This window comes from Herminiimonas sp. (genome assembly GCF_030655415.1).
In genome coordinates, this window is record NZ_JAURVN010000010.1 from 57,672 (window position 1) to 156,525 (window position 98,854).

Below are 98,854 nucleotides of genomic sequence, written 5' to 3' on the forward strand. Positions count from 1 at the left end.
GAAAATCGTGCGCATCCTCAAAGACAGCAAGATGAAAGTGCAAGCCAGCATCCAGGGCGATGCAGTGCGCGTCACCGGCGCCAAGCGCGACGACTTGCAAGATGCAATGGCCTTGTTGCGCAAGGAAGTTGCCGATCTGCCGTTGGAATTTAATAACTTCCGTGACTAAGACATAACTACGCTGGGTGAATCGGCTCGTAATTTCTCTGGGCCGGCATTTCAATCTCAAGTTTGGCGGTTTGTTGCGATTCCGCCTGTTCGCGTTTCTTTCCAAATCGCCGACGTTTCATGACAGAATCATTGTTTTCATACAACGATATCTGCCATGAAACGATCGCTGCTCGCATCTCTCTTTTGCTGCATCGCGCTGCAGGCTCAGGCCGCAGATATTAGCGTGATTGGCCTATTCCCCGGCAAAGCTGTACTGGTAATCGATGGCGGCTCGCCCAAGACTTATTCAGTCGGTAACACGGTGACTTCCGGCATCAAGCTGGTCGATGTCAACGAAACCACGGCCACCTTCGATGCCAGTGGCAAAAAGCAAAAAATTGATATTGGTGGGCACGTGAATCGCGTCGTGCCTTCGGCCGGGTCCAGTGTGACTTTGCAAGCCGATTCGCGAGGACATTTCATGGTGCAAGGACAGATCAATGGCGGCGTGGCACGCATGCTGGTGGATACCGGTGCCACGTTGGTGGCAATCCCGGCAGCAGATGCAATCCGTATGGGCATCGATTACAAAAAAGGACAACCTGGATACGTGAATACAGCAAACGGCGTGGCGCCCGTTTATCAGGTAAGACTGAATTCTGTGAAAGTTGGAGATATAGTCTTGAATCAAGTTGACGGTTTGGTTCAGGAAAGTGGTTTGCCGTTTATCCTGCTCGGGATGTCTTTCTTGAGTCGTACTGAAATGCGACGCGACGGCGATCAGATGGTATTGACGAAGCGCTACTAGTCATCATCAGGTAATAAAAAAACGGGCACTGATTCAGTGCCCGTTTTTTATTTCTGCGCCGCTGCTTCTGCGACTAATCACAATGCAATTGCTTATGCGTCTGGATCTTTCAAACGACGTTGTTTGACGGCTTCAGCCAAACCTTCCAACACGCCCAAACTATCTTCCCAGCTGATGCAACCGTCGGTCACCGATTGGCCATAGACGAGCTCTTTGCCTGGAACCAGATCCTGACGACCTGCAACCAAGTGCGACTCAATCATCACACCGACGATACGCGTATCGCCGCCAGCAACTTGCTGCGCGATATCGGCGCAAACCGGGATTTGATTTTCCGGCTTTTTCGAGCTGTTGGCATGCGAGGTGTCGATCATCAAACGCGATGCGAGACCATTTGCTGCGATATCTTTGCAAGCTTGTTCAACACTGGCTGCATCATAGTTAGGCGTTTTACCACCGCGCAAAATGATGTGGCAATCTTCATTGCCGCTGGTCGAAACAATCGCCGAATGACCGCCCTTTGTCACCGACAAGAAATGATGCGGCTGCGATGCAGCCTTGATCGCATCGACTGCAATTTTCACATTGCCGTCAGTACCATTCTTGAAGCCGACCGGGCATGACAAACCCGAAGCCAGTTCGCGGTGGACTTGCGATTCAGTTGTACGCGCACCGATCGCGCCCCAGCTGATCAAGTCAGCAATGTATTGCGGACTGATGACGTCGAGGAATTCAGTACCGGCTGGCAGACCCAGTTCATTGATGTTCAACAGCAGTTCGCGCGCAATCCGCAAACCGTCATTGATGCGGAAGCTGTTATCCATGTATGGATCATTGATCAAGCCTTTCCAGCCAACCGTGGTGCGCGGTTTTTCGAAATAGACGCGCATCACGATTTCCAGTTCGCCCGCAAAACGCGCGCGTTCTTTAACCAGGCGATTTGCATATTCCATCGCAGCCTTGGTGTCATGGATAGAGCACGGCCCGATCACGACCATCAGGCGATCATCCTGTCCGTGCAAAATCCGATGCAAAGCGATGCGCGCATCAGCAGCGGTGGTCTCCGCTTTTTCGGAGACACCGAGCTCGCGTATCAAATGCGACGGTGGGGTCAGTTCTTTCATTTCTCGAATTCGTAAATCATCTGTGCGTGGCATGTTTTTCCCCAGTCAAAATCTGTTCTGCAAAAAATAAAAAACCGCCATCGCGGGCGGTTTTTAAAGAATTTCGGTTTAAGCTTTTTTACCTGCGCGCTTACCGCTTCTCCACCGCCATTAGGCTGGAATAGCTAAAGTAAAAATAAAATTGGAAGCGCGAAGTAGTCATGTCTGTAACTGAAATCTGTTTTATCTGTCGGTAATATTGCAATAATTCAGCTGAATTGGCAAGAAAAGCTTGGAAAATGCATTGGCATTCAAACAAATTTTGGAAGAATGCCAACAAACATCAAGCTGTTCCGCCTACTGTCACGCCATCGATACGCAAGGTAGGCTGGCCCACGCCGACCGGCACGCTCTGACCTTCTTTGCCGCAGACACCAACACCGCTGTCGAGGCGCATGTCGTTACCTATCATCGAGACGCGGTTTAATACATCCGGGCCGTTACCGATCAGGGTTGCGCCCTTGACTGGGTAAGTGACTTTACCGTTTTCGATCATGTAGGCTTCACTCGCCGAAAACACGAATTTACCGTTGGTGATATCAACCTGACCGCCGCCAAAATTGACTGCGTACAACCCGTTCTTCACCGATGCCAGAATTTCTGCAGGATCTTTGTCGCCACCCAACATATATGTATTCGTCATGCGCGGCATAGGCAAATGCGCGAAGGATTCACGACGTGCATTACCGGTGACAGGCATCTTCATCAAACGCGCATTCATCGTGTCTTGAATATAACCCTTCAAGATACCGTCTTCGATCAGCGTCGTGCATTGCGTAGGATTGCCTTCATCATCGATGTTCAGCGAACCACGACGATCGGCGATGGTGCCGTCATCGACAACAGTCACACCTTTGGCCGCGACGCGCTCGCCGATACGACCTGAGAACGCACTGGAACCCTTGCGATTGAAATCGCCTTCCAGCCCGTGACCAATCGCTTCATGCAACAACACACCTGGCCAACCAGGTCCGAGTACGACTGTCATTGGGCCCGCAGGAGCTGGACGTGCTTCAAGATTGACGAGTGCGGAGGCCACTGCTTCGCTCGCATATTTTTCCAGCAACTCATCGCTGAAATAACCATAGCTGTAGCGACCGCCACCACCGCTGGAACCCATTTCGCGACGGCCATTTTGTTCTGCGATTACTGTGATCGAGACGCGCACCAGTGGACGAATATCAGCTGCCAGCACACCATCGCTGCGTACGACCAATACAACATCGTATTCACCGGCGAGGCCAGCCATCACTTGCACTACGCGCGGATCTTTTGCGCGTGCGATGCGTTCAATTTTTTCCAGCAGTTTTACTTTTTCAGTTGCGTCCAGCGAGGTCAGTGGATCGTTAGGCAAATACAAATCACGGCCACCGACTTGCTGAATTGCCGAAGCGACTTTGATCTTGCCTGAACCTTGACGCGCAATCGTGCGTGTCGCAATCGCGGCTTCATTCAAGGCGCGTTCGGAGATTTCATCCGAATATGAAAACGCTGTCTTGTCGCCAGATACGGCGCGCACACCAACACCTTGATCGATAGAAAAACTACCGGTTTTGACGATGCCTTCTTCCAGACTCCAGCCTTCACTTTTCGTGAACTGGAAATACAAATCTGCGTAATCGACGCGATGCGTAAACATCGTTCCCAATGTTTTGATCAGGATGGATTCATCCAGGCCGAAAGGCGTCAGTAATACATCACGCGCAACGGCCAGGGTTTTCAGATTTGGTTCAAATGGAGTCATTGTTTATTTGCCATTTGCGCGTTGAGGCGCAAACAAAATTGATTCGGAAGTTAATATATATATATAGCGAATTGTAGAGCATCTGGCTCAAAGCCCGAGGAAACACTGAAATGTACTTATCAGTAAGACTACAGTTTACGGTGTTTCAAGGCAGGAAGATTTTCCCGGATTCCAGATAAATAATTGGGTTCGATGTCGCCAATTACAAGGCCTTCGCCCTCTGCCAGCACGGTTTTGATTTCGCCCCACGGATCGATCAGCATACTGTGACCCCATGTGGTGCGGCCGTTTTGATGACGGCCGCCTTGCGCTGCTGCTAAGACGTAGCATTGGTTTTCAATGGCGCGCGCGCGCAACAGGATTTCCCAATGCGCTTTGCCGGTTGTATACGTGAATGCCGCCGGCACCACGATCAAGGTGCAATCACCCATCGCGCGATACAACTCGGGAAAACGCAAGTCGTAACAGACCGACAAACCCACTTTGCCAAACGGTGCATCGAAGGTGGTGACTTCGGTACCTTCGACAATCGTGCGTGCTTCGTCATACGATTCCGCGCCCTTGGTGAAGCTGAACAAATGAATCTTGTCGTAACGCTTAACCCGCTCGCCAGCCGGGTTATAAACCATCATTGAGTTCAATACCTTGTCGGCGACCAAGGCGGCCATCGGCAAGGTGCCGCCTATCAGCCAAATCTGATGTTCACGCGCGGTCTCGGCCATGAAAGTCTGAATAGGCCCGATGTCGATCTGTTCGGCCAAACCCAGTTTGTCATTTTCATGCATGCCCATCGACGCCCAATATTCAGGCAGCAAAACCAGATTCGCACCTTGTTGCGCCGCATCTGCAATCAGACGTTTGGCAGTCGCAATATTCTCTGCAATCGAAGGCGCGGAAATCATTTGAATTGCGGCCACTCGCGCGCCAGCATTGGTCGTGATCGTCATCATTCAACCCTTCGTAATGGTGTCTGCAATTTTTGAATTCGAAGTCCCGGGCGCGTGCTCTGCCTTGCGATCGATCTTGACGACATTCGGATCACTCCAAGCTCCGGTGATCGCATATTCAAACGTGAATGCGCGCATCAAAGGTTCACGCAAGAACAACTGCGCCAGGAAGGTGCCCGCACCGATGACAGGATTGATCGCCAGCGCATAGGCAACTGATGCAGCGCCTGCATTGATTTCTGGAATCACGACCGCGCGCAAATTCTGTGACTCTTTCGCTATATCCGCGTTGCCGTCTATCAGCACTGTCGCGCTAACGCCGCGCATTTTCAAATTGTCGGTGCTCGCCACACCATTGGTGATTTGCGCATTGCCGTTGATGCCATCAAACGCAAAGCCTTCTGAAAACACATCACGGAAATCCAGCGTCAAACGGCGCGGTATCGATTGCAAACTCAATACGCCCAACAACTTGGCGGCACCAGGTTCAACTTTCAAAAACTGTCCTGATGCGATGTCCAGATTGATGTTGCCGTTCAGACTAGGCACATCAAAAGAAAACGGTAAACCATTCCAACTGATCTCACCATCCATTTTGCCTTTACCGCCACGCAGCACATCGGCAAAACCAAATCGATTCAATAAGTTACCTGCGTTGTTAATATTCAAAATGTAATCAAGGCTGGAAACATTGCTGCCATTTTTGGCCAGCCAGTTTCCTTTAGCCTTAAAGGTCGCATCCGGATTAGCCAACGAAAGATTACGTATGCGCCACTCGCGACCTTCTGTCGCACGCACATAATTCGCGAGCAATTCAAGACGTCCAAGTTTTTTACCGAATAGTTCAAAACTCTCAGCGACGACATCCAGTGCCGGCATTTCTGTTGTGCTATCTACGCCATCCATCAAGCCCTTGACGTCGGAACCAACTGATTTAGGGATCACCATTGAAGCCAAACGTGCAGTGACTTTACCCAAGCCGCGACCAGATGAAGACTCCACCCAAGTCAGGTAACCCGACGCTTGCGCGGAGTCGACGTTGGCCTGCCACACGCTGCCTTCGTGCGAGACGCCCACTACCACCTCGTCAAATTTTTTCCCCATCAAAATCAGCTCAGTCGCACGCGCGGCCAGCACATTCGGCTCTACGTATTGCGTCATGTTGAGTGCATCTGATGCTTCGACAATTTTCTTTTGTGCGTTCTGAACAGGCTGCGCGCTCTTGCCGCCCGCTGCACTAATCGACGAGGCGACGCTGACCCATTCGTCAATATTCAGCGTATGTAAATTGACGTTCACCATCAAGCCACTATCAGGCTCTGGCGCTGGCGTATTAACGCCTATGCCACCACGCGCCACATGCCAAGCGGCAGATGGTTCGTTTGCGTTTTTCTCGCGCAGATAATTCGCCACCATTGACGAACCCAGTGAAAGTTTGATGCCATCACGCATGACCGCCGCATTGTCGGACGGCAGGCTGGCTTGTTCTATCTTGAGTGGCAATGCGTCTTTTGCAGCCTTGCGCAAAGGCGCAGGGAAAGCCAGACCCAAGCCGCGCAAATTGGAATCAACCAGGATCTCGACGCGCTTGCTCTTGACGCTGATAGAAGCGCCGAAACGCGTGCTGCCGCTAATCTTGTCTATCAGCTTCTGCATGGCCGGCGCAGGATAGTTGGTGCGCAAACCGGCAGCCGACAGCGTGCCATCAGCCTTGATTAAAATATTGCCGTCTTTTTGCGTGCCGCCTGTAACAGTCAAAGGACCACCGAGGAAATTCGCCTTGATGCCTTTCAGCGTCAAACCTTTTTCATCGAAATCCAGTTGACCGTTCGCCTGCATCAAGCTTGGGATTCCATTCTGCAAAATCACATTATTGTTGGCAAACTTCAGCGCGCCCTGCACCTTGGCTTCTATCATTTGATGCAAAGGCAACTTCAAGCTGAGTGCGAGGGTGGCATTACCTGTTGCTTTGGTTTCATCAGTGAAGTGGCCTATCCATCCTGCGACCGGGCTGTCTACCGTGTATTGCACCATGTCTTGCAAAGTGCCAGCGGCGTGACCGTCAATTTCAAGTACCGGTTCTGAGGACAGCAAATCTGCGATTACGGCTTTCACGTTCGATACTTCTGTACCGTGAGTTTTGCCGCTTTCACCCTTGATTTCCATACGGGTGCGATCGAACAGAATTGTGCCTTTTACTTTTTCCAGCAAAGGCCACATCGGTGACTTGCCATCTTTGCCAAACATGTCGGGCGCGTAGTTCAAACCACCGTTATCGATCTTGCCGCCAAAGATGAATTCGCCCTTTGGTTTTTCACCAGGCTTTTGCGTACGGAACGGGAAGTGATTCAAATCACCTTTGACCTTGATAGTGCCATCGCGCAAGGTGCCGTCGATCAATGCATTACCAAGCCACGAACGGAAATGTTCGCCCATGCTTAAAGGCAGATACTCGCGCACCTTGTTTAATTCAAGTCCCGTCAAACTGCCGGTCAAATCCAGAGTACCGAGTGCGCGTGGGGTTTGTTTTTGCAGCGACATCAGATGTGTACCGGAAAAAGAGCCGGACAAACCCTGTCTGGCGAAACTCATCTTTGGCACTTCCAGCAGCAACTGATCGTTTTTCTGGAAGGTCCATTTCGCATCCATTTTCAATGCGTCAAGATCCATCTCCGGCTCTGCAAAATAACCAGGCAAATCCAGTTTGATTTTTTCAGATGCCAGCGTAAACGTCCCGCCTTGATTACTCGCGTCGACATGCCCAGTCAAATTTTCAAAACCGGGAATCGCAGGGATCGCCGCTTGCGCCGGCAAAATCGCACTGGCGGCACGCGCTGGACGAGCAGCTTGTGCACTCAGCGCCAAGCCAACAAAATCGCCTTTAACCTTGTAAGAAGAAATATGTGGATATGCACCCTGCCATTGCGCGGAAAAATCTTTTAACTGCCCACGTGGAGAGAAATCCTGTAGCAAGTGCAACTGCGTTTCCGGCAAAGGCAAGCGTTCGGCAAAAGCTGTCCACGCTTGCAGATCCAGCGACTTCGCTTGAATCTCTATCCGTTCTGGCACGCCCTTTTTAGCCGCAACGTAATGCTCGCTCATCGTGGTCTTCGGCAACTTCAACCCATCAGACGTTTCCAGAGAAAAATCAACCACCGAAATCGTATGCCCCTGCGTACCAAAAGTCGGCACGCCATCGCGTGGCGCACCATCCAGAGTTTCGCGCACAGAAATCCGTCCATTCGCATTCGCCAATGCAAGCGGCTCCATATTCTTGCGCAGCTGCACGGATACATCGGACAAACTTAAATCAGCCGTGAAGTCGGCAACCCGCGCATGATCAAAGGACAGCCAAGCGCGCATAGAACCTTTGGCTTGCTGTAAATCGAAGGGAAAATCGAGATAAGTCTTCCACGCTGCCAGATCGCTATCGCGCAAATCGGTGTAGAGCTGGCCAGTCCAGCGCGATGCATCAGAAACTTTTTGAGAAAAAATCGGATGATTGAAATTGGCGCGTATATCCAGCGGCGCAGCGATCGTTGCCGGTGGCGTCGCTTTCAAACCAAATTGATGTTGCCGACCTTCGTTATGCAAGACGATGTTGACGTCGCTGAGCAGCAATTCCGGTGCTACGCGTAAATTATCCTGCCAGCGCAATTGGCCATCTTTGATGCGGATTTCACGCTGCGACAAAACCCAGTCGGCAGCCTTGCCATCGCCACCTTTTTTCAAATCGACCAATAATCCGGCGACATAAAAATTGCCGTTTGCATCGCGCTGAATATCCATATCCGGCTTGTCGATTTCCAGACTATGCAAGCGCAGATCGGCAACGACCAGCGACCACCAGGAAACCGTGGCCGACACTGCCGGCAATTGCAATGCGGTGCCGCCATCCTTGTCGTAGATCACAACATTGCCCAGCGATAAATGCGGCCGCAAGCCGTGCCACGAGGCAGCAATGGTTTCTATGGAAACCTTGCGTCCTATCGCTTTGGTCGCGACTTGTTCTACATCGACGCGGTAAGCAGAGATTTGCGGCAAGACCGCATAACGCAAGGTAAGGAAGAGCGCGCAGAAGATGAAGTAGGCAACCAGCAGCAACTTCAAGGACCAGCCGAGAATGCGGCAACCGACGTTATTAGTGAAGCGCGCCGATTGTTGAATCGCACGCCAGCATAGCCGCAGCCGATCGGCAGTCAGGGTCTGTTCAGGTGGGCGTGGATCTATATGCATCAATCAAAAGGTCGGCAAATCTACTTCGCGTAGAATAAAACAGGCTGGCAAGCAATCGGCTGGCATAAATTTAAACGGAGCTTTAATCTCCAAGCTCGACTACAAGAACCCTAGGATACTACCAAGCCCGTGACGAACCACTCTTTGACTCCAATTACTGCTTCCCGGTTCTATTCCCGATGGATCAATGCGCATGAATCGCGCGCGCAGAAGGTTGCCGAAGTCGGCAGATTATCCCTGAACTCAGCCATCTTCGCTGAAATCTTACAAAACGAAGCAGAAGCCGGCGCCTCGCTGCCAGCTGCCATGCGCCGCCTGCGCAATCTGATCATTGCAACGCTGATCCAGCGCGATCTGAGCGGACAAGCCGATCTGGCCGAAGTGGTCGATACGATGACGGCTTTTGGCGATTTTGCAGTGCAGACACACCTGGCTGCCGTCATGCAAGAAATGATTGCCAATCATGGCACGCCTATCGGTGACGAATCGGGTGAGCCGCAGGAAATGATTGTGCTCGGCATGGGCAAGTTGGGCGGCGGCGAATTGAACGTTTCTTCAGATATCGATCTGATCTTCGTGTATGCCGAAGATGGCGAAACCCGCACCACCACGCCGGAACAAAGGCCGCTGTCGAATCACGAATTCTTTATCCGACTGGGCAAGAAGCTGATAGCTGCATTATCGGAAATCAACGAGGACGGCTTTACCTTCCGCGTTGATATGGCCTTGCGCCCGAACGGCGCGTCCGGCCCACTGGCCGCCAGCTTCAATATGGTGGAGGAATATTTGATCGTGCAAGGTCGCGAGTGGGAGCGCTATGCATGGGTCAAGGCGCGTGCGCTGACCGGCAAGCCATCCGACATTGCCGCGCTGGAAAAAATTATCCGGCCCTTTATCTATAGACGTTATCTGGATTACGGTTCCATCGACGCGATCCGCAATATGCACGCGCAGATACGCGCCGAAGTCACTCGGCAAGAAGCACGTCATCCAGATCGCAGCAACAACGTCAAGCTGGGACGCGGCGGCATACGAGAAATTGAATTCCTCGCGCAAGTTCATCAACTGATACGCGGTGGTCGTGACGCTGCCTTGCGTGATCGTTCGACGCGCAACACCTTGCGCACGCTGGCCGAAAAAGAATTGTTCAAGCCGGAAGTGGTCGATCAACTGCTGCATGCGTATACTTTCCTGCGCAATCTGGAACACAGATTGCAATATCTGGACGATGCGCAAACCCACAATTTCCCTGCGAATGAAGGCGACCAGCTGACGATTGCAAAGATGATGGGCTACCACGATGTACCGACTTTACTGAGTGCGCTAGAAGAACAGCGCACGTTGGTCGCAAAACATTTCGACGAGATTTTCAGCGACAAAACGAATGACAATGGCGCCGACCAACATGTCGCTGCAGACTTGAATGCAGTGCTGACAGATTCCGATAGCGAACAGGCAATCGAAGCGTATCTAACCAGTCTGTCTTTCGACCATGCTGGTGATTCAGCCAAACGCCTGCTATCCACCTGGCATTCACCGCGTCTGCAATCGTTACCGGAAGCGAGTCGCAACAAATTGGTGGCACTGGTCAATGCCTCGCTGCCGCTGATTGCCAAAGTGACGGAAGCGCGTTCAACTACTTTGGGGCGCCTGCTTGATTTCCTCGAAGCGATTGCGCGCCGTGCCGCTTACCTTGCCTTGCTGACTGAATATCCACATGCATTGGAACGCGTGATCCGCATGATCGCCGCCAGCGACTGGGCAGCAAAATATTTGACGCGCCATCCGCTACTGCTGGACGAACTGCTGGATGATAGAACCTTGAAAGCAGCGCCGGACTGGAATGCATTCGCGCGCGATTGCCGCCAGCAACTGGATGAGACGCCAGGCGATACTGAACGCCAGATGGATGTGCTGCGTGAAATGCACCACGCACAATTGATACGATTGCTGGCGCAGGATCTGGTCGGCGACATGAGCGTGGAACGGCTGGCCGATCACTTATCCGAACTGGCAGACAAGCTGGTGGAAGCAACCATACAAACCATCTGGAAAGGTTTGCCGAATCGACATCGTGAAGATCCGAAATTTGCCGTGATTGCCTACGGCAAACTGGGCGGCAAAGAACTCGGCTATGCCTCTGATCTGGACGTCATCTTTTTATACGATGATGATGACCAGGACGCGCCTGCGCTTTATGCCAAACTGGCGCAACGCTTCATCACATGGATGACGGCGCATACGCCAGCCGGCATCTTGTTCGACGTCGATATTGCATTGCGCCCTGACGGCGCCAGCGGTTTGCTGGTTTCCACCGTTTCTTCTTTCGAGAAATATCAAACTACCTCTGCCTGGCTTTGGGAACATCAAGCTTTGACACGCGCTCGCTTCTGCGCTGGCGACGCGGAAATAGGTGCACGCTTTGAGGCGATACGTGAAAGCGTATTGCGTCAGACACGCGACCCGGTTGCATTGAAAAAAGAAGTGCTGGAAATGCGCAAGAAGCTACACGACGCGCATCCCAACCGTACTGACTTGTTCGACTTGAAGCACGATAACGGCGGCATGATCGATATCGAGTTCATGGTGCAATTTTTGGTGCTGCGCGATGCGGCTCAACATCCACGTCTGACCGGCGATATTGGCAATATTGGCTTGCTGAAGTTGTGTGGTGAGCTGGGACTGATCGATGCAAGCTTGGCCGGCACCGTAGCCGATGCGTATAGAACATTCCGCAAACTGCAACATCAGATTCGACTGCAGGGAGCGGAACGGGCACGGGTTGAAATGGAACGCGTCGCGCCAGAAATTGCAGCTGTTGTTGCTTTATGGGCGGCGGTGTTTGCTTAACATTCACCGCACAACAGTCACAGCAAGAGTGGATAACAGACGCGTGCGGCAAACAAAACCCTGCGCAAAAAGTTATCCACGCTTTTTGTGCACAGCCCTGTGGATAAGCTGAGTGCAAGCGAGCTATGTCATTGATCTGAAAGAGAATTCATTCCCTGCACAATCTGCGCAAGTTCGGCGACTAATAAGCCACTTGCGCAGCGCCCTTCCCGTACTTTTTTTGTTGGCTGCCAGCCTTCGTCTTCACTGCCGAATTCAAATTGCCCATATGTTTTTGAGATTTTCATATCAAAAACAAAAGTCTTGGCCGCGTAAGCAAAACTTTTTTCTCAGTCACGCAAAAAATCCAACATTTAGTGCTTGAATTTTCCAGAACTTAGCGCGACACTAAAGTCACTGAAGAATGTCCTTAGAGACATCAGTAATCTGACAAACACTTTCAGCCGAGACAAAGGGAGAGACGTATGTCAATAGCAGCCATGAATCGCGCACCAGCAGATTTGATGCATATCAGAGTCGATCAGCAAGATGAACTTCGATATTGGGCAGATCGTTTTGAACGAACCCCACGCGAACTGGAAAATGCAGTGATTAGAGTAGGCGCAAATACAAAAGATGTAGAGCGCTACTTGAAGTTGAAGTCCTACTGCAAATAAACATCCCGATCTGAGTCAGACCAGCGGCTCGTCAAACATTCAAAAATTATCCGATTGATTCAATCGGATAATTTCTACATAGCCGCAAGCATTCCCAAAACTACCTTGCATGACATGAACGCCGCAGCGATCATGTCATTTTTGCTGCCTTGCCGATAAACAGGATAGGACCTGTTGGTCTGCCTGTAGGCGAACCGTTTTCTGGTTCCAGCGTAATTTCAAACAACTGATTGGCCTGCATAGGTGGCAATTTATCCAAAGCCAATGTAACGGTTTTGCCTGGCTCGACCAAACCTAGAGAAACCGGTTTGTCCCAGCCCTCGCCCTTGGTCCAGAACTGCAAGGATTTTTGACCAGGTACGGTGTCCTTACGCAATGGCGTCAAGGTCAATTGTTTATCCGCGCTGGTTTGCACTATCCAGCCCGGCGTACGTTCTTGCGGCTCAACCAGCACCACCATAAAGTTCGGTCCCAATGCAGGTGTCGTTGGCCGCACCAGCATTACGGCGACCAGCACTGCAGCCGCAGCAAAACCACTCGCCGCCAGTCCACGCCAGAAGCGCAGATCATTCCACCACGCGGCCCAACTAGATTGCGCCGTTGCTGATTGGCGACGCAAATCTTTTACGATACGCGGCCATAATTGCGATGAGGGTTCCTCTTCTTCTACCAGCGAAACCAACGGTAAAAAACGGCGCTCCCACTCGTCAACAATATTCCGTAATAGTGGCTCACTCTGCATACGTTGCGCGACTTGCTGACGTTGCGCTGCAGGCAGTGTGCCCAGCACATACTCGCCTGCCAGTTGCTGCAGTTCGTCAAATGACTCATTCATCCCATGCACTCCCGCAATGCGGCCAAACCACGTTTGACCCACGCCTTCACTGATCCCAGAGGCGCATTCAGGCGTTGCGCAATTTCACTATGACTGCAGCCATCAACATAGGCGCACAAAATACTGTTGCGCTTGGCGCCGTCGAGATGGGACAGACAATCCTGCAATTGTCCCAGGCTGGCATTCAATTCAAATTGATCAACGATCAATTCCTCATTCTGTTGCTGCATGTTGTCGATGGCTTCTTCGTCCGCATACACTTCGCGATCACGATCCCGCAACATGTTCAGTGCCTGATGCCGCACCACGCTGTAGATCCAGCCTCGACCTTCACCACGAGTGGCATCGAAACTGGCAGCTTTATTCCAAATACTGACGAAGGCATCGTGTACTACGTCTTCGGCCAAATGCCGTTCACGCACGATGCGCAAAGCCACACCAAGCAGACGCTTGCTGTCTTGCAGATAAATGCGCTTCAACGCATGTTCGTCGCCCAAGGCGCAATCATGCAAGGCAGCGTTGTAATCAAAGGAGTCTGAGTCGGCAGGCAAAATAGTCTGTCTTTAAAAAATTGGAATGAGTGATACCGATTTATTTCCAATTAATTATATAGGACGCAATCTGCCTGCCAATGTCTTCCTCGCGCTTAATTAAACTTAATCATTAAACTTGATAACTAAGCTTGGTAATTAAGCTCAAGCAGCTTTCCAGAAAATGTAATCAGCTTGGTATTTAACGATTTCCTTGGTGCCGACATTACCCGCACCGCAAGCTGTCGCTGGCGCTACGCCGCCTTTAGTCGCTACGCGCTGGATGTATGTCACACCTGTCATTGCGCCGCTACCGGTTGCTGGATTTGCTTTGACTAACTGGAATGGAATGTTGCCCGCACCAGCTGGAGCGACTGCCAACTGAGTAGCCGTAACTTTCGAGCCGTCATTGCTTGCCCATGTTGCTGGTGGGCCGAAATATTTACCGATTGCTTTGCCGCTACGATCCGACAACACTGCGTCAGGACCAACGAAAACCCATTCAAACTGGCCAGCCATATCTTTTTTAACGCGGCATTCATAAGTGATATCGCCTGCACCAACAGTTTGCAGTGAGACAGTATTACCAGCTGGAACTTGCACAGTTGGTGGCAACGCATCTTGCGAATACATAGGAGTGGTCGAACATGCTGACAACAAAACAGCAGCGGAAGCGAGCGCAACGGCGGAGAGAGTGATTTGCATGATGTTTTCCTTGGTAGTTAAAAAAAGTGATCAGCTGGAGTATCCGGATATCGGAAATTTATGCGCTGATACTAGTACTACCCACCAGATGCGGATTTGGATGCAGTCGATTCAAAATAAATTTAATTATTTTGATTTAGGTGGTTTGCCAGGAAAAGTCAGCGGAAATACTGGTTTAAGGCGGCTTAAGGATTGTCGCAGGGAGATTTGGATTCGTCCCTACATCTATAAAGAGGCCGAATCCAGCGGGCACGCAGTATACTTCGCCCTTTTACGGCAATCGCCTCACCGCTAAGGATGTTCCATGAGCGCTTTACCTGCATGCTCCAAATGTAATTCCGAATATACCTACGAAGATAACGGCATGTACATCTGCCCGGAATGTGCGCACGAATGGCCAGTTCAGCAAGCCGCAGAATCTGCGGAAGAAGGCAACAAGGTGTATCGCGATTCCGCTGGCACTGTGCTGCAGGATGGCGATACCGTCACCGTGATCAAGGATCTGAAATTGAAAGGATCTGGCGGCACCATCAAGGTCGGCACCAAGGTCAAGAATATCCGCCTGGTCGATAGCGATCACGACATCGACTGCAAGATCGACGGTTTCGGTGCGATGAGTCTGAAAACGGAATTCGTCAAAAAGGTTTGAACCTGCGATCGTAAGCTTCGTCTATCAAATCTTAGTAACGATATAAAATTCTACGCATACCAACTGATCGCAAGCCCATGTTGCCAGCGCCTATTTTCTCTGCAAATGTTGCACTACGCACCGAGTGCCCGCCCGGTACTTGCGTCTGCGATAGAGAAAGTTTGCTGAATGATCCAGCCGGCGATGTGCGCATCCTGCAGTTGACCAAGATGGAAGAGAAGAAGCTGATTCTGCGTATAGAAAGTATTTCTTCCTATGCCGATTTGCAGCACATGATCGAACGCATGTACGCGCAGTTAGGTATTGTTTTACAAATCGCACCAGGCTTGAATGAAGTGCGCACCGTACGCGGCTTGAATATCGAACTGCTGGAGCGGCCGGGTCTCTGCAAAAAAATCCGGCAAACGATTCCAGCGGCGATACGTAAATGTCTGGATAGAAATCCGGAAATCGTCTACGCGATTCTGGATGCGCACGATCTGTTTGGCGGAAAATGAAGCTGCTGCGCGAACGCCAGCATCCGGGTCAGACAGCAGCACCCGCAATTGTGATTACACGAAGCTGAAAAATGTCCCGCTCTTGCGTAAGCGCAGCGGGACATTTTCAAAGAAGTTTTACCTCAAGCGTGCGCTACGCTCAAATAACTGCCAGCTTCATGCTGCAGACACCTTCAATCATGCCTTCAAGTTGATCACCCCTGTTGATTGCACCAACACCGGCTGGTGTGCCAGTCATGATCAGATCACCCGGTTTGAGTTCAAAGAAAGTCGACAGTATGGAAATTTGTTCTGCAACTTTCCAGATCATTTGATCCAGATCGCCCTTTTGCCTGATCTCGCCATTGACCTTGAACCAGATGCCACCTTTGTGCGGATGCCCTATCTCCGCAACCGGTATCAACGCCGAACAAGGTGCCGATTGTTCAAACGCCTTGCCAACTTCCCATGGTCTGCCCATTTTCTTGGCCACACCCTGCAGGTCGCGTCGGGTCATATCGAGTCCAACGCCGTAGCCGAAGATATGCTCGAGCGCATTTTCAACCGTGATGTTCTTGCCACCTTTGTCGAGTGCCACTACCAATTCAAATTCAAAATGCACATCCGATGTTTCCGGCGGATATGGAAAATCTTGATCGACAATAATGTTGTCCGGATTCTTTTGAAAGAAAAACGGCGCTTCCTTGTCAGGATCGTGCCCCATTTCTATAGTGTGCGCTGCATAATTACGGCCTATGCAATAAATACGATGCACAGGAAAAAGTTTGTCGCTTCCTCGTATAGGCAAAACAGGAATGCTTTGCGGCGCTATAACGTAAGCCTGATCTTGCACTGCCAATTTTTCGGTACCCATTGAGAATCCCTCCAGAAAATATAAATTCGATTTAAAAATAATGCCTGTATTTCATCCACTGGACCGCGCCCGGCAGATGCCATTCCTTACATTCGTACTATCATCGCGTCGCCAAAAGCCGAACACGATATTTCATTTGCATCTTCCATCTGGCAGGCGAAATCATAGGTAACCTGCTTGTCGCTTATCGCAGCTTCAATTCCCTTTATGATCAGATCAGCTGCCTCGAACCAACCGAGGTAACGCAACATCATTTCAGCAGATAGAATTTCCGACCCAGGATTGAGCTTGTCTTGTCCTGCGTATTTTTGCGCGGTGCCGTGGGTAGCTTCGAAACAAGCGTAACGATCAGATATGTTTGCACCTGGCGCGATACCAATACCGCCTACCTGGGCTGCCAGCGCATCGGAAATATAATCGCCATTCAGATTAGTCGTGGCGATCACGTCGTACTCTTCCGGGCGCAAAAGTATCTCTTGCAGGAAAGCGTCGGCAATCACATCCTTGACCACGACTTCGCGACCTGTTTTGGGATTCTTGAATGTGCACCATGGACCGCTACCTACCAGTTCAGCGCCGAATTCTTTTTTCGCAATCTCATAAGCCCAGTCGCGAAAACCGCCTTCTGTAAACTTTTGGATATTGCCTTTATGGACAATGGTCAACGATTTGCGATCGTGATCAATCACATATTTAAAAGCCGCCCGTATCAAACGCTGTGTACCTTCGATGGAAATCGGCTTGATCCCTATACTGGAGGTTTCAGGAAAGCGGATCTTGGTAACACCCAGTTCTGTCGATAAAAACTTGATTAATTTTTTTGCTTCCGCCGATTCGGCGGCCCATTCAATGCCAGCATAAATATCCTCGGTATTTTCACGGAAGATAACCATGTCCACTTTCTCTGGATGCTTCAAAGGCGAAGGCACACCTTTGAAATAACGCACCGGACGTATGCATTGATAAAGATCTAGTTGCTGACGCAAGGTCACATTCAGTGAGCGCATGCCCCCACCTACAGGGGTCGTCATGGGTCCCTTGATGGAGACCACATATTCTTTCAAAGCATCAAGCGTTTCAGTTGGAAACCATTGATCCGGACCATACACACGAGTTGCCTTCTCGCCGGCATATACCTCCATCCAGTGAATTTTTTTCTTGCCGCCATAAGCTTTTTGCACGGCCGCATCGACTACCTTGATCATGACAGGGGTAATGTCGGTACCGATTCCATCTCCCTCTATGAACGGAATGATGGGATTGTCAGGCGTAGGCTGACCGAGAATGATTTTTTGCCCTTCAGCTGGAACCTTGATTCTGACTACACTCACACGTCACTCCTTGAATTGAATTTGGATGGAACAATAATCTAAGCACCTGCTATTCGATTCCAGCACTGGAAAATGCTGCCTTGCCGCTTGGTGTAGTTATCTGCTTCAACACTGCATCAACGGCTTCCGTTTTAGCGCTGCTCGTCATGCGAACAGCTTCATACTGTGTCCAGTTTTGCAGGTTGGCCGGCAACTGACCCACCATTTTCAAGCCCTTTCCTTCGAACCTGCGGATCTCGGTTATCGCACCAAAACCAATTTCGATACCGAGGCCGTTGATGATATGTTCAAGCACCATCTCGCCATTTGCATAGCGCTGCGTTCTGCCCTTTAGTTGTTCGGCTAGTCCCATTTTTTCAAAGAGCTTGTCCATATACAGCCCCGTTGATGCCTGGTTATAGACCACCCGATCGGCGGCTAATACGGCCTGTTCCAATTTTTTAGGCGTTGATATATCAGGTGCAGCAAGCTCATCGCGCACAGTCACTCCAACACCGACACGTCCCACAGCAACCCGCGTTTCGCTGACGATTTTCCCCTCAAGAGCAACGCGTTCCATCACCGCTGGGGGCGAAACAAGGATGTCGAACAATTCGCCGTCAGCAAGTCGTTTCGCTATCTGCGGCGCGGTGTTGAATTGTATTTTCAGTTCATGTCCGGTTTCCAACTTGATATGGTGTGCAAATTTCTCCATACCTGTTTCAACAGCCCCCGCGCTTAATACAGTGATTTCCATCGCATGTAAATTTCCACAAATTAGTCCAGCAATTAACAGCAGTATCTTGCGACATTCCATGCGCAATTTACCTGTCGATACTTTTAGGTCTTTATGTCTGATTTCAAACAAAATTGCCCCCACTTACTTCGCACTTTTCAACCGAAAGTTGGTTCGGCATCTACATGCTGAACCAACACCTCAATTTTTAAAACGTGTGTCTAATACCCAAAGCTATCTGACTCAAGTCTTGACCGGTTGTTGGCACTACCGCTTGTCCAGCATTGCTGTAACTAGCAGATTTTCCATTTTGCATATCCGAAAAAAGCGCGAACAAAGCGGTACGTTTGGATAATGCGTAAGCCCCCCCCAGGGAAAGCATGGAGCCTTCCAGCCCATCAGTACTACAGGCAACGCCACCCACCAACGAACATGACCCTGCACTGGCTCGTCCATAAGTTCCGATCAAAGTCCATGCACCCATCGTATGTTCAACGCCCATCAACCAGTTATTTTGCTTATAGCTCTCGAACTTTCCTGCTGTACCACCTGATTCGCCAAGTTTAGTCATTGAAAAACTTGCTTCCATTCGGGTTGCACTGGTCAGTTGGTATAACGCTGACACACGTGTTGACGTGTCTTTTGAGTCGGTGCCTGCAACCGCAACAAAAGCGGCTCCTGTACCACCACCGGCCGTGATGTTACGTAACGCCAGCGGCACGTTGCGTGAACCACCGTAGAACTTGTTGTGCTGCTCGTGTGCGACGGCCAGATAAAGTGGGCCCGCGCTATAAGAAACGCCGGTTGATATATTGCTCCCCTTCTTGAAGTCACCAGCTACCTCACCAAAGGAATACCCCGCATACGCTGTAAAGCCACCAAAACTAGGCGACTGGTAATCAATCGTATTGGATGGCCGCTCATGAAAGCGATGCGCACTAGTCGCTCCAAAACCGCGCTGCGCGAGAATATTACTGGCAGATACAAAGTTGCCGCTTTGAAGCCCCATGAAACCCATGGTATCGGTGATGTTCTTATAGACAGTATCAATGCGCCCCATGCGAACTCGCCCGAAATCGCCTTGCAAACCCAAAAAGGTATTGCGATTGAAAAAGAAACCAACACTGGAAAGAGAGCCGTCATCAACACCAAACGCACCTTCTAGCTGAAATATCGCCTTCATGTTGTTACCGAGATCTTCTGTTCCGCGAAATCCGATATATGAATTTGAAGACTCCATCACTGCGCCAGAAACTCCCGCTACTGTTGTACCAACCGGAGAAACCAACGTACTCACTGCGGTACCTGCAGCGGTTCCTGTACTGGTTCTGTAGTTTGTCATTTGCGGGTAGAGCTTGCCATACACCGTTACGGTCGCTTGCGCCTGCGCTCCTCCTGCCAAACAGCATGCGATGCCTACCGCCGCGGCCATCATTTTTCTTCTAATTAAATACATTTCCTGCCTCCTCAAGATGTCTATATCGGTAACGGACTGTATTGGCGGAGGCCTCATCCTTAGATAAGGTCGGCACTGTCTCAAGGTGCCCTCCGTGTCTGTCATGCAGACTCAAATTCACTCCGTCTCTTAGGTTCGACTTCGCACAGCGTCTGCGTCCAAACACCGCCAAGGCATCTTAGTTCTTTGAATTAGCAAAGTCAACTATATGAATTAAATGATTTGTATAATATGCGTTAACTAGATAAATAATTTAAAATGTCGCTGCAGCCCTAATGTGCAGACTGAGGTTTTTTGCATTCAGGTAAGCGCAGCGGGGAGGAATTTAAGGCAGTAGCTAAAGGGAAGAACCTTCTGAACTTGTGATAAATGTAGATATGATGCGTTTGATGGATTATTATTTTTATCGTCACATCTTCGGTCCACGCCCATTATCAGTATGCAAGTCGCCGGCGAATTTGCGGTGCAATAAACCCATGCATGGATTACATCGGGCTGCTGTTTAAAAAAGTGTCATTAAAATAAATCATCATGGATAGAAAATTATGAGCAATTCTGGCTATTCAGCTACGTCAGTCGGCTTGACCTTGTATAAAGAAGTAAAACGCCAAGTGCTGGAAGCGCTGGCAGCAAAAGAATGGGAGCCGGGCGATGTCATTCCTCCGGAAAAACAACTTTGCATCCGCTTTGGCGTATCTGTCGGCACACTACGCAAGGCCATCGATGAACTGGTCGCAGAAAATATATTGATTCGCCACCAAGGTCGCGGTACTTTCGTTGCGCTACACAATCGCGGCTCGCATCTATATCGTTTCTTTAATGTCGTCAGACACGATTCGAAAAAGTTCTATCCAACGCTGGCTTTGAAATTATTTGAGAAAAAGAAAGCCGACAAGACCTGCAGTGAAAAACTGGGTATAGAACGTAATAGCGTCATCTTCAGATTTACCAATCTGCGCAGCCTGGATGAAAAACCGGTACTGGTTGATCGCATTTCATTACCGGAGTCTCTTTTCGCTGGCCTGACAGAAGCACAGGTACGCGATAGGCCCAGTACTTTGTACAATCTCTATCAGTCTGAATACGGTTTGAATATCATACGTATCGAAGAACGGGTACGCGCATCGCTGGCCGATGCAGAATTAAGCAAGCTGCTAGATGTTGATGTCGGTGCGCCCCTATTACAGATACACAGAGTCGCATTCTCGTATAACGATCAGCCTGTCGAATACCGCGTTTCGTACGTCAATACTGAAAACTACGAATACGTGCCTTCGGCGCCTTGATGCAGTTATGCGGCTCTGCTCCGTCAGCAGCCGCCGCTACAATTAACAATCATCACTTTCAGAAATAGATGCAGCCCTGTATCATAAAAAGGGCTGCATCTATTTTCAAGCACAGACTTTAAAATCAGCAGTTGGTATTAAGGTCTATTCTGTCAGGCATCGTCAAAAAACTTTGTATTGCATGATAAAAGCGGTGGCGATTCACACCCAAAGGTGCCGTATGGGCCAAGCCGGATATTTTTACCAATTGTTTGTCCGGATTCGGCAAGCATGAGAAGAAATTAATCACATCTTCTTCGGTTGCAATACCATCGTGCTCTGCTCTTATGATCAGTACTGGGCAGGTTATTTTGTCCGGATCGATCAAGGGAAGTTTGGTCACCATATCCAGATAAGTACCAGTTGGCACCGTATCTCCATACTTGAGCTCTTCTTCTGCAACCACGTCGCCTATCATCGCTTCGGAGGAACCGACATGATCGCGGGTGAATACGGTGCGATAAAAAGCGACGTCGATCTTGCGCACATTGCTGTTCTCGATCAGAGGCAATAATTTTGCACGCTGTATCAAGGTAGGCGCATCTTTTCCAGTCCATACAAAAGCATCAAGCATCAGTTTGCTGACGTGTTCAGGATAAACGTTGGTAAATTTTGCAGCACGCAAGGCGCCGGAAGACTGCCCAAAGAAAGCAGCTTCAGTCTGTCCGGTTACTTCAGTAATGACCCCCATAGCCGCCTTAAGATCTTCGACGCCGCTCGCCACATCCGAGAAACCGGAGGTGCGGTCAGAATGACCATAGCCTTCATGATCCATGGTCCAGACTTCATAACCGAGCGCGACAAAATTATCCATGAACGAATAACCGCTACGACCCGGCACATGCAGATCGAACATGGTTTTTCCGGAATAGGACGAGCCGTGCACCAAAAACAAGAGTGGACGTTGCTCATCACGGGCGCCTAAATACTTGCGATACACCCACAGTTTTACGCCGTTCTTGGTAGTCCAGAACTCTTCTGCGTGAATCGATGTTTCATTAGTCATTTTTTCTCCAATTGATACTTATCATTTGTTCGATGGATGCCCTTGCATCCATCACACCTTATGCCGCAGCCTGATCTTCCGAACTTTGCAGTTTTTTCAATCGAGGCATAATAAAAGGCATCGCTACCGATAGCAGGGCCATGATTGCCAATGTGATCGTGATGCCGCTACCGACAAAAATACCCAGGCTGCCATCTGAAATCGTCATCGCCTGACGGAACGACTGCTCCATGATTCCCGCGAGAACCAGTGACAGCACCAGCGGCGCAACCGGAATATCCACTTTTTCAAACAGGTAGCCCAATACGCCGAATCCAAGTACTAAATAGAGTTCAACCATGCTGGCATTGACCGAATAAGTACCAACCACTGAGATCGCTACGATCAACGGGTACAACATGCCGCTTGGTATATACAAGAGCCGTACAAACAAGCCTATCAACGGCAGGTTCAAAACCAGCAGCATGATGTTGCCAATGTACATACTGTCGATCAAGCCCCATACCAAATCAGGTCGGTTCTGGAACAATAAAGGTCCAGGCTGTATCCCATGCATGATGAAAGCTCCCATCATGACGGCCGTTGCACCACCGCCTGGCACGCCCAACGTGAGCAAGGGAACCATCGCACCTGCGGTATCTGAATTGTTTGCAGACTCAGGACCCGCAACACCTTCAATCGCACCCTTGCCAAATTCCTCCGGATGTTTTGACAAACGTTTTTCCGTTGAATACGAAAGCATCGATGCGATCGTGCCTCCAGCTCCTGGCAGGATGCCAACCAAAAACCCGATAATGCCGCCCCGCCAAATCGGACCAATCGAACGCTTCCATTCTTCTCTCGTCAACCAGAGTTTGCCGCTGATACGCATAGCTTTCGGAGCCGTACCTTTATAAAGCTGCTCCATGCCGCGCAATACTTCCGACACAGCAAACATGCCGACTACCACGACGATGAAACCAATGCCGTCCATCAGCTCCGGAATGCCGCCGGTAAAACGTTGCTGTCCACTTTGCAAATCAATCCCGACGGTGGCGATCACCAACCCCAGCACCGTAGACAGCATCCCCTTGGCTAATGATTTCCCGGCAAGAGACGCAACTGCAGTCAAGGCAAAAATCATCAGATTAAAATATTCCGCAGGACCGAATTTAAGAGCAATAGCAGCCAATGGCAGAGCGAATATCGTCAGAGCAACAACGCCTATCGTGCCTGCGATGAAAGAGCCTATTGCAGAAACTGCCAATGCGGCCCCTCCTCGCCCTTTCCTTGCCATCTCATAACCTTCGATCGATGTCATGACCGATGAGGCCTCACCCGGAGTGCGCAACAAAATCGAGGTGGTGGAGCCGCCGTATTTGGTACCGTAATAAATCCCGGCCATCATGATGAGGCCAGACGTTGGATCCATGCCGAAAGTCGCAGGAATCAAAATGGCGATACTGGCTGCAGGACCAATGCCGGGAAGAATTCCGACGATGGTGCCGATGAAGACGCCGAGGAAGGTGTACCAAAGATTCATCGGCTGCAGGCAAACCGAGAAGCCGTTAAGAATATGACCTAGTGTTTCCATTGATAGTCCCTATCTCAGAATGGCAATAAGCCAGGAGCAAGCGGCGCATCGAACAATTTGGCAAACGCGATGTAGCTGCCGAAACTGAATAAGGTGCTGGTCAGTACATTCGCTAACCATTTGTCCTTATTGAAATACGCCATCAGGACTGTCAAATAAATCGTCGTCGCAATCGCATAGCCGAGCCACTCAAAAACTGACAAATACAAAGCAGTCCAGACCACAACGACCGCGACCAATACGTATTGGCCTTTGTCTACGGGAGGGCTTACTTCTTCAAGTGGCAACTTTGCTTTAGCTGCGACCCGCATTTCCCACCAAAGCAACCCTGCCGTGATAAGCAATGCGACTCCGAGCACTCGAGGAATTGCCTTGGCGCCCATAGGATCGCCAATCTGCAGTGTCGGTATCTGCTCGATTGCGTAAAAATAAATACCAGCCAGCAGTAGCGTGCATACAAAAATGATTCGATCAGCTTTCATACAATCCACCTTTCGTGTGATTTGGTACGACAAGCCGTTCCTTCACATCGATATCAGAAGATGCAAAAAAACATAGATTAGAAAAGGTGGACGCAATCATTAGTTCTTTGCCTCCTACTTGACCAGACCAAGATCGGTCAATGCTGACTTCATGATTGCGTACTCTTCAGCCAGATCTTTATTGAATTCCTCACCGACGATGAAGTTGTCACCCCAATAATTGAATTTCAAATCTTCTTTCCATTCTGCTGATGCATACACCTTGCTTAAAACGTCTTGCCAGGTTTTGACCTGCGCCGCTGTCATGCCTTTAGGGCCCATGAATGCACGCCAGTTACTCCACACCAGATCAACGCCCTGCTCTTTCCAAGTAGGAACATCAGCGAATACACCGCCCATGCGCTGATTTCCCGCAACCGCCACAACACGAAGTTTTCCACTTTCAACCAAGCCGCTGACATTTCCGGCTGCTGTCGTTACGAGATCGATATGCCCACCCATCAAAGTGGTTATTGCATCGGAAGCACCTTTGAAAGCAATCACTTTTAGTTCTTTAGGATCACCGCCTATTTTCTTCATCAACAGCCCTGCTGCGATGTGATTGTGACTGCCCAACGTTGTCGCAAAACCGATCGATACGGATTTCGGATTTTTCTTCAGACGATCAATCAAATCCTTACCAGTTTTTATCGGTGAATCTGCGTTGACGACATACACAACGTAATCGTTGATCATCGAAGCAATGGGTGTGAAGTCGGTATAGGTCTGAGCACTGTTGCCGGTAATGTGATTCGCCAGAAGCGTCGGGGTGGTAATCATCAGGTAATGCGGGTCACCGGCATGCTGCGTCATGTAATTGAGCTGGATATTGCCGCCACCGCCAGTCTTGTTAACCACCGTCATCGTGCTCTTGATCATTTTTTTCCCGGCAACGATGCGTTCCACCGAGCGCGCAGTTTTGTCGTTACTGCCGCCTGGAGCGGAGTACACAACCAGTTCCACATTTTTTTGCGGTGCCCAGGTTTGCGCCACTGCGGATACGCCAGTCAATGCCAGCAGCAAACCACCTAGCATGTGCGCGGGCTTGAAATTATTAAAGTTCATATCGTCTCCTTTATCTTGCTTCTAGTTTTGAAACGTCTTACCAGTACCCCGGTTTGGACGTTCTTTCTATTTGTATCAAACCCCTGTCTCTAAGGGCAGATATCGAACTCCTTTAAGCCTAAATTTGCTACGCCAAGATCAAGCACCAGCATTCATCGATACCGCCAAAGTGAACAGTGCGCGAAGTCATAATAAAGTCGGATCATTTCAAAGTCAACTATATGACATGAATGAGTTATATATATTTACTTTTAGACAATAGTGCGGGGAAAACGTGTTGCAAGGTATAGCTTGATGGGAAATAGCAGGACTTGCTGCCGAAAGCTAGGGTCAAAAAATTCACACTGAAGGCATACGTTGAAATGCGGCTCTTCTAGCGCATGGCACAAGATCCGCAGAAAGCACGAAATATGAACGAAAAAAAGCCCCGCATGCGGGGCTTTTTCAAGACTTACAACTTGTTTTCTACAGCTTATTTTGCTGTCATCAACGCGACGGTGGTATCCAGCATCCGGTTCGAGAAACCCCATTCATTGTCGTACCACGACGAGACTTTCACCAAACGGCCTGACACTTTGGTCAAGGTCGAATCGAAGTTGCTAGATGCAGGATTGTGGTTGAAATCGACAGATACCAAAGGCTCGGTTTGGTAAGTCAAAATACCTTTCATCGCGCCTTCTGAAGCTTCCTTCATGATGGCGTTGATTTCTTCTACCGTGGTATCGCGCTCAGCGATGAATGACAGATCGACGATCGATACATTGATCGTTGGAACACGGATCGCGTAACCATCCAGCTTGCCGTTCAATTCTGGCAAGACCAAACCGACAGCTACTGCGGCACCGGTTTTGGTCGGGATCATCGATTGCGTTGCCGAACGTGCGCGGCGCAGATCTTCGTGCATCACGTCTGTCAGCACTTGATCGTTGGTGTAAGAATGAACCGTGGTCATCAAGCCATTGACCAAACCGATTTGGTCATTCAATGGTTTGACCAATGGTGCGAGGCAGTTGGTGGTGCACGATGCGTTTGAAATAACGGTATCGGTTGATTTCAATACGCCGTGGTTCACGCCGAAGACAATGGTTGCGTCGACGTCTTTGCCACCCGGTGCGGAGATGATGACTTTTTTAGCGCCACCTTTGATGTGCGCCGATGCTTTTTCTTTTGTCGTGAAGAAGCCTGTGCATTCCAGCACGACGTCGACATTCAACTCGCCCCAGCCGATTTGCGCTGGATCGCGTTGCGCGAATACGCGAATCTTGTCGCCGTTGACGATCATGTAATCGCCATCGACTTCTACGGTGCCAGGGAACTTGCCATGTGTCGTGTCGTAACGGGTCAAATGGGCATTCGATTGAGCGTTGCCCAGATCGTTGATCGCAACGATTTGAATGTCATTTTTTTTACCGCCTTCGTAATGCGCGCGAAGGATGTTGCGGCCGATGCGGCCGTAGCCGTTAATTGCGACACGAATGGTCATCTTTTTCTCCAGAAAAATTCAAACAAAATAGAAATTATTCAGCGCATGCCTGCCGCAAAGCGGTCAGGTCACGCCAGCCGTAACCGGTTTCCATCAAATCAAGCCCGTCCCATGTGAACGGCTGTTCAATCAAAAGTTCAGCACCCATTTGTTCGTAGAACTGACGCGCCGCCTGATTGCCGGCAATTACCCACACCAGCAAACCGGTCGCGCCCTGCAATTGCAATGTGCTCGCAATCATCGACAACAGGCGACGGCCAACACCACCGCGTTGTGCAATCGGCTTCAGATAAATTGCGGTCAGCTCTGCATTCAAATCAAACTTCTCCGGCATCAGCAACATGCCGGCAGCAAAACCAACCAGTTCTGTGCCAGCTTCCGCAACGAACACGGCGATCGTTGGCAAGTCAGCGTTCAGCACCTGCAACCACATCTCGGTGCTTTCGTCTGCGCGCATGCCATCCAGATAAGCATCCGGCATGACGCCGCGATTAGTTGTGCGCCAGCTATCGACGCGCAAGTCGGCGATCGCTGCTGCATCGGCTGCCGTCGCGCGGCGGAAAGTGATTTCGGTCACGCCAGTGTTTTCTTCACAGCGGCGACAACGTTTTCAACAGTGAAGCCAAAGTGTTTGAACAACACGCCGGCCGGTGCCGATTCGCCAAAGGTATCGATACCGATCACGCCGCCTTCGAGGCCGACGTACTTGTACCAGAACGAAGTCACGCCGGCTTCAATCGCGACGCGTGGCACGCCTTTGGTCAACACGCTGGCTTTGTATGCGTCATCCTGGCGATCATAAACGTCGGTCGACGGCATCGACACGATGCGCACTGCGACGCCATGTTTTTCCAGCTCGTCTGCGGATTTGACTGCGAGTTCGATTTCCGAACCGGTTGCGATCAAGATGGCTTGTGCATTCGCAACGTCACGTAATACATAACCACCGCGTTTGATGTTTGCGATTTGTTCTGCTGTGCGTTCCTGGAATGGCAAATTCTGACGCGAGAAAATCAAGGTCGATGGACCGTTGTGACGTTTGACTGATTGTTCCCACGCGATTGCCGATTCAACGGTATCGCATGGACGCCAGTTATCCAGATTAGGGATCAGGCGCAAGCTCGATACGTGCTCAACCGATTGATGGGTTGGGCCGTCTTCGCCGAGGCCGATCGAATCGTGTGTGAAGACGAACAGCGAACGCAGCTTCATCAATGCAGCCATACGCAATGCGTTGCGGCTGTAATCGGAGAAGGTCAGGAAGGTTGCGCCGAACGGGATATAACCGCCATGCAAGGCGATCCCGTTCATGATCGCGCTCATGCCGAATTCGCGTACACCGTAGTTGATGTGATTGCCGGCTTGATCGCCGCGCACTGCAACGCATTCTTTCCAGTTGGTCAGGTTCGAGCCGGTCAAATCAGCCGAGCCGCCGAGGAATTCAGGCAAGCCTGGTGCGTAAGCTTGAATCGCGTTCTGGCTGGCTTTGCGGGTGGCGATGGTTTCTTTTTTCTCGACGCAGGTTGCGATGTAATCGCTGACGACTTTATCGAAATCGCCAGGCAATTCGCCTGTCATGCGGCGTGTCAGTTCTGACGCTTCTTTCGGGAATTTTGCGGCGTAGGCGCTCAACAATGCATCCCACTCGCCTTGCGATTTGCTACCTTTGAGTTTGGCATCCCATGCTGTGTAAACGTCGGCAGGAATATCGAACGGCGCGCTGGTCCAGCCCAATGATTCACGCGATGCTGCGATTTCCTTGTCGCCCAACGCGGCGCCGTGGACGTTATGCGTACCAGCCATATTCGGCGAGCCTTTACCGATAACGGTGCGGCAGCAGATCAATGTTGGTTTGTCTGATGCCTTGGCTTGCGTGATCGCTGCGTCGACTGCACTGACGTCATGACCGTCCACCGCGCGAATCACATTCCAGCCATACGATTCAAAACGCTTAGGCGTATCGTCGGTGAACCAGCCTTCAACGTGGCCGTCGATCGAGATACCGTTATCGTCATACAGCGCGATCAGTTTCGACAGCTTAAGTGTGCCAGCCAACGAACATGCTTCGTGCGAAATGCCTTCCATCAGGCAACCGTCGCCGAGGAAAACATACGTGTGGTGATCGACCACATTGAAATCTGGCTTGTTAAATTCAGCCGCCAACAATTTTTCAGCCAGCGCCATGCCGACTGCATTGGTGATGCCCTGGCCCAATGGGCCGGTGGTGGTTTCGATACCTGGTGTGACATCCACTTCAGGATGACCTGGCGTTTTCGAATGCATTTGGCGGAAGTTACGCAGCTCATCCATCGACAGGTCGTAACCGGTCAGGTGCAACAATGCGTAATGCAACATCGAGCCATGACCGTTCGACAGGACAAAACGATCGCGATTAATCCATTTAGGATTGGCTGGATTGTGCGAATAATGATTCGCCCACAAAGCGACGGCGATTTCCGCCATCCCCATCGGCATGCCGGGGTGACCGGAATTGGCCTTTTGTACTGCGTCCATTGCCAGCGCACGGATTGCGTTGGCCATTTTGGTAGTCGGGAGCGTGGAAGTCATGTGATTTTGAGTGATGGCGAGTCAAATAAGAAATAGAATTAATGCAGAATTAGCAAAATCTAATGCACTACTAATTAACTGTACAAACGCAGTACTAAGGAGCTTTGCATGCAGCAAAAACGTCTTTGCTGCGAAGCCGCATATTTTACCAGAGTGACGCCGCCCAGACTAAAATCGAATGCTGGAAATTCCTTTTAATTATTACAAGCAGCGTCCTGATCGGCGGAAGTATCATGCCGAATCGACAACAACGGATCACAAATGCCTCGTTTTTATTGCCCGCAAGCGCTTGCGCTCGGCACCATCGTTACCCTGCCCGATCACGTCGCCCATCACGTTCAGGTCATACGCCTGGCAACCGGCGACCGCATCACCCTGTTTAATGGCGAAGGCGGCGAATACACCGCCACCATCAGCACCATAGAAAAAAAACGCGTCACCGCCGAAGTCAAACTGTTCGAGCCGCGCGAAGTGGAACTTCCCTACACGATTACGCTAGCGCAAGCGCTGCCGGAAGCCTCCAAGATGGATTGGATAATTGAAAAAGCGGTTGAGCTGGGCGTGCACGCAGTCCAGCCACTCGCCTCTCAACGCTGTGTCGTCCGTCTTTCCGCCGAACGTGCCACCAAAAAACTGCAGCACTGGCAAGGCATCGTCATCGCAGCCTCCGAACAAAGCGGCCGTAATCGTTTAACAAGCTTGGCTGAACCGGTCGATTTCAATCAATGGACACAGCAACAGGATCTACACGTACGCATCATGCTCAGCCCTCGCGCAGAACAATCTCTTTCCGATTGGGCGCGTCATCATCCGCCGCAATCGGTCGCGCTGATGATAGGACCGGAAGGTGGCTTCACAGATAAAGAAGAAAATCTGGCGATTGCGCAGGGAGCGCTGATGCTTTCCATGGGGCCACGTGTGCTGCGCACCGAGACCGCGGGCCTTGCTGCGGTTGCGGCCTTGAATGCGGTTTGGGGTGCGATGTAAATTAAATTTTTTAAAATATCACCAGGGAGAGAAAATGAAAAAATTATTGTTAACACTTATTTTTATCCTCGCAGGATGTGCGAGTACGGAATTCAAACCCTTTGAAGCCAAAAACAATGCTTTTGAAGGCACTGGCGGAACCAAGTTAGTGGTCGAAGGAATTGATGTTTGGGAAAATGGCGATCCACCTAGAAAATACAAAATTATCGGGATAATTGAAGATGAGCGCGCAGCCGCAGTTATCCCAAAATCAATGTTGATCAGTGATATAGCTAAAAAAGCAAAGGATTCTGGCGGCGACGCCATCATAAAGATAGATTCAAATTCACAAATCACCGGCTTTATATCGAATGCTTATGCGTCCGGTAATGTCTATGGCAATAACGCAAATACCTCCAGCTTTGGCGCAACTTCGGCAGTTCGCCGTATCAATAGTCGATTCGCCGTAATCAAATATATACAGTAAGCTCAAAATTATGTGGGGCCCTCTACCCTAGTCTGGATGGGAAAACCTTTGAAAGCATTTATAATTCAAGGTTTTGCGACGGCTTTACCCGTCAACTCCAGTCTATTCAATGAAGGTATTTCGCGGACTTCCCAATGCTGCTTCCCGTGCGCCGTGCGCGCTGGCGATCGGCAACTTCGACGGTGTACATCGTGGCCATCAGGCCTTGTTGGCGCGCCTGCGCGAAGTCGCGTCAAAAATGGAGCTTGAATCCGCAGTCATGACGTTCGAGCCGCACCCGCGTGAATTCTTTGCGGCACGTGCTGGCGACTCATCGAAAGCCCCAACACGCATCGCGAGCTTGCGCGACAAGTTGCAATCACTGGCCAAGGCTGGCGTCGATCGTGTGATCGTCGAACACTTTAATGAACACTTTGCATCCCTGTCGCCGCAGGACTTCGTCGAGAAAATCCTGGTGCAAGGCTTGCACGTCAAATGGCTGATCGTCGGTGAAGATTTTTGCTACGGCTCCAGACGTGCCGGCAATGTCGCAACATTGATCGAAGCCGGCAAACAATACGGTTTTCACGTTGAGTCACAAGCTACAGTGACCAGCAGCGGTACCCGTATTTCATCCTCAGCCGTGCGTAGCGCTTTGGCACAAGGCGACTTTGCGGAAGCGGAAGTTTTGCTGGGACATCCTTACTCGATGTCCGGCCATGTGATCCACGGTAAAAAACTGGGACGCACGATTGGTTTCCCAACCTTGAATCTGCGCGTCGGCCACAAACATCCTGCGCTGTCCGGTATTTATATAGTGCAGGTGCACGGTCTGGCTGATCAAGCATTGCCTGGCGTGGCCAGCATAGGCGTGCGCCCGACAGTAGACGATAGCGGCCGCGTGTTGTTGGAAACTCACTTGTTCGACTACAACCAGCAATGTTACGGCCGATTGATCAGTGTTGAATTCCTGAAAAAATTGCGTGACGAAGAAAAGTACATCGACTTGCCAACACTGACTGCCGCGATAGAACGCGATGCAGTGCAGGCGCGTACCTACTTTAAACAGATAGCCGACTCGGCGACATCCGCCACTGACCGAATTTGACGATCGAATGCACTCATCCCAAGAACGTTCGTTTGATCCACTGAATACTTTATAAAAGCAGACCATGTCCGACAATCAAAACAAGCCTGAAAACAAATCCGGCAAGCCGAACAAGCCAGACGCAAAACCAGCCAGCAAGTATCCGGTCAACATGACCGATACGCCTTTCCCTATGCGCGGCGATCTCGCCAAGCGCGAGCCGCAATGGGTCAAGCAATGGCAGGATAAAAAGATTTACGAAAAAATCCGTGAAGCGGCAAAAGGCCGTCCGAAGTTCATCCTGCACGACGGCCCACCTTATGCGAACGGCGATATTCACTTGGGTCACGCAGTCAACAAGATCCTGAAAGACATCGTCGTCAAATCGCAGACGCTGGCCGGCTTCGATGCGCCGTATGTACCAGGTTGGGATTGCCACGGCATGCCGATCGAAATCCAGATCGAAAAACTCTATGGCAAAAATCTACCCACCGCTGACGTCCTGACCAAGGCCCGCGCTTACGCGACCGAACAAGTCGAGCGTCAGAAAAAAGATTTCATCCGCCTCGGTGTTTTGGGCGAATGGGACAATCCTTACCTGACCATGGCGTACGGGAATGAAGCCGACGAGCTGCGTGCACTCGGCACACTGCTGGAAAAAGGCTATGTCTATCGCGGCTTGAAGCCAGTCAACTGGTGTTTCGATTGCGGCTCTGCATTAGCAGAAGCAGAAGTTGAATATCAAGACAAGCGCGATCCGGCTATCGATGTCGGCTTCCCATTCGCAGAACCTGCCAAAGTCGCTGCAGCTTTTGGCTTGCCTGCACTGCCGACTGAAAATGGTTTCGTCGTGATCTGGACCACCACACCGTGGACCATTCCATCGAACCAGGCTTTGAACGTGCATCCTGAATTGCAATACGCATTGGTAGCAACATCGCGCGATGAAAAGCCATTGTTGCTGATCCTCGCTGCCGATTTGGTCGAAGCAAGTTTGGCGCGTTACAAACTGGAAGGCAAAGTCATCGCGACCTGCGCCGGTGCAGCGCTCGAAGGCATACGCTTCAAACATCCGCTCGCATCGCAAGACCCTGGCTACGATCGCACTTCGCCAGTTTACCTGGCTGAATATGTCGCAGCCGATAGCGGCACCGGCATCGTCCATTCCGCACCTGCCTACGGTATTGAAGATTTTATTTCATGCAAAGCACATGGCTTGAAAGATGACGAGATCATCACGCCTGTGATGGGCGACGGCAAGTTCGCATCGACGCTGCCATTGTTCGGCGGCATGACGATTTGGGAAGCATCGAAACCAATCTGCAGCGCATTGACTGCTGCCGGCGCATTGTTCGAACTGAAGATGTTCGACCATAGCTACATGCATTGCTGGCGTCATAAAACGCCGATCATTTATCGTGCGACTTCGCAGTGGTTTGCCGGTATGGATGTGACGCCAAAAGATGGCGGCCCAACCTTGCGCGAAACCGCATTGAAAGGCATTGCCGAAACCAAGTTTTACCCTGACTGGGGCCAAGCACGTTTGCACGGCATGATCGCCAATCGTCCCGACTGGACGCTATCGCGTCAACGTCAATGGGGCGTGCCGATGGCTTTCATCGTGCACAAGGAAACTGGCGCACTGCATCCACGTACACCTGAATTGCTGGAACAAATCGCCAAGCTGATCGAAAAAAGCGGCATCGATGCGTGGCTGACTTTGGATCTGAAAGATTTGCTCGGTGACGAAGCAGCAATGCACCAAAAGAACAAAGATACGCTGGACGTCTGGTTCGATTCAGGCACCACGCATCAAACTGTTCTGCGCGGATCGCACAAGGAACAACTCGCCTTCCCTGCTGACTTGTATCTGGAAGGTTCGGATCAACATCGCGGCTGGTTTCATTCGTCCTTGCTGACGTCGTCGATGTTGAATGGTCGTCCGCCATACAAGGCCTTGTTGACCCACGGCTTTACCGTCGATGGCGAAGGCAAGAAGATGTCGAAGTCGCTCGGCAATACGCTGGCGCCACAAAAGATTTCCGACACCTTGGGCGCAGACATTTTGCGTCTGTGGATTGCATCGACCGATTACACCGGCGAGCTGTCGATCTCTGACGAAATCCTGAAACGCGTGACGGAAAGCTATAGACGTATTCGCAACACCTTGCGCTTCTTGATGTCGAACACAACAGACTTCAACGCTGCTACCGACCTGGTGCCAGTTGCTGACATGCTGGAAATCGATCGCTACGCCATCGCGCAAATGAATGTGCTGCAAGCCGAGATCGTTGCGCATTACAACGCGTATGAATTTCACCCGATCACATCCAAATTGCAAATGTATTGCTCGGAAGATCTGGGCGGCTTCTACCTCGACATCCTGAAGGATCGCCTGTACACCAGCGGCGTCACTTCGCATGCGCGTCGTTCGGCACAAAGCGCGATCTGGTATTTGACGCAATCGCTGTTGCGCTTGATGGCACCGGTTCTGTCTTTCACTGCAGAAGAAGCATGGGTCATTTTTGCCGGCGATAAAGCAGGCGACACGATCTTCACACAAACACATTACGAATTGCCGAAGGTTGCAGACGGCGAAGCGCTGCTGGCGAAGTACACCGTATTGCGCGATGTACGTAATAACGTCACCAAGCAACTGGAAGAAGTACGCGTTGCAGGCGGCATCGGTTCATCGTTGCAAGCAGAAGTTACATTGAAAGCCAGCGGCGACAAGTTTGCCGCGTTGGAAAGCCTGGACGATGATTTGAAATTCGTCCTGATTACTTCGCAAGCCAGCGTAGAAAAAGTCGCGACCGTCGAAGAAGAATCCGTCGTCGTCTCACCATCGACCTATCAAAAATGTGAACGTTGCTGGCACTATCGCGCCGACGTGGGGTCACATGCTGAGCACGAGGGTCTGTGCGGTCGTTGCGTAGCCAACCTGTTTGGCAAAGGCGAAGTGCGCCGCTTTGCATAAAAATAGCTCGAACTGATAGTAAAAGAACTGATAGCGAAAGAACTGATGACGACACATTCTTCAACACAAACTGGCATCACCCGTTGGCTGGGTATCGCTGCGATTCTGATCATTCTTGACCAGATCACCAAGATCGCTGTCACAAGTACTTTCGTCTATGGCGAATCGATGGCGATCACGCCATTTTTCAATCTGGTGCTGGTTTATAACAAGGGCGCGGCGTTCAGCTTCCTTGCATCAGAAACCGGCTGGCAACGTCATTTCTTCACGATCGTCGGCTTGGCTGCATCTGCGTTCATCATTTATTTGCTGAAGAAAAACCCTGGCGAGAAGTTGATGAGCTGGGCATTGACGCTGATACTCGGCGGCGCGATTGGCAATGTCATCGACCGTATTTTGTACGGTCATGTCATCGATTTTCTGGATGTCTATGTTGGCAGCTGGCACTGGCCGGCTTTCAATATTGCCGACAGCGCGATTTGCGTAGGCGCTGTGCTGTTTGTGTATGACGAGTTACGGCGCGGCAAAAAACCTGCTGCCAGCATTTGAACTGTTAAACTAGCCCGCGACATCTTTCAGGAGTCACCATGGATCTTGCTGGTAAAAAAATCGTACTTGGATTGACTGGCGGCGTTGCCTGTTACAAGGCTGCCGAACTGACACGCGCGCTGACCAAAGCTGGCGCTGTCGTGCAAGTCGTCATGACCGATGCCGCAACGCACTTCATCACACCCGTGACGATGCAAGCCTTGTCGGGCAATCCAGTGGTTACCGATCAATGGGATGCGCGTGTTTCCAACAACATGCCGCACATCGATCTGACCCGCGACGCAGATGCCATCGTGATCGCCCCCTGCTCCGCCGATTTCATTTTCAAGCTTGCGCATGGCGCATGTGACGATTTGCTGTCCACCTTGTGCGTGGCACGTCCAGAAACCTTGCGCTTGCTGGTTGCTCCCGCGATGAATGTCGAAATGTGGCAAAACCCGGCCACCAAACGCAACGTTGCGCAATTGCGCGCAGACCGCATTGCTGTACTCGGCCCCGATGCTGGTGAACAGGCATGTGGCGAAACCGGCATGGGTCGCATGCTGGAACCAGAACAATTACTCGAAGAAATCATCGCCAGCTTTCAGCCGAATCAACTGGTCGGTAAAAGCGTGATGATTACCGCTGGCCCGACTTTCGAACCTATCGATCCGGTACGCGGCATCACCAATCTTTCGTCAGGCAAGATGGGTTATGCAATCGCCCGCGCTGCGCGCGAAGCAGGCGCCGACGTCACGCTGATTTCCGGCCCGACTGCATTGGCCGCGCCATACGGCGTGCATCGCATCAATGTACAAACCGCAGAGCAAATGCATGACGTCGTGATGTCGCGCGTCAGCTCGCAAGATGTTTTTATCGCAGTCGCCGCAGTCGCCGACTGGCGCGTGAAAAATATCAGTGCGCAAAAATTGAAAAAAGGTGCAGACGGCAAAGCGCCTGAACTCGAGTTTGAGCAAAACACCGACATCCTCGCTGCAGTCGCCGCGCTGGAAAAACATCCGTACTGCGTAGGCTTTGCAGCTGAATCCGAAAACCTGCAGGAATACGGCGAAGCCAAGCGCAAGAAGAAAAACATTCCGCTATTGGTTGGCAACATCGGACATCAAACATTCGGCCAGGATCAGAATGAATTGGTGCTGTTCGATGAAAAAGGGCACACGCTGCTGCCACTGGCCGACAAGCAAAAACTGGCGCGCCAGTTGATTAGCGAAATCGCCGGCCGCCTCTAATTTAAAAAATAATCCGCATCGCTTTGCGTTGCTGCTCAAAACTTCCAACATCATTCACATGAAAACAATCGACGTAAAAATTCTCGACCCGCGCATGAAAGACCAACTGCCAGCCTACGCAACCAGCGGTAGCGCCGGACTCGATTTGCGCGCTTGCATCGATGCGCCTGTCACTATCAAACCGGGCGAAACGCATTTGATCCCGACCGGTTTGGCGATACACATTGCTGATCCTGCGTATGCAGCGATGATCTTGCCGCGCAGCGGCATGGGCCATAAACACGGCATCGTGTTGGGAAATCTGGTTGGCTTGATCGACTCCGATTACCAAGGGCAATTGATGGTATCGACATGGAATCGCGGGCAGACAGAATTCACTTTGAATCCGATGGAACGTCTGGCGCAATTAGTCATCGTACCTGTGCTGCAAGTCGCGTTCAATGTTGTAGATGAATTCGACAGCAGCGAACGCGGTGTCGGCGGTTTCGGCAGCACCGGGAAACACTAAATTCTAGGAGAATGCTTTATGTACGGCCTGCTTCAACCCATCGTCACGCAATTGAAGCGCAAATCAACGTACTTCACGCCTGCCAAGATCGCCTTGCTTCCGCTCGCACTGGCATTGTCTGCGTGTAGTACTGTCTCGCTCGATACACCTAGGTCGCCAGCAGCGCCTGCGACTGCAGCCGAATCGGTGCAATTGCAAACCCTGCGGTCCATCACTACACAACAGGACCGCCTGTATCGCATCGCCGCTCCGCTGCTGGTCAGCAATGCGCCATTGTGCAAAGGCAATGCGCGCAACCTGATCGGTTTTAGCGCCAAGAACAAGTATTCGTTTTCTGAAGATTATGTCGATGCTGCACAGGCTCTGGGCTTTACCGAGCAACTGCAAATCACCGGTGTTTTGGTCAATAGCGGTGCAGCACGTGCCGGCATCAAGCGTGGCGATATTCTGGCGACGGTAGAAGGCCAATCTATGCCAGCAGGCGCAAACGCAGAGCGTCAAGCTGCAGCGCTGCTCGGCCCTATGGTCGGCAAACGCACCAGTATCAAGTTGGGCCTGACGCGCGCTGGTAACAATGTGAACGTCACCGTTCCACTGACACTGGCTTGCGGCTTCGGCATCGAACTCGGCAATGCAGATAATGTGAATGCATATTCAGATGGTCGTCGCGTTATGGTGACGCGCGGCATGTTGAACTTTGTGCGTAACGATGGCGAACTGGCTTTTGTGATGGCGAAAGAATTGGCACATAACGCGCTCGGCCATCCATCACAACAAAAAATGAACGCCACGGTCGGCGGCATCATCGAAAACCTGATCCGTATCACGCCGGATGCCAGCACTTTAGGCGGTAGTGGTGGCGTACGCACGATGCCGCAAGAACTGGATGCAGCAGCCGACAAGTTGGCGCTCTACATGTTGGTACGCGCGGGCTATAGCATTGATGGCGCAGCGGCATTCTGGCAACGACTGGCAACGCAATACCCAGCCAGTGTGCCAAATGCGTACACAGCGATTCATCCATCAACTGCGTATCGCGTTGATGCCATCAGCAAAGTCAGTGCCGAAATCAAAGGCAAGCAGGCTGCGAAGAAACCAATAATGCCTTGAGCGGCATTTGCATCTTCTGCGGCTTTTAAGCACCAATAAAAAATCCCGCTAGAGGGGGATTTTTTACGTCTGAAATTAATTCAATTTCAAAACCTGTGAAACGAGCTGCGCTGTCTTAGGCGCTGGTCCTCATCGCTTCATCAATATCAGCACGCGTTAAATCAGGTGCAAATTGTTGAATGAAGTCATACGTGTATTGACGCAAATAAACACCGCGACGAACTGCAAGACGCGTGACGTTTTGCGCAAACAGATGTGCAGAATCAATTACCTTCAAACCATTCGTGCCGTCTTTTTGCACCGCCATCGAGGCCACAATCCCGACGCCCAGACCGAGTGAAACATATTGTTGAATAACGTCTGAATCCATCGCAGTCAACACGATGTCAGTCGCAATATCGGCCTTCTTGAAAGCATCATCGATATGACCACGACCGGTAAAACCCAGGTCGTAGGTAATCAATGGATATTGCGCGAGGTCTTCCAGAGTAATCGGTGATTTCGCCAACAGCGGATGACCATCCGGTACCACGATAGAGTGATGCCAGCGATAACATGGGAAGGACACTAGATCGTCGAATTGGCTTAAACCTTCTGTCGCAATTCCGATATCAGCCTTGCCGGACAAAACCCATTCCGCGATATGTTCAGGCGAACTCTGTTGCAAGGCGATGCGTACTTTAGGGAAGGCAGCGCGAAAACTTTGCACCACTTTCGGCAGCATGTAACGTGCTTGTGTATGGGTAGTCGCCACCGCCAGCGTGCCGATTTCCTGACCTGCATATTCCTGACTGGCGCGTTGCAGGTTTTCTGCTTCCAGCAATAATCTATCGATGATCGTCAGAATGCCGCGGCCTGGATCGGTCAAGCCGGTCAGGCGCTTACCGTTGCGCTCGAAAATATCGACGCCCAACTCTTCTTCCAACTCGCGGATCTGACGACTGACACCAGGCTGCGATGTGAACAACACATTCGCAACCTCAGTCAGGTTGTAACCGCAACGCGCGGTTTCGCGGATCGATCGTAATTGCTGAAAATTCATATCAAAAAACCTCTACCGGAAATGCATATCCCGACCTTGCGGGAAGACGCGTTGCGGCGTTCACTGTCGATTCAATCAAACAGAATCGTCGACAAACACTTGCAAACGTTTAGGACGCACGATCAACGTTTCGCCCTCTTTAAACTTCAACTGGCTGAAACGCTCATTGGAAATCACTGCCTCGATCAATTCACCGTTGTCATCACGCTCCAAATCGAGCTGTGCCAATGGGCCAATCGCATGCGCCCTACGCAATTGCACGACGATGCCTTCAGCGCCTGCCGTGTAACGATCGACTTCCAGATCGTGTGGACGCACATAAGCGATACCTTTGGAATCCTGCGTCTCTGCATGATCCGGTGCATCGAATGAGATACCTGACGATTGCAAGATGCCTTCATGCACGCGACCGTGGAACAAATTAACGTTACCGAGGAAACCGAACACAAATGGCGAAGCCGGATTGTTGTAAACATCTTTAGGTGCGCCGATTTGTTCGACGTTACCCTTGTTCATCAAGACGATTTGATCCGCAACTTCCAGCGCTTCTTCTTGATCATGCGTGACGAAAATACTGGTGACATGCAGGTCGTCATGCAGCCTACGCAACCAACGACGCAATTCCTTTCGCACTTTTGCATCCAGCGCACCGAACGGTTCATCCAGCAGCAACACGCGTGGTTCAACTGCCAGCGCACGCGCCAAGGCGATACGTTGACGCTGACCGCCAGACAATTGCGGAGGATAGCGATCGGCCAACCAATCGAGCTGTACAAGCTCCAGCAATTTGGTGACTTTTTCCTTGATCACTTGTTCGGAAGGACGTGTCGCACTTGGGCGTACACGCAAACCGAAAGCGATGTTTTCAAACACGGTCATGTGCTTGAACAATGCGTAATGCTGAAACACAAAGCCGACTTGACGTTCACGCACGTGGCGCGCCGATGCGTCTTCACCGTCGAGCAAAACCTGGCCGTGATCTGGTTGCTCCAGACCGGCGATGATGCGCAATAAGGTAGTCTTGCCGCAACCTGATGGTCCCAACAGCGCAGTCAATTCGCCCGCTGGAAATTCCAGCGAAACATTGTTCAACGCGGTGAAACTACCAAATTGCTTGTGTATATTTTTTACTTCGATACTCATGATCCCAGCTCCCGATACTCTTCGTGTGTGTCCCGCAAACGCCATTCAATGAATGATTTGAGCGCTAGTGTAACCAGTGCCAACAATGCCAGCAACGACGCAACCGCGAATGCTGCAGAAAATTGGTATTCGTTATACAGAATCTCAACCTGTAAAGGGATGGTATTCGTTTGGCCGCGTATGTGTCCGGAAACCACTGATACCGCGCCAAACTCACCCATTGCACGGGCATTACACAAAATCACGCCGTACAACAAACCCCATTTAATATTTGGCAAAGTCACGTGCCAGAAAGTCTTCCAGCCAGATGCGCCCAATACCAACGCGGCCTCTTCTTCTTCACTACCTTGCGATTGCATCAACGGAATCAATTCACGCGCAACAAATGGAAAGGTCACAAAAATTGTTGCCAATACTATCCCCGGTACAGCAAACAGGATTTTGATGTTGTGCTCCTGCAGCCAGCCGCCAAACCAACCTTGCGCCCCGAACAGCAGCACGTAAATCAAACCCGAGATGATCGGCGATACCGAGAACGGCAAATCAATCAATGTCAGTAATATGCTTTTGCCACGGAAATCAAACTTGGCGATACACCATGAAGCGGCCACACCAAACACCAGATTCAGCGGCACTGCAATCGCAGCAGTCAACAGGGTGAGCTTGATCGCTGAAATGGCATCTTCTTCAAGAATCGCTGTTATATAAGCGTCCCAGCCTTTTTTCAGCGCCTCGGCAAATACAGCGACCAGCGGTACAAACAAGAACAAGGTCAGGAACGCCAATGCGATAAAAATCAGCAGCGACCGCACCCATACCGGTTCCAATGTCGCAGCCGGTACACGCGGTGCAGTGCGCGGTCTAGCTGCAACACCAACATCGATAGCAGAAATTACGGCAGCCATATCAAACCTTCTCAGCCTGACCGCGCTTGCGGGTCCAGGCTTGCAATAAATTAATCGTCAACAACATCACAAAAGACACCAGCAACATCACCACCGCAATCGCTGTGGCGCCCGCATAATCGTATTGCTCCAGCTTGGTTACGATGAACAGCGGCGTAATTTCAGACACCATAGGCATATTGCCGGCGATGAAAATGACTGAACCGTATTCGCCAGTTGCACGCGCAAACGCCAATGCAAAACCAGTCAACAGCGCCGGGAAAATCGTAGGAAATATAACCTTGGCAAATGTTTGCCAATGACTCGCACCCAAACTGGCCGCAGCTTCTTCAAGCTCGCGCTCTGCATCTTCCAGCACCGGCTGTATAGTGCGTACGACGAAAGGCAAACCGATAAAGGTCAGTGCAACGAGCACGCCCAGCGGTGTAAATGCAACCTTGATACCGACCATTTCCAGATAGCGACCGAGCCAGCCGTTAGGCGCATACAAAGCGGTTAGTGCAATACCGGCAACCGCAGTCGGCAATGCGAATGGCAAATCAACCAGCGCATCGATAAACTTTTTTCCGGGAAATTTATAGCGCACCAACACCCACGCCACGATGCCACCAAAAATCGCATTAAAGAATGCCGCTAATAAAGAAGCGCCAAAAGTCAATTTGTACGAAGCAACTACGCGATCTGAAGTCACTGCCGCAATAAATAAATCCCAAGTCATCGTGAACGTCTTTAAAAAGACGGCCGACAACGGAATCAGAACGATCAAGCTCAAATAAAAAATCGTGAATCCAAGCGACAAATGAAAACCGGGAAGTACGCGGGATGGCTTGTGTTTGTGGATGGGAACAGAAATAGCGGCGGCAGACATAAGCTCTCTTTATTACAAATATGACTAACAGGGCGCAATAATTACACTTAGCCGATATAAGGAGAACGAATCTTTTTGCATGTTGTTAGAAGAAAAACGTATATAGAACAGCGTAACGTTGAATGATAAACAAACTTAGATTATTGCCACATGAGCCGAAATTGTTGCCTTAATGGATCAAATTCATCTAAAAGATATGAATTTATGTTGAATTCGGCCAAATATGACCATTTTTGAAGTGACCCCCGTGGGTCAGCCTTTGGATGCAAAATCAACAGCCATTTGCAAGACATCATATTTTCTGCCTCAAATCGCCTAATTTTCTATGACTATATGTATGGGCTAAATACTTGAAAAATGACTGTTTCAGTCTCATCCACTCTGTGATTTTACGATTAAAAACATTTAAAGCATAAATTTTTACTAAAATCGAAAAATATATCTATAAATTATTGTTTTATAAAAATATTGATGGTCGGCTTTTTTCAGTTTAAACGGTAGAATCTAGCCCCTCGGCATTCTGCCTTTTGTGGTCTGGGCAAGTGATCCTTGTTTCAGGCCGAATTTGATTCATTCTTGCTGGAGCAAACGTGCCTGGTCTATTACCCAACGTCGATCCCGACGGTCTTCTCGAATACTCCGTCGTCTACACCGATCGCGCAATCAACCATATGTCGCAACGCTTTCAAGGCGTAATGAACGATATTTCCAAGACCTTGAAACATGTCTACAAAGCGCAGTCCGCAGTTGTGATGCCGGGCAGCGGTACCTTCGGCATGGAAGCAGTCGCGCGCCAGTTCGCAACCAACAATCAATGCCTGGTTCTGCGCAATGGCTGGTTCAGCTACCGTTGGACCCAGATTCTGGACATGGGCAGTATTCCGTCCGGTACGACTGTATTGAAGGCACATCAGTTGGAAGACTCCGCGCAATCACCTTTCGCACCTGCGCCTATCGCTGAAGTAGTCGCCACGATCAAGTCGACCAAACCTTCCGTCGTGTTTGCACCGCATGTGGAAACCGCATCCGGCATCATGCTGCCGGACGATTACATGCGCCAAGTCTCCGATGCTGTGCATTCGGTAGGCGGCCTGTTCGTTCTGGATTGCATCGCGTCGGGCACCATGTGGGTCGACATGCAAGACACTGGCGTTGACGTGCTGATCAGTGCACCGCAAAAAGGCTGGAGCGCTTCAGCTGGTTGCGCTTTCATCATGTTGAGCGCTCGTGCTCGCGAAAAAATCGATTCGACCCAAAGCACCAGCTTCGCTTGCGATCTGCGCAAATGGTTGCAAATCATGGAGTCGTACGAGCAAGGCAACGTCGCCTATCACACCACCATGCCTACAGATGCACTGACGATCTTGCGCGGCGTGATGGAAGAAACCGCTGCTTACGGGTTCGACAAAGTTCGTGCGGAGCAACAAGAGCTGGGCAACAAAGTACGCGCGTTGCTGGAATCCAAAGGATTCAAAAGCGTCGCAGCCGAAGGCTTCCAAGCGCCGGGCGTGGTCGTGAGCTACACCAACGACGACGGCATACAGTCGTCCAAGAAATTTGCAGTGGCTGGTTTGCAAACGGCAGCAGGCGTGCCATTGCAATGCGATGAACGTGCTGACTTCAAATCCTTCCGCGTCGGTCTATTTGGCTTGGACAAGTTGCACAACATCGAGCGCACGGTAGCAAATCTGGACAAGGCTTTGAACGCAATACTGTAAAAGCTTGTATTCCAAGAACGGAATCAATACACCGCAGTCGTAGATTGCTTGGGTATACTGTTAAATCCAATACTGAAGGCGATGCGGCACGCCAGGATGCCTTAAGGAGAATGTATGAACACAAAGTGGAGAATCATAATTTCGATTGCTGTCATCGCTATATCGGCGATTACTTTATACGCGAATCCGTAATCCCCCTCTCAAAAAACCAGCTTCGGCTGGTTTTTTTACGACGGTACGATTTGCCAGTGAAGTGATTTCCGCCAAGTACACCGGAAATTGAATATGCGCATTTTTATTCGCTACCGTTTTTTACGATGCTAAGCGACCTACAATGATGACTATTTTTCGCCAAATACATAGCCTGGTCAGCGTGTTTGAGTAGCTGCTGTTCATCGTCACCGTGCTCGGGATAGAGTGCGATCCCGATACTCGGGAGGATGTTCAGAATGTGGCCATCTATGCTGTAGGGCTGACTGAGATCGCTGCGGATCTTTTCTGCCACCAACATGGCTTGCTCCGGCAATGAGATACGTTGGAGCAGCACCACAAACTCATCGCCACCGACGCGCGCGACGGTATCCGACTCGCGCATGCACTGCTTTAAACGCTTGGCAACTTCTTGCAGCAGGAGGTCGCCGACGTCATGACCAAGAGTATCGTTAACCTGCTTGAACTTATCCAGATCGAGATAGAGCAAAGACAATTTCCCCTGCTCGCGACGTGCTGTTGCCAGAGCAACTTTCATCCGATCGCACAGGAATCCACGATTAGGTAATTCTGTCAGTTGATCATACTGCGCCATGTGTTGCAGTCGAGCTTGCATTTGCTGACGTTCGATAGCAGTCGCAATTTGCATCGAAACGAATTGCAGCAACTCTTGATCTTTTTCGCTGTAACAGACGCCGCCCATGTAGCTCTTGACCATCAGAACGCCGATCATGCCTTTGTGCGATTTGAGTGGAACACCCAGCCAGCAAAATAAATTCGCGTCGACGACAACTCGCAACTCTTCAAGACGAGCAGCCATCGTCTCAGGCGTCAGTAGTAGTGGCCGTCCGGTGCGAATAATCTCGGCGCAGAGCGTACCGGCAGCCGGCTTGGATGATTCGGAAGTTTGATCAACCTCATCGACACGATAAGGAAAACTCAGCTGATCTTTTTCCTCATCGTAAAGCGTGACGGAAAAATTATCTGCGGGGAGTAGAGAACCGACGATTTGATGAATCTGTTGAAACAAGGCGATCAGATCCTCGGCAGCGTAAGCCGCTTCGGAAATGCTATACAGCACCGCCTGCATTGATTCGGCTCGTTTGAGTTCAGTGATGTCGCGCGCAACGCCAATGCGTAATTGGTCGGCCTCGGACCAGCGTGCCGACCACATGATGTTGACGATTTCGCCATCTTTGCGGATGTAGCGATTTTCAAAATGAAGTTGTGGTTGGCCAGACATTACCTTGTGCGCCGACTGCTGGGTGCGGCCACGATCTTCTTGCACGATGAGATCGAACATATGCTTGCCGACCATCTCTTGCGGCGTATACCCAAAAATACGCTCACAGGCGGCACTTGCAAAAACGATACGACTATCAACATCGACCGCGAAAACAGCATCCATCAAAAGATCAATGTAGCTGTTAATTAGGGCGTGTGATTTTGTTTCCATGGAAAATTATAGAGCATTAAGATTTTGTTAGTACTGTCTGATTCCATAATTCGACACGATGAATATATTGCACTCGTATTGAATTAAAATTACTGATTGGGATGAGTAATAAATATGACACTCAAACAATGAAAAAACAAATATTAATCGCCGTAGCGCTGAGTTGGAATATATCCATATCCCATGCAGCAGGTGACGCAGTCGCAGGCAAAATCGCGTTTGCAAAATGTGCCAGCTGCCACCAGCTCGGGCCATCCGCACGTGGCGCATTTGGTCCGCAACTCAACGCCATCGTTGGCAGACAAGCAGGCAGCAGCAAGGATTTTCAGTATTCAGCAGCAATGAAAAACTCACGCATCGTTTGGTCTGAAGCCAGTTTGCGCGCTTTTATTAAAGCGCCGAACGATGTCGTACCGGGTAATAAAATGCGCTTCTATGGTGTCAGCAATGAAAAGCAGATCGCGGATTTGATTGCGTATTTACGCAAGTTTGATGAGGTCAAAAAATGAGCAATCACGCTGACTAATCAACAAATGAAGCGTCACGTTTTTTATGTAACGTATGTGGGGATGACGAAAAGGCATTCGTCATATCGAGCAGATGTTTGAATTGTTGCAGGCCCTGCTCCCAATCGCCCAGTTGCGATTCTGCATTGATATGCCCTAACGCGCCGGCATTCAAAAACCCGCACCCCCAACTATCTGCCCAGTAAGCCGCCCTATGACTCGCCATCCACGGATCGTCCGTACTGCCGATCACGATTGCGGGGCAAGGTAATCTTGCATCGCGCAAGACATCGGCCACGCCGAATTTTTCCGGGTCTGCAGGTGCGACCAGTAATGCGCCAGCCAAATTGAAGCTTCCATGATTAGCGGCTTGCAAGGTCGTCAGACAACCAAAGCTGTGCGCAACGATCAATACCGGCTTCTCGGAATTGCTTAATGTCTGCGCCATACGTTGCGACCAGCGCGGCAAATCGGGAGTGCTCCAGTCATCCTGCTCCACCCGTTCAAATGTTGGATACAGTTGTTCCCAGCGTGTTTGCCAATGCGCCGCGCCGCTGCCATTCAAGCCAGGTACGACCAGCACGCGATAATCGGATAAATTTGGCAGAGTGATCATGCTATGTCAGCCGCGGTGATTGCCGCATGTTCGGCATCATTCAGTTGCGCAAAACTCGCTTTGGGTTGATCCCACAAATAACCTTGCGCTGTGATGGTCTGTTGCGCTTGTGCACCCAGTCGAATTAATTTGTCACGTACGGCTATCGTTTCCACGCGTTTGAAAACCACACGAACATTGCGATCTGCAGTCACCTGCAATAGTTTCAGCGCAGCATCTTCATCGGTGATTTCGCGTACATCAACCTTGATGACATCCGCTTGCACTTGCTGCAGCAATTCCAATCCATGCTGTGCATTCGCTGCATTGACCGCGAGGCGAAAACCATTGCGACTGTAGTTATCAGCAACGTAATTCAGCAGGCTGGCTTGATCTGCTTGAATCAAGGGCATTTGCAACACGATCTTCCGATGCGGCAAACCAAGCACATCCAGCACACGTCGAAATGACATGCCGTGATTGCTATCCACTGCTGCCAGCAAACGCGCATGCACGCTCAAGTACAAATCGATATCAACCAATTCCGGCTGTCGATAAAAATTGACCGCGTGCAGCAAGCGGCACAGTCTATCCAGTTCTATCGATTGATCGTCTGTGGCTACTGTGTCCAGCAGCTTCCAGATACTCAAGCCTGAACCGCTTTTGGTATAGCTGCGCATGAAGCCTTGCACACCGACGATTTGATTCGACGCGCCAGCTAAATCGAGTGCGCGTATTGGCTGGAATGCGCTGGTCAGTGTGGAGTTGAAATAGCGGCCGTGCGCTTGTCCGTTTTCATCCAGCCATAGGCTGGTGTCGGCTTGCGGCGTCGCATGAAGATGCGACAGATATTCTTGCAATGCGGGGAAAGTCATGATGATCTTCCTTTATCCGCAGAGCGCGTCCCAAGTAGAATTCAGGACGCGATCTGGATACGTGAACTTACAGCAGTTTGGCGATCGATACTTCCGTCGCCTTTACCAGCGCAACAACTTCTGTGCCGATTTGCAATTCGAGATCTTTGACCGAACGGGTTGTGATGACTGAGGTAACGATACCTGCTGGTGTTTCGACATCAACTTCTGATACGACGTCACCGAGAATGATGTTGCTGATCTTGCCTTTGAATTGATTGCGGGCGTTGATTTTATCGATGCTCATGATTTTTTCCTTGATGGAGTTGTAAGTTAAAAAATGTGACTCAAAATTAAAAATGAATACTTAAAGAATAATTAGACGGCCCACGCAAACTGATGCACAGACTTCAGCAGCGACAAGTCGCCCAAAGAAGAATCAAGATCAGTTGCAGATACCGGTTGTTGCAGTACGCGTGACAAAATTTGTTCTTCCAGTTGTGCAAAGACCAGATTGCCGCGTGTGCGTGGTCTTGCCAACGAGATGCGTTCATCCAACGTGATGCGACCGTCCTCGATCAGGACTACGCGGTCAGCCAAGGCGATCGCTTCCTGCACGTCATGCGTAACCAGCAAGGCAGTAAATCCGCGTTGCTGCCACAGTGTTTCAATCAATTGCTGCATCTCGATACGTGTTAGCGCATCGAGCGCACCTAATGGTTCATCGAGCAATAGCAGTTCAGGATCGTGTACCAAGGCGCGCGCCAGTGCGACACGTTGACGTTGACCGCCTGACAGCACGGCAGGCCATTCACCAGCGCGTTCTTCCAGTCCAACTTGCTTCAATGAATTCAGCGCACTATCTTTTTTTGGCAAACCGAGTGCGACGTTATCGAGCACGCGCTTCCACGGCAACAGACGCGAATCCTGAAACATGATGCGTGTCTCCGGACGTTTGGTGCCGTCACCAAATACCAGCGAACCTTCATCAGAAGTTTCCAGTTCTGCGATCAGGCGCAGCAAGGTGCTTTTACCGCAACCGCTGCGACCAACGACGGCAACAAATTCGCCTGGTTCCAGAATCAAATCGACGGACTTCAATACCTCGCGGCCTGCATACGATTTGAACAAACCCTGAACTGCGACACGGATACCGCGTTTCGCGATTGCCTGTACATTCTTTTGTTCGACTTGATTACTTTGCATATGTGTTTTCCTCTATGCCGATCAGTGTCGGTAACCTGGATGCCAGCGCAACCAGTACCGCTCTAATAAACGGGAGACCACATCAGCCAGTTTTCCCAATAATGCGTAAAGCAGGATGCCGACCAGCACGACATCAGTCTGCAAAAATTCACGCGCATTCATCGTCATGTAGCCGATGCCAGATTGTGCAGCGATGGTTTCCGCCACGATCAGCAATACCCAAACCAAGCCAAGTGAAAAACGTACGCCAACCAAAATCGATGGCAAAGCACCCGGCAGGATCACATCGCGATACAGCGGCCAGCCTGACAGACCGTAGCTCTTCGCCATTTCGATCAAGCCTTTATCAACCGAACGTATGCCGTGAAAGGTATTCAGATAAACCGGAAAAAATACGCCCACTGCGACCAGAAAAATCTTTGAAGTTTCTTCAATACCGAACCACAGAATCACCAATGGAATCAGTGCCAGCGCTGGAATATTGCGGATCATTTGGAAGGTCGTATCGAGCAGCGTCTCAGCAGTTTTGAACGTGCCAGTCAACAAGCCGAACAACAAGCCCAGTCCACCACCGACGGCAAAGCTGACGGTCGCACGCCACAGACTGACATTGACGTGCTTCCACAATTCACCTGAGAGAGCCAGATCCCACGCAGCTTTTGCGACTGCAAATGGTTCCGGCAAAATGCGGCTAGACAACCAGCCCACGTGTGCCGCAACTTGCCAAACTGTGAGCAGCAAGACCGGGACTATCCACGGCAAGATGCGCGACAAAGACGTTGCGCGCCAGGTCGAAGCAGGCTTGCGTATCGCCGTATTGCTAATGGTCGGAGGTGAAAGAACAGCACTCATGATCTTGTGCTCCTAGCTCTGCGAAGCTTTAGGCAAGATGTCATTCGAAATGACTTCACCAAACGGGCCAGTTAATACCGCGTCACCCGAACGTGCCTTGCCTTTGCCCAGCAGCGGGAATACCAGTTCAGCAAAACGATATGATTCTTCCAGATGCGGATAGCCGGACAGGATGAAAGTCTCGATGCCGAGATCCGCATATTCCTGCATGCGTGCGGCCACCGTTTCGGCATCGCCAACCAATGCAGTACCCGCGCCGCCACGTACCAGGCCAACTCCGGCCCACAGGTTTGGCGATACTTCGAGCTTGTCTCTTTTGCCGCCGTGCAGCGCAGCCATGCGACGCTGTCCTTCAGAATCCATCTTGTTGAATGAAGCCTGTGCGCGTGCGATCAAGTCATCATCAACGTACTGGATCAATTCATCGGCGGCCTTCCATGCTTCTTCATTCGTTTCGCGCACAATGACGTGCAAGCGAATACCAAACTTCAATGTGCGGCCGTGCTTGGCTGCACGTTCACGCATGTCGGTGATTTTTTCTGCAACCGCTGCTGGAGGTTCACCCCATGTCAAATAGACGTCCACTTGTTCTGCAGCGAGTTCGTGCGCAGCTGGTGACGAGCCACCAAAGTACAGCGGTGGATACGGTTTTTGAATTGATGGATACAAGGTCTTGGCACCCTTGACCTGAATATGTTTGCCTTCAAAATCAAAGCCGGCATCCCCGCCCTCACCTGCCAGCGATGCACGCCATACTTTCAAAAATTCATCGGAAATTTCATAACGCTCTGCATGATCTGCGTGCAGGCCATCGGCTTCCATTTCAGCCTGATCGCCACCGGTCACGACATTGATCAACAAGCGACCTTTGGACAAGCGATCGAAGGTTGCTGCCATGCGCACGGCCAAACCAGGTGTACTCAAACCCGGACGCACTGCGACCAGAAATTTCAATTGTTTGGTTTCGCCTATCAGGCTCGATGCGACGACCCATGCGTCTTCGCATGAACGGCCGGTTGGCAATAACACACCGTCGTAACCGAGCGTGTCAGCGGCAACAGCTACCTGCTTCAAATAATCAAAATCGACCTGACGTGCACCTTTCGAGGTACCCAGATAACGACTGTCGCCGTGCGTTGGCAAAAACCAGAATACGTTCAAACTCATGATCCAAATCCCTTAAGACTTCCGCACTGCAAAATAACAGTGCGGTTTGTTGCATAGACTCTTACTTGATCAACACTGCATCCTTGACCACGATTTTTTTCGGAATCAATTTCAGTTCTGCAAATACATCCGCAATCTTTTGCTGCTCGGCGATCACTGTCGGCGAGACGGGTTTCACGCCATACGAATAACGTTTAGTCGCTAACTCAACGGTTGGTCGATCAAGACCGGTTTGCGCCGCAAGAATGGTTGCAACTTCATCCTGGTTACGTGCGCCCCATTGATCGATACGATTCAATTCATCCAACAGGATTTCGACGATCTTCGGATTTTTTTCTGCGTAAGTACGTGATGCGAGGAAGAACTGATGATTCGCGACCAGACCAGTGCCATCGGCCAGAATGCGTGCACCTAGTTGTTTTTCAGCAGCGGCGAGGAATGGATCCCAGATCACCCATGCGTCGATGCTGCCGCGTTCAAACGCAGCGCGTGCATCTGCAGGAGCGAGGAAAAGAATTTCGATATCTTTGTAGGCAAGGCCGGCTTTTTCCAGCGCCTTGACCAACAGGTAATGCACGTTTGAACCTTTGTTCAACGCGACTTTTTTACCTTTTAAATCAGCGACAGTTTTGAGTGTCGAATTTTTAGGAACGATGATCGCTTCAGCAGTTGGTGCTGGTGGTTCGTTACCTACATAAACCAGATTGGCGCCAGCAGCTTGCGCGAAAATCGGTGGCGCTTCGCCAGCAGTACCGAAGTCGATGCTGCCTACGTTCAAACCTTCCAGCAAGACAGGACCCGCGGTGAACTCATTCCACTTCACTTCTATGCCTTCAGGCGCGAGACGTTTTTCCAAGGTGCCACGGCCTTTGAGAATAACCAGAGTGCCGTACTTTTGATAACCAATGCGCAGCACACCTTTGGTTTGCGCCGATGCCAGATTTGGCAAGCCAACCGTCAATGCGCCGACTGCGGCTGCAGACAGCAAGCCCAAGGTACGGCGCTTGGCATTGTGTTTGTCGTTTGAAATCGTCATGTCGTTTTCCTTATCACGCAAATTTTGAGCAAAAGAATTCCCGGCTATGCATGTGCATGGCTTTTTTTACGGGATTGAGATAGTTAGAGCAGACCTGCTTGCGCAGGCGATAGACTTAAACGCTACATCGCACGCTGGAGAACGGAATTGAATCGAAGGTATTCAAAGACACTTCGCTCAATGCAAACAAACTATTGGATAAATTTTCTATGCCATCGCTGACACGTTTGGCAATCGCCGGATCCAATGTCAAACCTTGTTCAGCCGACCAATTGATTTGCTGATCGGTTGCATAAATACTAGGCAGAACATGCTTGGCATCCAGTGCTGACAAAACCGGACGCAAGCCATAATCCAGTGCCAACATGTGTGACTGACTACCACCGGTCGCCAATGGCAACACCAACTTGCCATTCAAACCATCCTGCGGCAACAAGTCGAGAAAGGCTTTGAGTATTCCGCTATATGCGGCCTTGTACACCGGCGTCGCAATCACAACTGCATCCGCGTGAGCGACCTGCTCTCTTGCCACTTTCAATTCTGCGTCGTTGAAGTCCGCATGCACCAGCGCTTGCGCTGGCAGATCACGGACATGCAGCTTCACATAACGATGGCCGAGTAATGCAAGCCTTTCACCAACGTGATGCAGCAAGCGGGTAGAACGAGACGGTGTGGATGGACTACCCGCGAGCAACAAGATATTCATTTCTATTCCAAGATGAATTAAATTACATTCAGTAGATTATTTTTTGCCTGGTTGATAAATTTGATCAAACACGCCGCCATCAGAGAAATGCTTCTTCTGTGCCGCTGTCCAGCCACCAACATCAGCAATCGTGTAGAGCTTCACTTTTGGAAATTGAGCTGCATATTTTTTCGCTACTTTTTCATCTGTAGGACGATAGTAGTTTTGCGCTGCAATTTCTTGACCTTCAGGCGAGTACAGGTATTGCAAGTAAGCTTCAGCTACTTTACGTGTGCCACGACGATCAACAACTTTGTCGACAACAGCAACTGGCGGTTCAGCCAGGATGCTCGATGAAGGCGCTACGATTTCAACTTTGTCCGGGCCGAGTTCTTTGATCGCCAGGATTGCTTCGTTTTCCCAAGCCAGCAATACGTCGCCGATACCGCGCTCAACGAAAGTAGTGGTTGATCCACGTGCGCCAGAATCAAGAACTGGGACGTTTTTGTACAGTTTGGAGATGAATTCAGTCGCTGTTGCTTCTGTGCCGCCTGGTTGTTTCAATGCATACAACCATGCTGCCAAATGGTTCCAGCGAGCGCCGCCCGATGTTTTTGGATTTGGCGTGATAACTGATACGCCTGGTTTCACCAGATCGTTCCAATCTTTGATGCCTTTAGGGTTGCCTTTACGGACCAGGAATACGATGGTCGATGTGTAAGGTGAGCTGTTGTGCGGCAAACGTTTTTGCCAATCTTTGTTCAGCAAACCGTGATCCGCAATCGCGTCGATGTCGTATGCCAGAGCCAGGGTTACGACGTCTGCTTCCAGACCATCAATCACTGCACGACCTTGTTTACCGGAACCGCCATGCGATGCTTTTGCTTTGACGTCGTCACCGGTTTTTGCTTTCCACTCTTTAGCGAAAGCCTTGTTGAAATCCTGATACAGTTCACGCGTTGGATCGTAAGAGACGTTCAACAACGAGACTTCTGCAGCATGAATAGTTGGTGCAATCAATGCAAGTGCGAAGGCAGTGCCAATCAATTTTTTAAGCAACATTTAATTTCCCCTTGGGCATTTCGTTTCTGAGGGTTGAAGATTAAATTGCTGTAAAAAAAAGCGACACGAATTGTTTCATCGTTCCTTATGCGTTTTACGCATAAGGATTTTTTTCAAGTCATCAGGAAATATCACGCTTCATGCATAAATCGTTTGATGCAGGTGCGCGTATAAGCTAATGCGCAGAGTGTAGAGAGACCTTTGTGTACGTTTGCTGACGTGGATAAAAATCGTTGAATAGAACGTGGAAATAAAAAAGCCGCTGCAAGCAAACATGCTTGAGGCGGCTATATAAACATTTATAAACTTTTGTTATTAGCTTATTCCCTGATCAATCGGCTGTATGTTTCATTCGCATCAGCGCTAATATCGGATTAATTCATGTGCCTGAAAACAAGGGCCAGAGAATAACCAGCCAGGTGGCTACAGCCAGCAAAAACGTCAACAAGACGGCCGCGCTACCAAAGTCTTTGGCATTCTTCGATAATGGATTGCGCTCCAGCGAGACCCTATCAACCACCGCTTCAATCGCCGAGTTGATCAATTCGACTATCAGCACCAGCACAAACACTGCGATCAGTAATAGCTTTTGCCAGGCAGGAACCGGTAACAAGAAAGCCGCGATCGTCGCGATCACGACGACAAACAATTCCTGACGAAATGCATGTTCGCTGCACCATGCCGATTTAAAACCAGCCATCGAATAACCGAATGCAGAAAAAATGCGCTTCAAGCCACTTTTACTTTTGAATTCACTGATTGTTTGTTCTGGATTGTTCATTCGATTTCAATCGGATTGATGGGCTGAATGTATGGCGTGGGAAGAGCCTGAATTATCAGGCTCATAAAGAGTAGAGACAAGCTGCATGTTAACTATTGTTGATGATGTCATTTACGCTGTGAATATCCCGTTAATACCTCAGGCAACAGAGCCAATTTAACCCTACTCATGAGCCTGAGTATGGGCGTTTTAACAAGCAAACTTCTTTCATCTTTCACAATGTGATATAAAGTCAGCACTGCGATGCACATAAGAAAACATGAAAACGAATAACACTGCAGAGACCGACAAAACATCAATTCAAGTCATAGAACGCATGACTTCGCTGCTGGACGCACTTGCCACTTACCCTGATCCAGTCAGCTTGAAAGAACTTTCCCGCGTCACCGGTTTGCATCCGTCGACCGCGCATCGTATTTTGAATGACCTCGTCATCAAGCGTTTTGTCGATCGCTCGGAGCCTGGAACATATCGCTTGGGTATGCGCTTGCTGGAGCTCGGCAATATCGTCAAAAGTCGCTTGAGCGTGCGTGAAGCTGCACTGGATCTGATGCGCCACCTGCATCGCAAAACCAATCAAACCGTCAATTTGTCGGTTCGTCAAAACGACGAGATTATTTACATAGACCGCGCTTTCTCTGAACGCTCAGGCATGCAAGTGGTGCGTGCAGTTGGCGGCCGCGCGCCTTTGCATCTGACCTCAACGGGCAAGCTATTCCTGTCGGTCGATGAGGCGCGAACGGTGCATGCCTACGCAGTGCGCACCGGCTTGGCCGGCCATAACAAAAATTCGATCACCGATTTGGCAAAGCTGGAAGGCGAACTGAAGCTGGTACGTGCCCACGGTTACGCACGCGATAACGAAGAGCTGGAATTAGGGGTACGTTGCATGGCCGCTGGCATTCATGACGATACCGGCAAACTGATCGCCGGCTTGTCGATATCCGCACCGGCCGACAGGCTGGAGGATGAATGGCTGGAAGATTTGATGATCACGGCGAAAGAAATTTCCGCCGCACTGGGTTATACCGAAACTGTCGCAGCAACTAATCCTACAAAGAGATAAAACTCTGTACTTTTAGTTGAACGCGGATGAAGCATGCGTTTAACGCGACTACAATAAAAAAGGCGAACCTCGGTTCGCCTTTTTTCATATTCGATATTGCTTAACTCTCGACAGCCCGCTGCTTGCGCGCGACGTTTTGCGGTTCCATCGTTTCCAGCCATTTACGTATGCGTGTCGCATCGGCCAAACGTGAATACTTGCCTTTGGAATCAAGAAAGATCATGACGACAGGACGGCCATTGATATTTGTTTGCATGACGAGGCAGCGACCAGCTTCCGAGATGTAACCAGTTTTTTGGATACCGATTTCCCAATCAGGATTTGCTACCAAACGATTCGAGTTCGCGTATTGAAGGGAACGTCCACCAGGCTCCACTACATATTTCGTATCTGTTGAATATTGGCGCAAAATTGGTTGGTTATATGCAGCAATAACCAGCTTCGCCAGATCGCGTGCGCTTGCGACGTTATTGCTCGACAAGCCGGTAGAATCTACATAATGCGTACCTGTCATGCCAAGTGATTTTGCCTTGGCATTCATAGCACCAACGAAGGCGCGTATGCCACCAGGATAGTGACGACCGAGAGCGGACGCTGCACGGTTTTCCGAACTCATCAATGCAATGTGCAACATGTTTGCACGTGACAATTGCGAACCGACACGCAAGCGCGAAGAACTGTTTTTCTCGCGATCGATGTCTTCGTCCGTTACTTCCAATATTTCATTCATGTCTTGCTGCGCTTCGACTACAACCAAACCTGTCATCAGTTTAGTGATCGATGCAATCGGCAACGTTACATTCGCATTTTTTTCAAACAATACTTCCGAGTTGGATTGATCCAATACCAAAGCCACGTTCGATGCCAAAGCCAAATGGTCGCGCGTCATGCTCAAGCCGGCGATATCGCCAGCGGTCATCACAGGTGGGACGATAGGTACAACTGGTTTCGCGACGCGTTGGTAAATGACTTTTTGTTTGCCACGTACAACGACGGTTTTCTTTACCAGTTTTTCGTCGGAATTAAGCGATACGTTTTCACGTTGCTTCGATGTCCCACGCTTCGCGGATTTACTTGATTTGGAAGAAGTCTTGCTGGCTTGCGCTGATGATTTTGCAACTGCATTTTTCGACGCTGTCTTTTTGCTCGTCGTCTTGTTTGCTGTCGTCTTGTTCGCCGTGGTTTTCTTGGCGGTAGATTTTGTGACGGTGGATTTCTTTACGACTGTCTTTTTGGTTGCTGAGGTGCTCGGCTCTTTAGCCTGCGCAATAGGGGCGTGAACAATGACAAGTAGCGAAAAAAATAGCCCTAGCGCGGATTTAAGCATCTGCGAGTCTCCCAATTAGTACAGAAAAGTTGACTTGCAGTTTAGCAAATATCGCGAAATGTGCAAGAGAATTAGATAGTTAGCGCTATTCATTAATCTACTTTCTAACTGATGATGACTTTTTGTTCACATAATTGGTGCGATTTTCGTGCGACTAAAAATATCTAAACAACAATATTTTTAATCCCAACGTCGCTTCATTCATTTTTTACGCTTACTTTTTTACGACAAAGACGACACCAATCACAGCAAGCAACATGCCAATCATCCCGATCAAACAAAAGACTTCACCAAATGCTGCCCACGCCATTAATGCCGTAGTCGGTGGCGTCAAATAGAGAAGACTGGTGACTTGCGTCGCCGCGCTTTTACGTATCAGCGTGAACAATAAAAATATCGAGCCTATCGACAAGGCGAGGATTGCCCACAGCAAAGCGCCGATAAAATTAGAGGTCCACTGCACTGTTTGCAATGCGGGGGAAAAATCTTCCAGCCAGATTGCAAATGGCAAGACGACCACACTCGATGCGGCGAATTGAATGATGGTGCCGGTACGCAAATCGAAATGCGGGCAATGACGTTTTTGATACATGGTCCCTATCGTGATCGACAGCAAAGCCATCACGCACAAGGCGATGCTTTGCCAGGTCAAACCGATCAAGGTAATTTTGTTCGCCACAACCAAGGCGACGCCGCACAGGCCGAAGATCAAACCTATCCATTGGCGGCCGCGTACTTTCTCGCCGATCAATGGTGCGGCAAACGCGGTCAACACTGGCTGCATACCCACGATCAAGGCCGATAAGCCTGCAGGCATACCCATTTTGATGGCGCACCACACACCAGCCAAATAGCCGGCTTGTACCAATATACCGGCGACCGCGATATGCCGCATGCTGCCCACGGGCCACGGCGCACGCAGTATCAATACCAACGGAAATAAAAACAGCAACACGCCAATAAAACGCAGCATCAAAAAAGTTAACGGTGGCGCATACGGCAAACCAAATTTTGCGACGATGAAGCCGGTACTCCAGATCAGTACAAAGGCAAATGGCATGAGCGCCAACCATCGATGGTTGACGCTATTGTTTGAAGAAATCATTGAATGGCTATTCTGGTTGGCTGGCATATTCGGACGTGCACACTGCGCGCAAGTATGGAGTGTGCGTGTCAAACAAATACTGTGCGCTGAATTATTTGCACGTCAGCAGGCGACATTTTATGCCGGGCTTGCATTCGTTGCCGACGACGGGCGATCACGCAGCTGAAGAGGCGACTTATTGGAACCAAATTCCCCAAATTTTTCAAGAATTTCTATTTATAACTGCATAAAATCAAACAGAAAATTGCTTTTGTGCATCGCACCATATTTTTCTTGACACATGGGCTGAGGAGCATAAAATGGATTATGCTGCATCGCATCATTTACGGCTTTGCCTACCACCATCATGTATCACCACTAAAGGAGAAACATATGTTTGCAATACCAGAACAGTTTTCCGCTGCAACCAAAAATCAGTTTGAAGCGCAACTCGCCGTGATGAATTCTTTTGCCAGTACTGCATTCGAGAGCGTGCAAAAAATCGTCGATCTGAATCTGAACGTCGTCAAGTCATCACTGCAAGAATCGAGCGCCACCGCTCACCAATTGATGACAGCAAAAGATCCACAAGAATTTTTTACCTTGACCAGCGCACAAGCACAACCGAACGCTGAAAAAGCCATTGCCTACAGCCGCCATCTGGCTAGCATTGCGACCAGCACGCAAGCAGAATTTGCGAAGACCACTGAAACACAAATCGCAGAAGCCAACCGCAAAGTAATGTCGCTGGTTGAAGAGTTGAGCAAGAACGCACCGGCAGGTTCGGAAAATGCAGTTGCGATGCTCAAGTCGGCAATCGGTAATGCGAATGCTGGCTACGACCAGTTTTCTAAAACTGCCAAGCAAGCAGCGGAAACCTTGGAAGGTAATTTGAATGCAGCAGCTAGCCAGTTTGTTAGCGCAGCAGAAAAAACCACGACACGCAGCCGCAAGTCTGCTTAAGTCAGTTTGTTGCTTGTGATGTAAAAATGCTGACCGAGCAGCACACGTAAAAATGCCCCGATAAAACGGGGCATTTTTTATTCGCAATCCACTTTAAATACTGAGCACTCAATCGCTGGCATTCAACTTTTTGTTTTGGCAATCGCGCGCGCTAACATCACCACCGGGAAAATCGCCACCAACACAATCGTCAATGCCGGCAATGCGGCTTCACCCAGACGTTCGTCGGATGCAAGTTGATGCGTAATTACGGCCAGCGTATCGAAATTGAATGGGCGTATCGTCAAGGTCGCAGGCAATTCTTTCACCACATCGACGAATACCAACAGTCCCGCTGTCAGTACGCTGCGCCACAACAAAGGCACATGAATACGCATCAGCATGGACGTAATGCCATGACCCAAACTGCGCGCACTTGCATCCATAGCTGGTGTAATTTTGATCAGACCAGCCTGTACGCTTTGAAAAGATACCGCAAGAAATCTAACCAGGTACGCATAGACCAAGGCAATCACGCTGCCGCTCAGTATCCAGGTAATTCCGCGTTCACTATTCCACGCATCGATATACGCAAGAGGAATCAGAATACCGACCGCAATCACCGCGCCAGGTATTGCGTAACCCATGCTGACGATGCGATTGCAAAGCGCCTGCACTTTACTATTCGATACGCGTGCCGCATACGCCATCAAAACACATATCGCCACTGCAATGATGGCGGTGATAGCGCCGAGCGTGATTGTATTTTGCAGCCAGCCGAAGTAACGCGTGCTGAATGAAATTGCATCCGCATTCCACAACAAGCGTAACAAAATCACTAAAGGCGCTAAGAATCCAAAGAGTATCGGCAGCGCACAAAACAGTGTCGCACTCCATGCCTGTTTTCCTTGAAGGCGCGTCGACACCTGCGCTGCACTGCGCCCACCGACTGCGTAATAACGCGCCCTGCCACGATTCCTTTGTTCCAACCACATCAAACCCATGACTGCAATCAGCAACACTGCCGCAATTTGTGCCGCGCCAGATCGATCGGAAAAAATGTACCAGGATTTATAAATCCCGGTTGTCAGCGTAGGCACACCAAAGTAAGCCACCGCACCGTAATCAGCCAAGGTTTCCATCAAGGCCAGCGCAATACCGGCAGCGGCAGCAGGTCGCGCCAGCGGCAAACTCACTTGGAAGAATGCGCGCCACGGCCCCGCTCCCAAAGTGCGCGCCGCGTCTAGCATTCGCGGGCTGCGCTCTATGAACGCATTGCGCGCCAACAGATAAACATAGGGATACAACACAAAAGAAAATAGAAAGCCCGCGCCACCAACAGAACGTATCTGCGGAAACCAGTAAGACTGACCTTGCCAACCAAACAGCTCGCGTAAAGCGGTTTGAACCGGACCGGTAAATTGTAGAAAATCCGTGTACGCGTAGGCGACGACATAAGCTGGCATCGCCAAAGGCATTATCAATGCCCATTCAAAAAATTTACGGCCGGGGAAGTTGAATACCGCAACCAGCCAGGCACAACCTATCCCCATTACCGCCGTCAACACCGCAACGATGACGGCGATGATCACGCTGTTGGTGATGTACTCCGGCAGTACCGTTTGCCACAAATGGGAAAAATTGCTGACGCTGTCATTCAGTTCGGAAGATGAAAACAGATTCGACAACACACCAACTATAGGTAAGCCTACCAATACGGCCATAAGCAGTGAGGCGAGTAATAGCGGATGCAATGCACCGCGTTGATGAGGCAAGTCAAGCACGACGCGCACGCATAGTGATGCAGATACAGGCGGACATAAAATGAAGCATGCGTTTGTTCTGTTCTCAATAAGTTGGATGAGAATTATAATCAATCGCTCTCTTCATCCATGCGATATTTTCGGAACCATGCACCATGTCAGCAATTCCAGATTCTGCGGCACATCTTTCGGTTGATGCGATCCGCGTCGGTTATCCGCTAGCCGGGACCATGCATGAGATCGTGCACGGCTTGTCGTTCGCACTGCAACGCGGACAAATCGGCTGTTTGCTCGGACAATCCGGCTGCGGCAAAACGACGGTATTACGCGCGATTGCAGGATTCGAATCCCTGATCAGCGGCAGCATTACTTTAGGCGGCAAAGAATTGAGTAGCGCGCAGCACACCGCAGCGCCGGAGACGCGCCATGTCGGCGTCGTGTTCCAGGATTACGCGCTATTCCCACATTTATCGGTTGCGGACAATCTGGCATTCGGTTTGCGCGGTCTGTCTGCGCAGGAACGTCAGTCACGCGTCGCGAAACTACTGAGCCTGGTCGGCTTGACCTCGCAAGAGAAAAAATTCCCGCATGAATTGTCCGGCGGTCAGCAACAACGCGTAGCACTTGCACGCGCGCTCGCTCCGCAACCTGATTTGCTTTTGCTGGATGAACCATTTTCCAATCTGGATGTAGATTTGCGCGAGCGACTCGCCACTGAAGTGCGCGACATCCTGAAAGAAACCGGCACCACTGCGGTATTGGTCACGCATGATCAACACGAAGCCTTTGCCATCGCCGACCAGATCGGCGTGATGCAGAACGGTGCCATCGTGCAATGGGACAGCGCCTACAACCTTTATCATCGCCCTGCCACACGCTTTGTCGCTGACTTTATCGGCTTGGGTGTATTCGCGAACGGCACTGTCGATGCCGTACAACAGAATGTGAATATCGAACTCGGTACGCTAGCGCTTTGTCATGGCATGGAAAGCTGCGATGCAAACGTACAAGGGCAAGTCGATGTACTACTGCGCGCCGATGACGTGGTGCACGATGACAGCAGCCCATTGCAGGCAGAAGTGGTACGCAAAGCTTTCCGCGGTGCAGAATTTTTATATACCTTGAAATTAGCCAGTGGCCAGCAAGTGCTTGCGCTGGTGCCGTCACACCACGATCATGCGCTGGGCGAACGCATAGGCATACGGCTAGAGGCAGATCACGTGGTGACCTTCCCAAAAACGAATTAAGCCTTAGCCCTCAGCACCTCAAACAGGTTGTACTTCAACCTTCAGAAAATTTAATTCACTGATCAATTTATCGAAGGCCGCAGCGGCTTGCACTGCTTCGCCTTTGACGCCGAGTTCGATATGGCGGCGAGTTTGATCATCGCCCACGCTAGGCAGGCTGAATACTTTGACCTGCGGGAATTCGCTTTCAATAGCTTCCATCAAAGGTGTCAGCGCTGACTCCATGGACTGGAAAACCAGTACCGACTTTTCAAAGCGTGCTTGTTGATGGAATAGATGCGCATAGTGCGTATCCAATATCCATTCAATCATAGGCCAAGCCATCACCGGAAAACCCGGCATGAAATAATGCGCACCACCGTTACCGTGATGGATCGCAAACCCTGGAATTTTATTGTATGGATTGGGGATGATGTCTGCACCTTGCGGGAATTCACCCATCTTCAGGCGATGCAGATTTTCCGGCTTCTCAAGATCGAAAGGAACGTTCGCTTCGCGCGCCATTTCCTGCATGCGCTCTTGAATTTTCTGCTTGGCTTCAGGATGTAAAACGATGGGCACACCAAGTGCCGCCGCCGCACATTGCCGCGTGTGGTCATCAGGCGTTGCACCGATACCGCCGCAACTGAATACGATGTCATCGTTGGCGAAGGTGCGTTTTAATGCAGAGATAATTCGTCCGCGATCATCGCCGAGAACTTCTGCCCATTCCAGGGACAAGCCGCGTGCGCTCAGCAATTCAACTACTTTTGAAAAATGCTTGTCTACGCGTTTGCCTGACAAAATTTCATCGCCAATAATGATGAGTCCGAATGCCATGTGTTTCCCTCTTGTGTCAGGTGTTCAGTTACTGGAATCAGTGACAGAAATAAAATACGAATCTATTTTTTCTCGTCGAACACGGTATCGGTAAAAGTATCCGTTACAACGGTTTGCGTCAGCATAGGTGACGGATTTTCACAGTTCGGTTTCAGTTCGTCATTTGCTGCACGATGCTGCTTCAATGCTTCCATGCAGTAATGCTGGAACCATAAGCCGCTGAAGATGAATACCAGCACATACAACCAGATCGCTCCCGCTGCCAGTATTGGGAAAAAGATGACCGACAAGGCTCCGCCCAGCCACAGCAAGGTTGGCGCAGCGCCCATCGCACCAGTAATCGCGCCTATCAATAACAACTGCCAGCGATGCGTGCGCAAAATAGTTTTACGTTCCTCGGCGTCAGCGTGATCGGCCAAGGCGTCATACGCCATCACGCGATAGGTCAACCAACCCCAAAGCACAGGCTGAATCACAAAGGTCAAAGGCGGGATCAAAGACAGCGGCAGGGTAATAATCCACAGTACGAGGAAGATCACAAAGGACGAACTCGATGTCCACAAACTACCGAAGAACGTGCCGCCCTTGCGCACTTCCAGTTCTTTGTATTGCCGACTGCCTACGTGCTTGACTATCACCGGCATTGCCATCACCCCGACAAAAATCAAAGCCGTCAATATCATCAAAGGCAGCAAGATCCACATCGCGATCAACGGCACGACCACAGTCTTCAACGCGCCCATGCCGACCCACATCAACACATCATTGCTGAATCGAAAGCCATCGTTCTCGGCAAAATAATTTTGCAAGCCATCTATCATCGGCTGCTGATATAGCCATAGGCCAAAACCCCACACCACAACAGACAACACGAACGGCAGCACGCTCAGCAATAGCATCTTGAAATGCAGCTGAGACCATATGGCTCGTCCAAACGCGTTCAATACCGGGCGCATGAAGAAATATCCTTAGAAAATCAAATTCGCTAATATTGACCTGTACTTGATACCAGCCTATGCGAAGAGCGTTCATTTTACCGTGAGCAATTCTTCAGCGTTTGTCCGTGCATCATGACAAAGCGCATAGCCTGAAAAATGCCGCATCACCTGCTACAATCTGCCCACTTTCTGACCTCATTTTCAAAGGAATAAACATGGCTACTACCTCGACCTCATCCGGTTTGCAATACGAAGACAAAGTTATTGGCGAAGGCGAAGAAGCCGTAGCAGGCAATCACGTAACCGTGCATTACACCGGTTGGTTGCGCAACGACGACGGCACAGCCGGCGCAAAATTCGATTCCAGCAAAGATCGCAATGATCCATTCCAGTTCCCATTGGGCGCTGGTCATGTCATCAAAGGTTGGGACGAAGGCGTGCAAGGCATGAAAATCGGCGGCACCCGCACCCTGATCATTCCAGCATCGTTGGGCTATGGCGCACGCGGCGCTGGCGGCGTAATTCCACCGAACGCAACCCTGATTTTTGAAGTCGAACTGCTGGGCGTGTAAATCAAGTGCGTTCAAGGAGCTTAGAACTTCGGCTTGAAGTCGGAGTCTGAGCTCTAGTCAACGCGCTTCATTCCCAGTTTTTCACTCAATAATTTTTTCAGGAGATCCCATGAGCCTGCAAGAGCAATTCGATCAAGCACAAGCCGATTCCAAGAATCTGGCCGAACGTCCGGACAATCTGACATTGCTGAAGATTTATGCACTGTTCAAGCAAGCCGGTAGTGGTGATGTCGCCGGCGAACAACCTGCGATTACAGATTTTGTTGCACGTGCGAAGTGGGATGCATGGAACAATCTGAAAGGGACTTCTCAAGACGATGCAAAGCAACAGTACATCGATCTGGTGAATGACCTAAAAGGTTGAATAAGGTCTTTCAAGTCTGCTGAAATTAAAAAGCCCCGTATGAAAATATGGGGCTTTTTTCTGACTCTTTATTTGTATGTACTTTATGCAGCTTCGGCAAAATACTTCTTCATATTGCGCTCCACTTTTTCTTGCAATGTGCCGGCAAAAGCCTTGAACAAAAAATCCAGCGTGATATCGATCTGAGCTTCTTTATCGCGCAAGGCCAAGGTACCGGCCACACCGCTACGCTTGAACGACAGCACATCGCCATCCCACTGCGTCGTCATATCAAATTCTGTTGCCATTTTGTCGGCCACTTTTTGCGCCGCGTCTTTCGCCTGCTGCAATGGGAGTTGATGCTCCTGCTTGATACTGATATCTGCCATCTTTAGTTCTTCGCTTTCACTTCGGTGTTAATCAAATTTGGGGGCTGCTTGCCGCTTAATGCCGCAACCAGATTTGTCGATGCGCAATCGGCCATCGCACGCCGTGTTTTTTCCGAGCCACTCCCGATATGCGGCGTCAATACCACGTTCGACAAGGATAGAAAATCCGGATGGAAAGCCGGTTCATTTTCATAAACATCCAAACCCGCGGAAGCGATGCGATGTTCACGCAATGCTGCAATCAAGGCAACGTCATCGACAATCCCGCCGCGCGCAATATTCACCAGCGTCGCAGTTGGCTTCATGAAGGCCAGTTCTGCCGCACCAATGATGTGATGCGTTTGTGCCGAATATGGCAACACCAGAATCAAATGATCGGCACCTCGCAATAATTCTTCCTTGCTCACATAACGCGCGTTGTTGGCGTGTGCTTCCTGCTCTGGCGTGAGGCGACTACGATTATGATAAATAACCTTCATGTCAAAGCCCATCGAGCGACGTGCGATCGCTTGTCCTATGCGGCCCATGCCAAGTATACCAAGCGTGGCGCCATGGACATCAGCTCCAAGGAATTGATCGAAGCGCCAGTTCTTCCACTTGCCGGCACGCAGATAATGTTCAGACTCAGATACGCGACGCGCGTTCGCCATCAACAAAGACCATGCGTAATCGGCGGTCGTTTCATTCAACACATCTGGCGTATTCGTAACCATAATGCCGGCGCTGGTGGCAGCAGCAACATCGATGTTGTTGTATCCGACAGCCACATTACAAATTGCCTTCAAATGAGAATTGGCGGCGATCACTTCAGCAGACAACTTCTCGCTACTCGTGATCACGATCGCATCTTTACCCTGCATTTTTTCATGCAATTCAGCGGCAGAAAAAATCTTATCTTCCTGATTTGACTCAACATCAAAGTGTTGCTGCAAGCGTTCAATCACATCAGGGAACGTTGCACGTGCGACGAGTACTTTTTGTTTCATATACGTCTCCTCAGATGAAAAAGATAAAAGTCATCAAAATGAACAAGGGGATAAGAATCGCACAGGACCACGCCATGTAACCGAAAAACGATGGCATCTTGATGCCGCGCTCTTCTGCAATCGCCTTGACCATCATGTTCGGTGCATTCCCAATGTAGCTATTCGCGCCCATGAATACGGCACCGCAAGAAATCGCCGCCAGCGTTGCCGACAATGTCGTCATCAATACCGTCGCATCGCCGCCTGCCGTATTAAAGAACACCAAATAAGTAGGTGCATTATCGAGGAAAGACGACAGAATACCGGTCGCCCAAAAATACATCGCATTAATAGGCTGCCCATTGCCGTCTGTAACGGCGCGCACGATGGATGCAAATGCTCCCGACTCACCTGCGCGCAACATGGCGATCACGGGAATGATCGTAATGAAAATACCGGCAAACAATTTTCCGACTTCCTGGATCGGCCCCCAGGAAAACTCGTTGCCGCTGCGCGCACTTTTCGGCGTCAACCATAGTGACAATCCAATCACTACGATCAACAAAACATCACGCAACAGATGTTGCAACTCGACAGTATTACCGAAGAAGGTAAAAGCGATGCCGGACTTCCAGAAGCCACTCATTAATACCAGCGCTATTACAACTACGAGCAAGGCAAAATTGATTTTGCCATCGAAGCGAATCGCAGAATCCGGTGTTGGATCAAGTTCCGGCGAGACGATTTCTTCTCGTTTGTGATAATAGTGACTATCGAGCAGATAAAAAATAATCAGCAGCGCCGTACATAGAAATATGGTGGGCGCGAAAAGATGTTGCACGGTCCAGAAAAAATCCACCCCTTTCAGGAATCCGAGGAATAGCGGTGGATCTCCAAGCGGCGTCAGTGCGCCGCCGGCATTTGCCACCAAAAAAATAAAGAATACGACAATGTGCGCCGCATGTTTGCGATTGTCATTCGCGCGTATCAAGGGCCGAATCAACAGCATCGCAGCGCCTGTCGTCCCCATAAAACTGGCGAGCACCGTCCCAATCGCGAGCAAGCCTGTATTCAATGCGGGCGTGCCGTGTAAATTACCGCGCACGCAAATGCCACCAGCGACCACAAACAATGTCGTGATCAAAATAATGAAGGGGAAAAATTCCGCCACGAAAGCATGCACGGCACCGTGGATCGCCGTGGCAGAACCAAAGAAAATCGCGCAAGGCAGCAGAAACGCCAGCGACCAAGCCACAGTCAATTTTCCAAAATGGTGATGCCAAAAACCAGGTGTCAACAAGGGGCATAAGGCTATCGATAACAGCAAGCCAGCAAATGGAATGCCCCACATTACGGACAATCCGCTGCCATTCAATTCTGCCGCGCTGCCTAGCGCTGGCGCCAAGGCGAGCATGCCAACGAGTAAATGTGCACGCATGGTGACTCCGGTATTGAAGGGGAGTCATTTTATCCCAGAAAAAATATGTCTTGGCAGCAAGGGACATGAGGACTTGAGGGTGTAATCAAATTACCGAAATCCAGCACCGCTACAGATGCATCGCGCATGAACATATTCGGAATCTGTATAACCGGGATTTGTGAGAAAGAGCGATATGCCTTAAAATACTATGCTTTGCGATTGCCGCCAGCGTATGCATTCCATGCGCGATCCGGGCAGTCAGCTCCATTCAAATATTTAGTTAGGACTGGTATGACCCACGTAGTGACCGATTCCTGCGTACTTTGCCGTTACACAGATTGCGTAGACGTGTGCCCGGTGGATTGCTTTCGCGAGGGCCCGAATTTCCTGTCTATCGACCCGGATGAATGCATCGACTGCGCGGTGTGCGTAGCTGAATGCCCAGTCAACGCGATTTATGCAGAAGAAGATGTGCCCGCTGATCAACAGCATTACATCAAACTGAACGTCGATTTGTCGCGCGAATGGCCGTCCATCACCAAGACCAAGGCGCCTTTGCCTGAAGCGGATGAATGGAAAGACAAGACTGACAAATTGCAGTATTTGGCGCGCTAATCGCTTAAATTACGCTGCACTTGATAAAACGCTCTCTGGTTTTGCCACAGGGCGTTTTTTAACGCCAAAAATTCGCAGCGATCCGACAGAACAGCTTGAATTTGAAATTTATTAACCTTATTACAATGAAATATCACCATAGTTATCAATGGTGCATTGCAATATAAAGGGTTTATACCCACAATCAAGGCAACAATCGTTCACGATAGAGGCCCACCATGCTTTACCAATTGCACGAGTTGAACCGCAACTTGCTCAATCCAATGATGCAATGGGCCGAAGCATCGTCCCGCCTTTTTACTGATCCTGCCTCGCCTTTTTCCTATACGCCGTTTGCTCACCGCATCGCGGCCGGATACGAGTTGATGTATCGCCTGGGCAAGCAATACGAAAAACCGCACTTCAACATCGAAACCGTAGAGATCAACGGCAAGGCTGTGCGCATCGTTGAAGAAGTGGCAGAAGAAAAATCATTCTGTACCTTGCTGCATTTTAAAAAAGCACTGCCGACAAAAGAATTCGCAGCCTTGAAGCAACCTACCGTTTTGCTGGTCGCGCCCTTATCCGGCCATCATTCGACCTTGCTGCGCGATACCGTACGCAGCCTGCTGCAAGATCACGATGTCTACGTAACCGATTGGGTCGATGCGCGCATGGTGCCGCTGACTGAAGGCCCTTTCCATCTGCACGATTACGTCTATTACATTCAGGACTTCATCCGCAAGCTAGGTCCGAACCTGCATGTAATCTCGGTATGCCAGCCTACTGTGCCAGTGATGGCAGCAATTTCCCTGATGGCCAGTGCTAGAGATCCCAAGTTGCCGAAGTCGATGACGATGATGGGCGGCCCTATCGACCCGCGCAAATCGCCAACCCAAGTCAATAATCTGGCGGTTGAAAAACCATACTCATGGTTTGAAAATCAAGTCATTTACAGCGTACCGGCCAACCATCCTGGCTTTGGCCGCAAGGTCTATCCAGGCTTCTTGCAGCACGCCGGTTTCATCGCGATGAATCCGGGCCGTCATGCTCAGAGTCATTGGGATTTTTATGAACACTTGCGCGAAGGCGATAACGAATCGGCGGAAGAACATCGCAAGTTTTACGATGAATACAATGCCGTGCTGGATATGCCGGCTGAGTATTATCTGGAAACGATCAAGACAGTTTTTCAGGAACACTGTCTGCCACTAGGCACATGGGAAATCGAAGGCAAGCTGGTCAAACCGCAAGATATCAAAACCGTGGCGCTGTTCACCATCGAAGGTGAAAAGGACGACATCTCGGGCGCGGGCCAAACCCATGCGGCACAAGACTTGTGTTCATCCATCGCCAAATCCAACAAGCAGCAATTTACCGCGCCGCAATGCGGCCATTACGGCATCTTCTCCGGTCGTAAATGGCGCGAGATCATTTGTCCGAAAATCACGAGCTTTATTGCGAACCATTCCTGATACGAAGCTGATACTTAGCTGAACCACTTAACAACGCGTAAAAAATATCAATTCAAAGCCACATCCGCGCTTTTTCCATTTGGCGCACAGGCCCGTATAAGACGATAATTCTGTTTTATTCTTCGCATCGCCTCCGTGTCATCACCCACCGATAAATCGCTCGCAGATCAGCTTGAAGATCTGCTGCCGCAAACGCAATGCACGAAGTGCGGCTATCCCGCATGCCGTCCGTATGCGGAAGCAATGGCCGATGGCAGCGCTAGCTACAACCAATGCCCACCAGGCGGCATTGAAGGCGTCGCACGACTGGCAAAAGTACTCGGCAAAAAGGTCATACCTATCAATCCGGTCAACGGCGTAGAACGGCCACGTCCGGTTGCATTCATTGATGAAGCAATCTGCATCGGTTGCACCTTGTGCATACAAGCGTGCCCCGTTGATGCCATCGTAGGTGCTGCCAAGCAGATGCACACCATCGTCACCGATCTGTGCACCGGTTGTGATCTGTGCGTCGCGCCATGTCCAGTTGATTGCATCGCGATGATCGAGGTCACTCCTGGCAAAACTGGTTGGGATGCTTGGTCACAGGCACAAGCCGATGCCGCGCGCGAGCGGCACGACTTCCGCAGCGCACGTTTGCAACGCGAAAAAGAAGAGAACGAGACGAGACTTGCTGCAAAAGCTGCCGCGAAACTGCAGGAAGTGCAATCCGAAACTCCGATTTCGGATGCAGAGAAAGCTGAACAGGCGCGCAAGAAAGCCATCATTCAAGCCGCGATAGAACGCGCACGGCTGAAAAAAGAACAAGCAGAGAAAGACGCTAAATGAACGCAGAAAAACGACGTGAAATTTTTAATCGACTGCGCACTGCGAATCCACATCCGACTACCGAACTTGAATATCAAACGCCATTCCAGTTACTGATTGCCGTGCTGCTATCGGCACAGGCGACCGACGTTTCCGTCAACAAAGCCACACGCAAACTGTATCCGCATGCCGGCACACCGAGGAAGATTTACGCACTCGGCGTCGAAGGCTTGATTCCCTATATTCAAACCATAGGTCTGTTTCGTACCAAGGCGAAAAACGTCATTGAAACTTGCAGGATCTTGCTGGCGGAACATGGCGGCGAAGTACCGCGCACGCGTGAAGAACTCGAAGCCTTGCCAGGTGTAGGCCGCAAGACCGCCAATGTGGTGATGAATACCGCATTCGGGGAAGCGACGATTGCAGTCGATACCCATATCTTCCGCGTATCGAATCGCACCGGCCTTGCGCCTGGTAAAAATGTCGATATCGTTGAACAAAAACTGATGAAATTTGTAGCACCAGAATTTCAGCAAGATGCACATCACTGGCTGATTTTGCATGGCCGCTACACCTGCATCGCCCGCACGCCAAAATGCTGGAACTGCATCATTGCTGATCTGTGTGAGTACAAACAGAAGACGCCTTTGCCTGCCAAAGGCGTATGACTTTTAGGAAAAGCATTTCTTGAAAACGCTTTTCCTTTTCCACTGTACAGCACGAATTTACAAAACGATGGCGCAGCTCGCTTCGAACGTCAGGCGCGGCAGACGCGGCTTGATTTTGTCGTGATCGCCGTAACCTATGCTGCACAGGAAATTGGCTTTTACCTGCGTACCAACGAAGAAATTCTCGTTCACTTTATCTGCATCAAAACCCGACATCGGGCCGCAATCCAGACCAATCGCTCGCGCCGCCATGATGAAATACGCGCCCTGCAAGGATGAATTACGAAATGCTGTTTCTTCTATCAGTTTGTCGTTGCCTGCAAATACTGCCTGCGCATCCATGTGCGGGAACAACTGCGGCAACTTGCGTGGAAACGCCATGTCCATGCCGATAATCGCTGTAATCGGTGCCGTTTTAATTTTCTGTACATTGCCGGCTGATACGCATGCCGCCAGCTTCTCTTTCGCTTCTGGCGACTTGACGAAGGCAATACGGGTCGGTGAACAATTCATCGAGGTCGGTGCCCATTTCATCAGTTCGTAAATTTCACGTAACTGGCCATTGGTGACAGGCTTGTCCAGCCAGACAGAATTGGTATGTGCTTGGGTGAAGAGCGTATCAAGAGCTTCCTGGTTCAACATGGTCGTTTCCGTTTCAGATTTCAAAATATTTCAAAAGATGCGCCGCATCGCGGCATTAGCGCTAAAGCAATAGAACCGTATGTTATCCGAAACACGCGCTGCAGTTCAGCTACAAGCCACGTACAATGTCGGTCTGCGTTCAACGAACAGTATTTTATTGCGCCTTTATTCTTTCCATGTTCACACCTTCACAACACGATGTACGCCGTTTTTTTTGCGAGACTTTTCGCAAACAACGTGCGAATGAAATCCTCACACCGCTGGAAGCGATCGCGCGCGACTGGTTGATCCAGCATCCCGAATATGCAGACGAATTAACGGATGTGGAAGCAGCACTGGCGAAGGATTATTCAGTTGAATCTGGCCAGGCTAATCCCTTCCTGCATCTGTCCATGCATTTGTCGATTGCCGAACAAATCTCTATCGATCAGCCACCCGGCATACGCGCTGCGTACACTGGTTTGGCACATCGTTTAGGCTCCGAACATGACGCGCATCACCAGATCATGGAATGCCTGGGCGAGATGATTTGGTCTTCGCAGCGCAATGGCACGCCGCCGGATGGCGCGGCTTACATAGAATGCATCAAGCGTCGCTGAATACTTTTTGCAATGCTGACGAACATAAAAAAGCCACGAAGTATCGTGGCTTTTTCTTTGCGAAAACTACTCGCATTTAAATCTAAGTTTTTAGCTCACTTACGCAGCACCAGATTTGTCGGCAGGCTGTGCAAATACGCAGCAATGTTTTCGATATCCTGATTCGACAACTGCTTGGCCAAAGGCGCCATGATCGCGTTGCTACGACCATTCGACACTGTATTGCCGCGCTTGTAGGCAACCAGTGCGTGCTTCAGATAATCCTTGTGCTGACCAGCCAGTGTTGGATAAGCAGGATCGATAGGTGTCTTGAAATCGGCGCCGTGGCAGGAGGCGCAATTGTATTTGGCGACTGCGGCTTTACCGGCTTCGATCTTGCTGTCAGCCGTAGCGTTCAGCGAGACCAGTGCAGACAGCGATACAACAGCCAATGCGAGAATTTTTTTCATATGGGCTCCCGTTATTTCTGTTGCGAGTAGTAAGCGGCAACGTCGGCGATATCCTGATCCGACATGCTCGTCGCAATACCACGCATGGACGGGTGATTACGGTCGCCTTTTTTATATGCATTCAAGGCACTGACGATGTATTTTTCCGACTGCCCGCCTATCATGGGCACTTGGTAAACTTCCGGGAAAGTCGCCTTGTAGCCTGGGATGCCGTGGCATCCAATACACATCGCAACCTTGTTGACAGCTGCTTTGGCATCGCCAACAACTTCCGCCGCAGCAGCAAAGTTGGCCACACCCGCGAGCGCGAGAAGTGCAAATAGTTTTTTCATGATAGCTATGGTTGAGTAAACGAAACCTGCGCCGAACCTGCGCAAAACCTGCGAAATAACTCGGTAAAACGCGTCGCAGCAAAACATCTCTCTGCAGCGAAAAAGTTACTTCTTCACACCAAAACCGCTCGATTCTACCTTAAGAGATAGGGAGCGTCCACGTTCAAATGGCCGTGCGTGTACAGCATCCGACAGTCGCCTTTTGAGCGTTTATCCATGCGGATTTGCGCTCAGTCATCTCGCTGAAATACGATTTTTTTCTCGGCGCGCTCTTGTTCCTCTGACTCTTTGGCGGCTTGCTCATCTGCTGCTTCTTCGGCCTCGATCACGGCAGGACTCTCAGGCTTGGTCGGCCAGAAGAAAATGTATGGCGTCAACGTAAAACGGCGTAACACGGCGCGGAACACCAGCCGTCGTACCCGCTTCGGCACATCGCGTGCACGCAAAGCCAGAGCCAGCGCACAAGAGAACGCCACGCCGACATTCACCAAACCGATGGCGATAATACCCGCGCAAGCCAGCCAGAACTGTGGCGTCAACATCGCTTCCCAGCCAAGGCTACTGACTGCTGCTGCCAGCGTTGCAGTCGACAAGGTCACGTGGCGCACGTCCAGCGGCAAACCAAAGAACTGCGCAATCACCGGCATCATGCCCAGCAAAATCGCCAGCGAGACGTTACCGACTATGCTCGATACATTGTGTTCCAGCCAGTGCGCCCAACGCTCCGCGCGATGCGCGCCCAGCGCGTGCACCAAACGACGATGATGTGCGATTGACTCTCTCAGTCTGCGCAACGCAAACCAGTTATCGGCAAAACCCGCCATCAAGCTGGCCAGCCACAACAAAATGCCTGTGAATGCTGCGAACAACGGCGTCACGCCGACTATCGATAATGAATTGATAGTCGCCTGCGCTTTTTCGGGACCCATCAATGGCTTGCCGAATATAAATAGCGCAGCAAACGACAAGATAATTACCACGGGCGCCACTGCCAGCAGATTGCCAAATACCGCCGCTGCTTGTGAACGCAGCAGTGCCGCAATCCGCGCCAGCAATTCACGCAAGCCTTCCACTGTGTCCAGCTCGCCCATTTGCGCTGCTAGTGCTGGCGCAGTCACTGCCGGTTGCTTGGTCGCCAGTACGCCACCGATCGCGGTGATAATCAGGAAGCTCAATGCAAAGTTAATCGACAGGAATACGCCTTCGAAAAAATGTGCAAGGCCGAGGCCGGTGATACCAAGTTTCGCCAGCGCAGTGAACGCAGTGATAAAGCCACCCAGCATTGCCGCTCGCAACATCGCGCGATATTCATTGCGATCGCGTGCAATGTAATGCTCGCCGTGATTGGCATTACGCTCGACCATCTTGCGCGCCAGCAAAGAGAAACTGCGATTCACCAACTCACGTACCGATGAGCGGCGATGATGCGCAACAATCAAATCAACCAATACCGCTTGCACCTGACCGGAGCCAGCCTCGGCATGTGGCGCGCCGCGCAAATCCAGCAGACGCGCAATCCTGACCAGATGCGCGCGCATGCGTTCTACGTGATACACCAGACCGACCGATACGCCGTATTCATCCAGATGCGCGTAGATCTTGTCGGTTTGTGCCTGACATACCGCCAGCAACATGCGCACACTACGCAAACCCGCTTCATCCTTTGTGCTGCCGAATAAATAGTTTTCCAGCTCACGTCGCAAAGACATGAACGGTGTTGCCAGCAAAGGCATACGCGGTTCCAGGCGCTGGCGAAACGCAGGACTGATACCGACGGAAATCACCATCGTCACCAGATACAACATGGCCTCGTCGATCTGCTGACGATAGCCATGTGCAATCCCATCGTCGCCGCCCAGCTTCCACAAGCGTGATAAAGTTTTTGAATCAAGTTCAAGCAGCCACTCTGCATCCGACTCATCGGGGAACATCGCGGTAAACAAGGTCGACAAATCCTGCTGTCCTACCGGACGCGGCAAGATCAACTTCACCATGCGTTCAGACAATTCAGAAAAGAATGCAGACTCGCGCGGCAAACCAGTCGCCGAAAACAATTCAGGCCCGGTTGCTTCTCGCAAAGTTTTGCGCAAGGTTGCCTGCACGCCTTGTTTGACCTCGCGATTGCCGTCCAGCCAATCCAGCAAGAAGCGTATGCGCTGATGTTTGACCCGACGCCATTCGCCGTTATCCAGCAAGGAAACTTTCGGCTCACGACGTATCCAGTCCGCCAGATCAATCATCCAGTTGGCGCGTGCATGCCAGGACGCGTCGGGATCGGCCCTACGCATCAGCGATTCAATCTGCGGTAAATACTGCGAATGGTCCGTGTGATGTCTTAGCGCACCACGACGGAATCTGCGCCAGACGGCACAGATTCTTAAGAAAGAGATTTTCATTTAATAATTATTGTAATAAGGGCATTCAAAAAGCGTCCAACTGTCTCCTGCCCCTAAAGCATGTGCAAAAAAATATATAAACCAAGTCAGCAAGATGGTGATCTAGTGCAATTATGCAAGCTGCACACCATGCGCTTGTGTACGTGTTCTCGCTTATACTCCGATTTCTTTTCACCTTAATGACACCGTCATGCGACACGAAACACGCTTCGAAGGTTCCCAGAGCTACGTCACCACCCGCGACCTGAAACTCGCCGTCAATGCTGCATTGACTTTGCAGCGCCCCTTATTGATCAAGGGCGAGCCCGGCACTGGCAAAACCATGCTGGCAGAAGAAGTTGCTGCCGCGCTCAAGATGCCTTTAATGCAATGGCATATCAAATCGACGACCAAGGCGCAGCAGGGATTATACGAATACGACGCCGTATCGCGTTTGCGCGATTCGCAACTAGGCGATGAACGCGTCAAGGTCATCGACAACTACATCGTCAAAGGTGTGTTGTGGCAAGCGTTCACTGCCGACGAACAGGTCGTGTTGCTGATCGATGAAATCGACAAGGCCGACATCGAATTCCCGAATGACTTGCTGCGCGAACTCGACCGCATGGAATTCTATGTGTACGAAACCCGCGAAATGGTGAAAGCCAAACACAGGCCGCTCGTCATTATTACATCGAATAATGAAAAAGAATTGCCTGACGCCTTCTTGCGCCGCTGCTTCTTTCACTACATCAAGTTTCCTGACCGCGACACGATGGAACAAATCGTCGCCGTCCATTTTCCGAATTTGAAAAAAGAATTGCTGGCGAAAGCGCTGGAAGTTTTTTATCAAGTGCGCGACGTCAGTGGCTTGAAGAAAAAGCCATCGACTTCTGAATTACTGGATTGGCTCAAATTATTGCTGGCAGAAGATATTCCAGCCGAAGCATTACGCAGCCAGGATGACAAAACCATCATCCCGCCGCTGCACGGCGCCTTGCTGAAAAACGAACAAGACATTCATCTGTTCGAACGACTGGTTTTCATGTCGCGCACCAATCGCTAAGTTCAAAGCTGATCCACAGGACTTGCCGTGTTAATTGATTTTTTCTTCATGCTGAAAGATGCAAAGATTCCGGTTTCGATCAAGGAATTTTTGCTCTTGCTCGAAGCATTGGAGAAAGACGTCGCCCGTCATTCGCTGGATGATTTCTATTATCTGGCACGCCTGACACTCGTCAAAGACGAAGCGCACTTCGACAAATTCGATAGGACCTTCGGCCTGTACTTCAAAGGCATTGCTACTGTCTTCGAAGACAATGCGGCGATCCCGCTCGACTGGTTATTGAAACGTGCTGCGAAAGATTTAAGTCCGGCAGAACGCGCGCTGATAGAAAAATTCGGCTACGACAAACTGGCCGAACGCTTGCAAGAATTATTGAAAGAACAAAAAGAACGCCACGAAGGCGGCAGCAAATGGATAGGCACAGGCGGCACTTCGCCTTTCGGCAATAGCGGCAACAATCCGGAAGGCATACGCATAGGCGGCGAAAGCACCAATCGCTCTGCCGTTAAAGTATGGGAACAGCGCACTTACCGCGATTACGACACTTCACGTGAAATCGGCACCCGCAACATCAAGGTCGCATTACGCCGCCTGCGCAAATTTGCACGACAAGGTGTAGCCGATGAACTGGCGCTGGACGCCACGATACGCGCGACCGCCAATAATGCCGGCTACCTCGACATCAAGATGCAGGCCGAGCGCAAAAACAATATCAAGATTTTGATGCTGCTGGACGTGGGCGGCTCTATGGACGATCACATTCAGCGCACTGAAGAATTGTTTTCTGCGGCGAAAAGCGAATTCAAGAACATGGAGTTCTACTACTTCCATAACTGCGTCTACGATCACCTGTGGCGCAACAACCAGCGCAAGCATGCCGAACGTTTTGCAACCTGGGATGTATTGCGTAAATACACGCCGGATACCAAAGTGATTTTTGTCGGCGATGCGACTATGAGTCCGTATGAAATTTTGCGTCCGGGCGGCGCGATCGACTATCACAACGAAGAAGCCGGTGCCGAATGGCTGCAACGTTTTACCAAGGCATTCCCAAGTTATGTCTGGCTCAACCCTGAGCCTGAAAATATTTGGGAATATCGTCAGTCAGTCGCGATCATCCGGCAGCAAATGAATAATCGTATGGTGCCGCTGACGCTGGAAGGGCTGGAGCGCGGCATGCGCTTGCTCAGCAAATAAAGAAATCGTTGCGGGAAGTTATTGCACAGCGAGCATCGTGCAAGGGTAAAACTTAAGCGGTGATTTAACGCGGCAAGTGCATGAATTTTTTCAACGCGCTGACGACATGTTGACTGGCCACAGGCTTGGTCAAAAATCCATCAACGTTCGCTTTGCGCGCAGCGTCCACATCGTAATCGCTGGATTTACTCACCAGAAAAATCACTGAAGTTTTGTCGTTAGGCCGCGCTGTTTTAACGGTCTGGCATAAGCGAAATGGATCTACGTCAGCAATAGACGTATTGATCAGCACCACCGACACACGCTGACGTACACACGCACCTTCCGCTTCGGCCTCGCCTTTGGCCCACAGCACTTCAATCTGATGACGCGCCAGAAATTCGGCGACGAAATCACGAAACGCCGGTGATTTGTCAACGATCAACACCGCGCCGCCATGCGGCAATTCGGTACGCAGACTTTCGTAATCGGCAGGATCGGTCAAGTCGATATCAACACGATTACGCCGGCGACGTTCTGGCACCATCACTACATCAGATGCTTCCAGACGGGCCAAGGTATCAGCGCGTTTTTCGATCAGGTTATCCAGCGCTTCGAACAAACGCTGCCAACGTATCGGTCTATCAACGCGCGTATAAGGAAGGGGAATAGTCGGCGTGCCAACCAAAAGCACAGGCCGCACATCGCTGGGACGCAAGTCAGACAAGGCCACCAGCGCCTTTAATTCTTCGGCATTGGCTATATATAAATCAGGATCCTGCAAATTATCTTCTGCCAGCCGAAAATAGCCGTAACCCTTGCCTTGGTCCAGAGCAAATGTGGCATCGAAGATTTCGGTTTCCTGTTGATTGAATCCAATCAGGCGAGCCGCAAAAGGGAAACTATTAGCTGACATTGAATCGTGAAGAGCAAACCATCGTCGTGTGAAAGGCGGCGCATAATTCCTGCGCATTAGTTAACATTTATACACCTTTAAAAACGATTAACAATCCCATAAATTAGCGAGGTAAACCGGGAAATATATAAAATTGTGCCAACTGTTTATCAAAACATATACATTTGACCGCTTTTGCCACAAAAGAGCCAGCGATGCGTCACAAATCTAACCTTATTTAACAATTCGGCGATTTCGCGCCCGTCGAGAGCAAAGTTAAATCGAGGGGCATCGCGACCACATCGGTTTTTTTCATTAGAATGCAGACACTTCGATGTACGCATCCTGATTAAAGCAACTTTTTAAAAGCAACAAATTAAGGAAAACGTTAAAAGCAATTATTGGAAGCAAAAGCGCAGCGCGAGCTTCCAACGTAAATTTTTCAGCCTCTTACCGTAACGATTGAATGGCCACTAAAAAATCCCCTGCCGACTATAGCGAATCCTCCATCCGTGTTCTGAAAGGTCTGGAACCGGTCAAGCAACGCCCCGGCATGTACACACGCACCGAGAATCCGCTGCACATCATCCAGGAAGTGATCGACAACGCATCCGATGAAGCGCTGGGCGGCTATTGCAAGAACATCGTCGTCACCCTGAATGCCGACGGCAGTGTCAGTGTGGAAGATGATGGTCGCGGCATTCCGGTTGGCATGCATCCGGAAGAAAAAGTCCCGACGGTAGAAATAGTTTTCACGCGTCTGCACGCAGGCGGCAAGTTCGACAAAGGTTCAGGCGGCGCGTACGCATTCTCCGGCGGCTTGCACGGCGTTGGCGTCTCGGTAACGAATGCCTTGTCGACCCGTTTGGAAATCACCGTATGGCGCGAAAACGGCGTGCACACATTGACGTTCTCCGGCGGCGATGTCATCGAACCGCTGAAATCACGTCCGATTGCGCGCGATGAAAAACGTAGCGGCACTAAAGTCACAGCATGGCCGGATGCTAAATATTTCGACTCATCTGTTATTCCCCAAGCTGAACTGCAGCGCCTGTTGCGCTCGAAAGCAGTTTTGCTGCCGGGCGTCAAAGTCACGTTGGTACATGCCAAAAGCGGTGAAGTACAAACCTGGCAATACGATCAAGGTTTGCGCGGTTATTTGACCGAGTCGCTGGCACAAGCATCAAATGCAGAAACCGTCATCCCGCTTTTTGAAGGCGAGCAATATGCGAACGCCGATGCCGAAGGTTTTGCCGAAGGCGAAGGCGCAGCATGGGTCGTGGCATGGACAGAAGATGGCGCGGTCGTGCGCGAGTCTTACGTCAATCTGATTCCGACCTCCAACGGCGGCACGCATGAATCCGGTTTACGCGAAGGCTTGTTCGGCGCGGTAAAAAGTTTTGTCGAGATGCATTCGCTGTTGCCAAAAGGCGTGAAGCTGTTGCCGGAAGACGTCTTCGCACGTGTGTCTTTTGTGTTGTCGGCCAAAGTACTGGACCCGCAATTCCAGGGACAAATCAAGGAACGTCTGAACTCGCGCGATGCAGTGCGATTGGTCTCCACCTACACGCGCCCTGCGCTCGAACTGTGGTTGAACCAGCATGTCGATTACGGCAAAAAACTCGCCGAGCTCGTCATCAAGCAAGCGCAATCGCGTCTGCGTTCTGCACAAAAAGTTGAGAAGAAAAAATCTTCAGGCGTTGCTGTCTTGCCGGGCAAATTGACCGACTGCGAATCATCCGATATCTCGCGCAATGAAATCTTTTTAGTCGAAGGTGATTCCGCCGGCGGCTCCGCCAAGATGGGCCGCGACAAAGAATTTCAGGCGATTTTGCCACTGCGCGGCAAGGTTTTGAACTCGTGGGAAACCGAACGTGATCGCCTGTTCGCCAACAATGAAATTCACGATATTGCGGTTGCGATCGGCATCGATCCGCACGGCAAAAACGATACCGTCGATTTCAGCAGCTTGCGTTACGGTCGCATCTGCATCCTGTCCGATGCGGACGTTGATGGTTCGCACATTCAAGTGCTGTTGTTGACGCTGTTCTTCAAACATTTCCCGCAACTGATCGATCGCGGCCACATCTGTATCGCACGTCCGCCGCTGTATCGCGTTGATGCACCTGCGCGTGGCAAAAAACCGATTCAGAAAATCTACGCGCTCGACGATGGTGAGCTGGAAGCGATCGAAGATAAATTGCGCAAGGATGGCGTCAAGGACAGCGCGTGGACGATCTCCCGCTTCAAAGGCCTGGGTGAAATGAACGCCGAACAGTTGTGGGAAACCACGATGAATCCGGATACGCGTCGTCTGTTGCCAGTCGCACTTGGCGAATTCGATCTGGACTTCTCTGAAGCGCGCTTCAATATGTTGATGGGCAAAGGCGAAGCCGCCGCACGTCGTACGTGGATAGAAGAGCACGGCAACGAAGCTGAGGCCGATATCTGATCATGAACATCGTGCGCACTTCCCTGTTGGCTTTGTCCTTATCGCTGTTATCCGTTGCTGCGCATGCAGACGTGTACGGCTATATCGATGCCAATGGTGAAGCGCACTTTGCGACAGAAAAACTGGACCAGCGTTACCAGTTGTTTGCACGTGGCGATCAGGCTTTGAATGCGGCGCGCCTCGCTCCTTTATCACCTGCAGAAAAAGAAACACCGCTGTTCCGTTATCTGTCGCAACATCCGAATCTGAAGAAATACGAAAAGCTGTTGAACGATGCCGCGAATGAATTCAATCTCGATCCGGCTTTATTGAAAGCAGTGATGGCAGCGGAATCAGGCTTCAATCCAAATGCGGTTTCGCCGAAAGGCGCAGTCGGTCTGATGCAATTGATGCCGGCAACCGCCGAACGCTTTGGCTTGCAAGCAGATCGCAAAAAAACTGTTGCACAAAAACTGACTGATCCGAAAACCAATATACGTTTAGGCGCACGTTATCTGCGCGTGCTGCGCGATATGTATCCGAATCAACAGCACTTGGTGTTGGCTTCGTATAACGCCGGTGAAGGCGCCGTGCAAAAATACAATGATGCGATTCCACCATTTGCCGAAACACGTAATTACGTCAAGCTGGTCACGCAGTTCTACAACTTGTACCAACCGACTTCGCGCTTTGCAGATAACGCTGTGTTTTCAAATCGGCATTCTGATTCAAAACGCATACACATGATTATTCCGGGGCGCCGCGACACTGGCGCTCCTGCAGAAACGTCTTCTGCTTATCCAAATACTTCCATCGAATAACCTCTGCAAAACACTACGCAAAATAATAATGACTGATCAAGCTAATCTTTTTGACACTGCAGCACCTGCCGATGGCGGCGAATCGCTGACACTGGCAACCTTTGCCGAACGCGCTTATCTGGATTACGCAATCTCCGTGGTCAAGGGCCGTGCCCTGCCGGACGTCTGCGACGGTCAGAAGCCAGTGCAACGTCGCATCCTGTTTGCGATGAATGAATTGGGATTGAATGCCAGCGCCAAGCCGCGTAAATCGGCTGCAGTGGTTGGTGACGTCCTCGGTAAATTGCATCCGCATGGCGATCAATCGGTGTATGACGCGCTGGTGCGTATGGCGCAGGATTTTTCGCTGCGTTATCCATTGATCGATGGTCAGGGTAACTTCGGTTCACGCGATGGCGACGGTGCAGCGGCGATGCGATATACGGAAGCACGCCTGACGCCGATTGCAAAATTGCTGATGGAAGAAATCGACATGGGCACCGTCGATTTCCAGCCCAACTATGACGGCTCGACCGAAGAACCAAAATTGCTGCCTAGCCGCTTGCCTTTCGTCTTGTTGAATGGCGCATCCGGTATTGCGGTCGGTATGGCGACTGAAATCCCTTCGCACAATTTGCGTGAAGTCGCGAGCGCCGCGGTCGCCATTATTCGCAATCCAAAATTGACACATGAAGAATTGCTGGCGATCGTGCCTGGCCCGGACTTCCCGGGTGGTGGCCAGATCATTACCTCGCCAACCGCAATCAGCGACATTTATCGCAGCGGCCGCGGTAGCGTCAAGGTTCGTGCAACGTGGAAGATAGAAGACATGGCGCGCGGTCAGTGGCAAGCTGTCGTCACCGAACTGCCGCACGGCACTTCGTCGCAACGCGTTCTGGAAGAAATCGAAGAGCTGACCAATCCAAAAATCAAGCTCGGCAAAAAATCGCTATCGCCGGATCAACTCGCATTGAAGCAAACCGTATTGTCGATGCTCGATACGGTGCGTGATGAATCAGGGCGCGAAGCGCCTGTGCGTTTAGTCTTCGAACCGAAGTCGAAGAATCAAGATCAGACCGAATTCACCAACATGCTGTTGGCGCATACCTCGCTGGAAACCAGCGTATCGATCAATCTGGTAATGATAGGCGGCGACGGCAAGCCGCGCCAAAAAGCACTCGGCGATATCCTGCGCGAGTGGATCGATTTCCGTTTCACGACGATCACCCGCCGTTCGCAATTCAAGCTGCAAAAAGTTGAAGACCGCATCCATATTCTGGAAGGCCGAGAAGCGATTCTGCTGAACATCGACAAGGTCATCAAGATCATTCGCGAATCGGATGAGCCGAAACCGGCATTGATGGATTACTTCAAATTGTCGGAACGCCAGGCTGATGACATTCTAGAAATCCGACTGCGCCAATTGGCGCGTCTGGAAACCATCAAGATTCAGCAAGAGCTGGCCGAATTGCGCAACGAAAAATCAACGCTGCAAGATTTGCTCGACAATCCATCGTCGATGAAGCGCCTGGTCATCAAGGAAATCGAAGCTGACGAAAAACAGTTCGGTGACAAACGCCGCACACTGATCGAAGTCGCAGAAAAAGCCGTCGTCGAAACCAAAGTGATAGACGAACCAGTCACCGTCGTCATCTCGCAAAAAGGTTGGGTACGCGCACGCACAGGCCACGGCCACGACGCAGCACAATTCACCTTCAAGGCAAGCGATGGACTATACGACACCTTCGAATGCCGCACTGTCGATACGCTATTAGTATTCGGCTCCAATGGTCGCATCTATTCGGTACCTGTGTCTGCCCTGCCCGGTGCACGCGGCGATGGCGTACCAATCACTACACTGGTCGAATTGGCGAGCGGCACACGCGTGTTGCATTACTTTGCCGGCCCGGCCGACGTTACGCTCTTACTCGCATCGACTGCAGGTTATGGCTTCACTGCAAAATCGGGCGACATGGTCAGCCGCACACGCGGCGGTAAATCGTTCATCACACTTGATGATGGAGATGAACCATTGACACCACGTCCGGTGATTGCAGGCGCTAGCGCGATTGCCTGTTTATCTGAAAAAGGTCGCGTGCTGGTATTCGGTATCGATGAAATCAAATCGCTGACCGCTGGCGGTCGCGGTGTGATTTTGATGGAACTGGAAAAGAACGAGAAGCTATTGGCAGCGCAACCGATCAGCCAACGCGGCGTGGTCGTGTCCGGAATTGGACGCGGCGCCAAAGCGCAAGAGATATTGCTGTCTGCTTCCGGTTTGCAAGTCCATATCGGCAAGCGTGCACGCAAAGGCAAGGGACTGGAATCGAAAATCAAGGCGACAACCTTGACTCCGGTGACGAAAAACAGCGCTGAATAATTAGCTGCAAATCCATGGCGCGGCGATGTCGCGAATGAACATGCAAGAGCACGACACAGAGAATGAAAACAAGATCATGCAATCAGCTGATCAAAACATTCCTGCTGCATTGAAGCGTTCATTCGTTCGACGGCATCGCCTCGCCATTGCGCTACTAAGTACTATTGCGATCGCTGCCAGTGTTGTGTCTTGCTCGAGGCCCAACCCGTATTACGATGCAAACATCCCGCATCGCGCGCAAGACGGTTTCAAGAATAATTATCTGCAAGGCGATATCGGCGGCTCATTTCTGAAGTGGCAATGGGAGCGCCTGTCGCAAGGTCTGCCTAAACCACCAGCCGACGGCTATCACTTCCCTATCGTTAAACCTGAACCCGGCTGGCTGCAAGCGAACAAGACGGCGACGACTGCAACCTGGATAGGCCACGCAACCGTGCTGCTTCAGGTACGCGGCGTAAATATCCTGACCGATCCGGTGTGGTCGGATCGCGCGTCACCTTTTACTTTCATCGGCCCGCAACGCAAGGTGCCGCCTGCGCTCGATTATTCTGAATTGCCGCACATCGATGTCGTGTTGATTTCGCATAATCATTACGATCATCTCGACAAGGCGACCGTAATCAAGCTGAATGAACAGGCTGGTGGCGCGCCGCTGTTCCTGGTGCCTTTGGGCATCAAGAGTTGGATGGCCGACATCGGCATCACCAATGTGCAGGAACTGGATTGGTGGGACAAGACTGCAGTTGGCGGTCTGGATTTCAACTTCGTGCCGGTGCAACATTGGTCGGCACGCGGCTTGACCGATAGATTCAAAACCTTGTGGGGCGGCTGGGCAGTTCAGACTCAAGATGCAGTTGCGCAGAATGCCAAGAACAAGCCTTTTTCATTTTTCTTTGCAGGCGATACAGGTTTTTCAAAAGACTTTGAAGATATCGGAAAACGTTTTGGCAGCTTCGATCTGGCCTTGTTGCCGATCGGTGCGTACGCGCCGCGCTGGTTCATGAAGGCGCAGCATGTCGATCCGGGCGAAGCGGTAAAAATACATCAAGAAGTGCACGCTGGACGCTCTATCGCGATCCATTGGGGCACGTTTGAACTGGCAGACGAATCGATAGACGAACCGCCGAAAGCGCTGGAGCAGGAATTGAAGAAAGCGAATATTCCAGCGGATCGTTTTGTCGCGCTGAAGCATGGCGAGATGATGCGCTTTTGATCGATTAGCTCGAAACATTGCGTAGAGTATGCCAATGACTTGCATAAAAAAAGCGGACTCAAAGTCCGCTTTTTTATTTGGTATTACAGTTATCGATTACTTCAACTTCGCCGCAATCAATTTCGCCAACTTCGAAACACCTTCACGAATTTTCTCAGGCGGCACCGTAACAAAGCTCAAGCGCAAAGTATTTTTCTGCGGTTCATTCGCATAGAAAGGTGCACCTGGAACAAAGGCCACGTTTTGCGCAATCGATTCTTCCAGCAACTGCATGCCGTCGATATGTTCAGGCAAGGTGACCCAGATGAACATGCCGCCTTCCGGTTTGTTCCACGTCACACCGGCCGGGAAAAATTCGGTCAACGCATCCAGCATCACTTTGCATTGATTCGCGTACAGCGTGCGTATCGAGGGAATGTGCTTCGCGAGGAAGCCATCCTTGATCGCTTCGTATACCACCATCTGCGTCAATTGTGAGGTGTGCAAATCAGCAGCTTGTTTCGCTTGTTCTAGCTTGCGTACCAGCGGCACTGGCGCAACGACATAACCAAGACGAATGCCAGGCGTCAGCACTTTGGAAAACGATCCCAGATAAATCACGCCGCTAGGATTCATCGTCAGCATCTTCGGCAATGGTTCGCCGTTGTAGCTTAGCGCGCCGTATGGATCATCTTCTATCAATGGCAGACCAAGACGTGCGCAGGTTTCTACCAATGCAAAACGACGCTCGACCGACATTGTGCGGCCAGTCGGATTTTGAAAATTCGGCAGCGCATACAAGAGGCGTGCGCCGTCGGCGATTTTTTCAACTTCTTCCGGCAGCAAACCGAAATCATCGGTAGGAATCGAAACGAACTTGGGTTGATACACCGAGAATGCTTGCAACGCGCCAAGATAACTAGGCGTTTCCACCAATACCTTGCTGTTATCTTCAATCAAAACCTTGCCGAGCAAATCCAGCGCTTGCTGCGAACCCGACACCATCAAGACTTGATCCGGCGTGATCGTCACACCAGGTATCGACAATGAATCGGCAATCCACTCTCGCAAAGGCGCGTAGCCATCGCTAGGACCGTATTGCAACGCGACCTTGCCCTGACGCGACAAGACCGTATCGAAGGCCGCCTTCATGTGCTCGACCGGGAAAGTTTCCGGCGATGGCAAACCACCGGCGAAGGAAATGATGTCCGGGCGCATCGTGATTTTCAGGATTTCGCGGATGACCGAACTTTGCAGTTGCTCTGCGCGGTGTGCGAATTGCCATTTGATCGGCGTTGGATTTTCGATTTTCATTATTGCGATGCTTTATAACTACGGTGTGATGACCAGGACGTTACTCAATACGGCGACGTCAATATTCTTAATTAAATATTCTCAATTTACTTCAGCGATCAATTCGATTTCTACGCAAGCGCCTAACGGGATTTGCGCCACGCCAAATGCCGAACGTGCATGCTTGCCTTGTTCGCCAAAGATTTCGCCGAACAGTTCGGATGCGCCGTTGGTGACCAAATGTTGTTCGGTGTAATCCCCAGTCGAATTAACCAGGCTCATAACTTTGACGATGCGTTTGACGCGATTTAAATCACCGCCGCATGCTGCTTGCAAGGTCGCGATCAGGTCGATAGCGACGCCGCGCGCTGCAATCTTGCCTTCTTCCGTCGTCATGTTTTTACCCAACTGACCGACCCACGGTTTGCCGTGCTTCTTGGCGATATGGCCGGACAGGAAAATCGTGTTGCCGCTTTGCGCAAACATCACATATGCCGCGGCGGGGGTCGCCACTGCCGGCAATTCAATGTTGAGCGCTTTCAGTTTTTCGTAAAAAGACATGCAAACTCCAGAATAGATGATGTCATTTCCACGTCGGTAGAAATGACAAATGAACAGGTGTCCGTGAAATGCAAATGCGGCGACAACGCGCATCTTGCAAAAGTGGCATTATGAAATGGCACAGTCACGACAGGAATACGCGTGATTATCTCAAATCCGCGGCATTTCTTGCCAACTATCGACGCGATGCAGCCAGACAGACGAATTGCACCGAAAAACGAATTGCGAGGCGACAGCCACATGATACCAAGGCAAGGCGTTTTCTGTTGATTTGCTGCTCAAGTCCGGCGTTTAATTGCCATTTTTTTACCAGCGGCGACGACTGAAATAATCGCGAGCGCAAAAAGGAAGGTGCGTAGTTCCAGCGCTTCACCAAGAATCGCAGCGGCGCCAAGCAATGTCAGGAAGGGTTGTATCAGTTGCACTTGGCCGACGCGCGCAATGCCGCCCAATGCCAGCCCTTTATACCAAAAGAAAAATCCGATAAACATAGAGAACAACGACACGTAAGCAAAGCCAACCCAAGCGCTAGGCGATGCCTTGACGCCGTAATGAAAGGCCAGCCAGATCGTCACCGGCAACACGATAGGCATCGATAAGACCAGCGCCCACGAAATCACTTGCTGGCCGCTCATCGACTCCGACAAGCGTCCGCCTTCTGCGTAACCCATCGCCGCCGCAATTACGGCAATCAGCATCGCCAGATCGCCTAGTTGAAACGAGCCGCCGCCCTCTTCCACCGCAAAAGCCGCGACCAGCCCACTGCCAATCAGCGCTGTAATCCAGAATCCGATTGAAGGTCTTTCGCCAAATCGCAAAGCGCCGAACAAGGCGGTCGCCAACGGCAAAATGCCCAACATGATCGCGCCATGCGAAGCGGAAATCTGGCTCATCGCTATCGATGAAAACACCGGAAAGCCAACCACCACACCCGAAGCAATGATGAACAATGATTTCAATTGCGCTCGGGTAGGTCGCGGCGCATTAGTCCACCACAGCAGCAACACGGAACAACAGGCCGCAACCACTGCGCGCCCAAGCGCCATCAATACTGGATTCAATTCCGCCACTGCGACACGCGTGAACGGCAAGGTCAGGCTGAAGATGGCAATGCCGATCGCGCCCAGCCACATGCCTTTTGTTTCTGATGTCATAGCTTTCATGTTGTTCGGCACTTTAGCATCCGCGACGACGCTATCGGCTAGTGCGCCCTGGCTGTCGTGCGCGCTCATGACCAGATCGCCAATGCGGAATACAGCGTCAACGCGATCATGATGGCGCAAAAAAGGCGCTGCCATTTTGCTTGCGTCAGATAGTGACGCAACATTGCACCTGTCGCCGCCCAGACACTCAAACACGGCAAATTGATCACGCTGAATAACAGGCAAAATACCGCTATTGCAAACCAGACCGGCTGCATAGTCGGCAAAAAGGCCGACGCACCCGTCACTGCCATCACCCACGCTTTAGGATTCGCGAATTGAAAAAGCGCAGCACCGATAAAAGACATAGGCCGCGCGTCGTCTTCATCGCTGCGACTGAACGCCATGCTGCGTAATTGCCACGCCAGATAAACCAGGTAAGTCGAACCTAGCGTTTTCAACAAGGTATGCAATACCGGCATCGCAATAATCAGGCTACCAATGCCTACGGCGCAGAGCGCCAGTATCACGCCGAAGCCAAAGACGACGCCCAACATGTGTGGAATACATTTCGCAAAACCAAAACGGATACCTGACGACGTCAGCATGATGTTATTCGGCCCCGGCGTGATCGACGATACAAAAGCAAAGACGGCAAGCGGCAACAAAGAGTCCATATTGGTCCAATAGGATGACAAGAGATGTATGCATCGTTCGTTATTTTTATAGTCAAAACATCCTAATCGACAAAACCAATACAGTACCAGTACACTTAAGGAATTAATCTCTCGACTGTCATGGCAATATGACCAATACAGCTAACTCTCGCAGCAACGCCGCGGCTTCTATTTCAACGGCGACTTCAGCAGCTACAGATATGCCGCGCCCCTTGTTATCGCGCCAGGCTGATAGCTCGCTGATCGAACAAATCGTAAAGCTGGTGACCGCGCGCATAGACGATAAATTGCTGCGCACCGGCGCGCGCATGCCGTCGATACGACAGTTTTCGGACGAGCATGGGGTCTCGCGCTTCACCGTGGTGGAAGCGTATGACCGATTGGTCGCAGGTGGCTTGCTTGAGTCACGACGTGGTTCAGGTTTTTATGTGCGTGATCGCGCGCCTATGCTGGCATTAAGCAAATCAGGCGCACCTCGTCCAAACGCCGCGCAAGCGCAACGACTGGATGTGGTCTGGCTGGTGCGCAATATGTTCCGTCAACTACCACCGGGAAAAATGCCCGGCGTTGGCTCACTGCCGAACGAATGGCTGGATGCAGAGTTGGTTGGGAATGCTCTGCGCTCGGTCAGTCGGCAAAACCAAAACATGCTGCTGCAATACGGTACGCCGCAAGGTTTTTTACCTCTGCGCCAGCAACTGCAATTGAAAATGGCGGAGCTGGAAATTTCCGCCACGCCGGATCAAATCGTCACCACGTCCGGTGTCACGCAAGCGCTGGATCTGGTGGCGCGCCATTACATCCAGCCAGGCGATACCATTTTTGTCGACGATCCCGCATGGTTTTTAATGTTCGGATCGTTCGCAATGTTGGGAGCCAAAGTGGTCGGCATTCCGCGTCTGTCGGACGGTCCAGATATCTTCAAACTGACCGAGCTGGCCGCATTACACCGACCGAAATTATTCGTCATCAACTCCGTCCTGCACAACCCAACATCGACTTCGCTGTCGGCCGCCAAGGCGTTTCAGGTGTTGAAAATTGCCGAGCAATACGACTTCATGATTGTGGAAGACGATATTTATTGCGACATGCATCCTGGCACAACGGTACAAGCGGCGACGCGCATCGCCGCGCTGGATCAATTGAATCGCGTTATTTATCTGGGGGGATTTTCAAAAACGCTGGCGGCCAATTTGCGAGTCGGCTTTATCGCGACCTCGCACGAAATCGCACGCGACCTGGCCGACCGCAAAATGCTGGCCGCATTGACCAGCACTGAAATCACCGAACGCGTGGTCTACAAAGTTTTGGCGGAAGGACATTACCGCAAACACAGCGATCGCCTGCGCAGCAAGCTGGATGCCGTACGCGACAAGACCGCACGGCAAATGGAGCGCATAGGCGTCAAGATCAATTTCAACACGCCGGCCGGCATGTTTCTCTGGACCGACATGGGATGCGATACTAATGTCCTCACGGAGAAAGCAATGGCGGAAGGCTATCTACTGGCGCCCGGCAGCCTGTTCTCACCTAGCCAACTGCCGTCGAGCTATATGCGTTTCAACATTGCTGCAATGGGCGATCCAGGACTCTTGAAATTTCTTGAGCGAACCATAGATCAGCTGCGCAGCAAGACTTGAAATTGCAGCTTTCGCCCCAATTTCCGACGAAACGTTTGAAAGTCTGACTCAGGTCTGGCTTACTCGCCGCCCGCGCAATATGATTCAGGGTTGGTGAGTGAGCGAAAGACTTTCAACATTGCTTACACAGTAAAACCCACATTATTTTTTGACACTCGAGGACAAAATGGCCGCATCCGAACAAAAAAATCCAGAAAAGCAAACCCTGGGCTTTCAAGCCGAAGTAAAACAATTGCTGCAACTGATGATTCATTCCTTGTATTCCAACAAGGAAATTTTCCTTCGTGAGTTGATCTCCAATGCATCCGATGCTGCCGACAAACTGCGCTTCGAAGCAATCGACAACAGCGCATTGTTCGAGAACGATCCTGAACTGAAAATCACGGTCAGCTTCGACAAGGAAAAACGCACCATCACCATCAGCGACAACGGCATCGGCATGTCGCGCGAAGATGCGATCGAACATCTGGGCACTATCGCCAAATCCGGCACCAAGGAATTTTTCTCGCGTCTCTCCGGCGACCAGCAAAAAGATGCAGCACTGATTGGTCAATTCGGCGTCGGCTTCTATTCCGGTTTCATCATCGCGGATCGCATTACTGTCGAAACACGTCGCGCCGGTTCACCAGCCAATGAAGGCGTGCGTTGGGAATCAGAAGGCGCAGGCGACTTCACGGTTGAAGCGATCGACAAAGCGACACGCGGCTCCGACATCATCCTGCACTTGCGCGAAGGCGAAGACGAATTCCTGTCCTCATGGAAATTGAAATCCATCATCCGCAAATATTCCGACCATATCTCGCTGCCTATCATGATGGCGAAAGAAGAGTGGGACGAAGAGAAAAAAGCAACCGTTACCCGTGACGAGCTGGAAACCATCAATCAAGCCAGCGCCTTGTGGGCACGCAACAAGAGCGACATCACACCTGAGCAATACGTCGAATTTTACAAACACGTCTCGCATGACTTCGGCGAACCGCTGACCTACACGCACAACCGCGTCGAAGGTCGCAGCGAATACACGCAACTGCTGTACATCCCATCGCAAGCACCATTCGATCTGTGGGATCGCAACAAGCGCGGTGGTATCAAACTGTACGTCAAACGTGTCTTCATCATGGACGACGCTGAACAATTGATGCCGGTGTATTTGCGCTTCGTTAAAGGCGTGATTGATTCTGCTGATCTGCCACTGAACGTCTCGCGTGAAATTTTGCAAGAGTCGCGTGACGTCAAAGTGATACGCGAAGGTTCAACCAAACGCGTGCTGTCTATGCTGGAAGAACTCGCCAACAGCGACGAGCAAGCGGACAAAGATAAATACGTCACGTTCTGGAATGCCTTCGGCCAAGTCTTGAAAGAAGGCATAGGCGAAGACGCGACCAACAAGGAACGCGTCGCCAAACTGCTGCGCTTTGCGTCGACCACTGGCGACAGCGATGCGCAAACCGTGTCGTTCGCTGATTACGTCTCGCGCATGAAAGAAGGCCAAACCAAGATTTTCTACGCGACCGGCGAGTCATACAACGCTGCGAAGAACAGCCCACATCTGGAAATCTTCCGCAAGAAAGGCATCGAAGTTTTGTTGCTGACAGATCGCGTTGATGAATGGATGTTGTCCTACCTCGAAGAATTCGAAGGCAAGGAACTCGCATCGGTAGCCAAAGGCGATCTCGATCTCGGCCAACTGGAAGACGAAGCAGAGAAAAAGCAGCATCAGGAAACCGAAGACCAATACAAGGAATTGGTAGGCAAGATGCAAACTGCACTCGCCGACAAAGCGAAAGAAGTGCGCGTCACATTCCGCCTGACCGACTCACCAGCCTGTTTGGTCGCCGACGAAAACGAATTGTCCGGCAACCTGCTGCGCATGTTGAAAGCGGCTGGTCAAAATGCACCTGATGCAAAACCAATTCTGGAAATCAATCCGGATCATCCGTTGGTACAACGCTTGAAATATGAAACAGCGAAGTTCGACGATTGGTCGAATATTCTGTTTGATCAAGCCTTGTTGGCAGAAGGCGGCAATTTGAATGATCCTGCTGGATTTGTTAAGCGTTTGAACGAGATGTTATTGGGCTTGGCTGGAAAATAATTTTTCCTTGCCATGTTCAAATAAAAAGCCACGCTAGCAATAGCGTGGCTTTTTTCATTGAGGATAAAGTTTTACTCAGGAACCAAATCGGCAAAGCATCACTCTAGAAAGCGGCCAATTGATTTTTTCCTGAGGATTATTATGCGTACACGACTGACTCGCTTTCTTTCCATTGCTATCCTGAGTGCGAGCTTACCCGCTATTGCGTGGTCACAGGAAGGACCATCCTATGGCGCAGAGTTGCAGGGCTTCGACTATCCATACCCAGTGAAAAGTTATGCCTTTACTTCTCAAGGTAAAGATCTGCATATGCGTTACATGGATGTGGCGTCAGCCAAGCCGAATGGGCGCACCGTGGTACTCATGCATGGCAAGAATTTTTGTGCGGCGACATGGGAAGGTACGATCAAGGCATTGACTAACGAGGGCTATCGCGTCATTGCAGCGGACCAGATTGGCTTTTGCAAATCGACCAAGCCTGATCACTATCAGTACAGCTTCCATCAACTCGCTACCAACACACACGCCCTGCTGGAAAGCTTGGGCATCAAGCGCGTCACAGTGATGGGCCATTCGATGGGCGGCATGTTGGCGACACGTTATGCCTTGCTGTATCCGCAGCAAACAGAGCAGTTAGTGATGGTTAATCCTATCGGTTTGGAAGACTGGAAAACGCTAGGCGTACCGTATCGAACAGTCGATCAATGGTATGAAAACGAACTCAAGACGAATGCAAAAGGCATACGCAGCTATCAGCAAAATACCTATTACGCCGGGCAGTGGAAATCTGAGTTTGATCGTTGGGTCAACATGCAAGCGGGCATGTATAAGGGCGACGGTAAAAACATCGTGGCGTGGAATTCGGCGCTGACTTACGAGATGGTTTACACGCAACCAGTGGTCTATGAATTTCCTACCTTGAAGGTACCCACTCTGCTGCTGATAGGGACGCGAGACAACACGGCGATAGGAAAAAATCTCGCGCCGCCGGAGCAACGTGAAAAACTGGGTAACTATGCGGTGCTAGGCAAGCAGGCAGCGAAGGCGATACCGAATGCGACACTGCTTGAGTTTGATGACCTCGGCCACTCGCCACAAATCCAGCAGCCAGAACGTTTTCATGCAGCGTTGATGCAAGGTCTGCTGAAATAAAATAATGGGGCGGGCAATACTTCACTAAAGGTGAAGCCTGCCCCCACCTGCCCTACTCGTTGTTGGATGCCCATCCACGTCAATCAAACCAACTAACGGCCCAATGACATCGCCAAGACACGCGCTACATGCAATGCATTTTGCTGCGTACCGTCTGCGATCTGATGGCGGCAACTAGTGCCATCGGCGACGAAGATCGTTCCAGCTTCGGCTTCGCGTATTGCAGGGAACAATGACAACTCACCCATTGCCTGTGACGCATCATAGTGCTCGGCTTCATAACCAAAACTGCCAGCCATGCCGCAACATGAGGATTCGATCAAAGCGACATCGAGTTCAGGAATCCACTTCAAAACTGCTTGCACAGGACGTACTGCATCAAACGCTTTTTGGTGACAGTGACCATGCAACGAGGCCTTGTTTGATGTTAGTGGTTTGAGATCCAGAAGCGCGAGATCGATTCTTCCCGCTGTCTGTTCCTTGACCAAAAATTCCTCGAACAGGAAAGCGGATGTCGCGAGTTTTTTCGCTTCATCGCCATAGCCGTAGCTTAAAAATTCATCGCGCAGTGACAGCAAGCACGAAGGCTCCAGGCCGACCACCGCAACGCCACGATTGACGAAAGGCATCAACGCATCAAGAGTACGACGCGCTTCTTTTTTCGCTTCTTCCACCAGGCCGGCAGAAAGAAAGGTACGACCGCAACAGAGTGGGCGTTCATTCGCCTTGATGTTCAAGTGCACGGTATAGCCAGCAGCTTGTAGCACTGCTTGCGCGGCTACGGCGTTCTCCGGCTCCATGTAATTGTTGAAGGTGTCGACGAAGAGCAGTACTTCTTTTCCGCCTTCGCCTGTCGCTTCATTTTGCTGCGACAGAAACGAAGTTTTGAATTTTGGAAAAGCGCGTTGCGGTGCGAGACCGACGAATTTCTTCACCCAACCCGCGACCCAAGGCAAGCGCTCACCTGCCGCAAGCAAGCCACCGATACGGCTGGCGTATGGCGCATAACGCGGCATGAAGGCCACCATGCGATCACGCAAGGTGCTGCCGTGTCGATCGGCCCAAGCCGCACGTGCTTCTATCTTGACTTTCGCCATGTCGACGCCGGTTGGGCAATCGCGTTTGCAGCCTTTGCATGAGACACACAGATCCAGCACTTCTTTCACTTCCGCACTGGCCAAACCATCGTCGCCCAACTGGCCCGAAATCGCCAGCCGCAAGGTATTGGCGCGGCCACGTGTGACGTGGCGTTCATCTTTGTTGATGCGATAACTCGGGCACATGGTGCCGGCGTCGAACTTGCGGCAATGACCGTTGTTGTTGCACATCTCGACTGCCTTGGCCAATCCGCCGGTGCGATCATCGCCAGTGCCGGGTGCGGTTTCCAATCCGCTGGCCGGATCGCGCGTAACGTTCCACGCGGACCAATCCATTTTGGTTTCTATAGGTAGTTCGCGATAACCCGGAGCGAAACGGAAATTGCTCTTGTCGTCCATCTTCGGCGGACGCACGATCTTGTCGGGATTGAATCGATTGTCTGGATCGAACAGGTCCTTGATTTCGCTGAAGGCCTGATTCAGTTTTGGGCCGTATTGCCATGCCACCCATTCGCCGCGGCACAAGCCATCGCCATGCTCGCCCGAATACGCACCTTTGTATTCACGCACCAATGCCGATGCTTCTTCCGCAATCGCGCGCATGTCGGCTGCGCCATTGCGTCGCATATCGAGTATTGGACGCACGTGCAAGGTACCGACACTGGCGTGCGCGTACCAGGTACCTTCAGTTTGATATTTGTGGAAAACCTCGGTCAGGCGTTCGGTATATTCCGCCAGATGCACCAGCGGCACCGCGCAATCTTCAATAAAGGAAACTGGTTTGCCATCGCCCTTCATGCTCATCATGATGTTGAGGCCGGCCTTGCGCACATCCCACAATGCTTTTTGTTCGTTGGCATCGACCATGTTCGTCACAGATCCGGGCAAGCCGAGATCGCTCATCAAATCAGATAATGCAGACAGTCTTTCAACCAACTCTGCTTTGCTGTCACCGGCAAATTCAACCAGCAGAATTGCCTGCGGTTGACCGACTAATGCTTTTTCGATGACAGGTCTGAATGCAGGATTGCTGAGCGACAGATCGATCATCGTGCGATCCACCAATTCAACCGCGGTAGGCGTGAGCTTGACGATGTGTTGCGTCATGTCCATCGCCTGATAGAAGGTCGGGAAATTAATTACGCCGAGAACTTTAGCCGCAGGTAAAGGTGCGAGCTTCAGCGTGATCTGGCGGCTGTAGGCGAGCGTGCCTTCTGAACCGACCAGTATGTGTGCGAGATTGGCGCTGCCGTCGTCGGTATAGGCAAGTGGATTCTGGCAATCGAATAGATCGATGTTGTAGCCGGCAACGCGGCGTAAAACTTTAGGTACACGTTCGATGATTTCGTCGCGTTCGCGTGTGGCAATCTGCTGCAAACCCTGCACGATTTGTTGAACGCGCGCGTTCTGCGCCATGTTTTCCAAGGTTTCGAAACGGGCTTGCGTGCCATCTGCGAGTACTGCATCAATGCCGCGCACGTTGTGCACCATGTTGCCGTATTCGATGGAACGAGATCCGCAAGAATTGTTGCCCGTCATGCCGCCTATAGTGCACTGCGCGGCTGTCGATACGTCTACAGGAAACCACAAGCCATGTGGTTTGAGCCATGCGTTCAGATGATCGAGAACCATGCCGGGTTCGACCGTGATGCTCAGTTTTTCTTTGTCAAAATCGATAACCTTATTCAGCCATTTGCTGTTATCGATGACCAACGCTTCGCCTACCGTTTGCCCGCACTGACTAGTACCGCCACCGCGCGCGAGTATCGGTGTTTTTTCTGAACGTGCAATGGCCAGACAAGTCAGCAGATCGTCTTGATCACGCGGAACGACGACACCGACAGGCATAATTTGATAGATCGATGCATCCGTTGCATAACGACCGCGGTCAGCCTGACTAAACAACACATCGCCACGCAATTCTTTGTGTAGCAATCTGGCCAATGGGCTAGCTGAAGACAAGCCGATAGTATTAGCTGGAGCAAAATGGAGTGGCTTGACGAGCATGGCACTATTTCCTTGTTGAAGCGATCGCAACACTTGAACGCGAACTGAGCACGTTGCTGATTTTGGTCATGAACCTTTTTCAGCAACGCGTTGCAACACTTCTGATCAAGCCGCGATTTTCAATGCAGGGATTTTTTGTGTAGCCAAATAATCCATCGCTGCAGTGACGCCACTAGCCTTGATCGTGATGCCGGAAAGCTTCAGTCCCATCTCGACGCCGGCCAAGGTTGCCATCAAGGTCAAGTCGTTTGCTTCACCCAAATGACCGATGCGGAACATGCGACCTTTCATCTTGCCGAGACCAGTGCCTAGCGACATATTGAATCGTTCATAAATCGTTTTGCGCACGACGTCGGCGTCTATGCCTTCCGGCGTCATGACGCCAGTCAGTACTGGCGAGAAAACGTCAGGATCTGCGCACTGCACTTCCAGTCCCCATGCATTGACTGCAATGCGGCAGGCAGCAGCCAAACGTTGATGACGTGCGAAGGTATTCTCCAAACCTTCATCCAAAATCATCTCTAACGCTTCGGACAAGCCGTAGAGCAAATTGGTATTCGGCGTGTATGGCCAGTAACCGGTTTTGTTCATCTCGATGATTTCGTCCCACGCCCAAAATGCGCGCGGCAATTTGGCTGTCTTGCTGGCGGCGATCGCTTTTTTGGAAACCGCATTGAAGCTGATACCAGGTGGCAGCATCAAACCTTTTTGCGAACCCGATACGGTGACGTCTACGCCCCATTCGTCATGACGATAATCGGCAGATGCCAAGCCGGAAATTGTATCCACCAGCAGCAATGCTGGATGACCAGCCGCGTCGATGGCTTTGCGTACAGCAGCGATGTTGGATGTGACGCCGGTCGAGGTTTCATTGTGTACAACGCACACTGCCTTGATGAGATGACCGGTATCGGCGCGCAGACGTGCTTCGATTGCATCGGCTTGAACGCCGCGACGCCAACCTTCTATACCTGGCAGGCCGATGAACTCAGGCTTGAGGCCGAGTGCTTCTGCCATTTTTTTCCACAGTGTTGCGAAATGTCCTGTCTCGTACATCAGTACCGTATCGCCTGGGCTGAGAGTATTCGCAAGAGCTGCTTCCCACGCGCCGGTGCCGGACGCTGGATAAATAATGACTGGTTGCGTGGTTTTGAAAATTTTCTGCATGCCTGACAAGACTTTCAAACCGAGCGCGGCGAATTCCGGACCGCGATGGTCGATGGTCGGATAGCTCATCGCACGCAGGATGCGATCCGGCACTGGGCTAGGCCCTGGGATTTGCAAAAAGTGACGGCCTGCTGGATGAAAGTCTAGTTTGATCATTTCAATCTCCGTGAATAAATCTAATAATTGGATATTGCATACAAAATACTATAGCAAGCGATTTTTGATTAGTAAAGGAATTTGAAGCTTTAATAAAAGCTATTGCTAAAGTAGAGACAAACCTGAAGACCATCCACTCGGCCTCGCCTCCTGAATAGTCAATAAAAATGAGGCGCAAGCCTTGCGTCCCAATTTGCATTTTTTGTTGTTGTAGCTATATGAAATACGTTTCAGCAGGCGCTGTCATACCGACACAATTCGATTAAAATATGGCATTACCTTCCGGAATTAGTATGCAAAATACATTCAACATCAACGAACCAACCAATAACGCTCCCGATCTTCCTCGTATGGAGCGGCAGCGATTGCATGATGTGGTTGTTGAACATTTGCAAAACCTGATCATCGAAGGCGTGTTGGCTCCCGGCACCAAACTCAATGAGCGTGAAGTGTGCGAACGCTTGGGA

The 98,854-nt window shown here is 50.7% G+C and carries 90 protein-coding genes and 1 pseudogene (1 of these 91 running past the window's edge); 38 read left to right on the plus strand and 53 right to left on the minus strand.

The genetic code is table 11. The features are described 5' to 3' along the window. Together Q7T66_RS07995 and Q7T66_RS08000 are read left to right on the plus strand one after the other, a co-directional pair. Nucleotides 1-169 carry the 3' portion of a YajQ family cyclic di-GMP-binding protein gene (locus Q7T66_RS07995; protein WP_304932808.1) on the plus strand. It extends 317 nt beyond the left edge of the window, so 169 of the gene's 486 nt are visible here — the last part of the coding sequence; its start codon lies off the left edge, out of view; its stop codon occupies nt 167-169. Nucleotides 170-325: 156 nt separating this feature from the next. After that, nucleotides 326-958, plus strand: a complete 633-nt coding sequence (locus tag Q7T66_RS08000; RefSeq protein ID WP_304932809.1) for a TIGR02281 family clan AA aspartic protease — start codon at nt 326-328, stop codon at nt 956-958. A 92-nt stretch (nt 959-1,050) separates the two neighbouring features. Here the strand turns inward: Q7T66_RS08000 and aroG are convergent, their stop codons facing one another. The 4 genes from aroG to Q7T66_RS08020 all read right to left on the minus strand — a co-directional run bounded on the left by aroG (nt 1,051) and on the right by Q7T66_RS08020 (nt 9,048). Continuing rightward, nucleotides 1,051-2,115 carry a 3-deoxy-7-phosphoheptulonate synthase AroG gene (gene aroG, locus Q7T66_RS08005; RefSeq protein ID WP_304932810.1) on the minus strand — a complete coding sequence of 355 codons (1,065 nt, stop codon included), beginning with the start codon at nt 2,113-2,115 and terminating at the stop codon, nt 1,051-1,053. A 289-nt stretch (nt 2,116-2,404) separates the two neighbouring features. Next, the gene (gene tldD, locus Q7T66_RS08010; RefSeq protein WP_304932811.1) at nt 2,405-3,865 is read right to left on the minus strand and encodes a metalloprotease TldD; all 1,461 of its coding nucleotides are present in this window, start codon (nt 3,863-3,865) and stop codon (nt 2,405-2,407) included. A gap of 128 nt (nt 3,866-3,993) precedes the next feature. Continuing rightward, the gene (locus Q7T66_RS08015; RefSeq protein ID WP_370691624.1) at nt 3,994-4,812 is read right to left on the minus strand and encodes a carbon-nitrogen hydrolase family protein; all 819 of its coding nucleotides are present in this window, start codon (nt 4,810-4,812) and stop codon (nt 3,994-3,996) included. Between the two features lie 3 nt (nt 4,813-4,815). Further along, complete coding sequence (locus Q7T66_RS08020; protein ID WP_304932813.1) at nt 4,816-9,048, minus strand: YhdP family protein; 4,233 nt, start codon at nt 9,046-9,048, stop codon at nt 4,816-4,818. Nucleotides 9,049-9,177: 129 nt separating this feature from the next. Between Q7T66_RS08020 and glnE the strand changes: the two genes are divergently transcribed. Then, nucleotides 9,178-11,898 (plus strand): bifunctional [glutamate--ammonia ligase]-adenylyl-L-tyrosine phosphorylase/[glutamate--ammonia-ligase] adenylyltransferase, encoded by a 2,721-nt coding sequence (gene glnE, locus Q7T66_RS08025; RefSeq protein ID WP_304932814.1) that lies wholly within the window; start codon nt 9,178-9,180, stop codon nt 11,896-11,898. Nucleotides 11,899-12,026: 128 nt separating this feature from the next. Here the strand turns inward: glnE and Q7T66_RS08030 are convergent, their stop codons facing one another. Then, a complete protein-coding gene (locus Q7T66_RS08030) occupies nt 12,027-12,185 on the minus strand; it encodes a hypothetical protein (RefSeq protein ID WP_304932815.1) in 159 nt (52 codons plus the stop codon). A 177-nt stretch (nt 12,186-12,362) separates the two neighbouring features. Between Q7T66_RS08030 and Q7T66_RS08035 the strand changes: the two genes are divergently transcribed. Then, entirely contained in the window at nt 12,363-12,554 is a 192-nt protein-coding gene (locus tag Q7T66_RS08035; RefSeq protein ID WP_304932816.1) for a DUF3606 domain-containing protein, read from the plus strand. Nucleotides 12,555-12,684: 130 nt separating this feature from the next. Here the strand turns inward: Q7T66_RS08035 and Q7T66_RS08040 are convergent, their stop codons facing one another. The 3 genes from Q7T66_RS08040 to Q7T66_RS08050 all read right to left on the minus strand — a co-directional run bounded on the left by Q7T66_RS08040 (nt 12,685) and on the right by Q7T66_RS08050 (nt 14,624). Further along, complete coding sequence (locus Q7T66_RS08040) at nt 12,685-13,389, minus strand: anti-sigma factor domain-containing protein (protein WP_304932817.1); 705 nt, start codon at nt 13,387-13,389, stop codon at nt 12,685-12,687. Then, the gene (locus tag Q7T66_RS08045; RefSeq protein WP_304932818.1) at nt 13,386-13,940 is read right to left on the minus strand and encodes a sigma-70 family RNA polymerase sigma factor; all 555 of its coding nucleotides are present in this window, start codon (nt 13,938-13,940) and stop codon (nt 13,386-13,388) included. The genes Q7T66_RS08040 and Q7T66_RS08045 overlap by 4 nt, the downstream gene beginning before the upstream one ends. Nucleotides 13,941-14,084: 144 nt before the next feature. Next, nucleotides 14,085-14,624, minus strand: a complete 540-nt coding sequence (locus tag Q7T66_RS08050; RefSeq protein WP_304932819.1) for a DUF3455 domain-containing protein — start codon at nt 14,622-14,624, stop codon at nt 14,085-14,087. 304 nt (nt 14,625-14,928) lie between these two features. Between Q7T66_RS08050 and Q7T66_RS08055 the strand changes: the two genes are divergently transcribed. Both Q7T66_RS08055 and Q7T66_RS08060 read left to right on the plus strand, forming a co-directional pair. Beyond that, nucleotides 14,929-15,273 carry a zinc ribbon domain-containing protein YjdM gene (locus Q7T66_RS08055; protein WP_304932820.1) on the plus strand — a complete coding sequence of 115 codons (345 nt, stop codon included), beginning with the start codon at nt 14,929-14,931 and terminating at the stop codon, nt 15,271-15,273. 77 nt (nt 15,274-15,350) lie between these two features. Then, nucleotides 15,351-15,770 carry a hypothetical protein gene (locus Q7T66_RS08060; RefSeq protein WP_304932821.1) on the plus strand — a complete coding sequence of 140 codons (420 nt, stop codon included), beginning with the start codon at nt 15,351-15,353 and terminating at the stop codon, nt 15,768-15,770. A 139-nt stretch (nt 15,771-15,909) separates the two neighbouring features. Here Q7T66_RS08060 and Q7T66_RS08065 read toward each other — a convergent pair whose 3' ends face one another. The 4 genes from Q7T66_RS08065 to Q7T66_RS08080 all read right to left on the minus strand — a co-directional run bounded on the left by Q7T66_RS08065 (nt 15,910) and on the right by Q7T66_RS08080 (nt 20,125). After that, entirely contained in the window at nt 15,910-16,623 is a 714-nt protein-coding gene (locus Q7T66_RS08065) for a fumarylacetoacetate hydrolase family protein (RefSeq protein ID WP_304932822.1), read from the minus strand. 86 nt (nt 16,624-16,709) lie between these two features. Further along, the gene (gene icd, locus Q7T66_RS08070) at nt 16,710-17,954 is read right to left on the minus strand and encodes an NADP-dependent isocitrate dehydrogenase (RefSeq protein WP_370691625.1); all 1,245 of its coding nucleotides are present in this window, start codon (nt 17,952-17,954) and stop codon (nt 16,710-16,712) included. A 49-nt stretch (nt 17,955-18,003) separates the two neighbouring features. After that, entirely contained in the window at nt 18,004-18,801 is a 798-nt protein-coding gene (locus Q7T66_RS08075; protein ID WP_304932823.1) for a substrate-binding domain-containing protein, read from the minus strand. Between the two features lie 76 nt (nt 18,802-18,877). Further along, a complete protein-coding gene (locus Q7T66_RS08080) occupies nt 18,878-20,125 on the minus strand; it encodes a porin (protein ID WP_304932824.1) in 1,248 nt (415 codons plus the stop codon). 545 nt (nt 20,126-20,670) lie between these two features. Between Q7T66_RS08080 and Q7T66_RS08085 the strand changes: the two genes are divergently transcribed. Continuing rightward, nucleotides 20,671-21,411, plus strand: coding sequence for a GntR family transcriptional regulator (locus Q7T66_RS08085; RefSeq protein WP_304932825.1), 741 nt, complete (start codon nt 20,671-20,673; stop codon nt 21,409-21,411). Nucleotides 21,412-21,535: 124 nt separating this feature from the next. Here Q7T66_RS08085 and Q7T66_RS08090 read toward each other — a convergent pair whose 3' ends face one another. From Q7T66_RS08090 to tkt, 7 genes are all read right to left on the minus strand, one after another. Next, entirely contained in the window at nt 21,536-22,456 is a 921-nt protein-coding gene (locus Q7T66_RS08090) for an alpha/beta hydrolase (protein WP_304932826.1), read from the minus strand. A gap of 58 nt (nt 22,457-22,514) precedes the next feature. Further along, on the minus strand, nt 22,515-24,029 hold the full coding sequence (locus tag Q7T66_RS08095) for a tripartite tricarboxylate transporter permease (RefSeq protein WP_304932827.1): 1,515 nt from the start codon (nt 24,027-24,029) through the stop codon (nt 22,515-22,517). A 14-nt stretch (nt 24,030-24,043) separates the two neighbouring features. Further along, nucleotides 24,044-24,511 carry a tripartite tricarboxylate transporter TctB family protein gene (locus tag Q7T66_RS08100; RefSeq protein ID WP_304932828.1) on the minus strand — a complete coding sequence of 156 codons (468 nt, stop codon included), beginning with the start codon at nt 24,509-24,511 and terminating at the stop codon, nt 24,044-24,046. 114 nt (nt 24,512-24,625) lie between these two features. Then, nucleotides 24,626-25,615: a tripartite tricarboxylate transporter substrate binding protein gene (locus Q7T66_RS08105; RefSeq protein WP_304932829.1), complete on the minus strand. Its 990-nt coding sequence runs from the start codon at nt 25,613-25,615 to the stop codon at nt 24,626-24,628. Between the two features lie 472 nt (nt 25,616-26,087). Further along, nucleotides 26,088-27,098, minus strand: coding sequence for a type I glyceraldehyde-3-phosphate dehydrogenase (gap, locus tag Q7T66_RS08110; protein WP_304932830.1), 1,011 nt, complete (start codon nt 27,096-27,098; stop codon nt 26,088-26,090). 34 nt (nt 27,099-27,132) lie between these two features. Beyond that, nucleotides 27,133-27,675, minus strand: a complete 543-nt coding sequence (locus Q7T66_RS08115; RefSeq protein ID WP_304932831.1) for a GNAT family N-acetyltransferase — start codon at nt 27,673-27,675, stop codon at nt 27,133-27,135. Further along, nucleotides 27,672-29,666: a transketolase gene (gene tkt, locus Q7T66_RS08120; protein ID WP_304932832.1), complete on the minus strand. Its 1,995-nt coding sequence runs from the start codon at nt 29,664-29,666 to the stop codon at nt 27,672-27,674. Before tkt ends, Q7T66_RS08115 begins: the two co-directional genes overlap by 4 nt. A 261-nt stretch (nt 29,667-29,927) precedes the next feature. On the opposite strand from tkt, the gene Q7T66_RS08125 reads away from it, so the two are divergent. The 8 genes from Q7T66_RS08125 (at nt 29,928) to Q7T66_RS08160 (ending at nt 38,558) form a co-directional block, all read left to right on the plus strand. Beyond that, nucleotides 29,928-30,653 carry a 16S rRNA (uracil(1498)-N(3))-methyltransferase gene (locus Q7T66_RS08125; protein ID WP_304932833.1) on the plus strand — a complete coding sequence of 242 codons (726 nt, stop codon included), beginning with the start codon at nt 29,928-29,930 and terminating at the stop codon, nt 30,651-30,653. 34 nt (nt 30,654-30,687) lie between these two features. Further along, the gene (locus tag Q7T66_RS08130) at nt 30,688-31,119 is read left to right on the plus strand and encodes a hypothetical protein (RefSeq protein WP_304932834.1); all 432 of its coding nucleotides are present in this window, start codon (nt 30,688-30,690) and stop codon (nt 31,117-31,119) included. Nucleotides 31,120-31,228: 109 nt separating this feature from the next. After that, entirely contained in the window at nt 31,229-32,206 is a 978-nt protein-coding gene (locus Q7T66_RS08135) for a bifunctional riboflavin kinase/FAD synthetase (RefSeq protein ID WP_304932835.1), read from the plus strand. Nucleotides 32,207-32,270: 64 nt separating this feature from the next. Further along, a complete protein-coding gene (gene ileS, locus Q7T66_RS08140; protein WP_304932836.1) occupies nt 32,271-35,162 on the plus strand; it encodes an isoleucine--tRNA ligase in 2,892 nt (963 codons plus the stop codon). A 45-nt stretch (nt 35,163-35,207) separates the two neighbouring features. Further along, on the plus strand, nt 35,208-35,711 hold the full coding sequence (gene lspA, locus Q7T66_RS08145; protein WP_304932837.1) for a signal peptidase II: 504 nt from the start codon (nt 35,208-35,210) through the stop codon (nt 35,709-35,711). 38 nt (nt 35,712-35,749) lie between these two features. Continuing rightward, nucleotides 35,750-36,940 carry a bifunctional phosphopantothenoylcysteine decarboxylase/phosphopantothenate--cysteine ligase CoaBC gene (coaBC, locus tag Q7T66_RS08150; RefSeq protein ID WP_304932838.1) on the plus strand — a complete coding sequence of 397 codons (1,191 nt, stop codon included), beginning with the start codon at nt 35,750-35,752 and terminating at the stop codon, nt 36,938-36,940. Between the two features lie 58 nt (nt 36,941-36,998). After that, on the plus strand, nt 36,999-37,448 hold the full coding sequence (gene dut, locus Q7T66_RS08155) for a dUTP diphosphatase (protein WP_304932839.1): 450 nt from the start codon (nt 36,999-37,001) through the stop codon (nt 37,446-37,448). A gap of 18 nt (nt 37,449-37,466) precedes the next feature. Then, a complete protein-coding gene (locus tag Q7T66_RS08160; RefSeq protein WP_304932840.1) occupies nt 37,467-38,558 on the plus strand; it encodes a M48 family metallopeptidase in 1,092 nt (363 codons plus the stop codon). A gap of 115 nt (nt 38,559-38,673) precedes the next feature. Here the strand turns inward: Q7T66_RS08160 and Q7T66_RS08165 are convergent, their stop codons facing one another. From Q7T66_RS08165 to cysT, 4 genes are all read right to left on the minus strand, one after another. Beyond that, a complete protein-coding gene (locus tag Q7T66_RS08165; RefSeq protein ID WP_304932841.1) occupies nt 38,674-39,600 on the minus strand; it encodes a CysB family HTH-type transcriptional regulator in 927 nt (308 codons plus the stop codon). Between the two features lie 75 nt (nt 39,601-39,675). Beyond that, complete coding sequence (locus tag Q7T66_RS08170; RefSeq protein ID WP_304932842.1) at nt 39,676-40,743, minus strand: sulfate/molybdate ABC transporter ATP-binding protein; 1,068 nt, start codon at nt 40,741-40,743, stop codon at nt 39,676-39,678. Further along, nucleotides 40,740-41,648 (minus strand): sulfate ABC transporter permease subunit CysW, encoded by a 909-nt coding sequence (gene cysW / locus Q7T66_RS08175; RefSeq protein WP_304932843.1) that lies wholly within the window; start codon nt 41,646-41,648, stop codon nt 40,740-40,742. The genes Q7T66_RS08170 and cysW overlap by 4 nt, the downstream gene beginning before the upstream one ends. Before the next feature lies 1 nt (nt 41,649). After that, nucleotides 41,650-42,516, minus strand: a complete 867-nt coding sequence (gene cysT / locus Q7T66_RS08180; RefSeq protein ID WP_304932844.1) for a sulfate ABC transporter permease subunit CysT — start codon at nt 42,514-42,516, stop codon at nt 41,650-41,652. Nucleotides 42,517-43,106: 590 nt separating this feature from the next. On the opposite strand from cysT, the gene Q7T66_RS08185 reads away from it, so the two are divergent. Further along, entirely contained in the window at nt 43,107-44,234 is a 1,128-nt protein-coding gene (locus Q7T66_RS08185) for an aminotransferase class V-fold PLP-dependent enzyme (RefSeq protein ID WP_304932845.1), read from the plus strand. A 295-nt stretch (nt 44,235-44,529) separates the two neighbouring features. On the opposite strand, the gene Q7T66_RS08190 is transcribed toward Q7T66_RS08185, so the two are convergent. Next, nucleotides 44,530-45,900, minus strand: coding sequence for a bifunctional diguanylate cyclase/phosphodiesterase (locus Q7T66_RS08190; RefSeq protein ID WP_304932846.1), 1,371 nt, complete (start codon nt 45,898-45,900; stop codon nt 44,530-44,532). Nucleotides 45,901-46,028: 128 nt separating this feature from the next. Here Q7T66_RS08190 and Q7T66_RS08195 point away from each other — a divergent pair, with 128 nt between their 5' ends. Further along, nucleotides 46,029-46,409 (plus strand): cytochrome c family protein, encoded by a 381-nt coding sequence (locus tag Q7T66_RS08195; protein ID WP_304932847.1) that lies wholly within the window; start codon nt 46,029-46,031, stop codon nt 46,407-46,409. Nucleotides 46,410-46,422: 13 nt separating this feature from the next. Here Q7T66_RS08195 and Q7T66_RS08200 read toward each other — a convergent pair whose 3' ends face one another. From Q7T66_RS08200 to Q7T66_RS08245, 10 genes are all read right to left on the minus strand, one after another. After that, nucleotides 46,423-47,022, minus strand: a complete 600-nt coding sequence (locus tag Q7T66_RS08200) for an alpha/beta hydrolase (protein ID WP_304932848.1) — start codon at nt 47,020-47,022, stop codon at nt 46,423-46,425. Beyond that, the gene (locus Q7T66_RS08205; protein ID WP_304932849.1) at nt 47,019-47,876 is read right to left on the minus strand and encodes an EAL domain-containing protein; all 858 of its coding nucleotides are present in this window, start codon (nt 47,874-47,876) and stop codon (nt 47,019-47,021) included. Before Q7T66_RS08205 ends, Q7T66_RS08200 begins: the two co-directional genes overlap by 4 nt. Before the next feature lie 67 nt (nt 47,877-47,943). Beyond that, complete coding sequence (locus Q7T66_RS08210; RefSeq protein ID WP_304932850.1) at nt 47,944-48,162, minus strand: molybdopterin-binding protein; 219 nt, start codon at nt 48,160-48,162, stop codon at nt 47,944-47,946. Nucleotides 48,163-48,233: 71 nt separating this feature from the next. Beyond that, nucleotides 48,234-49,061 (minus strand): ATP-binding cassette domain-containing protein, encoded by an 828-nt coding sequence (locus Q7T66_RS08215; RefSeq protein ID WP_304932851.1) that lies wholly within the window; start codon nt 49,059-49,061, stop codon nt 48,234-48,236. Between the two features lie 21 nt (nt 49,062-49,082). Beyond that, nucleotides 49,083-49,913 (minus strand): aliphatic sulfonate ABC transporter permease SsuC, encoded by an 831-nt coding sequence (ssuC, locus tag Q7T66_RS08220; RefSeq protein ID WP_304932852.1) that lies wholly within the window; start codon nt 49,911-49,913, stop codon nt 49,083-49,085. A 12-nt stretch (nt 49,914-49,925) separates the two neighbouring features. Beyond that, complete coding sequence (ssuD, locus tag Q7T66_RS08225; RefSeq protein ID WP_304932893.1) at nt 49,926-51,074, minus strand: FMNH2-dependent alkanesulfonate monooxygenase; 1,149 nt, start codon at nt 51,072-51,074, stop codon at nt 49,926-49,928. A gap of 67 nt (nt 51,075-51,141) precedes the next feature. After that, nucleotides 51,142-52,116: a sulfonate ABC transporter substrate-binding protein gene (locus tag Q7T66_RS08230; RefSeq protein WP_304932853.1), complete on the minus strand. Its 975-nt coding sequence runs from the start codon at nt 52,114-52,116 to the stop codon at nt 51,142-51,144. Nucleotides 52,117-52,231: 115 nt separating this feature from the next. After that, nucleotides 52,232-52,822: an NADPH-dependent FMN reductase gene (gene ssuE / locus Q7T66_RS08235; protein WP_304932854.1), complete on the minus strand. Its 591-nt coding sequence runs from the start codon at nt 52,820-52,822 to the stop codon at nt 52,232-52,234. 36 nt (nt 52,823-52,858) lie between these two features. After that, entirely contained in the window at nt 52,859-53,863 is a 1,005-nt protein-coding gene (locus tag Q7T66_RS08240; RefSeq protein WP_304932855.1) for a sulfate ABC transporter substrate-binding protein, read from the minus strand. A gap of 379 nt (nt 53,864-54,242) precedes the next feature. Beyond that, nucleotides 54,243-54,644 carry a diacylglycerol kinase gene (locus tag Q7T66_RS08245; RefSeq protein WP_304932856.1) on the minus strand — a complete coding sequence of 134 codons (402 nt, stop codon included), beginning with the start codon at nt 54,642-54,644 and terminating at the stop codon, nt 54,243-54,245. 259 nt (nt 54,645-54,903) lie between these two features. On the opposite strand from Q7T66_RS08245, the gene Q7T66_RS08250 reads away from it, so the two are divergent. Next, complete coding sequence (locus Q7T66_RS08250) at nt 54,904-55,710, plus strand: IclR family transcriptional regulator (RefSeq protein WP_304932857.1); 807 nt, start codon at nt 54,904-54,906, stop codon at nt 55,708-55,710. A 100-nt stretch (nt 55,711-55,810) separates the two neighbouring features. On the opposite strand, the gene pbpG is transcribed toward Q7T66_RS08250, so the two are convergent. Together pbpG and Q7T66_RS08260 are read right to left on the minus strand one after the other, a co-directional pair. Then, nucleotides 55,811-57,037, minus strand: coding sequence for a D-alanyl-D-alanine endopeptidase (gene pbpG, locus Q7T66_RS08255; RefSeq protein WP_304932858.1), 1,227 nt, complete (start codon nt 57,035-57,037; stop codon nt 55,811-55,813). A 214-nt stretch (nt 57,038-57,251) separates the two neighbouring features. Beyond that, a complete protein-coding gene (locus Q7T66_RS08260; protein WP_370691626.1) occupies nt 57,252-58,097 on the minus strand; it encodes a DMT family transporter in 846 nt (281 codons plus the stop codon). On the opposite strand from Q7T66_RS08260, the gene Q7T66_RS08265 reads away from it, so the two are divergent. After that, complete coding sequence (locus Q7T66_RS08265) at nt 58,096-58,308, plus strand: hypothetical protein (protein WP_304932899.1); 213 nt, start codon at nt 58,096-58,098, stop codon at nt 58,306-58,308. The two genes, Q7T66_RS08260 and Q7T66_RS08265, sit on opposite strands and share 2 nt — an antisense overlap. Before the next feature lie 206 nt (nt 58,309-58,514). Then, the gene (gene phaP / locus Q7T66_RS08270; protein ID WP_304932860.1) at nt 58,515-59,084 is read left to right on the plus strand and encodes a TIGR01841 family phasin; all 570 of its coding nucleotides are present in this window, start codon (nt 58,515-58,517) and stop codon (nt 59,082-59,084) included. Nucleotides 59,085-59,206: 122 nt separating this feature from the next. On the opposite strand, the gene Q7T66_RS08275 is transcribed toward phaP, so the two are convergent. Continuing rightward, nucleotides 59,207-60,847 (minus strand): ABC transporter permease, encoded by a 1,641-nt coding sequence (locus tag Q7T66_RS08275; RefSeq protein ID WP_370691627.1) that lies wholly within the window; start codon nt 60,845-60,847, stop codon nt 59,207-59,209. 134 nt (nt 60,848-60,981) lie between these two features. Between Q7T66_RS08275 and Q7T66_RS08280 the strand changes: the two genes are divergently transcribed. Beyond that, nucleotides 60,982-62,073: an ABC transporter ATP-binding protein gene (locus tag Q7T66_RS08280; protein WP_370691628.1), complete on the plus strand. Its 1,092-nt coding sequence runs from the start codon at nt 60,982-60,984 to the stop codon at nt 62,071-62,073. An 18-nt stretch (nt 62,074-62,091) separates the two neighbouring features. Here the strand turns inward: Q7T66_RS08280 and Q7T66_RS08285 are convergent, their stop codons facing one another. Together Q7T66_RS08285 and Q7T66_RS08290 are read right to left on the minus strand one after the other, a co-directional pair. Then, nucleotides 62,092-62,892, minus strand: a complete 801-nt coding sequence (locus Q7T66_RS08285; RefSeq protein ID WP_304932861.1) for a molybdopterin-binding protein — start codon at nt 62,890-62,892, stop codon at nt 62,092-62,094. 62 nt (nt 62,893-62,954) lie between these two features. Next, entirely contained in the window at nt 62,955-63,848 is an 894-nt protein-coding gene (locus tag Q7T66_RS08290) for an EI24 domain-containing protein (RefSeq protein ID WP_304932862.1), read from the minus strand. Nucleotides 63,849-64,045: 197 nt separating this feature from the next. On the opposite strand from Q7T66_RS08290, the gene Q7T66_RS08295 reads away from it, so the two are divergent. Together Q7T66_RS08295 and Q7T66_RS08300 are read left to right on the plus strand one after the other, a co-directional pair. After that, nucleotides 64,046-64,402 (plus strand): FKBP-type peptidyl-prolyl cis-trans isomerase, encoded by a 357-nt coding sequence (locus Q7T66_RS08295; RefSeq protein WP_304932863.1) that lies wholly within the window; start codon nt 64,046-64,048, stop codon nt 64,400-64,402. Nucleotides 64,403-64,511: 109 nt separating this feature from the next. Then, nucleotides 64,512-64,766 (plus strand): acyl-CoA-binding protein, encoded by a 255-nt coding sequence (locus Q7T66_RS08300; protein ID WP_304932864.1) that lies wholly within the window; start codon nt 64,512-64,514, stop codon nt 64,764-64,766. A gap of 83 nt (nt 64,767-64,849) precedes the next feature. On the opposite strand, the gene Q7T66_RS08305 is transcribed toward Q7T66_RS08300, so the two are convergent. From Q7T66_RS08305 to Q7T66_RS08315, 3 genes are read right to left on the minus strand one after another with little or no spacing between them, the layout of a single operon-like run. Further along, nucleotides 64,850-65,134 (minus strand): polyhydroxyalkanoic acid system family protein, encoded by a 285-nt coding sequence (locus Q7T66_RS08305; RefSeq protein ID WP_304932865.1) that lies wholly within the window; start codon nt 65,132-65,134, stop codon nt 64,850-64,852. Between the two features lie 2 nt (nt 65,135-65,136). After that, on the minus strand, nt 65,137-66,120 hold the full coding sequence (locus tag Q7T66_RS08310) for a D-glycerate dehydrogenase (protein ID WP_304932866.1): 984 nt from the start codon (nt 66,118-66,120) through the stop codon (nt 65,137-65,139). A 10-nt stretch (nt 66,121-66,130) separates the two neighbouring features. Then, complete coding sequence (locus Q7T66_RS08315) at nt 66,131-67,537, minus strand: sodium:proton antiporter (RefSeq protein ID WP_304932867.1); 1,407 nt, start codon at nt 67,535-67,537, stop codon at nt 66,131-66,133. A gap of 273 nt (nt 67,538-67,810) precedes the next feature. Between Q7T66_RS08315 and fdxA the strand changes: the two genes are divergently transcribed. From fdxA to nth, 4 genes are all read left to right on the plus strand, one after another. Continuing rightward, nucleotides 67,811-68,134 (plus strand): ferredoxin FdxA, encoded by a 324-nt coding sequence (fdxA, locus tag Q7T66_RS08320; protein WP_304932868.1) that lies wholly within the window; start codon nt 67,811-67,813, stop codon nt 68,132-68,134. A 218-nt stretch (nt 68,135-68,352) separates the two neighbouring features. After that, nucleotides 68,353-69,588 (plus strand): polyhydroxyalkanoate depolymerase, encoded by a 1,236-nt coding sequence (locus tag Q7T66_RS08325; RefSeq protein WP_304932869.1) that lies wholly within the window; start codon nt 68,353-68,355, stop codon nt 69,586-69,588. A 126-nt stretch (nt 69,589-69,714) separates the two neighbouring features. Further along, on the plus strand, nt 69,715-70,416 hold the full coding sequence (gene rsxB, locus Q7T66_RS08330) for an electron transport complex subunit RsxB (protein ID WP_304932896.1): 702 nt from the start codon (nt 69,715-69,717) through the stop codon (nt 70,414-70,416). Beyond that, complete coding sequence (gene nth / locus Q7T66_RS08335; RefSeq protein WP_304932870.1) at nt 70,413-71,063, plus strand: endonuclease III; 651 nt, start codon at nt 70,413-70,415, stop codon at nt 71,061-71,063. The genes rsxB and nth overlap by 4 nt, the downstream gene beginning before the upstream one ends. 57 nt (nt 71,064-71,120) lie before the next feature. Here the strand turns inward: nth and Q7T66_RS08340 are convergent, their stop codons facing one another. Next, nucleotides 71,121-71,729, minus strand: coding sequence for a malonic semialdehyde reductase (locus tag Q7T66_RS08340; RefSeq protein ID WP_304932871.1), 609 nt, complete (start codon nt 71,727-71,729; stop codon nt 71,121-71,123). 152 nt (nt 71,730-71,881) lie between these two features. Between Q7T66_RS08340 and Q7T66_RS08345 the strand changes: the two genes are divergently transcribed. Then, complete coding sequence (locus Q7T66_RS08345; protein ID WP_304932872.1) at nt 71,882-72,304, plus strand: DUF1841 family protein; 423 nt, start codon at nt 71,882-71,884, stop codon at nt 72,302-72,304. A gap of 95 nt (nt 72,305-72,399) precedes the next feature. Here Q7T66_RS08345 and Q7T66_RS08350 read toward each other — a convergent pair whose 3' ends face one another. From Q7T66_RS08350 to Q7T66_RS08360, 3 genes are all read right to left on the minus strand, one after another. Then, a complete protein-coding gene (locus tag Q7T66_RS08350) occupies nt 72,400-72,753 on the minus strand; it encodes a cytochrome c (RefSeq protein ID WP_304932873.1) in 354 nt (117 codons plus the stop codon). A gap of 11 nt (nt 72,754-72,764) precedes the next feature. Next, nucleotides 72,765-73,085 carry a cytochrome c gene (locus Q7T66_RS08355; RefSeq protein ID WP_304932874.1) on the minus strand — a complete coding sequence of 107 codons (321 nt, stop codon included), beginning with the start codon at nt 73,083-73,085 and terminating at the stop codon, nt 72,765-72,767. 230 nt (nt 73,086-73,315) lie between these two features. Further along, on the minus strand, nt 73,316-75,481 hold the full coding sequence (locus Q7T66_RS08360) for a site-specific recombinase (RefSeq protein ID WP_304932875.1): 2,166 nt from the start codon (nt 75,479-75,481) through the stop codon (nt 73,316-73,318). 190 nt (nt 75,482-75,671) lie between these two features. Between Q7T66_RS08360 and Q7T66_RS08365 the strand changes: the two genes are divergently transcribed. Both Q7T66_RS08365 and Q7T66_RS08370 read left to right on the plus strand, forming a co-directional pair. After that, nucleotides 75,672-76,526 carry a MoxR family ATPase gene (locus Q7T66_RS08365; RefSeq protein WP_304932876.1) on the plus strand — a complete coding sequence of 285 codons (855 nt, stop codon included), beginning with the start codon at nt 75,672-75,674 and terminating at the stop codon, nt 76,524-76,526. Nucleotides 76,527-76,553: 27 nt separating this feature from the next. Further along, nucleotides 76,554-77,723 (plus strand): VWA domain-containing protein, encoded by a 1,170-nt coding sequence (locus tag Q7T66_RS08370; RefSeq protein ID WP_304932877.1) that lies wholly within the window; start codon nt 76,554-76,556, stop codon nt 77,721-77,723. 64 nt (nt 77,724-77,787) lie between these two features. On the opposite strand, the gene Q7T66_RS08375 is transcribed toward Q7T66_RS08370, so the two are convergent. Then, on the minus strand, nt 77,788-78,618 hold the full coding sequence (locus Q7T66_RS08375) for a PleD family two-component system response regulator (RefSeq protein WP_304932878.1): 831 nt from the start codon (nt 78,616-78,618) through the stop codon (nt 77,788-77,790). A gap of 445 nt (nt 78,619-79,063) precedes the next feature. Here Q7T66_RS08375 and Q7T66_RS08380 point away from each other — a divergent pair, with 445 nt between their 5' ends. The 4 genes from Q7T66_RS08380 to Q7T66_RS08395 are packed head-to-tail and all read left to right on the plus strand — an operon-like array spanning nt 79,064 to nt 85,421. After that, the gene (locus Q7T66_RS08380) at nt 79,064-81,049 is read left to right on the plus strand and encodes a DNA topoisomerase IV subunit B (protein ID WP_304932879.1); all 1,986 of its coding nucleotides are present in this window, start codon (nt 79,064-79,066) and stop codon (nt 81,047-81,049) included. A 2-nt stretch (nt 81,050-81,051) separates the two neighbouring features. Next, complete coding sequence (locus tag Q7T66_RS08385; protein WP_304932880.1) at nt 81,052-81,849, plus strand: lytic transglycosylase domain-containing protein; 798 nt, start codon at nt 81,052-81,054, stop codon at nt 81,847-81,849. Nucleotides 81,850-81,877: 28 nt separating this feature from the next. Continuing rightward, a complete protein-coding gene (gene parC, locus Q7T66_RS08390) occupies nt 81,878-84,208 on the plus strand; it encodes a DNA topoisomerase IV subunit A (RefSeq protein ID WP_304932881.1) in 2,331 nt (776 codons plus the stop codon). A gap of 25 nt (nt 84,209-84,233) precedes the next feature. After that, nucleotides 84,234-85,421, plus strand: coding sequence for an MBL fold metallo-hydrolase (locus tag Q7T66_RS08395; protein ID WP_304932882.1), 1,188 nt, complete (start codon nt 84,234-84,236; stop codon nt 85,419-85,421). A 96-nt stretch (nt 85,422-85,517) separates the two neighbouring features. Here the strand turns inward: Q7T66_RS08395 and Q7T66_RS08400 are convergent, their stop codons facing one another. The 4 genes from Q7T66_RS08400 to Q7T66_RS08415 all read right to left on the minus strand — a co-directional run bounded on the left by Q7T66_RS08400 (nt 85,518) and on the right by Q7T66_RS08415 (nt 89,073). Next, nucleotides 85,518-86,714 carry a PLP-dependent aminotransferase family protein gene (locus Q7T66_RS08400; RefSeq protein WP_304932883.1) on the minus strand — a complete coding sequence of 399 codons (1,197 nt, stop codon included), beginning with the start codon at nt 86,712-86,714 and terminating at the stop codon, nt 85,518-85,520. A gap of 81 nt (nt 86,715-86,795) precedes the next feature. After that, nucleotides 86,796-87,254, minus strand: coding sequence for a RidA family protein (locus Q7T66_RS08405; protein ID WP_304932884.1), 459 nt, complete (start codon nt 87,252-87,254; stop codon nt 86,796-86,798). A gap of 278 nt (nt 87,255-87,532) precedes the next feature. Continuing rightward, the gene (locus Q7T66_RS08410) at nt 87,533-88,408 is read right to left on the minus strand and encodes a DMT family transporter (RefSeq protein WP_304932897.1); all 876 of its coding nucleotides are present in this window, start codon (nt 88,406-88,408) and stop codon (nt 87,533-87,535) included. Nucleotides 88,409-88,482: 74 nt separating this feature from the next. Beyond that, complete coding sequence (locus tag Q7T66_RS08415) at nt 88,483-89,073, minus strand: LysE family translocator (protein ID WP_304932885.1); 591 nt, start codon at nt 89,071-89,073, stop codon at nt 88,483-88,485. Nucleotides 89,074-89,201: 128 nt separating this feature from the next. Here Q7T66_RS08415 and Q7T66_RS08420 point away from each other — a divergent pair, with 128 nt between their 5' ends. The 3 genes from Q7T66_RS08420 to Q7T66_RS08430 all read left to right on the plus strand — a co-directional run bounded on the left by Q7T66_RS08420 (nt 89,202) and on the right by Q7T66_RS08430 (nt 93,960). Further along, a complete protein-coding gene (locus tag Q7T66_RS08420; protein ID WP_304932886.1) occupies nt 89,202-90,713 on the plus strand; it encodes a PLP-dependent aminotransferase family protein in 1,512 nt (503 codons plus the stop codon). Between the two features lie 166 nt (nt 90,714-90,879). After that, the gene (gene htpG / locus Q7T66_RS08425; protein ID WP_304932887.1) at nt 90,880-92,808 is read left to right on the plus strand and encodes a molecular chaperone HtpG; all 1,929 of its coding nucleotides are present in this window, start codon (nt 90,880-90,882) and stop codon (nt 92,806-92,808) included. 141 nt (nt 92,809-92,949) lie between these two features. Then, entirely contained in the window at nt 92,950-93,960 is a 1,011-nt protein-coding gene (locus tag Q7T66_RS08430; RefSeq protein WP_304932888.1) for an alpha/beta fold hydrolase, read from the plus strand. Nucleotides 93,961-94,052: 92 nt separating this feature from the next. On the opposite strand, the gene Q7T66_RS08435 is transcribed toward Q7T66_RS08430, so the two are convergent. Beyond that, complete coding sequence (locus Q7T66_RS08435; RefSeq protein WP_304932889.1) at nt 94,053-97,064, minus strand: FAD-binding and (Fe-S)-binding domain-containing protein; 3,012 nt, start codon at nt 97,062-97,064, stop codon at nt 94,053-94,055. Nucleotides 97,065-97,169: 105 nt separating this feature from the next. Next, entirely contained in the window at nt 97,170-98,387 is a 1,218-nt protein-coding gene (locus tag Q7T66_RS08440) for an alanine--glyoxylate aminotransferase family protein (protein ID WP_304932890.1), read from the minus strand. A 293-nt stretch (nt 98,388-98,680) separates the two neighbouring features. On the opposite strand from Q7T66_RS08440, the pseudogene Q7T66_RS08445 reads away from it, so the two are divergent. After that, nucleotides 98,681-98,854, plus strand: a pseudogene (locus Q7T66_RS08445) (GntR family transcriptional regulator); the annotation flags it as partial.

Bases quoted from the DNA above. Each gene is read 5' to 3' on its own strand.
- Q7T66_RS08000 (WP_304932809.1), top strand. From the start codon at position 326: ATGAAACGATCGCTGCTCGCATCTCTCTTTTGCTGCATCGCGCTGCAG.
- aroG (WP_304932810.1), bottom strand. From the start codon at position 2,115: ATGCCACGCACAGATGATTTACGAATTCGAGAAATGAAAGAACTGACC.
- tldD (WP_304932811.1), bottom strand. From the start codon at position 3,865: ATGACTCCATTTGAACCAAATCTGAAAACCCTGGCCGTTGCGCGTGAT.
- Q7T66_RS08015 (WP_370691624.1), bottom strand. From the start codon at position 4,812: ATGACGATCACGACCAATGCTGGCGCGCGAGTGGCCGCAATTCAAATG.
- Q7T66_RS08020 (WP_304932813.1), bottom strand. From the start codon at position 9,048: ATGCATATAGATCCACGCCCACCTGAACAGACCCTGACTGCCGATCGG.
- Q7T66_RS08030 (WP_304932815.1), bottom strand. From the start codon at position 12,185: ATGAAAATCTCAAAAACATATGGGCAATTTGAATTCGGCAGTGAAGAC.
- Q7T66_RS08035 (WP_304932816.1), top strand. From the start codon at position 12,363: ATGTCAATAGCAGCCATGAATCGCGCACCAGCAGATTTGATGCATATC.
- Q7T66_RS08040 (WP_304932817.1), bottom strand. From the start codon at position 13,389: ATGAATGAGTCATTTGACGAACTGCAGCAACTGGCAGGCGAGTATGTG.
- Q7T66_RS08050 (WP_304932819.1), bottom strand. From the start codon at position 14,624: ATGCAAATCACTCTCTCCGCCGTTGCGCTCGCTTCCGCTGCTGTTTTG.
- Q7T66_RS08055 (WP_304932820.1), top strand. From the start codon at position 14,929: ATGAGCGCTTTACCTGCATGCTCCAAATGTAATTCCGAATATACCTAC.
- Q7T66_RS08060 (WP_304932821.1), top strand. From the start codon at position 15,351: ATGTTGCCAGCGCCTATTTTCTCTGCAAATGTTGCACTACGCACCGAG.
- Q7T66_RS08065 (WP_304932822.1), bottom strand. From the start codon at position 16,623: ATGGGTACCGAAAAATTGGCAGTGCAAGATCAGGCTTACGTTATAGCG.
- Q7T66_RS08080 (WP_304932824.1), bottom strand. From the start codon at position 20,125: ATGTATTTAATTAGAAGAAAAATGATGGCCGCGGCGGTAGGCATCGCA.
- Q7T66_RS08085 (WP_304932825.1), top strand. From the start codon at position 20,671: ATGAGCAATTCTGGCTATTCAGCTACGTCAGTCGGCTTGACCTTGTAT.
- Q7T66_RS08090 (WP_304932826.1), bottom strand. From the start codon at position 22,456: ATGACTAATGAAACATCGATTCACGCAGAAGAGTTCTGGACTACCAAG.
- Q7T66_RS08095 (WP_304932827.1), bottom strand. From the start codon at position 24,029: ATGGAAACACTAGGTCATATTCTTAACGGCTTCTCGGTTTGCCTGCAG.
- Q7T66_RS08100 (WP_304932828.1), bottom strand. From the start codon at position 24,511: ATGAAAGCTGATCGAATCATTTTTGTATGCACGCTACTGCTGGCTGGT.
- Q7T66_RS08105 (WP_304932829.1), bottom strand. From the start codon at position 25,615: ATGAACTTTAATAATTTCAAGCCCGCGCACATGCTAGGTGGTTTGCTG.
- gap (WP_304932830.1), bottom strand. From the start codon at position 27,098: ATGACCATTCGTGTCGCAATTAACGGCTACGGCCGCATCGGCCGCAAC.
- tkt (WP_304932832.1), bottom strand. From the start codon at position 29,666: ATGACTTCCACGCTCCCGACTACCAAAATGGCCAACGCAATCCGTGCG.
- Q7T66_RS08125 (WP_304932833.1), top strand. From the start codon at position 29,928: ATGCCTCGTTTTTATTGCCCGCAAGCGCTTGCGCTCGGCACCATCGTT.
- Q7T66_RS08130 (WP_304932834.1), top strand. From the start codon at position 30,688: ATGAAAAAATTATTGTTAACACTTATTTTTATCCTCGCAGGATGTGCG.
- Q7T66_RS08135 (WP_304932835.1), top strand. From the start codon at position 31,229: ATGAAGGTATTTCGCGGACTTCCCAATGCTGCTTCCCGTGCGCCGTGC.
- ileS (WP_304932836.1), top strand. From the start codon at position 32,271: ATGTCCGACAATCAAAACAAGCCTGAAAACAAATCCGGCAAGCCGAAC.
- lspA (WP_304932837.1), top strand. From the start codon at position 35,208: ATGACGACACATTCTTCAACACAAACTGGCATCACCCGTTGGCTGGGT.
- coaBC (WP_304932838.1), top strand. From the start codon at position 35,750: ATGGATCTTGCTGGTAAAAAAATCGTACTTGGATTGACTGGCGGCGTT.
- dut (WP_304932839.1), top strand. From the start codon at position 36,999: ATGAAAACAATCGACGTAAAAATTCTCGACCCGCGCATGAAAGACCAA.
- Q7T66_RS08160 (WP_304932840.1), top strand. From the start codon at position 37,467: ATGTACGGCCTGCTTCAACCCATCGTCACGCAATTGAAGCGCAAATCA.
- Q7T66_RS08165 (WP_304932841.1), bottom strand. From the start codon at position 39,600: ATGAATTTTCAGCAATTACGATCGATCCGCGAAACCGCGCGTTGCGGT.
- Q7T66_RS08170 (WP_304932842.1), bottom strand. From the start codon at position 40,743: ATGAGTATCGAAGTAAAAAATATACACAAGCAATTTGGTAGTTTCACC.
- cysW (WP_304932843.1), bottom strand. From the start codon at position 41,648: ATGGCTGCCGTAATTTCTGCTATCGATGTTGGTGTTGCAGCTAGACCG.
- cysT (WP_304932844.1), bottom strand. From the start codon at position 42,516: ATGTCTGCCGCCGCTATTTCTGTTCCCATCCACAAACACAAGCCATCC.
- Q7T66_RS08190 (WP_304932846.1), bottom strand. From the start codon at position 45,900: ATGGAAACAAAATCACACGCCCTAATTAACAGCTACATTGATCTTTTG.
- Q7T66_RS08195 (WP_304932847.1), top strand. From the start codon at position 46,029: ATGAAAAAACAAATATTAATCGCCGTAGCGCTGAGTTGGAATATATCC.
- Q7T66_RS08200 (WP_304932848.1), bottom strand. From the start codon at position 47,022: ATGATCACTCTGCCAAATTTATCCGATTATCGCGTGCTGGTCGTACCT.
- Q7T66_RS08205 (WP_304932849.1), bottom strand. From the start codon at position 47,876: ATGACTTTCCCCGCATTGCAAGAATATCTGTCGCATCTTCATGCGACG.
- Q7T66_RS08210 (WP_304932850.1), bottom strand. From the start codon at position 48,162: ATGAGCATCGATAAAATCAACGCCCGCAATCAATTCAAAGGCAAGATC.
- Q7T66_RS08215 (WP_304932851.1), bottom strand. From the start codon at position 49,061: ATGCAAAGTAATCAAGTCGAACAAAAGAATGTACAGGCAATCGCGAAA.
- ssuC (WP_304932852.1), bottom strand. From the start codon at position 49,913: ATGAGTGCTGTTCTTTCACCTCCGACCATTAGCAATACGGCGATACGC.
- Q7T66_RS08230 (WP_304932853.1), bottom strand. From the start codon at position 52,116: ATGACGATTTCAAACGACAAACACAATGCCAAGCGCCGTACCTTGGGC.
- ssuE (WP_304932854.1), bottom strand. From the start codon at position 52,822: ATGAATATCTTGTTGCTCGCGGGTAGTCCATCCACACCGTCTCGTTCT.
- Q7T66_RS08240 (WP_304932855.1), bottom strand. From the start codon at position 53,863: ATGTTGCTTAAAAAATTGATTGGCACTGCCTTCGCACTTGCATTGATT.
- Q7T66_RS08245 (WP_304932856.1), bottom strand. From the start codon at position 54,644: ATGAACAATCCAGAACAAACAATCAGTGAATTCAAAAGTAAAAGTGGC.
- Q7T66_RS08250 (WP_304932857.1), top strand. From the start codon at position 54,904: ATGAAAACGAATAACACTGCAGAGACCGACAAAACATCAATTCAAGTC.
- pbpG (WP_304932858.1), bottom strand. From the start codon at position 57,037: ATGCTTAAATCCGCGCTAGGGCTATTTTTTTCGCTACTTGTCATTGTT.
- Q7T66_RS08265 (WP_304932899.1), top strand. From the start codon at position 58,096: ATGAGCGCCAACCATCGATGGTTGACGCTATTGTTTGAAGAAATCATT.
- Q7T66_RS08260 (WP_370691626.1), bottom strand. From the start codon at position 58,097: ATGCCATTTGCCTTTGTACTGATCTGGAGTACCGGCTTCATCGTCGCA.
- phaP (WP_304932860.1), top strand. From the start codon at position 58,515: ATGTTTGCAATACCAGAACAGTTTTCCGCTGCAACCAAAAATCAGTTT.
- Q7T66_RS08280 (WP_370691628.1), top strand. From the start codon at position 60,982: ATGTCAGCAATTCCAGATTCTGCGGCACATCTTTCGGTTGATGCGATC.
- Q7T66_RS08285 (WP_304932861.1), bottom strand. From the start codon at position 62,892: ATGGCATTCGGACTCATCATTATTGGCGATGAAATTTTGTCAGGCAAA.
- Q7T66_RS08290 (WP_304932862.1), bottom strand. From the start codon at position 63,848: ATGCGCCCGGTATTGAACGCGTTTGGACGAGCCATATGGTCTCAGCTG.
- Q7T66_RS08295 (WP_304932863.1), top strand. From the start codon at position 64,046: ATGGCTACTACCTCGACCTCATCCGGTTTGCAATACGAAGACAAAGTT.
- Q7T66_RS08300 (WP_304932864.1), top strand. From the start codon at position 64,512: ATGAGCCTGCAAGAGCAATTCGATCAAGCACAAGCCGATTCCAAGAAT.
- Q7T66_RS08305 (WP_304932865.1), bottom strand. From the start codon at position 65,134: ATGGCAGATATCAGTATCAAGCAGGAGCATCAACTCCCATTGCAGCAG.
- Q7T66_RS08310 (WP_304932866.1), bottom strand. From the start codon at position 66,120: ATGAAACAAAAAGTACTCGTCGCACGTGCAACGTTCCCTGATGTGATT.
- Q7T66_RS08315 (WP_304932867.1), bottom strand. From the start codon at position 67,537: ATGCGTGCACATTTACTCGTTGGCATGCTCGCCTTGGCGCCAGCGCTA.
- fdxA (WP_304932868.1), top strand. From the start codon at position 67,811: ATGACCCACGTAGTGACCGATTCCTGCGTACTTTGCCGTTACACAGAT.
- Q7T66_RS08325 (WP_304932869.1), top strand. From the start codon at position 68,353: ATGCTTTACCAATTGCACGAGTTGAACCGCAACTTGCTCAATCCAATG.
- nth (WP_304932870.1), top strand. From the start codon at position 70,413: ATGAACGCAGAAAAACGACGTGAAATTTTTAATCGACTGCGCACTGCG.
- Q7T66_RS08345 (WP_304932872.1), top strand. From the start codon at position 71,882: ATGTTCACACCTTCACAACACGATGTACGCCGTTTTTTTTGCGAGACT.
- Q7T66_RS08350 (WP_304932873.1), bottom strand. From the start codon at position 72,753: ATGAAAAAAATTCTCGCATTGGCTGTTGTATCGCTGTCTGCACTGGTC.
- Q7T66_RS08355 (WP_304932874.1), bottom strand. From the start codon at position 73,085: ATGAAAAAACTATTTGCACTTCTCGCGCTCGCGGGTGTGGCCAACTTT.
- Q7T66_RS08360 (WP_304932875.1), bottom strand. From the start codon at position 75,481: ATGAAAATCTCTTTCTTAAGAATCTGTGCCGTCTGGCGCAGATTCCGT.
- Q7T66_RS08365 (WP_304932876.1), top strand. From the start codon at position 75,672: ATGCGACACGAAACACGCTTCGAAGGTTCCCAGAGCTACGTCACCACC.
- Q7T66_RS08375 (WP_304932878.1), bottom strand. From the start codon at position 78,618: ATGTCAGCTAATAGTTTCCCTTTTGCGGCTCGCCTGATTGGATTCAAT.
- Q7T66_RS08380 (WP_304932879.1), top strand. From the start codon at position 79,064: ATGGCCACTAAAAAATCCCCTGCCGACTATAGCGAATCCTCCATCCGT.
- Q7T66_RS08385 (WP_304932880.1), top strand. From the start codon at position 81,052: ATGAACATCGTGCGCACTTCCCTGTTGGCTTTGTCCTTATCGCTGTTA.
- parC (WP_304932881.1), top strand. From the start codon at position 81,878: ATGACTGATCAAGCTAATCTTTTTGACACTGCAGCACCTGCCGATGGC.
- Q7T66_RS08395 (WP_304932882.1), top strand. From the start codon at position 84,234: ATGTCGCGAATGAACATGCAAGAGCACGACACAGAGAATGAAAACAAG.
- Q7T66_RS08400 (WP_304932883.1), bottom strand. From the start codon at position 86,714: ATGAAAATCGAAAATCCAACGCCGATCAAATGGCAATTCGCACACCGC.
- Q7T66_RS08405 (WP_304932884.1), bottom strand. From the start codon at position 87,254: ATGTCTTTTTACGAAAAACTGAAAGCGCTCAACATTGAATTGCCGGCA.
- Q7T66_RS08410 (WP_304932897.1), bottom strand. From the start codon at position 88,408: ATGACATCAGAAACAAAAGGCATGTGGCTGGGCGCGATCGGCATTGCC.
- Q7T66_RS08415 (WP_304932885.1), bottom strand. From the start codon at position 89,073: ATGGACTCTTTGTTGCCGCTTGCCGTCTTTGCTTTTGTATCGTCGATC.
- Q7T66_RS08420 (WP_304932886.1), top strand. From the start codon at position 89,202: ATGACCAATACAGCTAACTCTCGCAGCAACGCCGCGGCTTCTATTTCA.
- htpG (WP_304932887.1), top strand. From the start codon at position 90,880: ATGGCCGCATCCGAACAAAAAAATCCAGAAAAGCAAACCCTGGGCTTT.
- Q7T66_RS08430 (WP_304932888.1), top strand. From the start codon at position 92,950: ATGCGTACACGACTGACTCGCTTTCTTTCCATTGCTATCCTGAGTGCG.
- Q7T66_RS08435 (WP_304932889.1), bottom strand. From the start codon at position 97,064: ATGCTCGTCAAGCCACTCCATTTTGCTCCAGCTAATACTATCGGCTTG.
- Q7T66_RS08440 (WP_304932890.1), bottom strand. From the start codon at position 98,387: ATGATCAAACTAGACTTTCATCCAGCAGGCCGTCACTTTTTGCAAATC.